Annotated in this window: 113 protein-coding genes and 1 tRNA gene (2 of these 114 cut by a window edge); 58 read left to right on the top strand and 56 right to left on the bottom strand. The window is 63.8% G+C overall.

What is annotated here, in order from left to right; all coding sequences use genetic code 11:
* The 4 genes in view from LB558_RS09185 to LB558_RS09200 are tightly spaced (each overlapping or abutting the next) and all read left to right on the top strand, a layout consistent with a single transcriptional unit that may run on beyond the window.
* Positions 1–554, top strand: partial view of a branched-chain amino acid ABC transporter permease gene (locus tag LB558_RS09185; protein ID WP_224697274.1) — the 3' portion only. Its footprint begins 328 nt before the window's first position; only the last 554 of its 882 coding nucleotides appear in the window; its start codon lies beyond the left edge, outside the window; its stop codon occupies positions 552–554.
* Positions 551–1,513 carry a branched-chain amino acid ABC transporter permease gene (locus LB558_RS09190; protein WP_224697275.1) on the top strand — a complete coding sequence of 321 codons (963 nt, stop codon included), beginning with the start codon at positions 551–553 and terminating at the stop codon, positions 1,511–1,513. The genes LB558_RS09185 and LB558_RS09190 overlap by 4 nt, the downstream gene beginning before the upstream one ends.
* Positions 1,510–2,238 (top strand): ABC transporter ATP-binding protein, encoded by a 729-nt coding sequence (locus LB558_RS09195; RefSeq protein WP_224697276.1) that lies wholly within the window; start codon positions 1,510–1,512, stop codon positions 2,236–2,238. The genes LB558_RS09190 and LB558_RS09195 overlap by 4 nt, the downstream gene beginning before the upstream one ends.
* On the top strand, positions 2,235–2,969 hold the full coding sequence (locus tag LB558_RS09200; protein WP_224697277.1) for an ABC transporter ATP-binding protein: 735 nt from the start codon (positions 2,235–2,237) through the stop codon (positions 2,967–2,969). The genes LB558_RS09195 and LB558_RS09200 overlap by 4 nt, the downstream gene beginning before the upstream one ends.
* Here LB558_RS09200 and LB558_RS09205 read toward each other — a convergent pair whose 3' ends face one another.
* Both LB558_RS09205 and pncA read right to left on the bottom strand, forming a co-directional pair.
* Entirely contained in the window at positions 2,970–4,415 is a 1,446-nt protein-coding gene (locus LB558_RS09205) for a sodium:proton antiporter (RefSeq protein ID WP_224697278.1), read from the bottom strand. It lies immediately after the preceding gene.
* Positions 4,416–4,619: 204 nt separating this feature from the next.
* Positions 4,620–5,234 (bottom strand): bifunctional nicotinamidase/pyrazinamidase, encoded by a 615-nt coding sequence (pncA, locus tag LB558_RS09210; RefSeq protein ID WP_224697279.1) that lies wholly within the window; start codon positions 5,232–5,234, stop codon positions 4,620–4,622.
* Between the two features lie 257 nt (positions 5,235–5,491).
* Between pncA and LB558_RS09215 the strand changes: the two genes are divergently transcribed.
* The 6 genes from LB558_RS09215 to LB558_RS09240 are packed head-to-tail and all read left to right on the top strand — an operon-like array spanning position 5,492 to position 12,637.
* A complete protein-coding gene (locus tag LB558_RS09215; RefSeq protein WP_224697280.1) occupies positions 5,492–6,349 on the top strand; it encodes an FAD binding domain-containing protein in 858 nt (285 codons plus the stop codon).
* Entirely contained in the window at positions 6,346–9,180 is a 2,835-nt protein-coding gene (locus tag LB558_RS09220; protein WP_224697281.1) for a molybdopterin-dependent oxidoreductase, read from the top strand. The genes LB558_RS09215 and LB558_RS09220 overlap by 4 nt, the downstream gene beginning before the upstream one ends.
* Positions 9,177–10,718 (top strand): 6-hydroxynicotinate reductase, encoded by a 1,542-nt coding sequence (locus LB558_RS09225; RefSeq protein ID WP_224697282.1) that lies wholly within the window; start codon positions 9,177–9,179, stop codon positions 10,716–10,718. The genes LB558_RS09220 and LB558_RS09225 overlap by 4 nt, the downstream gene beginning before the upstream one ends.
* On the top strand, positions 10,718–11,602 hold the full coding sequence (locus tag LB558_RS09230; protein WP_224697283.1) for a UPF0280 family protein: 885 nt from the start codon (positions 10,718–10,720) through the stop codon (positions 11,600–11,602). Before LB558_RS09225 ends, LB558_RS09230 begins: the two co-directional genes overlap by 1 nt.
* Positions 11,595–12,179 (top strand): amino acid synthesis family protein, encoded by a 585-nt coding sequence (locus LB558_RS09235; protein ID WP_224697284.1) that lies wholly within the window; start codon positions 11,595–11,597, stop codon positions 12,177–12,179. The genes LB558_RS09230 and LB558_RS09235 overlap by 8 nt, the downstream gene beginning before the upstream one ends.
* Positions 12,176–12,637 (top strand): MarR family winged helix-turn-helix transcriptional regulator, encoded by a 462-nt coding sequence (locus LB558_RS09240; RefSeq protein WP_127261615.1) that lies wholly within the window; start codon positions 12,176–12,178, stop codon positions 12,635–12,637. Before LB558_RS09235 ends, LB558_RS09240 begins: the two co-directional genes overlap by 4 nt.
* Before the next feature lie 40 nt (positions 12,638–12,677).
* On the opposite strand, the gene LB558_RS09245 is transcribed toward LB558_RS09240, so the two are convergent.
* Genes LB558_RS09245 through LB558_RS09255 form a run of 3 tightly spaced genes read right to left on the bottom strand, consistent with a single transcriptional unit; the run spans position 12,678 to position 16,539 of the window.
* Positions 12,678–13,646, bottom strand: a complete 969-nt coding sequence (locus LB558_RS09245; RefSeq protein ID WP_224697285.1) for a substrate-binding domain-containing protein — start codon at positions 13,644–13,646, stop codon at positions 12,678–12,680.
* Positions 13,643–14,959, bottom strand: a complete 1,317-nt coding sequence (locus LB558_RS09250; RefSeq protein ID WP_224697286.1) for an ABC transporter permease — start codon at positions 14,957–14,959, stop codon at positions 13,643–13,645. Before LB558_RS09250 ends, LB558_RS09245 begins: the two co-directional genes overlap by 4 nt.
* Positions 14,956–16,539 carry a sugar ABC transporter ATP-binding protein gene (locus LB558_RS09255; protein ID WP_224697287.1) on the bottom strand — a complete coding sequence of 528 codons (1,584 nt, stop codon included), beginning with the start codon at positions 16,537–16,539 and terminating at the stop codon, positions 14,956–14,958. The genes LB558_RS09250 and LB558_RS09255 overlap by 4 nt, the downstream gene beginning before the upstream one ends.
* A gap of 220 nt (positions 16,540–16,759) precedes the next feature.
* Here LB558_RS09255 and LB558_RS09260 point away from each other — a divergent pair, with 220 nt between their 5' ends.
* Complete coding sequence (locus tag LB558_RS09260) at positions 16,760–17,779, top strand: LacI family DNA-binding transcriptional regulator (protein ID WP_224697288.1); 1,020 nt, start codon at positions 16,760–16,762, stop codon at positions 17,777–17,779.
* A 33-nt stretch (positions 17,780–17,812) separates the two neighbouring features.
* Here the strand turns inward: LB558_RS09260 and LB558_RS09265 are convergent, their stop codons facing one another.
* The 3 genes from LB558_RS09265 to LB558_RS09275 all read right to left on the bottom strand — a co-directional run bounded on the left by LB558_RS09265 (position 17,813) and on the right by LB558_RS09275 (position 21,233).
* Positions 17,813–18,814, bottom strand: coding sequence for an LLM class flavin-dependent oxidoreductase (locus LB558_RS09265; protein ID WP_127296486.1), 1,002 nt, complete (start codon positions 18,812–18,814; stop codon positions 17,813–17,815).
* 69 nt (positions 18,815–18,883) lie between these two features.
* On the bottom strand, positions 18,884–20,053 hold the full coding sequence (locus tag LB558_RS09270) for an AI-2E family transporter (protein WP_224697289.1): 1,170 nt from the start codon (positions 20,051–20,053) through the stop codon (positions 18,884–18,886).
* Positions 20,054–20,171: 118 nt separating this feature from the next.
* Positions 20,172–21,233 (bottom strand): LLM class flavin-dependent oxidoreductase, encoded by a 1,062-nt coding sequence (locus tag LB558_RS09275; protein ID WP_224697290.1) that lies wholly within the window; start codon positions 21,231–21,233, stop codon positions 20,172–20,174.
* A 277-nt stretch (positions 21,234–21,510) separates the two neighbouring features.
* Here LB558_RS09275 and LB558_RS09280 point away from each other — a divergent pair, with 277 nt between their 5' ends.
* A complete protein-coding gene (locus LB558_RS09280; RefSeq protein ID WP_023761392.1) occupies positions 21,511–21,939 on the top strand; it encodes a DUF6481 family protein in 429 nt (142 codons plus the stop codon).
* Positions 21,940–22,077: 138 nt separating this feature from the next.
* Here the strand turns inward: LB558_RS09280 and sugE are convergent, their stop codons facing one another.
* Positions 22,078–22,392 (bottom strand): quaternary ammonium compound efflux SMR transporter SugE, encoded by a 315-nt coding sequence (sugE, locus tag LB558_RS09285; RefSeq protein ID WP_064990686.1) that lies wholly within the window; start codon positions 22,390–22,392, stop codon positions 22,078–22,080.
* Positions 22,393–22,596: 204 nt separating this feature from the next.
* Positions 22,597–22,722: a hypothetical protein gene (locus tag LB558_RS32890; protein ID WP_013528464.1), complete on the bottom strand. Its 126-nt coding sequence runs from the start codon at positions 22,720–22,722 to the stop codon at positions 22,597–22,599.
* A gap of 210 nt (positions 22,723–22,932) precedes the next feature.
* On the opposite strand from LB558_RS32890, the gene LB558_RS09290 reads away from it, so the two are divergent.
* The 3 genes from LB558_RS09290 (at position 22,933) to LB558_RS09300 (ending at position 25,277) form a co-directional block, all read left to right on the top strand.
* Positions 22,933–23,742, top strand: coding sequence for a transglutaminase-like domain-containing protein (locus LB558_RS09290; protein ID WP_224697668.1), 810 nt, complete (start codon positions 22,933–22,935; stop codon positions 23,740–23,742).
* 104 nt (positions 23,743–23,846) lie between these two features.
* The gene (locus LB558_RS09295; RefSeq protein WP_224697291.1) at positions 23,847–24,812 is read left to right on the top strand and encodes a cation diffusion facilitator family transporter; all 966 of its coding nucleotides are present in this window, start codon (positions 23,847–23,849) and stop codon (positions 24,810–24,812) included.
* Between the two features lie 60 nt (positions 24,813–24,872).
* Positions 24,873–25,277 (top strand): GFA family protein, encoded by a 405-nt coding sequence (locus LB558_RS09300; RefSeq protein WP_224697292.1) that lies wholly within the window; start codon positions 24,873–24,875, stop codon positions 25,275–25,277.
* Positions 25,278–25,297: 20 nt separating this feature from the next.
* On the opposite strand, the gene LB558_RS09305 is transcribed toward LB558_RS09300, so the two are convergent.
* Entirely contained in the window at positions 25,298–26,569 is a 1,272-nt protein-coding gene (locus LB558_RS09305; protein ID WP_224697293.1) for a DNA recombination protein RmuC, read from the bottom strand.
* Between the two features lie 103 nt (positions 26,570–26,672).
* Here LB558_RS09305 and def point away from each other — a divergent pair, with 103 nt between their 5' ends.
* From def to truA, 5 genes are all read left to right on the top strand, one after another.
* Entirely contained in the window at positions 26,673–27,203 is a 531-nt protein-coding gene (gene def / locus LB558_RS09310) for a peptide deformylase (RefSeq protein ID WP_224697669.1), read from the top strand.
* 57 nt (positions 27,204–27,260) lie between these two features.
* Positions 27,261–27,551: a plasmid stabilization protein gene (locus tag LB558_RS09315; RefSeq protein WP_224697294.1), complete on the top strand. Its 291-nt coding sequence runs from the start codon at positions 27,261–27,263 to the stop codon at positions 27,549–27,551.
* Between the two features lie 76 nt (positions 27,552–27,627).
* Positions 27,628–28,581 (top strand): methionyl-tRNA formyltransferase, encoded by a 954-nt coding sequence (fmt, locus tag LB558_RS09320; protein ID WP_224697295.1) that lies wholly within the window; start codon positions 27,628–27,630, stop codon positions 28,579–28,581.
* Positions 28,578–29,084: a GNAT family N-acetyltransferase gene (locus LB558_RS09325; protein ID WP_013528472.1), complete on the top strand. Its 507-nt coding sequence runs from the start codon at positions 28,578–28,580 to the stop codon at positions 29,082–29,084. Before fmt ends, LB558_RS09325 begins: the two co-directional genes overlap by 4 nt.
* Positions 29,085–29,206: 122 nt before the next feature.
* Positions 29,207–29,977, top strand: coding sequence for a tRNA pseudouridine(38-40) synthase TruA (gene truA / locus LB558_RS09330; RefSeq protein ID WP_224697296.1), 771 nt, complete (start codon positions 29,207–29,209; stop codon positions 29,975–29,977).
* Here the strand turns inward: truA and LB558_RS09335 are convergent.
* The gene (locus tag LB558_RS09335) at positions 29,944–30,579 is read right to left on the bottom strand and encodes a transporter (RefSeq protein ID WP_224697297.1); all 636 of its coding nucleotides are present in this window, start codon (positions 30,577–30,579) and stop codon (positions 29,944–29,946) included. The two genes, truA and LB558_RS09335, sit on opposite strands and share 34 nt — an antisense overlap.
* Before the next feature lie 5 nt (positions 30,580–30,584).
* On the bottom strand, positions 30,585–31,778 hold the full coding sequence (gene dapE / locus LB558_RS09340) for a succinyl-diaminopimelate desuccinylase (RefSeq protein WP_224697298.1): 1,194 nt from the start codon (positions 31,776–31,778) through the stop codon (positions 30,585–30,587).
* 128 nt (positions 31,779–31,906) lie between these two features.
* Here dapE and LB558_RS09345 point away from each other — a divergent pair, with 128 nt between their 5' ends.
* A complete protein-coding gene (locus tag LB558_RS09345) occupies positions 31,907–32,947 on the top strand; it encodes a 2-dehydropantoate 2-reductase (protein WP_224697299.1) in 1,041 nt (346 codons plus the stop codon).
* Here the strand turns inward: LB558_RS09345 and LB558_RS09350 are convergent.
* The 4 genes from LB558_RS09350 to dapD all read right to left on the bottom strand — a co-directional run bounded on the left by LB558_RS09350 (position 32,850) and on the right by dapD (position 35,296).
* A complete protein-coding gene (locus LB558_RS09350) occupies positions 32,850–33,623 on the bottom strand; it encodes a hypothetical protein (RefSeq protein ID WP_063169724.1) in 774 nt (257 codons plus the stop codon). The genes LB558_RS09345 and LB558_RS09350 overlap by 98 nt on opposite strands.
* A gap of 13 nt (positions 33,624–33,636) precedes the next feature.
* Positions 33,637–34,014 (bottom strand): DUF805 domain-containing protein, encoded by a 378-nt coding sequence (locus tag LB558_RS09355; protein ID WP_024502086.1) that lies wholly within the window; start codon positions 34,012–34,014, stop codon positions 33,637–33,639.
* Positions 34,007–34,369, bottom strand: coding sequence for a DUF805 domain-containing protein (locus LB558_RS09360; protein WP_013528479.1), 363 nt, complete (start codon positions 34,367–34,369; stop codon positions 34,007–34,009). Before LB558_RS09360 ends, LB558_RS09355 begins: the two co-directional genes overlap by 8 nt.
* Positions 34,370–34,441: 72 nt before the next feature.
* Positions 34,442–35,296 carry a 2,3,4,5-tetrahydropyridine-2,6-dicarboxylate N-succinyltransferase gene (gene dapD / locus LB558_RS09365; RefSeq protein ID WP_224697300.1) on the bottom strand — a complete coding sequence of 285 codons (855 nt, stop codon included), beginning with the start codon at positions 35,294–35,296 and terminating at the stop codon, positions 34,442–34,444.
* Between the two features lie 227 nt (positions 35,297–35,523).
* Here dapD and LB558_RS09370 point away from each other — a divergent pair, with 227 nt between their 5' ends.
* Positions 35,524–36,369, top strand: coding sequence for an LOG family protein (locus LB558_RS09370; protein ID WP_224697301.1), 846 nt, complete (start codon positions 35,524–35,526; stop codon positions 36,367–36,369).
* A gap of 67 nt (positions 36,370–36,436) precedes the next feature.
* Here LB558_RS09370 and LB558_RS09375 read toward each other — a convergent pair whose 3' ends face one another.
* The gene (locus LB558_RS09375) at positions 36,437–37,159 is read right to left on the bottom strand and encodes a pyrimidine 5'-nucleotidase (protein WP_224697302.1); all 723 of its coding nucleotides are present in this window, start codon (positions 37,157–37,159) and stop codon (positions 36,437–36,439) included.
* 160 nt (positions 37,160–37,319) lie between these two features.
* On the opposite strand from LB558_RS09375, the gene LB558_RS09380 reads away from it, so the two are divergent.
* The 3 genes from LB558_RS09380 (at position 37,320) to LB558_RS09390 (ending at position 39,888) form a co-directional block, all read left to right on the top strand.
* On the top strand, positions 37,320–38,081 hold the full coding sequence (locus tag LB558_RS09380; RefSeq protein WP_224697303.1) for a GGDEF domain-containing protein: 762 nt from the start codon (positions 37,320–37,322) through the stop codon (positions 38,079–38,081).
* A 194-nt stretch (positions 38,082–38,275) separates the two neighbouring features.
* Positions 38,276–38,452, top strand: a complete 177-nt coding sequence (locus LB558_RS09385; RefSeq protein WP_224697304.1) for a hypothetical protein — start codon at positions 38,276–38,278, stop codon at positions 38,450–38,452.
* Positions 38,449–39,888, top strand: a complete 1,440-nt coding sequence (locus tag LB558_RS09390) for a GMC oxidoreductase (RefSeq protein WP_224697305.1) — start codon at positions 38,449–38,451, stop codon at positions 39,886–39,888. The genes LB558_RS09385 and LB558_RS09390 overlap by 4 nt, the downstream gene beginning before the upstream one ends.
* Before the next feature lie 22 nt (positions 39,889–39,910).
* Here LB558_RS09390 and phhA read toward each other — a convergent pair whose 3' ends face one another.
* On the bottom strand, positions 39,911–40,747 hold the full coding sequence (phhA, locus tag LB558_RS09395; protein ID WP_127260534.1) for a phenylalanine 4-monooxygenase: 837 nt from the start codon (positions 40,745–40,747) through the stop codon (positions 39,911–39,913).
* 137 nt (positions 40,748–40,884) lie between these two features.
* Here phhA and LB558_RS09400 point away from each other — a divergent pair, with 137 nt between their 5' ends.
* Both LB558_RS09400 and bchE read left to right on the top strand, forming a co-directional pair.
* Complete coding sequence (locus LB558_RS09400; RefSeq protein ID WP_224697306.1) at positions 40,885–41,361, top strand: Lrp/AsnC family transcriptional regulator; 477 nt, start codon at positions 40,885–40,887, stop codon at positions 41,359–41,361.
* 116 nt (positions 41,362–41,477) lie between these two features.
* Positions 41,478–43,046: a magnesium-protoporphyrin IX monomethyl ester anaerobic oxidative cyclase gene (bchE, locus tag LB558_RS09405; RefSeq protein ID WP_224697307.1), complete on the top strand. Its 1,569-nt coding sequence runs from the start codon at positions 41,478–41,480 to the stop codon at positions 43,044–43,046.
* 8 nt (positions 43,047–43,054) lie between these two features.
* Here the strand turns inward: bchE and argB are convergent, their stop codons facing one another.
* Both argB and LB558_RS09415 read right to left on the bottom strand, forming a co-directional pair.
* On the bottom strand, positions 43,055–43,948 hold the full coding sequence (gene argB, locus LB558_RS09410; protein WP_013528489.1) for an acetylglutamate kinase: 894 nt from the start codon (positions 43,946–43,948) through the stop codon (positions 43,055–43,057).
* A gap of 103 nt (positions 43,949–44,051) precedes the next feature.
* Complete coding sequence (locus LB558_RS09415) at positions 44,052–45,551, bottom strand: amidase (RefSeq protein WP_224697308.1); 1,500 nt, start codon at positions 45,549–45,551, stop codon at positions 44,052–44,054.
* A gap of 148 nt (positions 45,552–45,699) precedes the next feature.
* Here LB558_RS09415 and LB558_RS09420 point away from each other — a divergent pair, with 148 nt between their 5' ends.
* From LB558_RS09420 to msrB, 4 genes are all read left to right on the top strand, one after another.
* Positions 45,700–46,239 (top strand): sigma-70 family RNA polymerase sigma factor, encoded by a 540-nt coding sequence (locus LB558_RS09420; RefSeq protein ID WP_224697670.1) that lies wholly within the window; start codon positions 45,700–45,702, stop codon positions 46,237–46,239.
* A complete protein-coding gene (locus tag LB558_RS09425; RefSeq protein WP_224697671.1) occupies positions 46,236–46,964 on the top strand; it encodes an anti-sigma factor domain-containing protein in 729 nt (242 codons plus the stop codon). The genes LB558_RS09420 and LB558_RS09425 overlap by 4 nt, the downstream gene beginning before the upstream one ends.
* Before the next feature lie 222 nt (positions 46,965–47,186).
* Complete coding sequence (locus tag LB558_RS09430) at positions 47,187–47,744, top strand: fasciclin domain-containing protein (protein WP_224697309.1); 558 nt, start codon at positions 47,187–47,189, stop codon at positions 47,742–47,744.
* A 230-nt stretch (positions 47,745–47,974) separates the two neighbouring features.
* A complete protein-coding gene (gene msrB / locus LB558_RS09435) occupies positions 47,975–48,478 on the top strand; it encodes a peptide-methionine (R)-S-oxide reductase MsrB (RefSeq protein ID WP_224697310.1) in 504 nt (167 codons plus the stop codon).
* A gap of 121 nt (positions 48,479–48,599) precedes the next feature.
* On the opposite strand, the gene LB558_RS09440 is transcribed toward msrB, so the two are convergent.
* Both LB558_RS09440 and LB558_RS09445 read right to left on the bottom strand, forming a co-directional pair.
* On the bottom strand, positions 48,600–50,192 hold the full coding sequence (locus LB558_RS09440) for a DHA2 family efflux MFS transporter permease subunit (RefSeq protein ID WP_224697311.1): 1,593 nt from the start codon (positions 50,190–50,192) through the stop codon (positions 48,600–48,602).
* A gap of 22 nt (positions 50,193–50,214) precedes the next feature.
* Positions 50,215–51,411 carry an HlyD family secretion protein gene (locus LB558_RS09445; RefSeq protein WP_224697312.1) on the bottom strand — a complete coding sequence of 399 codons (1,197 nt, stop codon included), beginning with the start codon at positions 51,409–51,411 and terminating at the stop codon, positions 50,215–50,217.
* A gap of 132 nt (positions 51,412–51,543) precedes the next feature.
* Here LB558_RS09445 and LB558_RS09450 point away from each other — a divergent pair, with 132 nt between their 5' ends.
* A complete protein-coding gene (locus tag LB558_RS09450; RefSeq protein WP_127260542.1) occupies positions 51,544–52,278 on the top strand; it encodes a TetR/AcrR family transcriptional regulator in 735 nt (244 codons plus the stop codon).
* Between the two features lie 45 nt (positions 52,279–52,323).
* Here the strand turns inward: LB558_RS09450 and yihA are convergent, their stop codons facing one another.
* From yihA to LB558_RS09465, 3 genes are all read right to left on the bottom strand, one after another.
* The gene (yihA, locus tag LB558_RS09455) at positions 52,324–52,983 is read right to left on the bottom strand and encodes a ribosome biogenesis GTP-binding protein YihA/YsxC (protein ID WP_024502094.1); all 660 of its coding nucleotides are present in this window, start codon (positions 52,981–52,983) and stop codon (positions 52,324–52,326) included.
* On the bottom strand, positions 52,980–53,618 hold the full coding sequence (locus tag LB558_RS09460; RefSeq protein ID WP_224697313.1) for a CatB-related O-acetyltransferase: 639 nt from the start codon (positions 53,616–53,618) through the stop codon (positions 52,980–52,982). The genes yihA and LB558_RS09460 overlap by 4 nt, the downstream gene beginning before the upstream one ends.
* A 123-nt stretch (positions 53,619–53,741) precedes the next feature.
* Positions 53,742–54,056, bottom strand: a complete 315-nt coding sequence (locus LB558_RS09465) for a hypothetical protein (RefSeq protein ID WP_224697314.1) — start codon at positions 54,054–54,056, stop codon at positions 53,742–53,744.
* A 178-nt stretch (positions 54,057–54,234) separates the two neighbouring features.
* Between LB558_RS09465 and LB558_RS09470 the strand changes: the two genes are divergently transcribed.
* Genes LB558_RS09470 through LB558_RS09480 form a run of 3 tightly spaced genes read left to right on the top strand, consistent with a single transcriptional unit; the run spans position 54,235 to position 57,522 of the window.
* Positions 54,235–54,699 carry a MarR family winged helix-turn-helix transcriptional regulator gene (locus tag LB558_RS09470; RefSeq protein ID WP_224697315.1) on the top strand — a complete coding sequence of 155 codons (465 nt, stop codon included), beginning with the start codon at positions 54,235–54,237 and terminating at the stop codon, positions 54,697–54,699.
* Positions 54,692–55,984, top strand: a complete 1,293-nt coding sequence (locus LB558_RS09475; protein ID WP_224697316.1) for an HlyD family secretion protein — start codon at positions 54,692–54,694, stop codon at positions 55,982–55,984. The genes LB558_RS09470 and LB558_RS09475 overlap by 8 nt, the downstream gene beginning before the upstream one ends.
* On the top strand, positions 55,981–57,522 hold the full coding sequence (locus LB558_RS09480) for a DHA2 family efflux MFS transporter permease subunit (protein WP_224697317.1): 1,542 nt from the start codon (positions 55,981–55,983) through the stop codon (positions 57,520–57,522). Before LB558_RS09475 ends, LB558_RS09480 begins: the two co-directional genes overlap by 4 nt.
* A gap of 174 nt (positions 57,523–57,696) precedes the next feature.
* On the opposite strand, the gene LB558_RS09485 is transcribed toward LB558_RS09480, so the two are convergent.
* From LB558_RS09485 to rpmH, 4 genes are all read right to left on the bottom strand, one after another.
* Positions 57,697–58,257 (bottom strand): fasciclin domain-containing protein, encoded by a 561-nt coding sequence (locus LB558_RS09485; RefSeq protein WP_224697318.1) that lies wholly within the window; start codon positions 58,255–58,257, stop codon positions 57,697–57,699.
* 178 nt (positions 58,258–58,435) lie between these two features.
* Complete coding sequence (gene yidC / locus LB558_RS09490; protein ID WP_127294616.1) at positions 58,436–60,247, bottom strand: membrane protein insertase YidC; 1,812 nt, start codon at positions 60,245–60,247, stop codon at positions 58,436–58,438.
* 14 nt (positions 60,248–60,261) lie between these two features.
* Positions 60,262–60,615 (bottom strand): ribonuclease P protein component, encoded by a 354-nt coding sequence (rnpA, locus tag LB558_RS09495; RefSeq protein WP_027040126.1) that lies wholly within the window; start codon positions 60,613–60,615, stop codon positions 60,262–60,264.
* Between the two features lie 16 nt (positions 60,616–60,631).
* Positions 60,632–60,766, bottom strand: coding sequence for a 50S ribosomal protein L34 (gene rpmH / locus LB558_RS09500; protein WP_008833937.1), 135 nt, complete (start codon positions 60,764–60,766; stop codon positions 60,632–60,634).
* Between the two features lie 278 nt (positions 60,767–61,044).
* Between rpmH and LB558_RS09505 the strand changes: the two genes are divergently transcribed.
* Both LB558_RS09505 and LB558_RS09510 read left to right on the top strand, forming a co-directional pair.
* Positions 61,045–62,547 (top strand): sensor histidine kinase, encoded by a 1,503-nt coding sequence (locus tag LB558_RS09505; RefSeq protein WP_224697319.1) that lies wholly within the window; start codon positions 61,045–61,047, stop codon positions 62,545–62,547.
* 255 nt (positions 62,548–62,802) lie between these two features.
* Positions 62,803–62,879, top strand: a tRNA-Arg gene (locus LB558_RS09510).
* A gap of 338 nt (positions 62,880–63,217) precedes the next feature.
* On the opposite strand, the gene LB558_RS09515 is transcribed toward LB558_RS09510, so the two are convergent.
* Both LB558_RS09515 and LB558_RS09520 read right to left on the bottom strand, forming a co-directional pair.
* On the bottom strand, positions 63,218–64,006 hold the full coding sequence (locus LB558_RS09515) for an SDR family oxidoreductase (protein WP_224697320.1): 789 nt from the start codon (positions 64,004–64,006) through the stop codon (positions 63,218–63,220).
* Positions 64,003–64,332, bottom strand: a complete 330-nt coding sequence (locus LB558_RS09520; protein ID WP_224697321.1) for a nuclear transport factor 2 family protein — start codon at positions 64,330–64,332, stop codon at positions 64,003–64,005. Before LB558_RS09520 ends, LB558_RS09515 begins: the two co-directional genes overlap by 4 nt.
* A gap of 68 nt (positions 64,333–64,400) precedes the next feature.
* Here LB558_RS09520 and LB558_RS09525 point away from each other — a divergent pair, with 68 nt between their 5' ends.
* On the top strand, positions 64,401–65,396 hold the full coding sequence (locus tag LB558_RS09525; RefSeq protein ID WP_224697322.1) for a LysR family transcriptional regulator: 996 nt from the start codon (positions 64,401–64,403) through the stop codon (positions 65,394–65,396).
* A 296-nt stretch (positions 65,397–65,692) separates the two neighbouring features.
* On the top strand, positions 65,693–66,451 hold the full coding sequence (locus tag LB558_RS09530) for an SDR family NAD(P)-dependent oxidoreductase (RefSeq protein WP_224697323.1): 759 nt from the start codon (positions 65,693–65,695) through the stop codon (positions 66,449–66,451).
* 63 nt (positions 66,452–66,514) lie between these two features.
* Here LB558_RS09530 and LB558_RS09535 read toward each other — a convergent pair whose 3' ends face one another.
* Positions 66,515–67,216 carry a GntR family transcriptional regulator gene (locus LB558_RS09535; RefSeq protein ID WP_224697324.1) on the bottom strand — a complete coding sequence of 234 codons (702 nt, stop codon included), beginning with the start codon at positions 67,214–67,216 and terminating at the stop codon, positions 66,515–66,517.
* Between the two features lie 303 nt (positions 67,217–67,519).
* On the opposite strand from LB558_RS09535, the gene ggt reads away from it, so the two are divergent.
* The 6 genes from ggt to LB558_RS09565 all read left to right on the top strand — a co-directional run bounded on the left by ggt (position 67,520) and on the right by LB558_RS09565 (position 73,665).
* On the top strand, positions 67,520–69,112 hold the full coding sequence (ggt, locus tag LB558_RS09540; RefSeq protein WP_224697325.1) for a gamma-glutamyltransferase: 1,593 nt from the start codon (positions 67,520–67,522) through the stop codon (positions 69,110–69,112).
* A 90-nt stretch (positions 69,113–69,202) separates the two neighbouring features.
* Positions 69,203–70,729 (top strand): acyl--CoA ligase, encoded by a 1,527-nt coding sequence (locus LB558_RS09545; RefSeq protein ID WP_224697326.1) that lies wholly within the window; start codon positions 69,203–69,205, stop codon positions 70,727–70,729.
* A 2-nt stretch (positions 70,730–70,731) separates the two neighbouring features.
* The gene (locus LB558_RS09550) at positions 70,732–71,712 is read left to right on the top strand and encodes a 2-dehydropantoate 2-reductase (protein ID WP_224697327.1); all 981 of its coding nucleotides are present in this window, start codon (positions 70,732–70,734) and stop codon (positions 71,710–71,712) included.
* A gap of 14 nt (positions 71,713–71,726) precedes the next feature.
* Positions 71,727–72,131, top strand: coding sequence for a VOC family protein (locus LB558_RS09555; protein ID WP_224697328.1), 405 nt, complete (start codon positions 71,727–71,729; stop codon positions 72,129–72,131).
* Positions 72,132–72,312: 181 nt separating this feature from the next.
* A complete protein-coding gene (locus LB558_RS09560) occupies positions 72,313–72,546 on the top strand; it encodes a hypothetical protein (RefSeq protein WP_224697329.1) in 234 nt (77 codons plus the stop codon).
* Positions 72,547–72,678: 132 nt separating this feature from the next.
* Positions 72,679–73,665 carry a methyltransferase gene (locus tag LB558_RS09565; RefSeq protein WP_224697330.1) on the top strand — a complete coding sequence of 329 codons (987 nt, stop codon included), beginning with the start codon at positions 72,679–72,681 and terminating at the stop codon, positions 73,663–73,665.
* A 1-nt stretch (position 73,666) separates the two neighbouring features.
* Here the strand turns inward: LB558_RS09565 and LB558_RS09570 are convergent, their stop codons facing one another.
* The 16 genes from LB558_RS09570 to LB558_RS09645 all read right to left on the bottom strand — a co-directional run bounded on the left by LB558_RS09570 (position 73,667) and on the right by LB558_RS09645 (position 90,076).
* On the bottom strand, positions 73,667–74,695 hold the full coding sequence (locus tag LB558_RS09570; RefSeq protein WP_224697331.1) for an aminopeptidase: 1,029 nt from the start codon (positions 74,693–74,695) through the stop codon (positions 73,667–73,669).
* A gap of 125 nt (positions 74,696–74,820) precedes the next feature.
* Complete coding sequence (locus LB558_RS09575) at positions 74,821–75,468, bottom strand: class I SAM-dependent methyltransferase (protein WP_224697332.1); 648 nt, start codon at positions 75,466–75,468, stop codon at positions 74,821–74,823.
* 98 nt (positions 75,469–75,566) lie between these two features.
* Complete coding sequence (locus tag LB558_RS09580) at positions 75,567–76,538, bottom strand: branched-chain amino acid ABC transporter permease (RefSeq protein WP_224697333.1); 972 nt, start codon at positions 76,536–76,538, stop codon at positions 75,567–75,569.
* A 22-nt stretch (positions 76,539–76,560) separates the two neighbouring features.
* Positions 76,561–77,448: a branched-chain amino acid ABC transporter permease gene (locus LB558_RS09585; protein ID WP_224697334.1), complete on the bottom strand. Its 888-nt coding sequence runs from the start codon at positions 77,446–77,448 to the stop codon at positions 76,561–76,563.
* Between the two features lie 7 nt (positions 77,449–77,455).
* Positions 77,456–78,166, bottom strand: a complete 711-nt coding sequence (locus LB558_RS09590; RefSeq protein ID WP_224697335.1) for an ABC transporter ATP-binding protein — start codon at positions 78,164–78,166, stop codon at positions 77,456–77,458.
* The gene (locus LB558_RS09595; protein ID WP_224697336.1) at positions 78,159–78,938 is read right to left on the bottom strand and encodes an ABC transporter ATP-binding protein; all 780 of its coding nucleotides are present in this window, start codon (positions 78,936–78,938) and stop codon (positions 78,159–78,161) included. Before LB558_RS09595 ends, LB558_RS09590 begins: the two co-directional genes overlap by 8 nt.
* 12 nt (positions 78,939–78,950) lie before the next feature.
* A complete protein-coding gene (locus tag LB558_RS09600; protein ID WP_224697337.1) occupies positions 78,951–80,159 on the bottom strand; it encodes an ABC transporter substrate-binding protein in 1,209 nt (402 codons plus the stop codon).
* A 208-nt stretch (positions 80,160–80,367) separates the two neighbouring features.
* The gene (locus LB558_RS09605) at positions 80,368–82,134 is read right to left on the bottom strand and encodes an ABC transporter ATP-binding protein (RefSeq protein ID WP_224697338.1); all 1,767 of its coding nucleotides are present in this window, start codon (positions 82,132–82,134) and stop codon (positions 80,368–80,370) included.
* Positions 82,135–82,219: 85 nt separating this feature from the next.
* Entirely contained in the window at positions 82,220–83,164 is a 945-nt protein-coding gene (locus LB558_RS09610) for an acetamidase/formamidase family protein (protein WP_224697339.1), read from the bottom strand.
* On the bottom strand, positions 83,154–84,797 hold the full coding sequence (locus LB558_RS09615) for an ABC transporter substrate-binding protein (RefSeq protein WP_224697340.1): 1,644 nt from the start codon (positions 84,795–84,797) through the stop codon (positions 83,154–83,156). The genes LB558_RS09610 and LB558_RS09615 overlap by 11 nt, the downstream gene beginning before the upstream one ends.
* A gap of 34 nt (positions 84,798–84,831) precedes the next feature.
* Positions 84,832–85,752, bottom strand: coding sequence for an ABC transporter permease (locus tag LB558_RS09620; protein ID WP_224697341.1), 921 nt, complete (start codon positions 85,750–85,752; stop codon positions 84,832–84,834).
* Complete coding sequence (locus LB558_RS09625; RefSeq protein ID WP_224697672.1) at positions 85,749–86,615, bottom strand: ABC transporter permease; 867 nt, start codon at positions 86,613–86,615, stop codon at positions 85,749–85,751. Before LB558_RS09625 ends, LB558_RS09620 begins: the two co-directional genes overlap by 4 nt.
* 19 nt (positions 86,616–86,634) lie before the next feature.
* Complete coding sequence (locus tag LB558_RS09630) at positions 86,635–87,237, bottom strand: ANTAR domain-containing response regulator (RefSeq protein ID WP_224697342.1); 603 nt, start codon at positions 87,235–87,237, stop codon at positions 86,635–86,637.
* The gene (locus LB558_RS09635; RefSeq protein WP_224697343.1) at positions 87,234–88,328 is read right to left on the bottom strand and encodes a transporter substrate-binding protein; all 1,095 of its coding nucleotides are present in this window, start codon (positions 88,326–88,328) and stop codon (positions 87,234–87,236) included. Before LB558_RS09635 ends, LB558_RS09630 begins: the two co-directional genes overlap by 4 nt.
* 175 nt (positions 88,329–88,503) lie before the next feature.
* Positions 88,504–88,992 (bottom strand): hypothetical protein, encoded by a 489-nt coding sequence (locus LB558_RS09640; RefSeq protein WP_224697344.1) that lies wholly within the window; start codon positions 88,990–88,992, stop codon positions 88,504–88,506.
* Between the two features lie 214 nt (positions 88,993–89,206).
* Positions 89,207–90,076 (bottom strand): helix-turn-helix domain-containing protein, encoded by an 870-nt coding sequence (locus LB558_RS09645; protein WP_224697345.1) that lies wholly within the window; start codon positions 90,074–90,076, stop codon positions 89,207–89,209.
* Between the two features lie 93 nt (positions 90,077–90,169).
* On the opposite strand from LB558_RS09645, the gene LB558_RS09650 reads away from it, so the two are divergent.
* Both LB558_RS09650 and LB558_RS09655 read left to right on the top strand, forming a co-directional pair.
* Positions 90,170–91,714: a 4-hydroxyphenylacetate 3-hydroxylase N-terminal domain-containing protein gene (locus LB558_RS09650; RefSeq protein WP_224697346.1), complete on the top strand. Its 1,545-nt coding sequence runs from the start codon at positions 90,170–90,172 to the stop codon at positions 91,712–91,714.
* Between the two features lie 6 nt (positions 91,715–91,720).
* Entirely contained in the window at positions 91,721–92,230 is a 510-nt protein-coding gene (locus LB558_RS09655; protein WP_224697347.1) for a flavin reductase, read from the top strand.
* Positions 92,231–92,248: 18 nt separating this feature from the next.
* On the opposite strand, the gene hpaR is transcribed toward LB558_RS09655, so the two are convergent.
* Entirely contained in the window at positions 92,249–92,644 is a 396-nt protein-coding gene (hpaR, locus tag LB558_RS09660; RefSeq protein ID WP_224697673.1) for a homoprotocatechuate degradation operon regulator HpaR, read from the bottom strand.
* A 214-nt stretch (positions 92,645–92,858) separates the two neighbouring features.
* On the opposite strand from hpaR, the gene LB558_RS09665 reads away from it, so the two are divergent.
* From LB558_RS09665 to hpaH, 5 genes are all read left to right on the top strand, one after another.
* Positions 92,859–93,245, top strand: a complete 387-nt coding sequence (locus LB558_RS09665; protein ID WP_224697348.1) for a 5-carboxymethyl-2-hydroxymuconate Delta-isomerase — start codon at positions 92,859–92,861, stop codon at positions 93,243–93,245.
* Positions 93,246–93,256: 11 nt separating this feature from the next.
* Complete coding sequence (gene hpaE / locus LB558_RS09670; RefSeq protein ID WP_224697349.1) at positions 93,257–94,774, top strand: 5-carboxymethyl-2-hydroxymuconate semialdehyde dehydrogenase; 1,518 nt, start codon at positions 93,257–93,259, stop codon at positions 94,772–94,774.
* Positions 94,775–94,788: 14 nt separating this feature from the next.
* Positions 94,789–95,769 (top strand): 3,4-dihydroxyphenylacetate 2,3-dioxygenase, encoded by a 981-nt coding sequence (gene hpaD, locus LB558_RS09675; protein ID WP_224697350.1) that lies wholly within the window; start codon positions 94,789–94,791, stop codon positions 95,767–95,769.
* A gap of 76 nt (positions 95,770–95,845) precedes the next feature.
* A complete protein-coding gene (locus LB558_RS09680; protein WP_224697351.1) occupies positions 95,846–96,718 on the top strand; it encodes a fumarylacetoacetate hydrolase family protein in 873 nt (290 codons plus the stop codon).
* Positions 96,715–97,521: a 2-oxo-hept-4-ene-1,7-dioate hydratase gene (gene hpaH, locus LB558_RS09685; protein WP_224697352.1), complete on the top strand. Its 807-nt coding sequence runs from the start codon at positions 96,715–96,717 to the stop codon at positions 97,519–97,521. The genes LB558_RS09680 and hpaH overlap by 4 nt, the downstream gene beginning before the upstream one ends.
* 30 nt (positions 97,522–97,551) lie before the next feature.
* Here the strand turns inward: hpaH and LB558_RS09690 are convergent, their stop codons facing one another.
* The 6 genes from LB558_RS09690 to LB558_RS09715 are packed head-to-tail and all read right to left on the bottom strand — an operon-like array spanning position 97,552 to position 104,013.
* On the bottom strand, positions 97,552–98,574 hold the full coding sequence (locus tag LB558_RS09690) for a phosphotransferase enzyme family protein (RefSeq protein ID WP_224697353.1): 1,023 nt from the start codon (positions 98,572–98,574) through the stop codon (positions 97,552–97,554).
* Positions 98,571–99,893 carry an aminotransferase class III-fold pyridoxal phosphate-dependent enzyme gene (locus LB558_RS09695; protein ID WP_412033455.1) on the bottom strand — a complete coding sequence of 441 codons (1,323 nt, stop codon included), beginning with the start codon at positions 99,891–99,893 and terminating at the stop codon, positions 98,571–98,573. The genes LB558_RS09690 and LB558_RS09695 overlap by 4 nt, the downstream gene beginning before the upstream one ends.
* Before the next feature lie 33 nt (positions 99,894–99,926).
* Positions 99,927–101,276, bottom strand: coding sequence for an aminotransferase class III-fold pyridoxal phosphate-dependent enzyme (locus LB558_RS09700; protein WP_224697355.1), 1,350 nt, complete (start codon positions 101,274–101,276; stop codon positions 99,927–99,929).
* Positions 101,277–101,297: 21 nt separating this feature from the next.
* Positions 101,298–101,966, bottom strand: coding sequence for an HAD family hydrolase (locus tag LB558_RS09705; RefSeq protein WP_224697356.1), 669 nt, complete (start codon positions 101,964–101,966; stop codon positions 101,298–101,300).
* Entirely contained in the window at positions 101,963–103,243 is a 1,281-nt protein-coding gene (locus LB558_RS09710) for a Tm-1-like ATP-binding domain-containing protein (RefSeq protein ID WP_224697357.1), read from the bottom strand. The genes LB558_RS09705 and LB558_RS09710 overlap by 4 nt, the downstream gene beginning before the upstream one ends.
* The gene (locus LB558_RS09715) at positions 103,243–104,013 is read right to left on the bottom strand and encodes an IclR family transcriptional regulator (protein WP_224697358.1); all 771 of its coding nucleotides are present in this window, start codon (positions 104,011–104,013) and stop codon (positions 103,243–103,245) included. Before LB558_RS09715 ends, LB558_RS09710 begins: the two co-directional genes overlap by 1 nt.
* A gap of 174 nt (positions 104,014–104,187) precedes the next feature.
* Here LB558_RS09715 and LB558_RS09720 point away from each other — a divergent pair, with 174 nt between their 5' ends.
* The 6 genes from LB558_RS09720 to LB558_RS09745 form a co-directional block, all read left to right on the top strand.
* On the top strand, positions 104,188–105,636 hold the full coding sequence (locus tag LB558_RS09720) for an APC family permease (protein WP_224697359.1): 1,449 nt from the start codon (positions 104,188–104,190) through the stop codon (positions 105,634–105,636).
* A 58-nt stretch (positions 105,637–105,694) separates the two neighbouring features.
* Positions 105,695–106,888: a cytochrome P450 gene (locus tag LB558_RS09725; RefSeq protein WP_224697360.1), complete on the top strand. Its 1,194-nt coding sequence runs from the start codon at positions 105,695–105,697 to the stop codon at positions 106,886–106,888.
* Positions 106,885–108,372, top strand: a complete 1,488-nt coding sequence (locus LB558_RS09730; protein ID WP_224697361.1) for an aldehyde dehydrogenase — start codon at positions 106,885–106,887, stop codon at positions 108,370–108,372. Before LB558_RS09725 ends, LB558_RS09730 begins: the two co-directional genes overlap by 4 nt.
* Before the next feature lie 253 nt (positions 108,373–108,625).
* Complete coding sequence (locus LB558_RS09735) at positions 108,626–109,480, top strand: MetQ/NlpA family lipoprotein (protein ID WP_224697362.1); 855 nt, start codon at positions 108,626–108,628, stop codon at positions 109,478–109,480.
* Between the two features lie 91 nt (positions 109,481–109,571).
* Complete coding sequence (locus tag LB558_RS09740; protein WP_224697363.1) at positions 109,572–110,669, top strand: methionine ABC transporter ATP-binding protein; 1,098 nt, start codon at positions 109,572–109,574, stop codon at positions 110,667–110,669.
* Positions 110,650–110,769 carry the 5' end (the start) of a methionine ABC transporter permease gene (locus LB558_RS09745; protein ID WP_109667779.1) on the top strand. The gene runs 537 nt beyond the window's last position, so the window shows 120 of its 657 coding nt (coding positions 1–120); its start codon is at positions 110,650–110,652; its stop codon lies beyond the right edge, outside the window. Before LB558_RS09740 ends, LB558_RS09745 begins: the two co-directional genes overlap by 20 nt.

Here is a 110,769-nt window from a genome sequence, read left to right on the forward strand (position 1 = left end):
ACATCATCCAGCAGCTGGCTTTGACCTTTTACGGTCCGGAGGCGCGACCGGTGGAGCCGCCTTTCAGCTACCGCATCCTTTTGCCGTGGTTCGGCTACTCCGGCTACAAACTGTCTGTCATCGCCGCCTCCGCCCTGCTGCTGCTTGGGACATGGCTGGTGCTGACGCGCACCAGGATTGGCCTCATCATGCGCGCCACGCAGTATGACAGCGAGACAGCTCAGGCCTTCGGCATCCCCGTCGGCCGCGTCTATGGCGGCGTCTTCGCGCTCGGCGCCATGCTGGCGGCCATTGCCGCGGTGCTGATCGTGCCGATCAGCCAGGCGCATTACCTGATGGGGCAGGATCCGCTGCTGCTCTCCTTCATTGTCGTCATCATCGGCGGCCTCGGCTCGCTACGCGGCACGGTCGTCGCCGCCGTGCTGATCGGTCTTTCCGACGGCATCATCTCGATGTTCTTCTCGCCGACGCTGGCCAAGATCATCGCCACGCTCCTGGTCGCCATGGTGCTGGTGTTCCGCCCGCAAGGCTTGTTCGGGACGACGTCGCGATGAGCGAAGCTTCGCCGGTAAAAGCCTATGCCCTGCATCTCGGCGTCGTCGCCCTGCTGTTCGTGCTGAGCTTCCTGCTGCCGGACTACTATCACGGCCTGCTTGCCCGCATCATGGTGCTGGCGGTCTTTGCCATGGGCTACAACATGCTGTTCGGCTATGTCGGCCTGCTCAGCCTCGGCCATGCGATGTTCTTTGCCGCCGGGCTCTATGGCGCCGGCCTTGCCGTCATCCAGCTCGGCTGGAGCGTACCAGCGGCATTCGCCGCGGGCCTCGGCTGTGGTGTTGTTGTTTCACTCGTAATCGGCCTGCTGGCGTTGCGCACCACGGGCGTCGCCTTCATGATCGTCACCATGATGTTCGCTCAAGTGTTCTACCTCCTCATCCTCTACTTCGCGACTTGGACCGGCGGCGACCAGGGCATGGTCGTGCCGCAGCCGGAGCGGGTGCTCAGCTTTGGCGCGACATCGCTCGAACTCACCAATCCGACGGTGCGTTACATGACAGCGCTGGCGCTGTATTCCATCGTGCTGCTCGTCACATTGGCCATCGTCCGCTCCCGCTATGGCCGCGTGCTGGTCGCCATCCGCGAGAATGAGGAGCGCACGAAGATGCTCGGCTACGATACGTTTTCGAACAAGCTCGCCGCCGTCGTCATCTCCGGCATCATCTGCGCGGCCTCGGGTGCCGCCTATGCGCTGCTGTTCGGCTATGTCGGATCGAGCTTCGCGTCGGTGCAGTATTCGATCCTGCCGCTGCTGTGGGTGCTGCTGGGGGGTGCCGCGACGACGCTCGGGCCGCTGATCGGCACGCTGTTCATGTACTATGTCATTGATATCACCAGCGGCTACACCTCCGCCTATCTGCTGATCGTCGGCATTGCGCTGATCCTGCTGGTGCTGTTTTTCCCGAAAGGCATTCTGGGCAGCATCCGCCAGCGCTGGCTCGGGTGGCTGCCATGATGCCGCTTTTGACGACCAAGGGCCTGTCGCGCAATTTCGGTGGTCTGCGCGCCGTCGACAATGTCGATTTCGCGCTGATGCCGGGCGAGATCCGCGCCGTCATTGGCCCCAACGGGGCGGGGAAGACCACCTTTGTCAGCCTGGTCAGCGGCCGCATCCAGCCATCTTCGGGCGCGATCGTCTTCGACGGCGCCGACATCACCAGTCTGCCTGCCTATGTCAGGGTCCGGAGGGGCATCGCCTACACCTTCCAGCTCACCAGCGTCTATGCCAACCTGTCCGTTTACGCCAACGTCGCGCTGCCCGCGCAGCTGACGCTGCGGCATGGCAGCCATTCCAGGAGCGCGATACAGGCCGCTGTCATGGCCGCACTCGAACCCACCGGACTGGCCGATCGCGCCCACATGCCGGCCGGGCAATTGTCTTACGGCCATCAGCGCCTGCTGGAAGTGGCGATGGGCCTGGCGCTGAAGCCGCGCCTTTTGATCCTCGACGAGCCGACGCAAGGCCTGGCCGACAGCGAGATCGACAATTTCATCACCCTGGTGCGCGAGATCGCCAAGAACGCCACCGTGCTTTTGATCGAGCACAACATGCCTGTGGTCATGCAGCTGGCCGACCGCATCACCGTCTTCAATGCCGGCAAGATCCTGGCCGAAGGCGCGCCGGAGGCAATCCGCGAGAACGCGGCGGTGCAGGAAGCCTATCTGGGGACCGCCCCATGACCGAAACAAACAAGGCCGAAGAGAAGTCTCAAGCACTCACTATTTCGGGGCTCGACTGCTTCTATGGCGAGGTCCAGGTGCTCTATGGCCTCGACCTGGTGCTGAACAAGGGCGAGGTGCTGTGCCTGTTTGGCCGCAATGGTGCCGGCAAGACGACGACGCTGAAGGCGATCATGGGGCTGGTTCCGACCCGCGCCGGCTCGATCAGGCTCGACGGCCAGGAATTGACCGGCCTGCCCGCGCATGAAGTGCCCAAGGCGGGCGTCGCCTATGTGCCGCAGGGCAGACGGCTATTCGCCGAGATGACGGTGGCGGAAAACATCGAGATCGGGCTGATGGCGCGCGGCAAGGGCAAGGCCGCGCGGGAAAATGTCCTCGACCTCTTTCCGCTGCTGCGCCAGCGGCTGCGGCAACGTTCCGGCACGCTGTCGGGTGGCGAACAGCAGATGCTGGCAATGGCGCGCGCGCTGTGCCTGGAACCGCACGTGCTGCTGCTGGATGAACCGACCGAAGGGCTGATGCCGTCGATGATCGCCAAGATCCGCGAGACCGTGTCGAAGCTGCGCGATATGGGCGTTTCGACCATCCTCGTCGAGCAGCGTGTCGATGCAGTGCTTTCGGTCGCCGACCGCGTTGCCTTCATCGAAAATGGCCGCAACCGCGAGACGGTCGATGTCGAGGAACTGCGCGCCGACCCTTCGGCGGTCAGGCGCTATGTCGGCGTGGGCTGATCACCCAAAGAACAGAAAGCCCGCGATCAGGAAGATCGGGATCAGCACCAGGCCCGACCATGCCATATAGCCGAAAAAGCCCGGCATCTTCACGCCGCGATGTCGGGCGATGGCGTAGACCATGAAGTTCGGCGCATTGCCGATGTAGGTGTTGGCGCCCATGAACACGGCGCCGGCCGAAATCGCGGCAAGCGTCGAGGCGAACTCCGTCATCAGGTGCCGTGGGTCGCCTCCGGCAAGCTCGAAGAACACCAGATAGGTCGGCGCATTGTCGAGGAAGGACGACAGCGCCCCTGTCAGCCAGAAATAGGCGAGGTCGTTGGGCGTGCCTTGCGCGGAGGTGACGAGCGCGACCAGCGGCGCGAGCGCGCCCTCATCGCCGGCCCTCAGGATGGCGATGACCGGCACGATGCAGATGAAGATGCCGGCAAACAATTTCGCCACCTCCGCGATCGGTCCCCAGTTGAAGCCGTTCGCCTCCCGGTGGCTCTTGCGCGAGACGGCGAGCGAAAGGAAGGCGAGCGCCAGGATCATGGCGTCGCGCACCAGGTTCTGCAGTTCCAGGCGGACCCCGAACACGGAGAAGCTGACGCCCGGCTTCCAAGTTGCCGACAGCAGGATGGCGCCGATCACGCCCGCCAGCAGTGGAAGGTTGGCCAGGCCGCGCAGACGCACCTTGGTATCCGGCGTCGGATCCTTGATCTTCGGCGCACCGTTTTCGCGCTGATGCAGGACGATGTCGATGCCCAGGAAGACGGCCAGCACGGCACCGCCGACGAACAGCGTCTCGCGCCAGAGATTGGCGGTTGTCCAGAAGAAGTCGACACCGCGCAGGAAGCCGACGAACAGCGGCGGATCCCCAAGCGGCGTCAGCGAGCCGCCGATGTTGGACACCAGGAAGATGAAGAAGATCACGACATGGGCGTTGAACGGCCTGTTATCGTTGGCGCGGATGATCGGCCGGATCAGGATCATCGAGGCACCGGTCGTGCCTATCACCGATGCCAGCAGCGCGCCGACCAGCAGCAGGCCGGCATTCACCAGCGGCGTGCCGTGAATGTTGCCGGCAATGAGAATGCCGCCCGAAATGGTGAACAGCGCAAACAGCAGGATGATGAACGACATGTATTCGGTGAGCAACGCATGCAGCACCGCTTCGGTCGCTGTGGGTACACCGAAGGCAGCCGCCAGCGGCAGGACCACCAGAGCGCCCCAAAGGGCCGTGATCTTGCCGTAGTGATGCTCCCAGACATGAGGAAACAGCAGCGGACCGGTGGCGATCGACAACAGCAGCCCGGCAAAGGGCAGTGCCCACCACAGCAGCATCGAAGCGCCGGGCAGGCCGTGTTCCTCCGCCGCGAAAGCCTGTGCCGGGAACAGCACGGCGGCAATTATCGCACCGCATGCAGCCAACAGGGGGATCGGATATGAAAAAGGCCCCCTCATCCGGCCGCTACGCGGCCACCTTCTCCCCGTTGGGGAGAAGAGACGAGCTTCGGCGCCGGCAGCCTCCTCTCCCTCGGGGAGAGGTCGGATTGACCCGAGTTGCTCTTCGAAATTCGGTTGGCAATCCGGGTGAGGGGGACCTTCGCCGAAGGCAACAATCCTGCCTTTAAACATCGGATCTTTACCTGTTGCCCCACGATCCGTTCAATCCGACAAAGGGTCTTCGAGAGTCACGCCGGCGTCGCGCATGCGCTGCAGCATGGCATTGAGCGAACCGTTGAGATCGATGCCGCGGCAGGCATCGAGCCGCACTGTGGTTTTGAAGCCCTGGCTGACGGCGTCCAGCGCCGAAAAGCCGACGCAGAAATCGGTCGCCAGCCCGACCAGGGTCAGCGCGTCGATGCCGCGCTCCCGGAGGTAACCGGCAAGGCCGGTCTGCGTCGTGCGATCGTTTTCGAAGAAGGCCGAGTAGCTGTCGATATCAGGCCGAAATCCCTTGCGGATGACGAGCTCGGCCTTGGTCCAGGCGAGGCCGGAATGGAAATCCGAGCCCAGGCTGCCCTGGATGCAGTGGTCCGGCCACAGCGTCTGCTGGCCGTACGGCATCTCGATCATGGTGAAGGGCTGCGCGCCCGGATGGCTGGAAGCGAAGCTGGAGTGACCGGCGGGATGCCAGTCCTGCGTCAGCACGACATGGTCGGTTCGCCGGATCAGGTCGTTGACCAGCGGCACGATCTCGTCGCCGCCGGCAACCGCCAGCGCGCCGCCGGGACAAAAGTCGTTCTGCAGGTCGATGACGACAAGCGCTTCGTCGGCCATGGGCTTCCTCTTCCGTATGCAGGCTCCAGTGGAAAATGCCGCTGACGCGACCGGACGCAGAAACTTGACCAGATGGCCGGCGGCGTCAACCTCTCGCGACATAACAAATGCGTGCCGGTCGGGCCGCTGCAAACTCGGGCTTTGACAAATCCTGCCGTCTTGATATCATTTGCATACGAATGATTTTTCCCGGCGTCGATGCCGGCAGGGCCTTTCGAAACACCCGTTTCTGGAAGACCTCTTTTGGAAGGCAAAGCGTGATCCGTTACGCGAAACCCACCTCGGTCGACGAAGCGCTCGCTTTGCTTGGCGAGGACGCCTGGCGCATCCTCGCCGGCGGCACCGATTTTTATCCGGCACAGGGCAGCAAACCCGTCCGGGACAATGTTCTCGATATCAACGGCCTGGCGGCGCTGCGCGGCGTTGCCGAGACGAGCGACCATTTCGTCATCGGCGCGCGCACGACCTGGACCGACATCGTCCGCCACCCCTTGCCGCCGGCCTTCGATGCCTTGAAACAGGCGGCGCGCGAGGTCGGCTCGGCGCAGATCCAGAATGTCGCCTCGGTCGCCGGCAATCTCTGCAACGCCTCGCCTGCCGCCGACGGGGCGCCGGCCCTGCTGGTCCTCGATGCAGAGGTCGAGTTGCGCTCGGTGGCGGCCACGCGGCACCTGCCGCTGCAGGACTTCATTCTCGGCAACCGCCGCACGGCTCTGCTGCCCCATGAGATGGTGACGGCCATCCGCGTGCCGAAGCCCAGCGGCACGTCGGCTTTCGTCAAGCTCGGCGCCCGGCGCTATCTCGTCATTTCCATCGCCATGGTGGCGGCGCGTCTGGTCGTCGAGGATGGCATCGTCAGTGACGCCGCTGTCGCCGCCGGCTCCTGTTCGGTGGTGGCCAGGCGGCTGGCCGGCGTCGAAGCCGCGTTGTGCGGGCTGCCGGTGGACGGCGGACTTGCCGACGCGGTCCTGGCCGCGCCAATGGCTGAACTGTCGCCCATCGCCGATGTGCGCGGCAGCGCCGAATACCGGCTCGACGCGGTGCGCGAGATTGTTGCCCGCGCCGTGCTTGCGGCTGTGGGGCGGACGACTGGCGACGAGGTGGCCGCGGCATGAGCCAAGTTCAACCTGAAGCGAGCGAACCCCTGCCGGATCTGGGCGCCATCCGGCCTGGCCTTGGCGCTGAGCGCGCCGATATCGCCTTCGACGTCAATGGCACCGCCGTCTCGGTCAATGTGCCGCCGCTGCGCCGGCTGTCCCTGGTGCTGCGCGATGAATTGCTGCTGACCGGCACCAAGGTAGGCTGCGACGCCGGCGACTGCGGCGCCTGTACGGTGCTGGTCGACGGCGATCCCGTCTGCGCCTGCCTGATGCCGGCTGCGTCCGTCGCCGGCGCATCGGTGACGACAGTCGAAGGGCTTGCCAACGGTCGGCTGTCGGCGTTGCAGGCCTCTTTCCTCGCCCACGGCGCCGCGCAGTGCGGGATCTGCACGCCCGCCCTGTTGGTTGCGGCGACGGCGTTGCTGGAGAAGAAGGCGAGCCCCACCGAGGTCGAGGTACAGGACGCGCTCGGCGGAATTCTGTGCCGCTGCACGGGCTACCGGAAGATCATTGCCGCAGTGATGGATGCCTCGCTGCAAGCAGCAAGCCTGGATTTCCGCTTGCCTCGATCCGGCCATGCGATTGGCTTCTCGCCGATCAGGCTCGACGGCGTGCCGAAGGTTACCGGGGCTGAGAAATTCGGCGGCGATTCCTTCCCCGCTGATGCGCTGGCCGTGCTGGTGGTCCGCTCGCCGCATCATCACGCCAGCTTCGCTTTCGGTGACCTCGACGGCTGGGCGAAGGCGCATCCCGGCATCGCCGATGTCTTCACAGCAGCCGACATTCCGGGAAAAAACTGTTTCGGCGTCATCGGCCCGTTTGCCGACCAGCCGGCTCTGGCTGAGGGGTTTGCTCGCCTTCGCGGTGAGGCGGTGGCGCTGGTCGCTGGCGAGCGTGAGGCGATGCTCGATATCGACCTCTCGGATTTTCCGATCCGCTGGACCGAATTGCCGCATGTTCTCCAATCCTGCGAAGCGCGCGCTGGCGGTGCCAAGCTCATTCATGAGAACCGGCCGGCAAACCTGCTGACTTCCGGCTTCGTCGAACGCGGCGATCCGGAAGCTGCCCTTGCCGGTTCAGCTTTCACCGTGTCCGGCGCCATCGACACCTCTTATGTCGAGCACGCCTATATCGAGCCGGAGGCCGGCCACGCCTATGTGGACGGCGACACGCTGGTGGTCGTCGCCTGCACGCAAGCGCCTTACATGGACCGCGACGAGACAGCAAAAGTGCTTGGCCTTGCCGTCGACAAGGTGCGTATCGTGCCGACGGCGACCGGCGGCGGTTTCGGCTCCAAACTCGACGTTTCGCTGCAGCCGCTGATCGGACTTGTGGCGATGAAGACGGGGCGGCCGGCGGCACTTGCCTACACCCGCACCGAATCGATGATGTCGACCACCAAGCGCCATCCGGCCGAAATGAAAGCGACCATCGGCGCCGATGCCGATGGCCTTGTCACCGGCATGATCTTCGAAGGTGACTTCAACACCGGCGCCTATGCAAGCTGGGGCCCTACCGTGGCCAACCGCGTGCCGGTGCACGCCTCCGGACCCTACGCGACGCCGAATTACCGCGCCGAAGGCCGCGCCATCCACACCCATGGGCCGATCTCCGGTGCCTTCCGCGGCTTCGGCGTACCGCAGGCGACTATCATGCAGGAGACGCTCTATGACGAGCTGGCCGGCAAGCTCGGCATCGACCGGCTCGATTTTCGCTTGAAGAACTGCCTTCGGAACGGCTCCGAAACGGTAACCGGGCAGCTTCTGGAGTCCGGCGTCGGCATTGCCGAATGCCTCGAATCGCTGCGGCCGCATTGGGTGCGCGCGACAGCTGACGCGGAGGCATTCAACAGTGCCAACAGGGATAGAAAGCGCGGCGTCGGCGTCGCGTCCTGCTGGTATGGCTGCGGCAACACCTCGCTGCCCAACCCGTCGACAATCCGGGTCGGCATCGCGGCTGATGGCACGGTCATCCTGCACCAGGGCGCCGTCGATATCGGCCAGGGTTCAAACACCGTCATCGCCCAGATCTGTGCCGACGCGCTCGGCTTGCCGCTTGAGAGATTCCGGCTGAAAAGCGCCGATACGGAGATCAGCCCCGATGCCGGCAAGACCTCGGCCTCGCGCCAGACTTTTGTGACCGGCAAGGCCGCCGAAAAGGCCGGCCGCGCCTTGCGCGAAAAGATCCTGCGTTTCGCCAATGTTTCCGAAAACGCAGCCCTGCAACTCGAAGGCGAGGCGATCGTCATCCGCGAGGGCGAAGCCACGCGCCGCATCGACCTCGCCACATTGGACGTGGATGCCGAAGGCCTCGTCTTCCGCGCCGAGGAGACCTATGACCCGCCGACGCTGCCCCTCGACGCCAAGGGCCAGGGCAAACCCTACGCCGTTTACGGCTATGGCGCGCAGATCGCCGAACTGGAGGTCGACCTCAAGCTCGGCACGGTGAAGCTGATCAAGATCACCGCCGCGCACGATGTCGGCAAGGCGATCAACCCGCTGCTGGTCGAAGGCCAGATCGAAGGCGGTATCGCGCAAGGCATCGGTATGGCGCTGATGGAGGAGTACATCCCCGGCCGCACCGAGAATTTGCACGACTATTTGATCCCGACCATTGGCGACGTGCCGCCGATCGAGACCATTCTGATAGAAGTTCCGGATCCGGAAGGACCCTTCGGCGCCAAGGGACTTGGCGAGCATGTGCTGATCCCCACGGCGCCGGCGATCCTCAACGCCATCCGCCATGCCACCGGTGTTCTGGTCACCAAAGTCCCGGCGACGCCGACGCGTATCCGCGCTGGCATCCGCGAAAAAGATGGCATCCGCGAAAAGGAGGCACGCCGATGAGCGAGCTTGCCGAACGCTTCGAGACCCATGATCCCGGCGAGAAGCTGGTGGCGGAGAAGATCCGCTGCGATGCCTGTCCGGTGATGTGTTACATATCAGATGGGCGCACCGGCGCCTGCGACCGCTACGGCAATGTCGGCGGCAGGATCGTGCGGATGGACCCGCTGACCATCCTCGACCATGCGGCCGAGGCCGGCGCGGCAATCGTGCCATTCGTTGCCGAGGGCGAGGCGTGGGACGGCGAACTGGTCAACACCGGCCGCCGCTTCGTCACCGCAATAGGCGCCGGCACGACTTACCCCGACTACAAGCCGGCCCCGTTCATTGTCAGCCAGGAGGTCGAAGGCGTCGATCTCGTCACCGTCGTCACCGAGGGCATTTTCTCCTATTGCGGCGTTAAGGTGAAGATCGACACCGACCGGCATATAGGACCCGAGACGGCTATTGTGCGATCGCAAGGCGAGCCGATCGGCCATGTCACGACAGGCGAGTATGGCTCGCAGATGCTGTCGCTGGGCGGCGTGCATCACTTGACCGGCGGCTCCAAGGCCGAAGGCCGGGCGACCTGCGACGCGCTGCTCAATCTGTGCAACCGCAAGCCGGTGGAACTGGCCATCGACGGTGGCGCCACCATCATCGTTGAAGCCGGCAAACCGCCAGTCATCGACGGCAAGCAGGAACACCGCATGCGTGTCGGCTGCGGCTCGGCCACCATCGGCATGTTCGCCACGCAATGGCGCGGCCTAGTCGACGAAGTGGTGGTGGTCGACGACCACATCACCGGCGTCGTCTCGGAGCACCAGGCCGGCAAGGTGCTGGGCTGGCAGGATACCGGGATAAAGATCATCGGCCGTCGTTCGACGCCGGGCCGCTATTTCAAGGTCTCCGAGCCCGGCCTCGGCTGGGGCGGCACCAGCATTTCCGACCCGCTGTCGATCCTCGGCGAGTGGAATGCCAAGAAGGGCGCGCGTCCGGGCCTGTCATTGCTGATGGTTTCGACCACCGGCGAGCAGTTCGCCTATTACGAGCTCGATGACGAGCTGAAAGCGGTGCAAAAACCTTTCCCCGAACGGCTGCAAAAGTCTGTCGGCCTGATCGAGGACAATTGCGAGCCGGCTTTGTGCACTGTGCTGTTCATTGGCGGCGCCGGCGGTTCGCTGCGCGCCGGCGTCACCGAAAACCCTGTCAATCTCACCCGCTCGGTTCAGGGCCTGACCACCTATGTCACGGTCGGCGGCGCCCCGGTCTATGTCTGGCCGGGCGGCGGCATCACGCTGATGGTCGATGTCACCAGAGTGCCTGAAGGTGCCTTCGGCTATGTGCCGACGCCAGCGCTGGTGGCGCCTATCGAATTCACGCTGCGCCGCGACGACTATGTCAGGCTCGGCGGGTACGAGGCCGAAATCCGCAGCGTCGAGGATATTGTCGCAAAAGGCGGTGAGTACCTGAATCCGCGCCGCGGCACAGGCGCCGAAGCCAACAATCCATGGCCGCCACTGGCGCAGCTACGTCGTGCCGGTTCGAACGGGGCCGGGTGATGCAAGGCCCGCAAGCCCATTGGCTGCAGGACGGCAAGCGACTGCATCTCAACCACGGGCCGATCGATCTGATCGTCGAGGCCTTTGGCGACGCGGATGAGTGTCGTGCCGCTTACGCGCAAGCTGTCACGCGCTTCCAGACGATCCTGATGGAGTTGGTCGAGGAACTCCCCGAATTGCGGCTCCCGGCGTTTTTCCTGGCGCCGCGCACCTTCGCCGGCCCCACGGCGCGCCGCATGGAAGCAGCCGTCATGCCCCTGGCAGAATGCTTCATAACACCTATGGCCGCCGTCGCAGGATCGGTAGCCGACGAAATGCTTGCCGCATTGCTTGCCGGTCGCAAGCTCGAGCGCGCCTATGTCAACAATGGCGGCGACTGCGCGCTCCATATCGGCAAGGGCCAGTCGATGGGTCTGGCGGTCGCCGGCACCGGCAACGGCATGGCCGACCGGATCACGATCCGCGCGGAAAATGACGTTCGCGGCGTTGCCACCAGCGGCTGGCGTGGCCGCTCCTTCTCGCTTGGCATTGCCGACGCCGTCACCGTGCTGGCGCGGACTGGCGCCGAAGCCGATGCGGCGGCGACGCTCATTGCCAACGCGGTGGACCTGCCCGGCAATCCGGCCATCAAGCGCATTGCCGCACACGAACTGTCGCCCGACAGCGATCTAGGCGTGCGCCTGGTAACACAAGGCGTCGGCACGCTTGCACTTGGCGAGGTGGCGCGGGCGCTGGACAATGGCCTTGCCGTCGCCGAAGATTTTCGCCGGCGCGGCCTGATCGCCGGATCGGCGCTGTTTCTTGGCGGTGAGATCCGCATCAGCGGCTCGGTTGCGCTTGCCGCGCCCAACAAAAGTTCGAGGGAGGAAGTTGCCCATGCCTGAGTTTCCGATCCGCAAGATCGCGGTGCTGACCGAAGAGATCTTTCACGAGGGCGGCCCAGTGGCCAAAGTGCCGCGCCGCCGCGTCGCCGCCATGGCGCTGGTCAAGAACCCATTCGCCGGGCGCTATGTCGAAGACTTGCAGAGCGCCATGGACGATCTGAAGCCGCTCGGCCTGCTGCTCGCCGACCGGCTGATCGCGGCGCTCGGCGGCGACGTCAAGCAGATCGACGGCTACGGCAAGGGCGCCATTGTCGGCACGGCGGGTGAGCTGGAACATGGCGCGCTTTGGCATGTGCCCGGCGGCTACGCGATGCGCGAGCGGCTCGGCGACGCCAAGGCGATCGTGCCGTCGGCGAAGAAGGTCGGCGCTTTCGGTTCGAAGCTCGACGTGCCGCTCGGCCACATCAATGCCGCCTATGTGCGCAGCCATTTCGACGCCATGGAGGTCGGCATCTCCGATGGTCCGCGCCCCGACGAAATCCTGTTCTGCCTCGCCATGACCTGTGGCCCGCGCATCCACAATCGCATGGGTGGTCTCGCGGCCGAGGACATCAAAGCCTGGGATGGCTTGCGGTGAGCGGCGAGGATAATCTGCTCAAGCTGGTCGAGGTCGAGGCGCCGGACGACCAGGATTACCTCCTGCAGGAACAGGTCGGCTTCATCCTGCGCAAGGCGCATCAGCGCCATGTCGCGATCTTTGCCGCGCATATCGGCGACCTGACGCCGCCACAATTTGCTGCACTTGCCAAGCTGCGTGACGTCGGCGAGACCTCGCAGAACCAACTCGGCACGCTGATCGCCATGGATGCGGCGACGGTGAAGGGTGTCATCGACCGGCTGAAGGCGCGCGGCCTGGTCGAGCTCTCCAAGCATGAGGTCGACAAAAGGCGGCTGCTGGTCAATCTGACCGCGGAGGGCCGCGATGCGATCGAGCGCCTGATCCCGCTGGCCCGCGAGATAACCCAGGAAACGCTGGCGCCGCTCTCGGCCAAGGAGATCGCCACCTTCATGAAGCTGCTGGTGAAGCTGGCTTAGACCGCCGGGCGCCAAAAAGGCACCCGGCAGGAAGCTTGGCTCAGAGACCGTTGTCCTTCAGCACCTTGGCTGCATTTTCCTTGGTGATCTTCTCTGTCGGCAGAGTGATGGTCTTTTCGACCTTCTCGCCGTTGAGGAACTTGATCGCCTGCCGCAGGCCTTCGGCGCCCGGGGTCACATAGGTGAAGGTCGCCGTCAGCTCGCCCTTGTTGACCATCTGCACGCCTTCGTTGGGCAGACCGTCGATGCCGATGAACTTGATGTCCTTCTCGCGGCCGACATCCTTGGCGGCGAGATAGGCGCCATAGGCCATCGGGTCGTTGTGGCCGTACACGAGATCGATCTTCTCGTTGCTCTTCAGCGCGTTGGCCATCAGATTATAGGCTTGGTCCTGCTTCCAGTCGCCCGACTGCTGGTCGAGCAGATATTTGATGCCCGGTTCCTTGTCGGTGAACTCGTGGAAGCCGTCATGGCGGTCATGCGCCGGCTGTGTGCCCATGCCGCCCCAGATCTCGACGACGTTGCCTGAAGCCTTGCCCTTGCCGCCAAGCAGTTCGACGGCATATTCGCCGGCCGCGCGGCCGATCAGCGCGTTGTCGCCGCCGACGAACTGCGTGTAGTCCTTGGTGTCGACATTGCGGTCGAGCACGAAGACCGGGATCTTGGCGTCGATCGCCTGCTGCACGACGCCGGTCAGGCCGGCCGATTCCTTCGGTGACACCAACAGCGCATCGACCTCCTGACGGATCAGGTTCTCGACATCGGCGACCTGCTTTTCGGTCTTGTCCTCGCCGTCGGTGATGATCAGCTCGACCTCGGGATGCTTGGCGGCTTCGGCCAGGATGTCCTTGTTGAACTGCGCGCGCCAGGGCTCGATGGTCGTCACCTGCGAGAAGCCGATCTTCCACTTCTTGTCCTGCGCGAAGGCATTGCCGGTGGTCAGAAGCGCGGTGGTGGTCAGCAGTGCCGCGGTTATTGCGGCCAGCTTCAGCATGTCACGTCGTTTCATTTTTTGTTTCCTCCGAGATTGAGAGACGGTGTCTCTTGCGACGGCCGCTTTGCCGCGGCCGTTTCCTTGTGCGCCGATAGCCCGCCGGGCAGGCGCAGATAGGCCAGGAGATCACCGGCATTGCGCTCCTGCACGAGCACGGTGCCGATGATGATCATCCCCTTCAGCACCAGCTGAAGGTTCGAATTGATGTTGTGGAGCTGCAATATGTTGGAGAGCAGGCCGAAGATCAGCACGCCGCAGAACGTGCCGATGAGGCTGCCGCGCCCGCCCATCAGGCTGGTGCCGCCGATGACCACGGCGGCGATGGCGTCGAGCTCCAGCCCGGCGCCGGCATCCGGCTTGCCTTGCCGATACTGTGCGACATAAAGCACGGCGGCGATGCCGGCGAGCAGCCCGGAGACGGCATAGGTGGCGATCTTGACGCGGCCGGCGGCGATGCCGGAGAGGCGCGCCGCCTCTTCGTTGCCGCCGATGGCATAGACATAGCGGCCGAACGGCGTGAAGCGCAGCACCGCGCCATAGATCACGATGGCGCCGAGGAAGAACAGGCCCGGCATCGGGATGATGCCGAACACCAGCGAGCGCAGGATCTCGAAATCGGCGGTCGCGTTGGAGCCGGTATAGACAGGCAGCACCGCATTGTTCTGGCCGGCGGTCAGCCGTGCGATGCCGAGCGCCGTCACCATCATCGCCAGGGTGACGATGAAGGGCTGCAGCCGCCCGGCAACGATGATGAAGCCGTTGAGCGCGCCGAACAGCAAGCCGACGCATGGCGCCACCAGCAGCACGCCGAGCACGCCGAATTTCGGCTCGATCTGCGGCAGCAGAAACCACAGCGACAGGCAGCACAGGACCACGCCGACGACGGCCGGCGTGACCACGCCGCGAATCCCGTCCAGCTTGATCTCACGGAGGAGGTCGGCGCCAGCTCGGGACTTTGCCAGGTTCTGGAAAATGAAACGGGTGACAACGAAACCGAGGCAAAGCGCCACCAGGGCGACGGTCGGCACGCCCAGCACGACGCCCGGCGTCACGCCTGGGACCGTCAGCAGCATGGCGCAGACCACCGAGCAGATGGCCATCAGCGAGCCGACCGAAAGGTCGATGCCGCCGGTGATGATGACAGCCGTCATGCCGGTGGCGATCAGGCCGGTGGTCGAGACCTGGCGCAGCACGTCGAGCAGATTGCCGTAGGAGAGGAAGATGTTGTTGCCCTTCGAACTCATCGGCGAGCCCAGCACGCCGATCAGGAAGATGGCGATCAGGCCCCAATAGAGCTTGGTCCGGGATAGGAGTTTCAGGGCAGTCATGCGGCTGGTCTCGATATGGTCCGGCGCGGGGCGGCGAGACGCATGATGGCCTCCTCGCTGGCCGCATCGCGGGAAAGAATGCCTGTCTGGCGGCCATCGGCCATCACCAGGATGCGGTCGGAGAGGTGCAAAAGCTCCGGCAGTTCGGAGCTGATGACGGCAATGGCGAGCCCGTCACGCGCCAGCCTGAAGACGAGGTCGTAGATCTCGCGCTTGGCGCCGACATCGATGCCGCGCGTCGGCTCGTCCAGCAGCAGCACCCTTGGCCTGGTCGCCAGCCACTTGCCGATGACGACCTTCTGCTGGTTGCCGCCCGACAGCGTGCCGGCAGTTTGATCGATGTCCCGGCAGCGGATGCCGAGAGCCTTGACCGCCTGCCGCGCCAGCCCCTGCTCGCCGGCCAGCGAGCGGATGCCGAAGCGGGCCAGCGACCCGACCAGCGGCAGCGCGACATTGTCCGTGATCGATGCCTGCAGATGCAGGCCTTGCGTCTTGCGGTCCTCGGTCACCAGCGCAATGCCCAGCCGCCTTGCATCGCGCGGCGAACGGATATCCACGGGCTGGCCGTCGACACGGATTTCGCCGCCGGTGCGGCCATCGCTCGAGCCGAAGATCGCTTCCAGGATCTCGGTGCGGCCCGAACCCAGCAGCCCGCCAATGCCGAGGATTTCTCCGGCGGCAAGATCGAAACCGACGCCGTCGATCACCGTGCGCCAGCCATGGGCATCGGGCTTCGACAGCGACAGGTTTTCGACCGAAAGCACGATCTCGCCACTGCTGTTGCGCTCTTCCTGGGAGGAAGCGAGCAGGTTTCGGCCGACCATCGCCGAAATGATCGCATCTTCCTCGAGCCTGGCCATCGGCTCGGTCAGCACATGGCGGCCGTCGCGAAACACGGTAACGCGGCTGGCCAGATGCATGACCTCGTCGATGCGGTGCGAGATGTAGACGATGGCGACACCGCTGTCGGCAAGCTGGCGGATGATTCGGAACAGCCGCTGGCATTCGGCCGGCGACAGCGCCGAGGTCGGTTCGTCCATGATCAGGATGCGCGCCGACATCGACAATGCCTTGGCGATCTCGACCAGCTGCTGCTCGCCGACACGCAGGGCGCCGACGCGGGCTTGCGGATCGAGTTCGATGCCGAGCCGCTGCAACAAAGCACCCGCCGCGCGGCTGCTCGCCTTGCGGTCGACGATCAGCCCGGCGATCAGCTTCTCGCGGCCGAGGAAGATGTTGTCGGCGACGCTGAGTTCGGGCACCAGGTTGAGCTCCTGGTGGATGATGGCTATGCCGGCATCCTCGGCTTCGCGCACCCCAGCGAAGCTGACGGGGCGGCCATCGACGCTGATCGTGCCTTCATAGCCGGTGTAGACGCCGGAAAGGATCTTCATCAGCGTCGACTTCCCGGCGCCGTTCTCGCCCATCAAGGCATGAATCTCGCCGCGCCGCAGTTCGAAGCCGACATCGACCAGGGCGGCGATGCCGCCGAAGCTCTTGGAGATGCGCTCGGCGCTCAGAACTGTGTCCGACCGATCGGCAGCATCGTGCTGCGGGGAAAGGGAACTGCTCTCTTGCATGACAATGGCGGCCTCCCTTCCGTCGTCGTCAACTTCCCGCAAACGCTAATCTAAACGTTTCGATCATGTCAAGCCGATATAGGGTGCAGTAAGTTTGATGCATTTCGATTCTTGCTTAAAAGGACAGGATTCCGTACGTATTGGCCGGCAAGGGTGGCGAAACGTTTCGAAAATGACAGCATCAAGGCAAAAAAAACACCGGAAATCCACCGCCCCCACCATGCTTCATGTGGCTGAAGCGGCGCGTGTTTCTGTCGCCACCGTTTCGGCGCTGATCAATGGCACGGCGACGGTCAGCCCGGAGCTTAGCCAGCGCATCGAACAGGCGATCCGCGATATCGGCTACAAGCGCAACGCGATCGCCCGCAGCCTGAAGATGGGCACGACCCGCACGATCGGACTGACCGTGCCGCACATCACCAACCCATTCTTTACCGATGTCGTCTCGGTCATCCAGCAGGCCTTCGACCGGGCCGGCTATGCCGTCATGCTGTGCTGCACGGACGAGGATTTGAACACCCAGGACGATCAGATCAAGTTGCTGCTCGACCGCATGGTCGACGGGCTGATCGTGGCGCGCGTCGGCGACGGCGCGATTCTCAAGCGGATCGTCGACGACGCCAACGTGCCGGTCGTGCTGCTCGATCGTATCTGCAAAGGCGTCGACACCGATGCCGTGGTGCTGGACAACCAGCGCGCGGTGTTCGACGCCATCACCTATCTGATCAATCTCGGCCACCGGCGCATCGGCTACATCACCGGCACGTCGGATATTTCGCCGATGCATGACCGCATGGCGGGATATCGCGAGGCGCTTCACGCCGCCGGCCTGCCGATCGCCGAGGAGCTGATCCGCTTCGGCAATTTCCATGAAATCGACGGCTACAACGCGACCATGCAGATGCTTTCCTCGCATGATCGGCCAAGCGCGATCTTCTCGGCCAACAACCCGATGGTGATCGGCACCATGAAGGCGATCCGCGACATCGGCCTGTCCTGCCCGGAAGACATTTCGGTCGCCTGCTTCGACGACTTTCCATGGTCCGACGTATTCCAGCCGCAGCTGACCACGGTCGCCCAACCGGTGCAGGCGATCGGCGAACAGGCGGCTAATCTGCTTCTCGACCGTCTCGCCGGCAACAGGGAAGCGCCGCCGCGCAAGCTTTTGCTCAAGGGCCGATTGATGATCCGCAATTCATGCCGCCCGCTCGGGGCGATGGCGCAGAGCGTAAGCGCGTAGTCTTTCGCCAGCGTATACTCGTACGAGGACTTGTCAGGCCGCTTGCGACAGGGATTTGTGCGCCTCGGCCAGGATCTCGAACGACCGCACCCGCGCCGCATGATCAAAAATTTGCGCGGTGACCATCAGTTCGTCGGCGCCGGTGCGGCGCACGAAGGCATCGATGCCTTGCCGGACCGTTTCCGGGGAGCCGACGACGGCGCAGGACAATGCCTGGCCGAGCATTGTCTTTGCCATCGGATCGAGATCGCGGTCATAGTTCTCGACAGGTGGCGGCAGCCGGCCGGCCCGGCCGGTGCGCAGATTGACGAAAGCCTGTTGCAGCGAGGTGAACAACAAACGGGCCTCCGCATCGGTGGGCGCGGCAAAGACATTGAGGCCAAGCATGACATGCGGCTTGTCGAGCTGCTCGGATGGCTGGAAGCGCGAGCGGTAGACATCCAGCGCGTGATCCAGCTCCGCCGGCGCGAAATGCGAGGCGAAGGCGTAGGGCAGGCCGAGCATGGCGGCGAGCTGCGCGCCGTAGAGGCTGGAGCCAAGAATCCAGACCGGCACGTCCTGGCCTTCGCCGGGTACGGCGCGGATGCGTTGGCCTTCCTCGGCCGGCTGGAAATAGCCCATCAACTCGACGACATCCTGCGGGAAATTGTCGACCCCGGCCTCGAGATTGCGGCGCAAGGCGCGGGCGGTGCCCATATCCGTGCCGGGCGCCCGACCGATGCCGAGATCGATGCGGCCCGGATGCAAGGCGGCCAGCGTGCCGAACTGCTCGGCAATCACCAGCGGCGAATGGTTGGGCAGCATGATGCCGCCGGCGCCGACTCGAATGGTCTTGGTGCCGCCAGCGACATGGGCGATAACGACTGCCGTGGCGGCGCTGGCAATACCCGGCATGTTGTGATGCTCGGCCAGCCAGAAACGCTTGTAGCCCAGGCGCTCGGCATGGCGGGCAAGATCGAGCGAGTTGGCCAGCGACTGCGAGGCATCGCTGCCTTCGACGATCGGCGACAGGTCGAGAACGGAAAGGTCGGTCATGAACGGGGTGTCCTGTGTCAGGACCGCATGTAGGAAGCGCCCGGCGATGCCGCAAATTCAAAAATTTGATCAGCCTTTGGAAGCTTCGATGTCGACAGTGTCGTCCTCCTCGAGGGCGGCCGTGTGCTGCGCGGCGAGAAAATTGCCGACATGGCTGAGCCCGTCGAAATGATCGCAGAACACTTTGATGACGACCAGCAGCGGCACCGCCATCAGAGCGCCGACGAAGCCCCACAACCATGACCAGAAGGCGATGGCGATGAAAATCGCCACGGCGTTGATCTCGAGGCGCCTGCCGACCACCATCGGTGTGACGAACTGGCCCTCGACGATGTCGCACAAGATCACGAAGGCCGGCGCCAAAAGCGCGTAGAAGATGGTATCGAAGCTGATCAGCGCCATGATCGTGACCAGCACGATGGTGATCAGCGCTCCGACATAGGGCAGGAAGTTGAGCAGGGCGGCAGCGACGCCCCAGACCAGCGGATTTGGCATGCCGAGCGCCCACAGACCAAGAGCGATGACCGTGCCGAGGCCGGCATTGATGATGGTGACGGTGAGCAGATAGTGGGAGATTTCGCGCTCGACGTCATAGACGACGCGCAGCGCCCGCTTCTTTTCGCTGAGGCTGGCGAAGGACTGGATGATCTTTTCATAGAACATCGTGCCGGAGGCGAGCAGGAACAGCGACAGCACGAAGATGATGGTGAGACCTGTTCCCGCCGACAGGATGTTGCTGGCGGCCGCCGACAGGATGCCGGACTGCGCCACCGCCACCTTCTGAATACCCGACTCCTGCGAGGTCTCGGTCAGCTGTTCGATCTGATGCGAAATCTGCATGATCTTCTCGAACGGCTGGCGCAATTGCGCCAGCCGTTCGGTGAGCTTCTGGCCGATCGACGAGGTGTTGTTGATCAGATCGATGATCGGGCTGCTGAGCAGATAGCCGGCCGTGGCGAACACACAGATGGACAACACCACCAGGAGTGTTGCCGAGATCACTTCGGGGATGCCGTGCTTGCGCAGGAGCCGAACGATCGGCGTCAGCGTCAGCGCAAGCAGGAATGCCAGAATGACCGGCATGAAGAAGGCGCGGGCGAAGTAGAGCGCATAGATAGCCATGAAAAGGAAGATGCCGATCAACAACGAACGCATCAGACGCGTGTCGGCGCGAGCCGCGGCACGCGATTCCGGTTCGTCGGAAATCTCCTGACCCCAGGCAGTGGGTTCGGTTTTCATAGTCACCCCTCAAGCCGGCGCCCCTTCGCACGGCAACTGCCTCCAAGGAACGCGGAGTTACGGGCGAGGGTTCCATGAGCCGGCTTCGGGATTGAGGCCGCTCGCACCGGACCGCGGGTCAGGCGACCGGCGCTGCCGGTGCCGGCTCAGCCCTGGCTGTTTCCTTGCGCACGATCGGCGCCACCCTGGTGCCGTAGAGTTCGATCGCCTTCATGATCTTGGCATGCGGCATGGCGCCGATCGCCATCTGCAGCAGGAAGCGGTCGTTTTTGAAGATCTTGTGCTGGGCGACGATCTTCTCGGCCACCTGCTCGGGACCGCCGACGAACAACGCGCCGTTGGGGCCGCGCGACTGGTCGAAATGCTCCCGCGATGTCGGACCCCAGCCGCGCTCGCGGCCAATGCGGTTCATCACCTCCGCCTGCGGGCCGTAAAAATCGTCGGCCGCCTGCTCGGTCGTCTCGGCAATGAAGCCGTGCACGTTGATGCTGGTGGCGAGGCCCGCCGGATCACTACCGGCGCGCTTGGCGGCTTCGCGATAGAGATCGAACAGCAGCGCGAAACGCGCCGGCTCGCCGCCGATGATGGCAAGCGCCAGCGGCAGGCCGAGCGCGCCCGCGCGGGCGGCGGATTGCGGCGTGCCGCCTATGGCGATCCAGACCGGCAGCCTGTCCTGGAAGGGCCTGGGATAAACGCCGCGATCGTTGATCGGCGCCCGCAGATTGCCTGACCAGGTGACCTTCACACTATCGCGGATGGCAAGCAGCAAGTCGAGCTTTTCGGCGAACAGCTCGTCATAGTCCTCGAGGTTGTAGCCGAACAGCGGGAAGGATTCGATGAACGAGCCGCGCCCGGCCATGATCTCGGCGCGGCCGCCCGACAGAAGATCGAGCGTGGCGAATTGCTGGAAAACGCGCACCGGGTCATCGGAAGACAGAACGGTGACCGCGCTGGTCAGCTTGATGCGCTTCGAACGCTCGGCCGCCGCGGCCAAGGCCACGACCGGTGCGGAGGCAGCATAGTCGGGCCGGTGATGCTCGCCGAGGCCAAAGACGTCGAGGCCGACCTGATCGGCCAGTTCGACCTCCTCGATCAGGTTGCGCAGCCGCTCATGCGGGCCAATGGCGCCGGGACCCGGTTGCGGGCTGACGTCGGCGAAGGTGTAGAGACCGAGTTCCATCTAATGTCATCCTGACGTTGGAATTTGCCGCTAGACGTAGCCATCCGCCAACCTCGCCGCCAGAGGGGCGACGGTGAACAGTGCATGTCGGTTTCGGTTCTATCTCTTCGTCGCAATTCCGGACGGAAAACCGCTTCACACTTTTCCTGGAATTGCTCTAAAGGCGTCTCCCGGCTGCAACAGCCAACAATTTCATGGCTGCCATGCCGTTTTGGCGCTTGAACTCTCGGTTTTCGCGCGTATGTAAGCGTCGGGAATTGACTTCAGGGAAGTGGACTTGGCTATCTACAGGGAAAAAGACGTTTTCGAGCGGCGCAACGCCGCAAACGAGGCAAAGAAGGCGCTCCTCGAGCGCTTCAAGGCAAAGCCGGCGGCGGATGATCCCGCAGTGCTGGCGCGGCAGGCTGAACGCAAGGCGATCCTTGCGGCCCGCGAAATCCGCGAGGCCGAAAAGGCCCGGCTGAAGCAGGAGAAGCTGGCACGCGAGGCGGTCGAGAAGGCCGAGCGCGAGGCAGCAGCCGAGGCAGCACGTATCGCCGCCGAGGAAGCTGCACAGGCTGAGGCCAAGATTCGGGAATCCGAAGAGAACGAGCGCATCGCCCGTTTTCTGGCCGACGAAGCCGAGCGCAAGGCCAAGCGGGACGCGCGTTATGCGGCACGCAAGCAGCGCACCGGCAGGACGCCGCCGGGCTTCTCCGCCCGCTAGCCTCAAGGCTGCGAAGCAATCTGCTTCGAGAATCAGGGTCGCCTCACAGCGGCCCTGATTGTGTTTGTCCCATGCATGTCGCCCGAAAGTGGTCCCGGTTTTGGGGGGACGACATGCATAAAACAAGAAGCATTATGATCAGGCGGCGAACTTCAGCCCCATGATGCCGCAGACGATGAGCGCGATGCAGGCCAGCCTGATCGCGGTGGCTGGTTCGCCGAGCAGCCAGATGCCGAGCAGTGCCGTACCGACGGTGCCGATGCCGGTCCACACCGCATAGGCGGTGCCGACGGGCAGCGCCTTCAGCGCCAGGCCGAGCAGCGTGAGGCTGACGATCATCGAGGCGACGGTCAGCACGGTCGGCACCAGCTTCGAGAAGCCATCGGTGTATTTGAGGCCTATTGCCCAGCCGATCTCGAACAGGCCGGCAAAAAAGAGAAGAATCCACGACATCGACAACGCTCCATCAGAGCATCGGACCGAAAAGCGATTTCGGCATCCGATGATCAGTCAAACAATGGCGGGTCGTCCCGTCCGGATTTGGGGAAGCGCGAGGTCGTCCCCGCCACGGCAATATAGGAATTTCGGGCGCTCGATCAACAGCGACCGGCAACAGTGTCGCCGGCCGTAATCCTATTGCGAAGTGAATCGCCGGACCTACTTGTCCTTGAGCTTCATCGCCTTGACCGGTGGCGCCTTCAGCGCGGGAGCCGGAGCGGGCTTCTTGGCGTCCTTCTTCGGCTTGCGGGCTTCCTTGCCTGCCTTCATCGCACCTTTAGCCATGATTCGTTCCTCCTGATGTGGGAAGCCAAGTGAAACAAGAGAACCGCCCGACTGCAAGGGGTTAGCGACGGCTGCCGCCGTCAGTGGATCGCTTTCAACCGGTTTCTAATTTGCTCGTAAACCATGGCGGTCCGTGCCATGGTCATTTTCGCACTGCAGCATCGACCCGAGCTTCGCCGGGTGATCGTCAGGCAGGCCGTCAGGACGACAATGCGAATCCACATCGGCTGCGAGATGAGCTTCGACTTTCCTCAGGAAACGCCGCTCATCGCCATGCTGAATGTCCACTATTCGCGAGCCTCCGATCTCGAGCGGCCGGACTTCCTGATCTCCAACCCGCCGGTGCCGATCCAAAGCTATCGCGACAGTTTCGGCAATTGGTGCAACCGGTTCGTCGCGCCGCCCGGGCGTTTCACCTTCGGGACGGATGCAGTGATCCGCGATCCCGGCACCTTCGAGATGGGCGACCTGATGGCCTGGCAGCACGAGGTGCGCGACCTGCCGGCGGAGACGCTGTTGTTCTTGCTGCCCAGCCGGTTTTGCGAAAGCGACCTTCTGGCTGATGAGGCGTGGCGGCTGTTCGGCAACACGCCGCTAGGCATTCCCCGCGTGCAGGCGGTCTGCGATTTCGTCCACAATCATATCGTCTTCAACTACGGCAATGCGCGGCCGACGCGCACCGCGGCGGAAGCCTATCGCGAACAGAGCGGCGTGTGCCGCGACTACGCGCATCTCGCCGTCACCTTCTGCCGGGCGCTCAACATCCCGACGCGCTACTGCACCGGCTACATCAGCGACATCGGCATGCCGAAGCCTTGGGCCAGCATGGATTTCTGCGCCTGGATGGAAGTCTATCTCGGCGGCCGCTGGCATGTCTTCGACCCGCGCAACAATGCGCCGCGCATCGGCCGCATCCTGATCGCCTCCGGCCGCGACGCCGCCGACGTGCCGCTGACCCACATATTCGGCCCGGGAACGCTTGCCGGCTTCAAGGTGTGGACCAGCGAGATCGTCGACTAGCCGCCGTCTTCTGCACTTAACGACGGTTCGCGCGTTGTGATGCCTGTGGAGCTTCTGCCGTCTGGCCGTTAGACTGGGTGCGCATCGAACGGGGACAACTCACCATGGCCGGGCATGGCGGCTCAAAAACGGTCATCTACGCAGCACTGGCCGGCAATCTGGCCATCGCGGTGACCAAGTTCGCCGCCGCCTTCTTCACCGGCAGTTCGGCGATGCTGTCGGAAGGCGTGCACTCGCTGGTCGATACCGGCAATGGCGGCCTGCTGCTCTACGGCATGCATCGCGCCGCCCGCCCGGCTGACCGGACACATCCGCTCGGTCACGGCCGAGAGCTCTATTTCTGGAGTTTCATCGTCGCGCTTCTGGTTTTCGCGCTGGGCGCCGGCGTGTCGTTCTACGAAGGTGTTATCCACATCATGGCGCCGGAGCCTGTCGCCAACGGCAAGGTCAACTACATCGTTCTTGGTCTGTCCTTTCTGTTCGAGGGCAGCTCCTGGCTGGTCGCGCTGAGGGAGTTCCGCAAGCAGAAGGGCAAGCAGGGCTGGTTGCGGGCCGTGCAGTCGAGCAAGGACCCGAGTGTCTACACCGTGCTGTTCGAGGACAGCGCAGCACTTCTCGGCCTGATCGTCGCGTTCGCCGGCATCCTGGCGGCGGAACTGCTGGAGATGCCGGAGCTCGACGGCGCCGCCTCGATCGGCATCGCGCTGATCCTCGGCGCGACGGCGATCTTCCTGGCCCGCGAAAGCAAGGGCCTGCTGATCGGCGAGCCGGCATCGCCCGAGGTGCAGATGAAGGTGCTGGCGATCGCCCAGCAGGATCCGGCGGTGCAGCGGGCGAACGGCGTCCTGACCGTCCATATGGGGCCGACAGAGATCGTCGCTGGCCTGAGCATCGAGTTCGAGGATCATCTGACGGCGCCCGAAGTCGAAGCTTGCGTCGAGCGCCTGGAAGCGCAACTGAGGAAGGAGATGCCGGAGATCACGCGGCTGTTCGTCAAGCCGCAGACGTCAGGCACCTGGGAGCAGCGGCGCAGGCTGATCGATTCCGCATCTGATCCTACCCTGGACTAGCGCCGCGCCATTGCCTCACGGCCTCGCCCCGCTAGATTGACGGGACTTGGAGGAACGAAGATGAGAATAGACGGCGGCTGTCATTGTGGCGCCATCACCTACGAGGCGGAGGTCGATCCGGAAAAGACGACGATCTGCCACTGCACGGATTGCCAGCAACTGACCGGCACGGCTTTTCGCCTGACGGTTCCGGCGCCCGAAAGCAACTACCGCATCACCAAGGGCACGCCGAAAATCTATATCAAGATCGTGGCGAGCGGCGCCAAGCGCACCCAGGCCTTTTGCGCCGACTGCGGTTCGCATCTTTACGCCACGTCTGTCGGAGATGGTCCGAAGGTCTATGGAATTCGCGTCGGGACCGCGCGGCAGCGCCAGAATCTGATCCCGACGCAGCAGAAATGGCACCGCTCGGCGCTGCACTGGTTGCCCGAATTTCAGGGCATGACCACGTTGGAGGAGCAGTAGCGCCGGTCCGGCACCGCGGCTTAGTCGTCGCCTTCGACGACCCTCAGCCTGAGCTGCCCGGTTTTCGAATCGGCAACGCGCGCGCCAGTGTCGACCTTCGCGGCGGGAGTCCGTGACGCGGCGTCCAGGGCGGCATCGCCGTCGGGCTGCGCGCCGAATTCCAGCGCCTCGATCTTCTGGCCGCGCTTGGTGACCTTCGACGTCGAAACCAGGATGTCGTCGATGTCCTTGGCCGACTGGCCGAAATGCACCTGCAGCTTGCGCACCCGCTCGTCGACACGCGCAACATCCTCCATCAGCCGGATGACCTCGCCCTGGATCAGGTGCGCCTGTTCGCGCATGCGGGCATCCTTGAGGATCGCCTGGATGACCTGGATCGACAGCATCAGCAATGACGGCGAGACGATGACGATGCGGGCACGGTGCGCCTTGTGCACGATCGCCTCGAAATTCTCGTGGATCTCGGCGAACACCGATTCCGAGGGCACGAACATGAAGGCGGTGTCCTGCGTCTCGCCCTGGATCAGGTATTTTTCCGAGATATCGCGGACATGGATCTCGATGTCGCGGCGAAAGGCCTGCGAGGCGGCCTTCTGCAGGTCGGCGCCGTCGGCGGCGCGGATGGCATTCCAGGCTTCGAGCGGAAACTTGGCGTCGATGGCCAGCGACGGTGCGCCGTTCGGCATCTTCACCAGGCAGTCGGGACGGCTGCCGTTCGACAGCGTCGCCTGGAATTCATAGGCGCCATGCGGCAGGCCGTCGGCAACGATCGCCTCCATGCGCGACTGGCCGAAAGCACCGCGCGTCTGCTTGTTGGAGAGGATCGCCTGCAACTGCACGACCTGGCCGGCGAGCGACTGGATGTTGCCCTGCGCGACATCGATGATGGCCAGCCGCTCCTGCAATTTGGCCAGGCTCTCATGCGTGGATTTGGTCTGCTCGGTCATGGTCTGGCCGAGCCGGCCGGTCATGGCGTCGAGGCGCTGGCCGATCGATTGCGTCAGCTCCGCCTGCCGTGCGCCGAACACTTCCGCGATAGCGCCCATGCGGCCCTGCATCTCGGCCTGGCTTTGCAGAATGCCGGCCATCCGCGCCTCGGCGTCGCGGGCATGATCGGCGGCTTCCGCGGCCGCCACGGCGCGCGCCTTCGCCGACCGCCACAACGCAACGACCAGCGCCACGAACAGGGTCAGAAACAGCAAAGCGCCGAAGGCCAGCGCATGGCCGAGCGTGATGGTTGTGGCGCCAAGCCGGGCGACAGGCTCCGAAAGGATGGTGCTCAAATCATTCATGTGGACAGCATAGACGATTCGTCGCGATAGCACAGATCAAAACGTGAACGAGCTTCATGCCAACCGGTTGACGCTTTTCGCTGGAGGTCTTACGTGGAACGCCATGCCGATCAAGCCGCTCATCATCCTTCCCGACCTCATCCTGCGCCAGGTTTCCAAGCCGGTGGAGCGTGTCGACGCGCCATTGCGCAAATTAGCCGACGACATGCTGGCGACCATGTATGACGCACCGGGCATTGGATTGGCGGCAATCCAGATCGGCGAGCCGCTGCGCTTGCTGGTGATCGATCTCGCCAAGGAAGACGAGACGCCGGCGCCGCATGTCTTCATCAATCCGGAAATCCTCGAGAGCGCCGATGCGCGCTCCGTCTACGAGGAGGGCTGCCTGTCGATCCCGGACTATTACGCCGAGGTCGAACGCCCGGCCTCCGTGCGGGTCAAATATCTCGACCGCGACGGCAAATTGCAGGAGATGGAGGCCGAGGGCCTGATGGCGACCTGCCTGCAGCATGAGATCGACCACCTCAACGGCGTCCTGTTCATCGACCACATCTCGAAGCTGAAGCGCGACATGGTGGTGAAGAAATTCAAGAAGCTCGCCAGGGACAAGGCGCCGAGTAAGCTGGCGGGATAGAGCACGAGTCCCCTCCAGGTCTTAATGTCGGCAGGATGCCACCAAACGGAGATGCCGATGGTCGACATGCTGATCAGGGACATTCCAGAGCCTTTGAAGCGCGAGATCGAACTGGCGGCGCGCGAGGTCGGCCAGAGCGTGTCGAACAAGGCCATCGGCCTTCTGCGCAAAGGCATAGTTGCGGAGAGGCAGGCCCGGGAGGAGCCGAGCCTCTCGGCGTGGGATGCAATTCGCTCGGCTTTCATATCTGAAAGCGCAATTGGCGATGAATACGCGGAAGTCATGGACAAGATCGAAGCGGAAAGAAAGCGCGACGGTCGCCCCGCGACTTCGACGGCCTTGACCTGAAGGTGATAACTCCGTTTGAAGCGGATGCTTGAGCCGGCACACGGCGCGAGCAAGAAGACAGGATACCGGAAGAAAAATGCCGCTTCGCGTCATCTTCATGGGCACGCCGGAGTTTTCAGTGCCGACTTTGCGCGCCATCGCCGAGGCTGGCCATGACATCGCCGCCGTCTATAGCCAGCCGCCGCGCGCCGCAGGGCGACGCGGGCTGGAACTGACACCGTCGCCAGTGCAGCGCGAGGCAGAGCGACTGGGCATCGAGGTGCGGACGCCGGTTTCACTCAAAAGCGAGGCCGAACAGGCCGCTTTTTGCGCCTTGCAGGCCGACGTCGCCATGGTCGTCGCCTATGGCTTGCTGCTGCCGAAGGCGGTTCTGGAGGCGACCCGGCTCGGCTGCATCAACGGCCATGCGTCGCTGCTGCCGCGCTGGCGCGGTGCCGCGCCGATCCAGCGCGCCATCATGGCCGGTGACCTGGAAAGTGGCATGATGGTGATGCGCATGGAAGAGGGGCTGGACACCGGTCCGGTCGGGCTGGTTGAAAAATGCGCCATCGAACCCGATATGACAGCCGGCGATCTGCATGATCGGTTGATGAGTGTCGGTGCTGCCTTGATGGTGGAAGCGCTGGCGCGGTTGGAAGGGAACACCCTGACATTCACCACACAAGCTGTGGATGGGGTGACCTACGCCAAGAAAATCGATAAATCCGAGACTCGCGTGGACTGGACTCGCTCAGCAAGCGAGGTCCACAATCATATTCGCGGCCTGTCGCCCTTTCCCGGCGCCTGGTCGGAGATAGGAATTGGCGGCCGCCAGGAGCGGCTGAAACTGCTTCGCTCGACGCTGTCGCAAGGCCTGTTGCCTTCGGAAGATTTGGGCGAGTCGGGAGGAATTCTCGATGATCGGCTGACGGTCGCCTGCGGGGCAGGCGCGATCAGGCTGGTCGAAGTTCAACGGGCGGGCGGAAAGCCCGCTGCCGCGTCGGAATTCCTGCGCGGGGCCAAGATCGAAAAAGGACTGAAATTCTCATGAGCATGATGTCGATACGCGCGGCAACGCCGCGGGATCGCGAGGCCATCCGCCTCGTCGAGGAACACGCTTTCGGCCAGCAGGCGGAGGCCGGCCTGGTCGACGCGCTGGTGACCGGCGGCGACGCGGTTGCCGAACTGGTTGCGGAAGAGGACGGCCAGGTGGTCGGCCACATCCTGTTTTCGCGGCTGTTCGTCCAGAATGGCGGCAAGACCTTCGCCGCCGTGGCGCTCGCGCCGCTGGCGGTGGAGCCCTCGTTCCATGGCAGCGGCATCGGCGGTGCGCTGATCCGCGAGGCGCATATCCGCCTCAAGGATGGCGGCGAGACGCTGGCGGTGGTGCTGGGCGATCCCACCTATTACGGGCGTTTCGGCTATAGCCACACGCGTGCCGAGAACTTCGAAAGCGAGTACCAGGGCGAAGCGCTGCAGGCGCTGGCCTGGGGTGACGCACCAGAAGCAGGCAGGCTGGTCTACGCCTCTGCCTTCACCGCTCTCGCCGCGTAGCGCAGTCCACCGTTTCACCGAAACGGCGAACTGCTCTACGTCTTTTGTTTTAACGCAATTCCGGACGGAAAGCCGCATCGCACTTTTCCTGGAATTGCTCGAGGCGAGAGTTCTAGCCGCAAATGCCGCGTTTTCGCCTCGACATCGAATATGACGGCAGCCTGTTTGCCGGCTGGCAGCACCAGGCGGATCAGCCTTCGGTGCAACAGGCGATCGAGCGTGCGATCGAAAAATTCTGCGGCGAAGCGATCAGGCTGCGCGCCGCCGGCCGCACCGATGCCGGCGTGCATGCGACAGCGCAGGTGGCGCATGTCGATCTCGTCAAGGCGTGGCAGGGCGACAAGGTGCGCGATGCCGTCAACGCCCATTTGCAGGCGGCGGGGGCGCGCATCGCCATCTTGGAGGCGACGGTCGTCTCCGACAGCTTCGACGCCCGCTTCTCGGCCATCGGCCGCCACTATCTCTACCGCATCCTGAACCGCCGTGCGCCGGCCGCGCTCGACAAGGGCAAGGTGTGGTGGGTGCCGAAGCGGCTCGACGCCGGCGCCATGCACGAAGCGGCGAAAGTTCTGCTCGGCCGGCATGACTTCACCACCTTCCGCTCGACCCAGTGCCAGGCCAACAGCCCGATCAGGACGCTTGAACGGCTCGATGTGAGCCGACAAGGCGACATGATCGAGGTCAGGGCTTCGGCGCGCTCGTTCCTGCACAACCAGGTGCGTTCGATGGTTGGCTCGCTCAAGCGGGTCGGCGACGGAGGCTGGAGCGCGGCCGACCTGAAAACAGCGCTCGAGTCGCACGACCGCGCAGCCTGCGGCCAAGTGGCGCCGCCCGACGGGCTGTTTCTCACCGGTGTCGATTATCCAGTCGAGACGAACCCCGAAAGGCTCTGAACTCCGACATCGTCCGGCACCGTGATGCCGAGCAGCGTCTGCAGGCCGAACAGCACCAGCAGCGACGCGATGAACATGCCGACGAAAACGGCGGTGCCGACCGCTGCGCCCTTGCCTATGGTGGCATTTGTCATGCGCCAGGTCAGCACCATAGAAAGGGCAAAGAGGGACAGTGACACAAGGCTCGAAACCTGGCTTGCGGACGACAGGAAAAGCCGGATCAGCGCCGAGGGCAGCATCAGCCAGGCGGTGATGGCCGAGGCCCAGTTGCTGGCAACGACGTAGTGGACAAAGCGGCCGCCTATGCCGGCGCGCGGCGCGATCAAAGCGAGCGCAACCAGCGGCAGCACCCAGGCGCCGATGTCGACCGTCGCCAGGCGCACCAGCATGCTGAAGCGCCCCGCGAAGGCGTCGGGATCGCCGATTTCGTTGGCGATGCCGACCCAGCCGACGATCAGCGCCGGTGCTGCAACGACAATGGCGAAGAAGGAATTCCAGAAGCCGTCGGCCGACAGGTCGAGCAGGCGCAGGCCGTCGGCCTTGCCGAGCATCAATCGCCAGGCGCCCGTCAGCGAAGCTTGGGTTTCGTCCGCCGAAAGCATGCTGTTCAGCCCTGTCCGAACCAGTCGTCTATGAAGCGCTGGTAGATTTGCGTCAGCGTCTCGAGGTCGGCAATGGCGACGCGCTCGTCGACCATGTGCATGGTCTTGCCGACCAGCCCGAACTCGACCACCGGGCAATAGTCCTTGATGAAACGTGCGTCGGACGTGCCACCGGAGGTCGACAGGGTCGGCTCCTTGCCGACCGCCGACTTGATCGAGCCGCGCAGCGTTTCGATCAGCCTGTCGTCACGGGTCAGGAAGACATGGCTCGGCCGGTCGCGCCAGACGAGCTCGTAGTCGACCGGCATGTTCTTGCCCTGCCGGTACTTCTTGCGCCTGGCTGCCTGGTCGAGCCGGTTGTGGATTTCGGCCTGCAAGGTCTCGTCCGTCCAGGTGTCGTTGAAGCGGATGTTGAAGGTCGCGGTCGCTTTGGCCGGGATGACATTGGTGGCCGGGTTGCCGACATCGATGGAGGTGATCTCCAGATTGGTCGGCTGGAAATCCCTGGTTCCCTTGTCGAAAACCGGATGCAGCAAGGCATCGACCAAGCTCATCAGCCCGCGCACCGGATTGTCGGCCAACTGCGGATAGGCGACATGGCCCTGGCGGCCACTGACGGTGACGGCGCCGGACATCGAGCCGCGGCGGCCGATCTTGATCATGTCGCCGAGCGCGTCCGGGTTGGTCGGCTCACCGACGACAGATGCATCCCATTTCTCGCCCCTGGAAGCCGCCCATTCGAGCAGCTTGACCGTGCCGTTGATCGCGGGGCCTTCCTCGTCGCCGGTGATCAGCAGCGAGACCGAGCCTTTCGGACCGCCATTGGCCTCGACATGGCGCGCCACGGCGGCGATGAAACAGGCAATGCCGCCCTTCATGTCGACGGCGCCGCGGCCATACATCTCGCCATTGGCGATCTCGGCGGCGAAGGGCGGATGCGTCCAGGCGGCTTCGTCGCCGACCGGCACCACGTCGGTGTGGCCGGCAAACATCAGATGCGGGCCGTTGCCGGAACGCCTTGCATAGAGGTTCTCGATGTCGGGCGTGCCGTCTTCGGAAAATACCGGCCGATCGATCAGGAAGCCGAGCGGCTTCAGCATCGTCTCCAGCGCGGTCAGCGCACCGCCCTCAGCGGGCGTCACCGAAGCGCAACGGATAAGGGTGGCTAGGTTTTCGGCAGGATCGGTCGGCAGCGTCATGGCAAAAGCGATAGTCGAAAGCGCAGGGCCTGTCACGGCCAGACATAAGGGCCAGCCTCATGGCTGGCGATACCGCCGGTATTATGGTTTTCATGTCGTATAGTTGCGGCCCCGGCGCGGGCGACAGGATGGCAGACAAGGACAAGCGGATCGTCATTGCCGGCGCCGGTAGCATCGGCTGCTATGCCGGCGGCTGCCTGGCGCTGGCCGGCCGAGAGGTCATTCTGCTGGCCCGGCCGCGCATCGAGGCGGCGTTGCTGCAGGACGGATTGCGGGTCACCGACCTCCAGGGCCGCGACCGCTCGATCAAGCCGGAGGCGCTTTCCGTCACTGCCGATCCGGCCGCCGCACTGCCGCTGGCGGACGTGATTCTGGTCACGGTCAAGAGCGGCGCGACGCAGGATATGGCGGATCTTATCAAAGCCCATGCCCGGCCCGATGCCGTGGTGATCAGCCTGCAGAACGGTGTCGACAATGCCGACAGGCTGCGCGCTGGACTTGCCGGACGTACGGTGCTGGCCGGCATGGTGCCGTTCAATGTGGTGCAGTCCCCGGATGGCGAGCTGCCGCCGCGCGTGCACCGCGCCAGCGCCGGCACGGTAGTGGTCGAAGATGGCGTCGCCGGCCTGGTCGACCTGCTTGGCGTCCAAGGGTTTGCGATCGAAACCCATCGCGACATGAAGGCTGTGCTGTGGGGCAAGCTGCTGATGAATTTGAACAACGCGCTGGTGGCGCTTTCCGACCTGCCGCTGGCGACCGAACTGGCCGATCGGCGCTGGCGGCTGATCCTGGCCAGCCAGATCGACGAGGCGCTGAGAGCGATGAAAGCGACCGGCATCGAGCCGGCGCGGATCGCCGGCCTGCGGCCGGCGCTGCTGCCGAAAGCGCTCGGGCTGCCGGACTGGCTGTTCAGACTGCTGGCACAGCGCATGCTGGCGATCGACCCGCAGGCGCGCTCATCAATGTGGGACGATCTTCAGCGCGGCCGGCCGACGGAGATCGACGACTTGCAGGGCGCCATCCTGCGGCTGGCGGAAAAAGCCGGCACGCCGGTGCCCACGGTTCAGCGGATCACCGCCTTGGTGCGCGCGGCGGAAGCGGAGCGGCTTGGCTCGCCGGGCCTGGCGCCGGAGCAGATTGTTGCACCGGTCGGCCGTCGATCAACGTGATCTTCTGCCAGATTTTCCGCGACAGGTTGGACGCCAGGTTCTCGATGTCGTTGACGCCGTCGATGACCACGTCGTCATTGACCGACTGTGCGAACAATGCGGCGATCTTGCCGGTGATCGATAGCATTTCGGAGCAATAGTCGAGGTAACGGGCCAGGTCGGCGGCATTGGTGATGCGGGCGGGCGAATGCGACGTCGGCTTGAAATCGGCCGACAGCGCCGCCGGATCCTTGGTCAGCTGGTGCATGTCGATGACGTGGATCAGCGAGCGCAGGCCATGCAGTTGGCGAAAGACCTGCTTGCGCTTGATGCGCTCCTCGGAGCGGATCAAGGCGAGAAATCCGACAATGGCGAGGATGAACATGTTGAGCGAAGCTTCGATGCCTTGCACCGACTGGACGGCATCACCGGGTTTGGAAATGCGGTCGAATGGCAGGACGGTGCCGACGAAGATGAACATCAATGCGCCGGCAACGACAGCGGCGACGATGAGGCCGCGCAGCCACCAGATCGGCGCTTCCAGGGCCTTGGCGCCCTGTGCCAGATCGCGCGACAGCGAGACCAGTTCGGCGGCTACGCCGCGCAGGCCGGCATCGGGGAAGCGCTCCGCAACGCGCGTCTCCAGCCGTTCCGCAGTCTCGATGATCAGCTTCGGATCAAGCGTACGGTAGCGCATGTCCGATCGAACCTCAGGGTTGTGCCGGCTCGTTGGTGCGCCGGCCATAGCGGTTGGGTCCAGGCTGCCCCGGAAACAGGCACAAGACAAGGAAGGCGACGATCGAGACCACCGGCACGAACAGGATCAGCGCGGCAATGCCCGGCTTGTCCAAATCGTGCAGCCGCTTTACCGCCAGGGCGATGTTCGACCACAGCGAGGCGATGAAGGCGACGAAGAAGATGAACGACCACATGTTGCTCTCGGCCGAACCTTCCGGCACCAGCGTGAAGCGGTAGAGCGGAAAGGCCTGGATGATGGCGACGAGCAACCCGCCAAGAAAATAGGCCGCGCGACTGACGCGGCCCGAGGTTTTGAAGAAAAGCCAGGTGAGATCTGATCTGTCAGGCAAGCGGGTCCGGTCCATATTGATTGGCGCCCCTGGCGCCTTCGAGAATGCCGCATTCCACCAGAAACCAGATCGGGCCGATCAATGGCACCAGCATGATCAGGCTCCACCAGCCCGACTTGCCGCGATCATGCCAGCGCTTGGCGTAGACTGCGAGTGCGAAATAGATCGAGGCCAGAGCGATGAGAATGCCGATGATGCCGATCTGGGCGCCACTGGCGGTGGTGATGCGTGTACCTAGGATCGCATCGAGAATGAAGGCAACGATGCCAATGACGATGAAAACGCCAATCGCGGCCCAGAACTTGCCACGGTTGATGCGGCCATCAAAGCTTGTGAGCAGATACTTCCAGTCCATGTCACCCCTCCATATTGAACCAGCGCGACCGATTGTCGCGCCGGCGGAAGGTGCGCTCGCTTTGCGCAAAGATCAATCGCGCAGCAATTCGTTGATCGAGGTCTTGGACCTGGTCCTGGCATCGACGCGCTTGACGATGACGGCGCAGTAGAGATTGGGGCCAGGCTCGTTGTTGGGAAACGGCTTGCCAGGCAGTGAACCGGCGACGACCACCGAATTCGGCGGCACTTCGCCGTAGAAAATCTCGCCGGTGGCACGGTCGACGATCTTGGTAGACTGGCCGATGAAGACACCCATGCCGAGCACCGAGCCTTCGCGCACGATGCAGCCCTCGACCACTTCCGAGCGCGCGCCGATGAAGCAATTGTCCTCGATGATGGTCGGGCCGGCCTGCATCGGCTCCAGCACGCCGCCGATGCCGACGCCGCCGGACAGATGCACGTTCTTGCCAATCTGGGCGCAGGAGCCGACCGAGGCCCAGGTGTCGACCATGGTGCCGGTATCGACATAGGCGCCGACATTGACGAAGGACGGCATCAGCACGGCGCCAGGCGCAACATAGGCCGAACGGCGCACGATCGACGACGGCACTGCGCGGAAGCCTGCCTTCTCGAAGTCGACAGCACTCCAGCCGTCGAACTTCGACGGCACCTTGTCCCACCACACCGCTTCGCCGGGACCACCCTTGATGATCTCCATCGGGTTGAGCCGGAAGGACAACAGCACGGCCTTCTTCAGCCACTGGTTGACATGCCACTTGCCGTCGGCCTGCCGCTCGGCGACACGGGCGGCGCCGCGGTCGAGCAGGTCAAGCGCCGACTGGATGGCATCGCGCGTTTCGCCGCGCGTCGCAGTCGAAATCGCGTCGCGTTCCTCGAAGGCCTTCTCGATGGTCTTTTCGAGGCTCGCCAGATCGGGCTTCGACATGAATTCGCTCCATTACCAAGCTGTTAAGGGGCTGCGCCTTAACCTGTTTTGAAAGTCGCGCGGACCCCTTGGCAGGCTTTGCCTGCCTGGGTCTTTGCATGTAGCAGGTTCTTGTCGCAAAACCGCCGGACACTTTTGCGGAACCTGCTTATGTTAAGGCTCAAGGGGGGTCAATCGCGCCTGCGTCATGGGACGACGCAGTCAAGGGAATTTGGACGGGTAATCTGATGACTCCTATGGAAAAGGCGGGGTGGACGCCGCTGCCGCATTCGGACGAGGATCTGGAGCGGTCGAAGAGCGTACCGGACACGCCGCAGACGCGTGCCGAAACCTACCGGCTCGCCTGGAACGATCCCGACTTCATGACGCGGCGCGAATTGCGCGCGGTCAGGCTGCAGCTCGAACTCCTGAAACCGGAAATGATCCTGGCCGAACGCGGCATTCGCTCGACGGTGATCCTGTTCGGCGGCGCGCGCCTGCCGGAACCCGGCGGCGAGGCCTGGGCGGCCAAGAACGAGACGCAGAAGAAGAACCTCGAGGAGAACAGCAAATACTACGAGGAAGCCCGCAAATTCGCCCGCCTCTGCTCGCAGCAGTCGGCTACCTCCTATTACCGCGAATATGTCGTGGTGACCGGCGGCGGGCCCGGCGTGATGGAAGCGGGAAACCGCGGCGCCGACGATGTCGGCGCGCCGTCGATCGGCCTCAACATCGTCCTGCCGCACGAGCAGGCGCCGAACATCTATGTGACGCCGGAGCTCTGCTTCAACTTCCATTATTTCGCGATCCGCAAGATGCATTTCGTCATGCGCGCCAAGGCGGTCGCGGTGTTTCCGGGCGGCTTCGGCACGATGGACGAATTCTTCGAGACGCTGACCCTGATCCAGACAGGGCGCATGGAGCGCGTGCCGGTGATCCTGTTCGGCAAATCCTTCTGGAAGCGGGCGATCGATCTCAATTTCCTCGCCGAGCAAGGCACGATCAGCCCCGGTGACCAGGACATCATCGACTTCGTCGACACCGCCGACGAAGCCTGGGAGATCATCAGCCGGTTCTACAAGTTAGGGGAGTAGGGTTGGGAATCGAGGAACTGAAGAACTGACGAATTGAGGAATGATCGATCCCCAATTCGTCAGTTCTTCAATTCTTCAATTCCCCTCCCCCCTCCTCCACAATCGCCGTCAGAAACCCCGCCAGATCGTCGGTGACGAAATCGACATCATCCTCATTGGCCGGGTCGCGCTCCCATATCTCGGAAAAGGTCGGCTCGAAATTGCGCGGCACGATAAGCACCGTGGTCATGCCGAGCGACTTCGGCACCGAAAGGTTACGGGCAAGGTCTTCGAACATCACCGCATTCTGGCCGGTGACGGCGTGGAGTTCGGCGAACTTCTCGTAGGTCTGGCGCGCCGGCTTGGGATTGAGCCCGGCGGCGACGATGTCGAAGATGTCGTCGAAATGGTCGAGGATGCCGAGCTGGCGCGCGGTGCGCTCGGCGTGCCTGCGGTCGCCATTGGTGAAGATGAATTTGCGGCCCGGCAGCTGCCGGATGGCGGTGCCGAGAACGGGATCAGGCACCAGCCATGAATAGTCGATATCGTGGACCTTCTCGAGGAAATCGTCGGGGTCGATGCCGTGGCGTGTCATCAGGCCGTTCAGTGTCGTGCCATATTCGCGGTAGAGTTCCTTCTGCAGCTTGCGCGCGTCGTCGCGCGGCAGCGCCAGCAGTTCGCCGACATAGGCGGTCATCTTGACGTCGATCTGCGAGAACAGGTTCGAATGATGCGGATAAAGCGTGTTGTCGAGGTCGAACACCCAATCGGTGACATGGGCGAAGCGGGCGGGGTCAGGGAGCGTGGTCATGCGATCCTTATGGCATGAAACGGGCCGCCTGAAAGAGACTTTATCCACAACTTCTGCTCGCTGAGGTTGCGTAAATCGCGTCACGATTAAAACTTTATGCATCCGGGAAAGGTGGCCTTCAGGGCTTGCTGGCAGAGAGGCAGTCTTGTGGGAGCAAGCGATGAACAGCATAATACTGAGATCCGCCGCCGTTGCTTTCGCCTCTGTCGCGGCCTCTCTCCTGCTGACCCTGATCATCGTTCCGGCGATGGGATTTCCGGTCAACCGCACCATCTGGCTGACCTCCACGCTCTGTCCGCTGGTGCTGGCATGGGCCGCCAGCGCAAGCACTTTCTGGCAAAGCGACAGGCTGAAAAACGCGCATCGCGACCTCGCCCGCGCCCATGCCCAGCTCGCTGCCGCGCATCGCCGCCTGGCGGAAAAGGCGAGCCGCGACGACATGACCGGCATGCTCAACCGGGAAAGCTTCTTTGCCGCGCTCGACGGTTCGCGCCGCAAGTCCGATCGCGGCGCGCTGCTGATCATCGACGCCGACCACTTCAAGAAGATCAACGATAATTTTGGCCACCCGACCGGCGATGACGCACTGCTTCTGATCGCCAGCGCGATCCAGCGCGGCGTGCGCAGCGGCGATGTGCTCGGCCGCATCGGCGGCGAGGAGTTCGGTGCCTTTCTGATCGGCGCCACCGAGCAGGAGGCCAAGCGCGTCGCCGAGCGCATTCGCCGCGAAGTCGAACTGATCCGCTTCCGGCCCGTCGACGAGCGGACCATTCCGCTCACGGTCAGCATCGGCGGCACCATCTGCGGCGAGGAAGCCAGTGTGTCGGAGCTGATGCGCGCCGCCGACCGGCGCCTCTACCAGGCCAAGCATCAGGGCCGAAACCTGACGATCCTCGATACGGATATCTCCGCGGCGGCGTGATCCGACCTGCCGCAACCGACCTGTTAAGAAAACTCTAACCCTGTTTGCACTCGATTGTACCGCTCAGCCGGGTTTTCACCGCTTTGCGGCCAGACTTGGCACGATACTGGCTTCCACGCTGATGCATGTGTCGTTCCGGGAATTGCCGTTCTGGGAACGCCAAGCAGTGCCGAAGCCCAGCCGAGAGACCAGCCATGAGTTTCATCATCAAGAAAATGTCACGCCGCGCGCTCGTGCAGGCGCTGATCGCATTGCCTGCCCTGTCTTTGTTCCGCAAGCTGCCTGATACCGATGCCGCCGGTCCAAAGCCCGACCCGAACGAGATCGTCGAGGTCAATGGCTGGATCCTGAAGCGGAGCGACCTGGCATGATCTTCGACAGCTACGAGGCGTATCGCGCCGCGAACTTCACCCCGAAGGTCTGCATCCTCGGCTCCGGTCCGGCCGGCACGACCATTGCCCGCAAGCTTGGCGCAGCCGGCATTCCGGTGGTGGTGATGGAGGCGGGTCCGCGCGAATTCAGCGATGAGTCGCAGGACTTTTACCGGGGCAGCACGGTCGGGGATTTCTATTTCGATCTCGACATTACCCGGCTGCGGTTCATGGGGGGCAGTTCCAACCACTGGGCAGGCTGGTGCCGCGTGCTCGACAAGCAGGATTTCGAGCCGAAGGCCTGGGTACCCGATACGGGCTGGCCGATCCGCCGCACCGACATCGAACCCTATCTGCCGGAAGTGCGCGACATTCTCGACCTTCCGGCCCTCCGGCCCGATATGCCGATCTCGGACGATATTCGCTGGGTGCAGCTGATCAAGAGCCCGGCCGTGCGCTTCGCGGAGAGATTCGGCGACGAACTCGACAAAGCCACGAACATTGCGGTGGTGCTCAACACTTGTGCCACCGAGATTACCGGAGACGGCAAACGCGTGACGGGCGCCAGATTGTGGTCGAACGGACAAGATGCGGGCTCCTTCAGCGCCGACTATTTCATCGTCTGCACCGGCGGGCTGGAGAATTCGCGGCTGCTTCTATGGTCGAACCAGCGCTCGAACGGCGGCGTCGTGCCGAATGCGGCGGCGCTTGGCCGCTACTGGATGGAACATCCGACCTTCGAGGGCGGCAACGTCATCCTGGCCGACTACAACGCGTTCGAGGTCGACGCCGTCAACGAGGCCTTCTTCTCGCCGACACTTGCCGCCATGGAGCGGCTGCAGATCATGAATTTCGGCATCAGATTGATCGAGACGCCGTATCCCGGCGTCAAGAGCCTTATCGCCGACCTCGCCTGCACGGCGCCCGACATGGCCGAGTGGATGTCCTCCAAGCTCAGCCAGAGACTGCGCTGCGCGGCCCAGCTCTACGTCGCCTGGGAACAGGCGCCGCTGGCCTCCAACCAGATCGAGCTGTCGAAGACCGATGTCGACCACGCCGGCGTGCCGCGCATCGAGCTGCACTGGAAGAAATCGGAAATGGAGCGCCGCACCCTGCTCGAAGGGCTCAGACTGTTCGGCAAGACGCTGATCGAGAAGGATCTCGGCCGCGTGCGCATTGCCGACTGGATCAGCAATGGCCAGGACTATCCGACCGATGACGAGACGGCGGGCCATCACCATATGGGCGGCACGCGCATGGGCACCGACATCAGCAAGAGCGTGGTCGACGCCAACTGCAAGGTGCACGGCATGGACAATCTCTATGTCGGCGGCTCCTCGGTGTTCTGCACGTCGGGCCAATGCAACCCGACGACGACAATCACCGCGCTGGCCTGCCGGCTGGGCGAGCATCTGAGCAAAGTGGTCATCGCCTGACGGCTGCAGGGCAACGTGCTGCCTAGAGCGTCGCCGGGTCAAGCGCCGGCTGGTCCTTGCGGCGGGCGACGATCGCCTCGAAATCGGCGGTCCGGAAGGCATCGCGCAAGGCGTCGAAGGACGGCAGCACGAAATAGGCGCGCTGGAATTTGTCGATCTCGTAGCCGGTGCGCATCACCGTTTCCAGGTCGAAGGGCACGTGGTGGGCGTCCTTGCCTTCGACCGCGAACTGCAGCTCGGTAAACGACGACATCAGGCCGGCGCCAAAGGCCTTTAGCGGCTGGCCGGCCTCCTGCATCAGGCCGTATTCGGCCGTGTACCAGTAAAGCCGGGAAATCATCTCGTCGCCGCCCAGCGCGATGATGTTGCCGGCCTTCTCGCCATACATCTGCATGAAATCGGCGAACACCGGTTGCGACAGCGCCGGCACGTGGCCGAAGAAGTCATGGAACATGTCGGGCTCGACAATGTAGTCGAGTTCCTGCCTGGTCCGCAGCCAGTTGGTGACCGGGAAGCGGCGATCGGCGAGATGATCGAAAAACGGGGCCGCGGGAATGAGCCCCGGCACCGCGACGATCTGCCAACCGGTCAGTTTGCGCAGCTTGGCGCTGACCTCGTCGAAATCGGGAATACGGTCGAGCAGGCCGAGTTTTTCGACGCCGTCGAGATAGGAATGATGGGCGAGCTTGCGCGTCAGCTTGGTCTGGCGGTCGCACAGCGTGCGCCACACCGCCTGCTCTTCTTCGCTGTAATCGTAACCCTGCGACACGGTGAAATCGGCACGGCAGACCGAGTAGTCGCCGCGCAATCCTTGCGCCGCGCAGTCGCGGGCATATTCGGCAACACTCATCGTCGTCATGGTTTTTCTCCTCGCAAATCATGAATGGCTGACATGCTGAAGACTAAGCGGATTTGCGGAGGCAAATCGGTTTCATGATGGCTCGAATTCGGAAATCGAGATAGTATTCACTCAGAAATTCCCAGGAAGGAGTGAAAATGCCTCAGTTTGACGATTTCGAGATCAAGATGCTCGATGTCCTGCAGCGCGACGGGCGCAAGCCGGTGTCCGAGTTGGCGCAAGAGATCGGCCTGTCGACAACGCCGTGCGCGCGGCGCTTCGAGGCGCTGCAGGAGACCGGCATCATCAAGGGTTTTGCCGCGGTGATCAGCCGTCGCGCGGTCGGCCTGATGGTCGAGGTGTTCATCCAGGTGCGCCTCGTCAGCCACAGCGACGGCTCGCCGGAAAGCTTCATCGCCGCCGTGCAGCGCATGGACGAGGTGTCCTCGTGCTGGACGATGACCGGCGACCATGATTTCCTGCTGCATGTCATGGTGCCGTCGGTCGACGAGCTCAACGCCTTCGTCATGCACCGGCTGATGCGGCTCGACGGCGTGCGCGACGTCCACACGCAGTTGGTGCTGCAGAACATCAAGGGGCCAGGCCATGTGCCGCTCGGGCATCTCAGGCGATGACAATGCCTCCCTTCGCACTCCTTGGGGAAAAGCTGCACGCAAACTGCTGAAACGGGCCAAGCGCGCGTCGATATCGTCGGCCAGCTTGCGCGGACCAACTGCCCAAGAGGTCCGCCATGAAAATCGTCCTGATCAATCCGCCGCACACCGCAATCGGCAGCCGCGTGCCCGACGATCACCTGCCGCCGCTCGGCCTGCTGGCGATCGGCGGGCCGCTGATCGATGCCGGGCACGAAGTACGGCTCGTCGACGCCGAGTTCGGGCCGATGCCGCTCGATGACGTCGTGCGCAACGCACTTGAGGACCACCCCGACTTCGTCCTGATCGGCCATTCCGGCTCGACCTCGGCGCACCCGACCGCCTTGCTGATCTCACGCATGATCAAGCAGCGGGAGCCGGCGACCATCATCATCTATGGCGGCGTTTTCCCGACCTATCATTGGCGCGACATCCTGACTGCCACGGATGCCTTCGACTTCATCGTGCGCGGCGAGGGCGAGGCGACCGCTGTTGCGCTGGTCGAGGCGCTGGAAATGCGCCAGCCGCCGGCGAGCGTGGCCGGCATCGCCTGTCGCGACGATCTCAGCCGCCCCTTCGCCACGCAGCCGGCGATGACCATTGCCGACCTCGACGCCTACCGCGTCGGTTGGGAGCTGATTGAGCACTCGCGATACGGTTACTGGGGCGGCAAGCGGGCCGTGGTCATGCAGTTTTCGCGCGGCTGTCCGCATCTGTGCAACTATTGCGGCCAGCGCGGCTTCTGGACCCGCTGGCGCCATCGCGATCCCGTGAAATTCGCGCAAGAAATCGCCTGGCTGCATCGCGAGCACGGCGTCGAGCTGATCAATCTCGCCGACGAGAATCCGACGGTCTCGAAGAAGGCCTGGCGCGCCTTCCTCGACGCCCTGATCGCCGAGAACGTGCCGGTGCTGATCGTCGGTTCGACCCGCGCCGACGACATCGTGCGCGATGCCGACATCCTGCATCTCTACCGCAAGGCCGGTGTCATCCGCTGGCTGCTCGGCATGGAAAACACCGACGAGCAGACGCTTCAATTGATCCGCAAGGGCGGCAGCACCTCATCCGACCGCGAGGCGATAAGGCTGCTGCGCCTCAACGGCATCCTGTCCATGACAACCTGGGTCGCCGGCTTCGAGGACGAAGGATTTCGCGACCTGTGGCGCGGCTTTCGTCAGCTGATCGCCTACGACCCGGACCAGATCCAGGCGCTTTATGTTACGCCGCATCGCTGGACGCCGTTCTTCCGCATCGCGCGGGATCGTAAGGTGATCCAGCAGGATGCGCGCCTGTGGGACTACAAGCACCAGGTGCTGCAGATGACGCGGCTGAAACCCTGGATGCTGTTCTTCAGCGTCAAGCTGATCGAGCTGGCGGTTCAATCACGGCCGAAGGCGCTGGCCCGTATCCTGTTCCACGAGGATCCCGAGCAGCGCCATTCGATGCGCTGGTACACACAGATAGGCCGCCGCGTCTGGTTCCGCGAGGTCTGGGGCTTTCTGGTCCGCGAAATCAGGGTGAAAGACGGCCCGACGCTGGCCGAATTCTGGGGCGCGCCGCAGGACGCCGAGGAGGAATCAATGTCCGTTCGACGCCCGGCAAGAAAGCCCGCCATTCCCGCCATAGGCAGCATTGAAGATTCCGAGGCGAAAAAGTTAGCCGGCTGACGAGCCCCTCAGGGCACGATCAGCGTGCCGGCGCCGTGTTCGGTGAACAGTTCCAGCAGCACCGCATGCGGCGTCTTGCCGTTGAGGATGACGACACCTTCGACGCCGCGCTCGATCGCTTCGATGCAGGTCTCGACCTTGGGGATCATGCCGCCCGAGACCGTGCCGTCCTTGATCAGCGCCTTGGCCTCGGCCACGGTCAGCTCGTCGATCAGCTTCTTGTTCTTGTCGAGCACGCCCGGCACGTCCGTCAGGAACAGCAGGCGCGTCGCCTGGCAGGCGCCGGCAATGGCGCCGGCGAAGGTGTCGGCATTGATGTTGTAGGTGTGGCCGTCGCGGCCTGGCGCCACCGGCGCCAGCACCGGGATCATTTCGGAGCGTGCCAGAAGATCGAGCAAGGTGCGGTCGACCTCGACCGGCTCGCCGACGAAGCCGAGATCGAGCACCCGCTCGATGTTGGAGTCCGGATCGATCATGGTCTTGCGGGCCTTTTCTGCAAACACCATGTTGCCATCCTTGCCGCACAGGCCGATCGCCCATTCGCCCTCGGCGTTGATCAGCGCGACGATCTCCTTGTTGATCGAACCGGCCAGCACCATTTCGACGATCTCGACCGTCTTCTGGTCGGTGACGCGCAGGCCGCCCTCGAACTTGGATTCGATGCCCATCTTGGCCAGCATGGCGCCGATCTGCGGGCCGCCGCCGTGGACGACGATCGGGTTGACGCCGGATTGCTTGAGGAGCGCGATGTCGCGCGCGAAGGCCTTGCCGAGCTCGATATCGCCCATGGCGTGGCCGCCATATTTCACCACGACCGTCTTGTGCTCGTAGCGCTGCATGTAGGGCAGCGCCCGCGACAACAGGGCTGCCTGCATTTCGGCGGTGGCGGTTATTTCCGTCATCGGCTTGGTTCCCTGGAGATCGGTAAGGACGGCGGCGTCTTAGCGGGAATTGGCGCCGCCCGCAAATGGCTTTGCTGTCATATTCGAGTGCTTCACGACCTCGTCATCGTGTCGGCACCATCAGCGGCGCCCTGCGGCCCAACCAACCCGAGATCTTCTCCATCTGCGCGGCGAGCGACAAAAGCGTCTCCTCGTCGCCCGGACGGCCCGCAGCCTGGATGCCGATCGGCAGGCCGGCGTCAGTGACATGGACCGGCAGGGCGATCGACGGCTGGCCGCTGACATTCTGGATCGCAGGCCAATGGGTGAACCAGAGGCTCTTGTCCATCAACTGGCCGAAGAACGGCTTCAGCTTCAGCAAGGGCGTCAGATGAAGCTTGTCGAGCAGGTTCTCGATGAGTTCGTCGGCGCCTTTCGGATCCATGCCGCCGCAGGCAAGCGGCGGGTGGGCAATGACCGGCATCAGCACGGCGTCATACCGCGCGGTCTCCGAAATCAGGCGGCGCGAGGCGGCATGCAGCCGCTGCAGGTCGGCATAGGTTTCGCCGGCCGACACCAATTCGCCGAAGCGGGCGAGCACGCGCGTCGCCCGCTCGATGTCGCCGGTAACGGAACGGCCGACGCGCAGCGCTTCGGCCCGCATCGTGCCAGCGACGGCGGAAGCAACCGTCCTGCAGAAATCGGCGAAGAAATCGCGGCCGATAAAGGCCAGGTCGATCTCCTCGACCGTATGGCCGCCCTCGCGGGCAAGCGCCACCGCCGTGTCGAGCGCCATGAGCGTCTCGTCCGAGATCGGCAGGCCAAGCGGGGATTTGCGGTACACGGCCAGGCTGAGCTTGCCGGGATCGCGTGCGGCAGCGGCCGCGAACGTGCCCTTCGGCGACGGGGCGGCATAGGGCGACAGGAGGTCGGGTCCATGGGTGAGGTCGAGCAGCAGCGCGCAATCGCGCACCGAACGGGTGAGCGCATGATCGACGACCATGCCGTACCAGCTTTCGCTCACCAGGGGCGTCAGCGGGGTGCGGCCGCGCGACGTCTTCAGACCGACAAGCCCGGTGCAGGCGGCAGGCACGCGGATCGAGCCGCCGCCATCCGAGGCATGCGCCACCGGCACGACGCCGGCGGCGACCAGTGCAGCCGCACCACCCGACGAGCCGCCGCTGGTGTGACCGGTGTTCCACGGATTGCGGGTGATGCCGAAGGCCCTGGATTCGGTCATCAATCGAAGCCCGTGCTCCGGCGATGTCGAGGTGACGATCGGGATAAGCCCGGCAGCGAGATAGCGGTCGGTGAGCACCGAATTGACATCGGCCAGCCATGCCGGAATGCGGCTGCCGCCATGCGTCGGCACGCCCTTGATGGCGATGCCGAGATCCTTGATGGCGAAGGGAACACCGGCCAGCGGCAGCGAGCGGTCGATGGTCTTCGCACGCGCCCGCGCGGCATCGTAGAGCGGCTCGGCCGTGGCATTGATGTCGGGACGGGTGGCCTCGGCGCGGGCAATCGCCGCGTCGGTCAGTTCGACGGCCGAAACCTCACCCTTGCGGACCAGATTGGCGAGGCCGGTCGCGTCTTGCGCCCACAGTGTATGTTCAACCGACATGCGTGCCCCCATCACCGCCAGCAAGCTAGCCAGTGGCGACTTCATTGGCAATCGAGGGATAGACCCAGGTTGGCGACACGCAAGCTTGGGCGTGCACAAGGTTATTTCCGCCGTTGCAAATACATTGCAATCGCCTAACTTGCCGCACATGACGCCGCAGGACATCACCAAGCTGATCGTCCGGACTTCGATGAAGGATCGGGCCGCGTTCGATCTGCTTTACCGGCAGACCAGCGCGAAACTTTTTGGCGTCTGCCTTCGTGTATTGAACGACCGGGGAGATGCGGAAGAAGCGCTACAGGAAGTCTTCGTCAAGATATGGACGAAGGCGGATCGTTTTTCGGTATCCGATCTAAGCCCGATCTCCTGGCTGGTGGCGATAGCGCGCAACCATGCGATCGATCGCATCAGAGCGCGGCGCAAACCCGCCGTCGATATCGATGCCGCGCTCGACGTGGCCGATCCGGCGCCGGGGCCTGAAGCGATGGCGGTGGCGGGCGACGAAACCGAACGTATCCACCATTGTCTCGATGAGCTGGAAAAGGACCGGGCGGCGGCCGTCCGGGGCGCCTATCTCAAGGGCGAGAGCTATGCCGAACTGGCGGAGCGCCATGGCGTGCCGCTGAACACGATGCGTACATGGCTGCGCCGCAGCCTGTTGAAACTCAGAGAATGTCTGGAAAGATGACGCTGGCAGAAGACACAGGACCGGAACGTGGAGGCGACGACCTGCTCGCCGCCGAATACGTTCTCGGCGTGCTCGATGCCGACGAACGCAAGATCGTCTCCCGCCGCATCGATGCGGATACGGTTTTCGCCCGTCTTGTCGAGGGCTGGGAGGTCAATTTTTCACCGCTGGCTGCCGCCTATCCGGAGATCGAGCCGCCGGCTTCGATCAAGCCTGCGATCGATCGCCGCCTGTTCGCGTCCGCCGCTTCCGTGGCCACGCCCGCCGAGTCGCGCGGCGGCCTGTGGTCCAGCCTCGCCTTCTGGCGCGGCCTTGCCGCTGCCGCGGTTGCGGCACTGGCGATTTACATCGCCGTGCCAGTCCTCAACCCGCCGGTCGAGCAGCCGCAGGCGCGCCTCGTCGCTTCGCTGGCCGCCGAAGGCAGCGACGTCAGATATCTTGCGGTCTACGACGCCGCGCATCACGAAGTCGGCCTGTCGCATGTCTCCGGTGAGCGCGCTTCCGGCAAGGACTTCGAGCTGTGGATGATCGAGGGCAAGAACCCGCCGGTCTCGATGGGCGTCATTCCGGTCGGGTCGACGGCGCACATCGTCGTCTCGCCGGCGGCCCAGCAGAAACTTGCCCAGGGCGCGGTGCTTGCCGTCAGCCTCGAGCCGTCAGGCGGTTCGCCGACCGGACAGCCGACCGGACCGGTGGTTGCAGCCGGCGACCTGAAGAGTATCTGACTTCTCTGCGCCTAAAAAATCACACCAGACTATCATAAGTCTATCTTTCGCCGAACACGCCGATAGACAACATGTTGGCCGGCGACCCAATGTTCGGAAAAATCCCTCTGGCGCGATGGATAAAATCAAAAATCACAATATTTCTGAAACTCGGGCGATTTTGTTCCGTATCTCCTCGCGTCCCCAAAGATGGGAAGAGAAAAACCCGAGGAGTTTGACATCATGCGTAGATACGCCACCCTTTTGCTCGCCGGCACGATCGCCGTTTCCGCTCTTGCCACCGCCGCCTATGCCGAAAACCCGATGGTTGGCGGCGCCGCGATGTTTGCCGACAAGAACATCGTCGAGAACGCCGTGAACTCGAAGGATCACACCACGCTGGTCGCCGCCGTGAAGGCCGCCGGCCTTGTCGAGACGCTGCAGGGCGCCGGTCCGTTCACCGTGTTCGCGCCGACCAACGAGGCCTTCGCAGCCCTTCCGGCCGGCACGGTCGAGACGCTGCTCAAGCCCGAAAACAAGGATAAGCTCACCAAGATCCTGACTTGCCATGTCATCGGCGCCAAGGCGATGGGAGCGGATGTGGCCGCGATGGCCAAGGCCGACGGCGGCACCCACAAGGTCAAGACGGTCGGCGGCTGCGAGCTTTCGCTCAAGGCCGAGGGCGGCAAGGTCACCGTCACCGACGAGAACGGCAATGTCGCCAATGTGACGATCGCCGATGTCGAACAGTCCAACGGCGTCATCCACGTCATCGACAAGGTTCTGCTCCCTAAAATGTAAAAAGGGGGGCCAAGATGTAACAAGGGGCTTGCTGCCGGCGAACTGACGGCAAGGACCCTCCGTCGATTGCATGATCCCGCTCCCGTGATCCGCAATTGACCCGCGCACTCCGCGTCGTCCACGTTCAGATGTGGGACGGCGCGGAGTGTTCGTTCGGGGGCCACCGTCACCGGCTTTTGATTTCCGCGCGGCGGTATAGTTTGGCAAAAGGACATCAGGAGGAACTGGTCATGAACCGTCGCGATTTTCTTTTGAGCGGTGCCGCCGCCATCGGCGTGATCGGGGCCGCGGCAACGATGCTGCGCATGGGCGATCCGCAGGCAGCGCGGGCGGCCGAAAAGTTCGAAGTCACCAAGACCGACGCCGAGTGGAAAGCCATCCTGTCGCCGGCCGCTTTCGACGTGCTGCGCAAGGAAGGCACTGAGTATCCCGGCACCAGCCCGCTGCTCAACGAACATCGCAAGGGCATTTTCGCCTGTGCCGGCTGCGACCTGCCGGTCTATTCGTCCGAGACGAAATTCGATTCCGGCACCGGCTGGCCCAGCTTCTGGCAAGAGATCCCCAAGGCGATCGGCACGACCGTGGACCGGTCGCTCGGCATGACCCGCACAGAGGCACATTGCCGCCGCTGCGGCGGCCATCTCGGCCACGTCTTCGACGACGGCCCGGCGCCGACCGGCCTGCGCCACTGCATCAACGGCGTGGCACTGACCTTCAAACCCGCCACGGCTTGAGACCATAAACTGGAATGCAAAAAACTCCGGGCTTGCGGCCCGGAGTTTTTGCGCGGTCAGAGCTTTTCGGGCGTGGACTGGAGGAGCTTCCCGAAACAGCTGCCGCTTACGGATCTCTTGTTTAATGCCCGCCGCCACCACCACCGGCCGCGGCCGGCTTGCGGATCAGCATGGTGAACAGGCCAAGCGTCGCAAACAGCACCGTCAGCATGAAGAACACGTCCATGAAGGACAGCAACGCCGCCTGCTGCTGCACCATGCCAGACAGCTTGGAGATCGCAGCGCTTGTCGCGTCGAGGCCGGGGGTCTGCTCGAAATTGAGCGTCATGTTCTGCAGCTTGGTCTGCGCGGCTTCGCTGCCCCACTGCACATGCTCGGAGAGCCTTGCGTAGTGGAAGGCATTGCGGTCGATCAGCACGGTGTTGATCAGGGCGAGGCCGACGGCACCGCCAAGGTTGCGGGTGAGGTTGAACAGGCCGGACGCATTCTTCAGCCGCTCGGGCGGCAGCGTGCCGAGCGCGATGTTGTTGATCGGAACCATGCACAGCATCATCGAACATCCACGCAGGATCTGCGGGATGAGCAGCTCGTAGAAATCCCAGTCGGCGGTCAGATGCGTCATCCACCAGGTGCCGGTGGCGAAACCGAAGAAGCCGACCATCATCATCAGGCGCGGGTCCATCTTGTTCGACAGGATGCCTGAGATCGGCGCGGTGAAGAACATGGCCAGGCCGCTGACGAACAGCGCCTCGCCGATCATCATCGAATCGTAGCCGCGGATGCGCCCGAGGAACACCGGATAGAGATAGGTCAGGCCGTAGAGGCCGATCCCGATGACGAAGGAAAACAGCGAGCCGAAGGCAAAGTTGATGTTGGTGAAGGCCTTCAGGTCGACGATCGGCTCCTCGGCGGTGAACACGCGCCAGAAGAACAGTACCGCGCCGATGGTCATGACGATGGCGCAGATGAAGACGCCCTGGTCCTGCAGCCAGTCATTGTTGGGGCCTTCCTCCAGCACATATTCCATGCAGCCCAGGAAAGCCGCCATGCCGGCGAGGCCCCACCAGTCGAACTTGCTGAACAGCTTGAGGTTGGGCTTGTCGAAGTCGATCAGCGTCCAGGCCGCCGTTGTCACCAGGATGCCAGGCACGACATTGACCAGGAACAGCCAATGCCAGGACATGGCATGGCTGATATAGCCGCCGACGGTCGGGCCGATGGTCGGCGCCAGCGTCGCCACCAGGCCGATCATCGGCGAGACGACGGCGCGACGCGAGGGCGGGAAGATGGTGAAGGCAGCGGCAAAGACGCTCGGTATCATGCCGCCGCCGATGAAGCCCTGGACGGCGCGGTAGACGATCATCTGGTCGATGTTGGTGGCGGTCGCCGCCAGCGCACTGGCCGCGGTAAAGCCTGCCGCCGAGATGGTGAACAGCACGCGTGTCGACAGCATCCGGCTGAGGAAGCCCGATAGCGGGATCATTACCACTTCGGCGATCAGATAGGCGGTCTGCACCCACGGGATTTCGTCGGAGCTGGCGCTCAGGCCGGCCTGGATCTCGGACAGCGAGGCGGAGACGATCTGGATGTCGAGGATGGCCATGAACATGCCGAACACCATCGCCAGGAAGGCGATGACGCGCCGCGTCGAGATGGTGTCAGGCACAGCCGGCCTCGCCGGCGGTGCTCCTGCTGTCAGGGTTGCGGTTGCCATGGCATTGCTCCCTGGCGGCCGCTCAATTCGCGGCCACTGAGCCCGACCCGGATGGGGCGGTGCGGCTGTCGACGGCGACGATGACGCTCAGGCCGGCGCGCAGCTTGCCGCTCTTCAGCACATCTGCCGGCACATCGATGCGGACCGGAACGCGCTGCACGACCTTGGTGAAGTTGCCGGTGGCGTTTTCGGGCGGCAGCAGCGAGAACACGGCACCCGAAGCCGGCGCCAGCGACGAGACGGTTCCCTCGAAGTCCTGGCCGTCGGTCGCATCGACCGAGATCTTGACCTTCTCACCGGGAACCAGCCGGGCAAGCTGCGTCTCCTTGAAATTGGCGACGATGTAGAGCTTGTCCATCGGCACGATGACGGCGAGCTTCTGGCCGGGGCTGACGAGGTCGCCCTGTTCGACCGAGCGGTTGCCGACGATACCGTCATAAGGCGCCTTGAGCACGGTGAAGGAAAGATCGCGCAGCGCCTTGTCATGGCTGAGCTGCAGGGACGCCAGCGTGCTCGCCGATTCCGCGCGTTGCGCCTGCAGCACGCCGATATTGGCGTGCGCGGCGGCGATCTGTGCGTCGGCGCCGACAAGGGCGGCATCGGCCTGCTGGACCGCAGTCTGGGCGTCGTCCAGCTGCGCCTGCGTGCCGACATGCGTCTTGAGCAACTGTGAGGCGCGCGCCGCGACCTTGGCTGCATTGTCGGCCGCGGCCTGGTCGGCGACCTTCTGCGCCTGGGCCTGCTGCAGCGAGGCGCGGGCTGCGTCCGTCTGGGCGTCGATACGGTCGAGCGTCTTGCTCAAGGTGGCGATCTGCGCCTCGGCCTGGGCCACGGCAATCTTGTAATCGCCGTCATCGACGACGAGCAGCGGATCGCCGGCCTTGACCGACTGGTTCTCGCTGACCTTGACCTGATCGACATAGCCGGAAATCTTGGGCGAGATGAACGCCATGTCCGCCTGGACATAGGCGTCGTCCGTCGAGATCATGAAGCGGCCAGTTGTCCAGTAATCGTAACCGTACCAGGCGCCGGCGCCCAGCAAGGCAACGCCGATGATCGGCAGCAGGAAGGAACGCACCGAACGCTTCTTCTTGGCCGGAGCCTCCGCCGGCGGGGACGAGACGGGCTGGACAGGCATATCCGGCGCTTCCGTCGCCGGCGCAACCTTGGCGTTGGGGAAGGGACGGACTTCGGCTGTGGTCGGCGCGTTCGAGGACATGACATCTCTCTAAAGTTATAATATAATACTGAACCGTTCGGTTCGATCCGGCCGTTGACATAGCGCGTAAAGAGGACCATATCAAGGGCAATCGAACCGCTTGGTTCGAATTATTTTCGAGGTGTGACTTTCATGGCCGAGACCCCGCCCAATGTCGAAAACGAGTCGTGCGACGACCTGTTGGAAAGCTTGCGCCGTGGCCGCCCGGCCGCGGGGCAGGATCCGGTCAAGCGCAGCCAGATCATCGACGGCGCCCGTCGTGTCTTCATCGACAAGGGCTTCGAAGCGGCCTCTATGAACGACATCACCCGCGAGGCCGGTGTCTCCAAGGGTACGATCTACGTCTACTTCGCCAACAAGGAAGAGCTGTTCGAAGCGCTGATCGAGGAAGAGCGCGGCACCATCTTCAAGAACATGTATGACGTGCTGGACAAATCCGACAACCTGCGCGAGACGCTGGTGAAGTTCGGCAAGGTGCTGGCCCTCAAGATCACGTCGGCCAAGGTGATCCAGGCGCAGCGCACGGTGATCGGCGCATCCGACCGGATACCCGACATGGGCGCGCGGTTTTACGAACGCGGTCCCAAGCGTGGCCACGACAAGGTCGCGGCGTTTCTCAATGCCGCCATCGAGCGCGACCTGCTGCGCATCGACGATGTCGATCTTGCCGCCTATCAGTTCACCGAGCTGTGCCTGGCCGGTCTGTTCCGCCAGTGCATCTTCGCCTACCGTACCAAAGCCCCGACCCAGGACGAGATCGACCGCATCGTCAGGTCAGGCGTCAGCATGTTCCTGAAGGCATACGGCACCGAAAGGCTTGTGGCAGAAGAAGGCCATCAGACGATTGCTGTCGAGGCCAAGCCCTAGGCCATGCTCTGCCCTAGCTAGACCGTGCTCTAAGGTGTGGATGCTTTAGCCGCCATTCGCCGCGAGCACGATCGCGGCCTGCAATTCCTGAAGGCCCTCGGCTTTTTCCGAAGACGTCGCCAGCACGAACGGAAACGCCGCCGGCCGCTTCTTGATCTTTGCCAGCGTCTCCTCGATCAGCCGCGGCACGCCGGCGGTCTTGATTTTGTCGGTCTTGGTCAGCACGATCTGGTAGGACACCGCCGCCTTGTCGAGCAACGACAGCACTTCATCGTCCTTGGCCTTGATGCCATGACGGGCGTCGATCAGCACATAGACACGCTTCAGCGTGACGCGGCCCTTGAGATAGTCGAAGACCAGCTTGGTCCACTCGTCGACTTTCTCCTTCGGCGCGGTGGCGTAACCGTAGCCCGGCATGTCTACCAGCGCCAAGGGCGGCAGGTCGGCGCCCTCACCCGAGAATCCGTCCGGCACGAAATAGTTGAGCTCCTGCGTGCGCCCCGGCGTGTTGGAGGTGCGCGCCAACCCCTTCTGGTTGACCAGCGCGTTGATCAGCGACGACTTGCCGACATTCGAGCGGCCGGCAAAGGCGATTTCCGGCGGTCCTTCCGGCGGCAGGAACTTCATGGCCGGCACGCCACGGATGAAGATCCATCCGCGCGTAAACAGTTCGGTGCCGATTATGCTGCTGTTCAGAGCGTTCAAGCTGCTGCCTCCAGAAGAGAGATATTGGCACCCCGGATAGCATCGAGGTTGCGGCTGACCTTGTCCACCGGCCAGTTCCACCACGCCACCGCCAGCAGCCGCCTGATTGTCCGGTCGTCGAAACGCATCTTTACCACCTTGGCCGCGTTGCCGGCGACAATCGCATAGGACGGCACGTCATGTGTCACCACCGACTTCGCAGCTATGATGGCGCCGTGGCCGACTTCCACCCCGGGCAGGATCACCGCCTCCATGCCGATCCAGACGTCGTTGCCCACGATTGTGTCGCCGCGCACTTCCCTGGACCATGTCGCCGGATCAAAACCCTTTTCCCAGCCATGGCCGAAAATATTGAACGGGTAGGTTGAAAAGCCGGACATGGCGTGGTTGGCGCCGTTCATGACGAAGCGCGCGCCCTCGGCGATGGCGCAGAACCTGCCGATGATCAGCTTGTCGCCTATGAACGGATAATGATGCAGGACGCATTTCTCGGCGAATTTGTCCGGTCCGTCGGGGTCGTCATAGTAGGTGAAGTCGCCGATCTCGATGTTCGGCGCATTCACCAGCCCCTTGAGGAAGCCGACGCGGGTATGCATCGGGATCGGGTGCTTGATGTCTGGGTTGGGTCCGTCCATGTCGAATCCGTCAGAGAAATGGCCGCCAGGCGCATCCGAAACTCGAATGCGCCCGTTCAAAATAGCGTGATCCGCCCTATAGCACCAATCGGCCGACGAGCGAGCTTTCCTTGACGGCCTTGCTCATTTGCTGCCGCGGCAAATCACGATCGGATCGGACAGCGCACTGTCGAAACCGCTGCCCTGATAGACGGTGACATTCGTGGCGCCGGGCGGCAGCATGAAGCTGCCTTCGACGATTTTCTGGTCGCCGGCCGGCATGTGGAGAGCCCAGCTATAGGTGCAAAACTGAGGCGGCGCCTGGGGTTCGACGTGGCTGCAGTTCAATTGCGCGCCACCCAGCATGGCGGCGCCGCCGCAGCTGACGGCGTCCTTTGCGAGCGCAATGCCGGGGCATCCCGCAATGGCCGCCACGGTCGCGATCTTCAGCCAATTCATCCTCGTATCCTCGCCCGGCAACGGCCTGCTACCTGAGCCTTTTTGTGGGTCGCAGCCCATGCGTCATTTTTTCCAGGCGGGCTTAGTCCGTCTTGCGCACCGCGTCCAGCGGGATTATGTGCATGATGATAATAAGCATGCTCACTAAAAGTCGCACCGAATAACCCCAGTACCTCCCATGCCATCGTCACCCAACATCAGCTTCGTGCTGCACGATGTCGCGCGCCTGCTTCGAAAGCGGTTCGAGCAGAGGTCGCGGGCATCGGGGCTGACCCGCGCCCAGTGGCAGGTGCTGGCCTATCTCTGCCTGCATGAAGGCATCCACCAGAGCAAACTGGCCGATCTTATCGAGATCACGCCGATCACGCTCGCCCGGCTGCTCGACAAGATGGAGGCAAGCGGCTTCATCGAGCGCCGGCCCAATCCCGCTGACCGCCGGACATGGCTGCTCCACCTGGAGCCGCATGCCCATCCGCTCATCGAAATCATGCGCAGCAATGGCCAGAAGACGCGTGACGAGGCCTTCGTCGGCCTTCCCGCGGATGCGCAACTGCATCTGCTGCAAACCCTATCCCTCATCAAATCCAATCTGCTCGCGGCTTGCACCCAGCCTGCCGTCGACCGGGAGAAAATACATGGCTGAATCAACCTCACCAAAGAAGCCTGTCGAAGAAGGCGGATCCGCCGCCGACCGGGCGCGCGACCAGGTCATCCGACTGGACAGCGAACGCGAGCAAAGGCGAGCCAGCACCGTCATCGGCAATGACGAGCTCGAAGCACCGGTCGCCCTGGAGCCGGCGGCGCTCGAGGCTCCGTCCAAGGAGCCACGCCAGGCCGGGGTTGCGGAAGCGCCTCCGGCGCCGGTCAAGCCCAAGCGCGGCCGGGCACGGCCGATCCTGTTTGCCCTGCTTCCGGTCGCGCTGGTCGTCGGCGGCTATTACTACGTCATCGGCGGTCAGGTCATGACGACCGACAACGCCTACATCCAGGCGCAGTCGCTCGGCGTTTCCACCGATGTCTCCGGCACTGTGTCCGAGATCGACGTGCACGAGAACGAGGCGGTGAAGAAGGACCAGGTGCTTTTCCGGCTGCGGCCGGCCTCTTTCGAAACTGCTCTTGCCGCCGCCCAGGCGCAGCTCGGCACGGTCCGCAACCAGGTGCTGACCCTGCAGGCGAGCTACCAGCAGTCGCAGGCGCTGATCGAGCAGGCGCAGGCCGACATTCCCTATTATGAGGCCGCTTTCCAGCGCCAGCAGGATCTGCTCAAGACCTCCACCTCTTCCAAGGCGACCTTCGATAGCGCCCAGCACGACCTCGTCGCCGCCCGCCAGAAAGTGTCCGTTGCCCAAGCGCAGGCACAGGCGACGCTTGCCCAGCTCGGCGGCGAGGCCAGCCAACCTGTGGAGAAGAACCCGTTCTACCTTCAGGCGCAGTCGGCGGTCGACGACGCACAGCGCAACCTTACCGATTCCATCGTCAAGGCGCCGTTCGACGGCATCGTCACCAATGTCGACGCGCTTCAGGTCGGCAAGTACCTGCCGGCTTCGCAGCCGGCGTTCAGCCTGATTTCGGCGACCGATCTGTGGATCGCGGCGGAGCCGAAGGAAACCGAACTGACCTATGTGCGGCCAGGACAGACGGCGACGATCAGCGTCGACAGCTACCCCGGTGCCGTCTGGCACGGTACGGTCGCCTCGATCAGCCCGGCGTCGTCGTCGAGCTTCTCGTTGCTTCCGGCGCAGAACACCACCGGCAACTGGGTCAAGGTCGTGCAGCGCATTCCGATGCGCGTGACGATCGATGATCTCCAGGGCAAGCCGCCGTTGCGCGGCGGAATGAGCGTCGTGGTCGGCATCGATACCGGCCACGCGCGCGGCCTGCCCGACTTCGTGACGGACCTCCTCGGCCGGTTCGGGCAGAAGTCATGACCGGCGCGTCCGCGACAGGTGGCGTGGTTGCCAATCGTGGCGCCATCACCGCCTGCGTGATCCTGGCCGTCATCATGCAGGCGTTGGACACGACCATCGCCAATGTGGCGCTGCCCTACATCCAGGGCAGCGTTTCGGCGAGCGCCGACCAGATCAACTGGGTGCTGACGTCCTATATCGTGGCGGCGGCCGTCATGACGCCGCCTTCGGGCTACCTTGCCAATCGTTTCGGCCGCAAGCGCATCCTTTTGATATCCATCACCGGCTTCGTCGTCGCGTCGGTACTGTGCGGGTTCGCGCAGTCGCTGCCGCAGATCGTCGGCTTTCGCCTGCTGCAAGGCCTGTTCGGCGCAGCCCTGGTGCCGCTGGCGCAGAGCATCCTGCTCGATATCTACAGCGTCGAAGAGCGCGGCTCGGCGATGGCGCTGTTCGGCGTTTCGGTGATGGTCGGACCGGTGCTCGGACCGGTCATCGGCGGCTGGCTGACCGAGAATGTCAGCTGGCGCTGGGTGTTCTACATCAACGTCCCGATCGGCGCCCTGGCCTTCGCCGGCGTGTCGATGTTCGTCCAGGAAACCAAGACGGACCTCAAGGCGAGGCTGGACTGGCTGGGCTTCGGCATGCTCAGCGTCACCATCGCATCGCTGCAGATGTTCCTCGATCGCGGCGAGCAGCTCAACTGGTTCTCGTCGTCCGAGATCATCGTCGAAGCGCTGATCTGCGCGTCGGCCTTCTACATCTTCCTCGTCCACACCTTCACCGCCCGCAACACCTTCGTGAACCCGAGGCTCTTCCTCGACCGGAACTTTGCCGTCGGCATGATCTTCATCTTCATCATCGGCATCACCTACCTGGCCTCGCTGGCCCTGATGACGCCCTATCTGCAGACGCTGATGGGCTATCCGGTGGTGACGGCCGGCATCGTCATGGGGCCGCGCGGTCTCGGCACCATGGCTTGCATGTTCCTGGTCGGCAGGCTGATCGGCAAGGTGGACACGCGCTGGCTGCTTCTAACCGGCCTGCTGGTCACCGCCTGGGCGATGTACGACATGACCGGCTGGACGCCTGATGTGTCGCAATGGACGATCATCAGCACCGGCTTCATCCAGGGCGCGGGCCTGGGCTTCCTGTTCGTGCCGCTGACCACCATCACCTTCGCCACGCTGGCGCCGGAGCGGCGCGCGGAAGGTACAGGCCTTTACAATCTGTCGCGAAACATCGGCTCCAGCGTCGGCATATCCGTCGTCACCGCGCTGTTAACGCAGAACGTGCAGATCAACCACGCCAACATCGCCACCTATGTGACGCCTTACAACCAGGCGTTCGGCAATCCGGCGATCTTCCAGGCGATGAACCCATACAGCGCCGCCGGCCGGGCCGCGCTCGACGGCGTGGTGACGCTGCAGGCGACAATCATCAGCTACATGAACGACTTCAAGTTGATGATGATCCTGTCGCTGGCCGCCATCCCGCTGGTGCTCTTGCTGCGCAAGCCGTCGACACCGGCCAAGATCGACCACAGCGCCGTCATGGAGTGACGGCACGCGAGGCTTGTCCGCATAGACAACGGTTAAGAGAAACCGGGGTCCTGTGAGGGACTACAGGATCCCGGCCCGAGACGGCTTCCCAAGAAACATGGCACCTCGTCACGAGGTGGGGACGGCAGACCCGAGCCCCAACGGATCTGCCTTGATCCCCTTCGCCGGAAGCCGTTACTTCGGCAACAGCACCTTGTTGACGACGTGGATGACGCCGTTCGACTGATTGACGTCGGCGATCGTCACCCTCGCCTCGCCGCCTGACTCGTCCATGATGTAGAGCTTGCCCTTCTTGATCTCGGCGGTCAGCGTGTCGCCGGAGACGGTCTTCATCTCGTACTTGCCGCCCATCGCCTTGGCCTTCTTCATCATCTCGGCGCCTGAGATCTTGCCGGCCACGACATGCGCGGTGAGCACCTTGGTGAGCTTGTCCTTGTTCTCCGGCTTCAGCAGCGTGTCGACGGTGCCCTTGGGCAATTTCGCAAACGCTGCGTTGGTAGGGGCAAAGACGGTGAACGGGCCGGCGCCCTGCAGCGTGTCGACCAGGCCGGCGGCCTTGACCGCGGCGACCAGCGTCGTGTGGTCCTTCGAATTGACGGCGTTCTCGACGATGTTCTTGGTGGTGTACATCGGCGCGCCGCCGACATTCGGGTTTTTGGCATAGGCAGGCGGGGCAATCGCCACGCCGGCGACGAGCGCGGAAAGGGCGATGGTCCTGAATGACGGCAAGCGCATGTGGTCTTCCTCCGGGTGAGGGCTGATCGGAATTGATAGCCTTTGGAAACGCACAGGCAGTCACGCCGCCGGCGGGGCGCAAGTTTCGCCGATCACGGGAACGTGATGCCGGAGCTGCTTGAACGAAAAAGCCCCGCGCGAGGCGGGGCTTCGAAAGCTGGAGAAAGCACTGCGCCTTCTATTCGGCCGGTGACGGTTTCTTTCGAAACAGCGCGACCAGATTGTCCCACAGCTCGATCTTGGCGCCCTGGCGCTTCATGATGATGCCCTGCTGGAGGATCGACAGCGTGTTGTTCCAGGCCCAGTAGATGACCAGGCCGGCCGGGAAACCCGCCATCATGAAGGTGAAGATGACAGGCATCCAGGTGAAGATCGCCGCCTGTGTCGGATCCGGTGGCGTCGGGTTCATGCGCATCTGCAGGAACATGGTGACGCCCATGATCAGCGGCCAGACGCCGATCATCAGCATGTGCGGCAGGGTGACCGGGATCAGGCCGAAGAGGTTGAACAGCGACGTCGGGTCGGGTGCGGCCAGATCCTGGATCCAGCCGAAGAACGGCGCGTGCCGCATCTCGATGGTAATGTAGAGCACCTTGTAGAGCGAGAAGAAGACCGGGATCTGCAGCGCCACCGGCCAGCAGCCGGCAAGCGGGTTGATCTTCTCGGTCTTGTACAGCTCCATCATCGCCTGCTGCTGCTTCATCTTGTCGTCCGCGTATTTCTCGCGGATCTCGAGCATCTTCGGCTGCACCTTCTTCATGTTCGCCATCGACGCGTAGGACTTGTTGGCGAGCGGGTAGAAGATGGCCTTGACGATGACGGTGGTGGCGAGGATGGCCAGGCCGAAATTACCGAAGAATTTGTAGAGCGTGTCGATCAGCCAGAACATCGGCTTGGTGATGAAGTGGAACCAGCCCCAGTCGATCAGGAGATCAAACCGCTTGATATGACGGTCCTCCGCATAGGCGTTGATCTTGCCGACCTCCTTGGCGCCGGCGAAGATTTCGCTCTCCACCGTCGCCGACTGGCCGGCATCGACGGTGATCGGGTCGGTGAGGAAATCGGACTGGTAGCGATGGCGGCCGTCCTCGAAATAGGCGTAGCGCGGCTGGAACGGCTGCTTCTCGGTCGGGACCAGCGTCACCGCCCAGTATTTGTCGGTAATGCCGAGCCATCCGTCGGTCGACTTGCCCGGCGTGAACTGCTTGTCCTTCTCGATAGACGCGTATTTGTGCTCCTGAAGGCCTTCGGTGCCGGTGAAGCCGATCAGGCCCTCATGCAGCACATAGGTGCTGGCAACGAGCGGCTTGTCGAAGCGGGTGACGCGGCCATAATTGGACAGCGAGACGGCGGCCGTGCCCGCATTCTGCACCGTGTCGGACACCGTGAACATGTAGTTGGTGTCGACGGAAAAGGTGCGCTTGAAGGTCAGGCCCTTGTCGTTCGAATAGGTCAACGTAACCGGGGTCGTCGGCGTCAGCGTCGCATTGCCGTCGACGGCCCACACAGTCTCGGGACCAGGCACCGCGCCGGTCTTGTCGTTGCCGACGAAGCCGATCTCGGCATAGTAGCCATTGGGCAGTGCCGCCGGGTTGAGCAGGCTGATCTCGGGTGAGTTCTTGTCGACCGTCTCGGTGTAGTGCTTGAGCTTGAGGTCGTCGAGACGGGCGCCGGTCAGGTTGATCGAACCCTCGAGGCTCGGCGTGTCGATCCTGGCGCGGGTCGTCGTGGCGAGTGCCTGTTCGCGGCCGGCCGGCGTCACGGCGTCTGTTCCCGGTGCATTCGGAATGGCGCCAGGGGCGGCGGGCGTTCCGGTGTCGGTACCGGGATTGGTGCCGGCGGCCTTCTTCTGCTCCTCGACGCGCTGCTGTTCGACGCGGGCGGCCTCGCGTTGCGCTTCGCTGCGCGGCAACACGTAGAAATATTGCCATACCGCCAGGATCAGCACCGACAGCGCGATGGTGATGAAGAAGTTCCGGTTGTTTTCCATCGAAAGCCCTTGGCCTATCGTGTTCCGCGCAGTCGGCGGGAGAGTTCGGCCTTCAACTGGCCGAACGGAGTGGTAAGCACGTCTTCGCGCCCGACGATGACATAGTCATTGCCAGGCGCCATGTCACTTGCAGCATGCGTGCGGACGGCTTCTCGCAGCCGCCGCCGGACGCGGTTGCGGACAACCGCATTGCCGACCTTCTTGGTGACGGTGTAGCCGACGCGCGGCGACAGGCCGTCGCCGCGGTCGAGAACCTCAACGAGAAAAAGCCGCCCGCGCCGTTTTTCACCACGACGGACAGCCAGGAATTCCGCGCGCTTCAGAAGCCGCTTGGGATTTGGTCCCACTGGCTTGCCGGTTGCGGGCAACGATCTCGTCTTCCGTTCAGGCGCTGAGCCGCTTGCGACCGCGGTTGCGGCGAGCTGCGACGACGCCGCGACCACCCTTGGTGGCCATGCGGGCACGGAAGCCGTGCCGACGTTTGCGGACGAGTTTAGACGGTTGGTAGGTACGCTTCATTTGTTTTAATACCGCGGGGTGCGGCCCTTCTTGATTCTGTCACTGTGTAACAGGAGCTTTGCCGGGCCGGCTTTGGCGCGATCGAAACCGCGCCGGGACGAATGGCCCGAGCGTGTGCGGGCTTATAGAAAGAAGGCTTTTGGAAGTCAATCCGGAGTCGTCGGGCGCAATCCGGCTCCGTTCAGGCCGGTTTATGTTTGCGACCAAGGATGAAATTGGCAAAAAAGCCGTAATCGCCTAATCTGCGTTGATCAAGTGATCGTGAAGACATTAGCCGCATGAGCGAAACCATACAGGCACAGGAAGGGATCGGCACGGCGGGGTCCACCGAGGCGCCAGCCACCGTGCGCACGGTTCCGCTGTCGCGCGGCCTGTCGACCAAGCTGCTGCTGCTGACCATCGTCTTCGTGCTGTTGGCCGAAGTGCTGATCTTCCTGCCCTGGATCGCGAGCTACCGGCTGAACTGGCTGAAGGAGCGGCTGAGCACGGCGGCGGCGGTGTCGATCGTGCTGGTGCAAGGCGAATCCACCTCGCTGTCGCGCACGGCCCAGAACGACGTGCTGATGGCGATCGGCGCCAAGGCGATCGCGGTGCGCGACGGCGGCGTCTCGCGGCTTTTGGTGGTGGCCGAAATGCCGCCGAAGGTCGACGAGCACATCGATATCGCTTCGATCGGCATGATCAAGGGCATGACCGGTGCGCTCGACACGCTGTTTTTCGGCGGCGACCGGATGCTGCGCGTCTTCGGCCCGGTCGGCGACTCCGACAAGGAGTTCGAACTGATCATGCCGGACAACAGCCTGCGCAATGCGATGCTGCGCTATTCGCGCAACGTTGCCTTCGTCTCGCTGCTGATCTCGCTGTTCACCGCCATGCTGGTCTATGCCGCCATCGACCTGATCATGATCGGGCCGATCCGGACGATGACGCGCTCGATGCTGTCCTTCTCCGAGGCGCCCGACGATCCCGGACGGATCATCCGTCCGGCTGCCCGCGCCGACGAGATCGGCGTTGCCGAGCGCGAGCTGTCGCAGATGCAGGAGCGGTTGCAAAAAATGCTCTCCGAGCAGAAGCACCTTGCCGACCTCGGCCTGGCCGTCTCCAAGATCAACCATGACATGCGCAACATCCTGGCTTCAGCGCAGCTGATGTCGGACCGCCTGCGCCAGGTCAAGGATCCGACGGTGCAGGCCTTCGCGCCGAAACTGCTGCGCGCCCTCGACCGCGCCGTGTCCTATTCCGAAGGCGTGCTTCACTACGGCCGCACCCAGGAGCCGCCGCCGGCGCGCCGCCGGCTCCGGCTGCGGCAACTGGTCGAGGACGTGCACGGCCTGCTGGACATCGAGCAGGGCATCGAGTTCGTGAATTCCGTCGAGCCGGCCTTCGAGGTGGACGCCGATTCCGATCAGCTGTTCCGGGTGCTGACCAATCTGTGCCGGAATTCCGTGCAGGCGATGGCGGCCGACAGCGAAAGCGCCCTGGTGCGCCGCCTGGCAGTGTCGGCCGTGCGCCTGGGCAGCGTCAGCCGCATTGCCGTCAGCGACACCGGCCCCGGCCTGCCGCCGAAAGCGCGGGAAAACCTGTTCGCGGCGTTTCGTGGCTCGGCGCGCAGCGGCGGCACCGGCCTTGGCCTGGCGATCGCGCACGAACTGATCCGCGCGCATGGCGGCACGGTGGAGCTGGTCGAGAGCATTGGCGGGCGCACCACATTCGCCGTCACCATCCCCGACCAGCCGGTCCGGCTCGACCAGGCCCGCAACGGCCTGCGCCGCCCGGCCTGACCCTTTAAGCACTGTCTGCCCGACGCTCGTGCCTCTCTGGGCAGGTGCTTCTTGCTGCCGAGGAGGGAACCGGCCTCGGCTTCGGACCGTTTCCAAGCGCCGGAATCCGGGCCATCATCGCCAGCCGAGGCACTTGTGACAAAACTTTTGCCGGATCGGCTTGCTTTTCCGAAATTCAGTCGCTAGGGAACACGTCTCGTCGCGGCCGGTCGTTCACGATCGGATCGCGGGGTCATGGAAAGCATGGCCTGTTGCGCGCCCGTAGCTCAGCTGGATAGAGCACCAGACTACGAATCTGGGGGTCAGGAGTTCGAATCTCTTCGGGCGCGCCACTCTTCAAGCAAGTGCTTGAAATCGCTTTAAGCGTTGATTTTACAGCATTCTGACCTGCACGTTTGCCACTGACGGAGCGTAAAATGGCGCGCATTAAATACGTCCAGCGGCGGGCAAATCGGTTCGAATTCGGTATCAGCTACCAGAAGACATCGCTGGTATAACCTAAGTTAGCGCGGCTTGGCCCGCGTAACGCGCAAGCTTTGGCGCGGCGGCCGGTGATCATGCGACCGCAGTCGCTCCTGAGGCCGGGGAGCAGAGGTTGAGGGCATCAGGGCATGTTCATACGTTTGTCCACGCTGGGCCAACTCGGCCAAGCGTGGACGAGTCCCTTTGATCAGACGGTCGGGACGGTGCCGCCGTCGACGACGAGCTCCGAACCATGGATCGAAGAGGCGCGATCCGAGGCCAGAAAGGCGATGGCTTCGGCGACCTCGAACGGATCGGCTCCGCGCCCGATGGCAATGCCGCCAAGGCCGGCCAGGACGAGTTGGTGCGCGTCCTCGATAGTGCCACCGTTGGCGGCTTGGATGCGCTTGAGAAATACATCGGTCCCCTCGGTCATGATCCAGCCGGGAGAGACGACGTTGACCCTCACGCCTTTGGGACCCAGTTCCTTGGAGATGGACTTGCTGTAAGTCCGCAGTGCGGCCTTGGCGCTGGCGTAGGCGGTTGTTGCGTCGGGAAGCGGCAGGACCGACTGGATGGAGGTGACGTGCACCACCACGCCGCTGCCTCGCTCGATCATCTGCGGAATCAGGAGCCGGTCGAGGCGGACGGTGGCCAGGAGGTTCAGGTCCAGCTCGGAAAGCCAGTACTCGTCAGTCAGGGCGACAAAGCCACCGCCCGGGGTGGTCGAGCCGCCGAGCACATGGGCGAGAATGTCAACGCCGCCCAGACGCTTGAGCGCCGCACTGGCGAGGGCTTCTCCGCCCTCAGCCGTGGTCAGGTCCGCCTGTACGAATTCGACGCCATCAATGGGCTCCAGGGTTCCGCGGGCGGATGTGATTACCCGGGCGCCGCCTGCCAGGAAGCGTTCGACGGTGGCGCGGCCCAGACCCTTGGTGCCGCCGCTGATAAGCACGCGCTTTCCCGCGAACTCGGTCGGATCAGCGTTGATGGTCATGCCGTGATCTCCAGCGCTTTGATGGCATTGCTTTCGAGCGTGAAGCGGTAAGTGAAGCGGATCGGGCTGCCCTTGAAGTCGCCATGGGCAGGGCCTTCGACGACGACCTGACCGTTCTCGTGGCGAACGGTATCCGGCGTGAAGATCGCCTTGACCGGGATCACCGCTTCTTCGAACAAGGCCCGCATTCCGGCGTAGCCCTCGTGACGGCCTCCATCAGCAAAAAGGACCGCGTCGCGCGTGAAGGGGCTCAACATTCCGTCCACATCGAGACGGGCGTTGGCGGCCACATACGCGGCGATGGGCGGTGGAAGTTCGAGCGTCATTGTTTTTTCCTTCTTACTGCGGGTGCAGCCTTGAACGCTGCAAGTGTGTTTGCCCTGCCAAGATAGCGATGGACAACTGGCGCGATAATCAGGACAATTCGGGATGTCGCATCACGAAGATCGGGATAATTGTGCAAAGTAGCCTGATGGACTTAAAGGCAGTTCTCATGGTTGCGCGCCGGGGCAAGTTTCGCACGGCTGCGCTTGAGCTAGGGATTTCAACGACCGCGCTCAGCAATGCGGTGGGAAAGCTGGAGCGCACGCTCGGGGTACGGCTCTTCAACCGGACGACGCGAAGCGTCTCCTTAACGGAGGCAGGTCAGCGATTCGTTGCGCAAGTCGCACCTGCCGTGCAGGACATTCATGAGGCGATGGAGGTTGCGCGCTCTCAACAGGCCACCCCTTCGGGCACGTTGCGCATCAACGCCTTTCCGACAGCGGCACGGGAAATCTTCTCGTGGCTCGTCCTACCGTTCCTGTCCGTGCACCCTCAGGTCCACATCGACATCGTCACAGAGGGTCGCCTGGTGGACATTGTAGCGGGCGGCTTCGACCTTGGCATCCGTAGCTCAGACCTTGTGCCGGCCGACATGATCGCACTGCCGTTAGGTGTCGCGCGGCGCAACGTTGTGGTAGGCGCACCGAGCTATTTGAAAGCGCACGGGACGCCCCTGATCCCCCAGGACCTCGTCGAGCATTCCTGTCTCCGCGTCCGGCTTCCCGATGGCGCGATCTACCGTTGGCCGTTCGAGAAGGATGGACAATCGGTCCATATCGACGTTGAGGGCCCCGTCACCCTCGACGAAGCGAGCCTCGCACGTACCGCCGCCCTCGCTTCCGTCGGCCTCACTCTGGCGATGGAATTCGACGTCCGCGACGACATCGAGGCAGGCCGCCTCGTGCGCGTGCTTGAAGATTGGACACCCACGCTCTCTCCCTTGAGCCTCTACTATCCCAGTCGCCGCAACCCAACCGCTGCCTTCAAGGCGTTCGTCGATTTCGCGCGGCGGCAAAGTGGAGCCAGCAACACCCTGAAGCCATCCATAGGTTGGGAAGGGCCATGAGCCCGCGCATGCTTTCCGTGCTGGCTGCATAAAGCAGACCGGCAGCTTCCGACCCCGAATCAGTCATTGCCAAGAAGTCCGTGCCAGCTCGGTCGCAACTGGTATTTGTCACGAGTTCATGCTCCAGGCATGCTACGTTACGATGAAAATAGACAAACAGAACCAATGAGTAAGTGGATCGTGCGCTGCATCTCTTCGGGCGCGCCAAAACCATCCATGGACTATGGTTCGTTGATTGAGACCGCTGCTGCTCGACGGCGCAGACAAGGCGGAAACCAGCGGAGCCTGATTTGACCATGTCTTCTACCAGCATCCGGCGCGCACTTATCACCGGCGCAGGAGCGGCCGATGGCATCGGCTTTGCCATTGCCCGGCAGCTCGGCCATGCCGGCCATACGGTTTTTCTCACCGGTGCCAGTGCGCGTGTGCTCGATCGCGCCGTTGAGCTCCGTGCAGAAGGCATCGATGCCCAAGCCGTGGTCGCCGATCTCACTATCGCAGACGATGTCGCGCGGCTGCGGGCCGATGTCGGCGCGGTCGATATACTGGTCAACAATGCCGGCATGGGCTCGCTGGCGTCGCCATCGGCCGACAAGGCGTTTCTCGCCATGACCGAGGCCGACTGGGACCAGGGGATCGACGTCAGCCTGAAGACCGCATTCCTCGTCACGAAGGCCTTTCTGCCGGCGATGGTCGAAGCGGGCTACGGGCGCATCGTCAATGTGGCGTCGGTCACCGGGCCGCTCGTTTCCTTCGAAGGCACATCAGCCTATTCCGCCGCCAAGGCCGGAATGGTCGGCCTGACGCGTACGCTGGCGCTCGAAGGGGCGAAAAACGGCATCACAGCCAATGCCGTGGCGCCCGGCTGGATCGAAACGGGTTCGTCGAGCGAGATGGAGCGGCAAGCCGCCCTGCACACGCCGCCGGGGCGGGCCGGGCGGCCGGATGAGGTGGCCGCCGCGGTGGTGTTCCTGGCCTCGGAAGGCGCCAGCTATGTCAATGGCGCCCTGCTGGTGGTCGACGGCGGCAACAGCCTTCAGGAGCGCAAGGGCTGAAGGCTCAAAGGCGCTTGTCGTCAGGGTCATTCGGCGGCACGCCTCGCCCAAGCTCCTCGCCCCTCAAGACGCCTTGGTCAGAAAGTTCCGATAATCCGACTTCGCCTGCAGCAGGCGCAAGACATTGTCGCGCGAGCCCCGCACATGGGCGCGCGCCAGCGTGCCGGCTCTGGCGGCATCGCCGGCGCAGATGGCATCGACGATCTCGGCATGCTCATCGCGGGCGATCTTCCATTCGTCCAGCCACAGGAGTTCGGTCCAGACATAGTGCTGGCACTTGTCGAGGATGCCGCCCAGCATGTTGTGCAGCATGACATTGCCGCTGATTTCGGCGATGACGCGGTGCAGGTCGATGCCGACTTCCAGTTCCTGGAATTTTTCCCGGTTGGTGCGTTCCGGAATGGCGGCCAGCCGCTCGCATTCGGCCAGCATGGCGCGCAGCCGCGCCTTGTCCTGTTCCGTCGCGGCCGCTGCCGCAAGTTCCGTCGCATGGCCGTCGAGCAGTTCGCGGATCTCGAAGGCCTCGCGGAACATGGTGATGTCGAACTCGGTGACGACATAGCCCTGGCGCGGCCGGCCGGTGACCAGGCCGTCGCGCTCAAGGCGGTTAAAGGCCTCGCGCACCGGGGTGCGGCTGACAGTCAGCTTCGCGGCGATGTCGTTTTCGGTGACACGCGAGCCCGGCGGAATCTGGCCGGTCACGATCATCGCCTTGAGCGCGGAATAGACCGAGTCGCGCAACGTATTTTTGGTTTCCTTGGCCAAGCTTCCCTTCTCACTTCTCCGGCCGTTCAGCCGGAACACACACAGATGTAGCCGCAGTCCGCATCATTTGCCACGCCCCGGCGACGCCGTCCCTCACCACCTGGTCCGGCACGAAGCGCGTAGATTTCGAGCGCGCCGGCGGTGTTGACAACATCGATCTCTAGGAATTGTATACAAAATAGCATGCCAAATCAAAAACAATGGGAACACGGTTGGAGGGCCGAAAAATGAACAGAATCTCGGCCGGCGGCATTGATTTCACCACACCAATTCGCAGAAACGACCATGGGACATCCAGACAGAATGCGTGATTTCCAGTTTCCCGGCCGCTCGCCGGTTCGTGCCACCGAGGCGGTCGCCGCGACCTCGCATCCGCTTGCAACCCTTGCGGCCATCGACATGCTGCGCTCCGGCGGCAACGCCATGGATGCCGCGGTCTGCGCCGCCGCCGTGCAGGGCGTGGTCGAGCCGCAGTCGACCGGCATCGGCGGCGACTGCTTCGTGCTCTATTCTGCCGGAGGACAAGGCAATGTGCTGGCCTTCAACGGCTCCGGCCGCGCGCCTGCCGGGGCGACGGTCGACTGGTACCGCGAAAAAGGCTTCGATCGCATCCCGTTGCAGGGCCCGCATGCTGTCACCGTGCCGGGCGCCGTCGACGCCTGGAGCCGCCTGCTGGAGGACCATGGCCGCAAGGGCCTTGCCGAGGCGCTGGCGCCGGCCATCCATTATGCCGAAAACGGCTATGTCGTGCACGACCGCGTCGCCTTCGACTGGGCCGAACCGGAGACCGACCTGTCGGCCGACGAGCATGCCGCGCGCATCTTCCTGCCCGGCGGCAAGGCGCCGAAGGCTGGCGACGTCCACCGGCAACCGGAACTGGCGGCGACCTTGCGCATCATCGCCAAACACGGCCGGTCCGGTTTCTACGAAGGCGCGGTCGCCAACGATATGGTGAGCCGGCTCAACGAATTGGGCGGACTTCATTCGACCGAGGATTTCGCCGCCACCAAAGGCGACTATGTGGCGCCGGTCAGCACCTCCTATGGCGGCCACGATATCCACCAGATGCCGCCGAACAATCAGGGGCTGACGGCTCTTTTGATGCTGAACGTGCTGTCGGGGTTCAAGCTAGGCGGGCTCGATCCCAATGGGGCCGAGCGCCTGCATCTGGAGATCGAGGCCGGGCGCCTGGCCTATCGTGACCGCGACCGTTACGTCGGCGACCAGGACCAGGACCAGGTCCCGGTGCCGGTCAAGCAGCTCCTGTCCGGCGCCTATGCCGACCGGCTGCGCGCCGAGATCGACCGCGACCGCGCCATGACGCATCTGCCGCGCGTGGAGCTGCCCGGCAGCGACACGGTCTACATCTCCATCGTCGACCGCGACCGCAACGCCGTCTCCTTCATTAACTCGACCTACTATTCGTTCGGCAGCGGCGTCGTCGGCCCGAAGACCGGTATCGTGCTACAGAACCGCGGCTCGAGCTTCCGCCTTGAGCCTGCGCACCCGAACGCAATCGCGCCCGGCAAGCGGCCGATGCACACGATCATGCCGGGCATGGCGACGAAGAACGGCCGCGTCGTGATGCCGTTCGGCGTCATGGGCGGCGGCTACCAGCCGTTCGGGCATGTCCATCTGCTGACCAACATGCTCGATTTCGGCATGGACCCGCAGCAGGCACTGGATGCACCGCGGGTGTTTTACAAGGACGACACTGTTGAGGCCGAGCGTGGCGTTCCCGCGGAGGCGATCGAGGGCCTGCGCCGACGCGGCCACCGCATCACCGAGCCGCATCATCCGCTTGGTGGCGGACAGGTGGTGCTGATCGACTGGGAGAAAGGGACGCTGACCGGCGCCTCCGATCCGCGCAAGGATGGTTTGGCGCTTGGATATTGAGGCGATCCATTGTCCAATGGCGTATCCATATCGAGGCAAGCCCGTCAGCAGGGCTCCCGCCAATAGTCGTTCGAAATCCAGCCGGTGACCATGACCCAAACTGAAACCCACGCAGATCTCTCCCGCCGTCTTGCCGCCGGTGTCGACGATGCGCCCGCCATTCTGGCACCCGACAGGGCGACGCTCAGCCATGGCGGACTGCGCAGCCTGATCGCTACCACGGCCGAACAGCTGCATGCGCGGGGTATCGGCCGGGGCGACAGGGTGGCGATCGTGCTGCCGAACGGGCCCGAGATGGCCACCGCCTTCGTCGCGGTCGCGGCCGCCGCCTCGACGGCGCCGCTCAACCCCGCCTACCGGGCCGACGAGCTCGATTTCTACCTAACCGACATCGGTGCCAAGGCGATCCTTGTCGCGGAGGGCGAGACCGGACCGGCGGTGACGGTGGCCGAGCGGCTCGGCATCGGCGTACTGCGGCTTGTCGTGCAGCCGGACACACCGGCCGGCAGCTTCACGATCGAGGGTGCGGCGATCGGACCGCAGGCAGCGCCCGACATGGCGCAAGACAGCGACATCGCACTGTTGCTGCACACCTCCGGCACAACATCGCGTCCAAAGCTGGTGCCGCTCAGCCATGCCAACATCGCGGCCTCATCAGCCCATATCGGCGCGACGCTTCAGCTAACGGCCGATGACCGTTGTCTCAACATCATGCCGCTGTTCCACATTCACGGTCTGATCGCGGCCGTGCTGTCGTCACTGGCTGCCGGCGGCAGCATCTATTGCACGCCGGGCTTCAACGGGCTGCGCTTCTTCCAGTGGCTGAGCGAGGCGCAGCCGAGCTGGTACACGGCGGTGCCGACCATGCATCAGGCGATCCTGCCCAGGGCGGCGCGCAACACCGAGGCGCTGGCGGCGGCGCGTCTGCGCTTCATCCGCTCGTCCTCGGCATCGCTGCCGGCGCAAGTGATGGCCGAACTGGAGGCGACCTTCGGCTGCCCGGTGATCGAATCCTACGGGATGACCGAGGCCGCCCACCAGATGGCATCGAACCGGCTGCCGCCGGGCCAGCGCAAGCCCGGCAGCGTCGGTGCCTCCGCCGGCCCGGACGTGGCTGTCATGGCGCCTGACGGGCGGCTGCTCGAACCCGGCGAGACCGGCGAGATTGTCATCCGCGGACCCAACGTCACGGCGGGTTACGAGAAGAACCCGGATGCCAATGCCACCGCCTTCGCGCATGGCTGGTTCCACACCGGCGATCAGGGCGTGCTGGACGAGGACGGCTATCTCAGGGTCACCGGACGGCTCAAGGAGATCATCAATCGCGGTGGCGAAAAGATTTCGCCGCTCGAGGTCGACGATGTGCTGATGGATCATCCGGCGGTGGCGCAGGTCGTCACTTTCGCCATGCCGCATGACAAGCTTGGCGAGGAGGTGGCGGCGGCGGTTGTGCTGCGCGAAGGCAACAGTGCCACCGAGGGCGACATCCGCACCTATGCCGCGACGCGGCTTGCCGACTTCAAGGTGCCGCGCAAGATCCTGATCCTGGACGAGATCCCCAAGGGCGCGACCGGCAAATTGCAGCGCATCGGCCTTGCCGCCAAACTCGGACTTTGACGATGAAGATCACCATCTTCGGCGCCGGCGCGATCGGCGGCTATCTCGCGGCCAAGCTGGCGATCACTGGGCGGTCCGATCTTTCGATCGTGGCGCGCGGCGCGCATCTGGAAGCGATCAAGGCAGATGGCCTGCGCCTGATCGAGGATGGCCAAGAGACGTCCGTCCCCGTCCGGGCCGCCACCAAGGCTGACGAGCTTGGCGTCCAGGACTATGTCGTGCTGGCGCTGAAGGCCCATTCCCTCACCCCGGCCCTTGACCAGATCGCGCCGCTGCTCGGCGAACACACCGCCGTCGTCACCATGCAGAACGGCGTGCCGTGGTGGTATTTCCACGGCGTCGGCGGGCCGCTCGAAGGCACAAGGCTGAGCGCGGTCGATCCCGGCGGCGCGATCTGGCAGCGGATCGGACCGGAGCGCGTCATCGGCTCGGTCGTCTATCCCGCCGTCGAGGTCGATGCGCCAGGCCTCATCCGCCATGTCGAGGGCAAGCGCTTCTCGCTCGGCGAGCCCTCCGGCGAGCGCAGCGAACGGGTCACGCTTCTGGCCGAGGAGATGGTCAAGGCCGGCTTGCAGGTGCCGGTGCGCGACGATATCCGCAGCGAAATCTGGGTGAAGTTGTGGGGCAATCTCTCCTTCAACCCGATCTCGGCGCTGACCGGCAGCACGCTGGCCGCGATCGTTGCCGACGAGGGCACCCGCACGCTTGCCCGCAGCATGATGCTGGAGGCGCAGGCGATCGGCGAAAGCCTCGGCGTGCGTTTTCCCATAGCGGTCGACCGGCGCATCAAGGGCGCCGGCGATGTCGGCGAACACAAGACCTCGATGCTGCAGGACCTGGAGCGCGGCCGGCCGATGGAGATCGACGCGCTGGTGAGCGCGGTGCAGGAACTTGGCCGCCTGACGGACAAGCCGACGCCGACCATCGATGCCGTGCTGGCGCTGGTGCGGCGGCTGGCGGTGGAGCGCGGGTGTTATGGGTGACTGGAGTTAGCAGCATGCTGAACGCCATTCACCACGTCGCGCTGATCTGCACCGACTACGATCGGTCGCGACGGTTCTACGTCGACCTCCTCGGCCTCGATCTGATCCGGGAAGTCTATCGGGAGGAGCGGCAGTCATGGAAGGCGGATTTGCGGATCGGATCGGCCCAACTGGAATTGTTCTCCTTCCCTGCACCGGCGATGCGGCCGTCCCATCCAGAGGCGACAGGCCTGAGGCATCTGGCGTTTGCGGTGCCTAATCTTGATACCGTAATTATGCGCCTGGAAGCCTCAGGCGTTGCCGTTGAGCCAATCCGGATCGACCCATATACAGACCAACGGTTTACCTTTTTCAGAGACCCGGATGGATTGCCGCTGGAACTCTACGAAGCCCCTAGCGCAATTCTAGGAAAACTGTGAAGCGGTTTTCCGTCTAGAATTGCGTCAAAACAAAGAGTTAGAGCAGTTCGCCGTTTCTGTGAAACGGTGAACTGCTCTAAGGAACGGTTCGCTTTCACGACGGGCGCTGTGTACTGACGGTCTCGGTATCGGCGGACCGCGAATCTGTGCTAAGCGCCCAACCAACCAAAGGACGAGACCAATGAGCGAACTGACCGTGGCCGAGGCGACCGAGAGCATTTATGCCTCGCTCCGGGCGGACAATGCCGACATCGACGCACATATCGCGACGCTTAAGGCGGCGCTGACACGAGAGGGGATGAAACAGGCGGTGTTCGATCCGACCAAACTGGCGCAGAACAACCGCTCGGGCCGCAAGTTGATGCAGGCTTATTTTCGGCAGCGCGGCGTGAGCGTGAGGTTTTCGGACCAGTAAAACCGCGCGGGCGATCTCAGCGGCACCGTTGGGAGGTCTCGGTCAGTCCGTCGCCATCTGGACGTCGGGACTGCGCCGCATGTCGGTCGCTCGAAATAATGACTTGTCCCGGATCGCGGAGGGGGATGTGACATGGTGGATTTCGACCGGATCGACAAGCTGATCGCAGCGGTGCCCCCCGCCTTGGCGCTTCGCGCCGGATTGGACCTTGGCATCTTCACCCGGCTCGGTGAAAGTGCTGTGACTGCTGACAGCCTCGGGGCGGCGCTCCAAGTCGAACCCGATCGTCTGTCGCGGCTCCTCTACGCGCTCGCCAGCATCGGTCTCCTCGAAGTCGACGATGGTCAATTTCGCAACGGAGCCGAAGCGTCGGAGTTCCTCGACGCGTCCAAGCCGACCTATCGCGGCGGTGATCATGCGCTGCTGCGCGAGCTCTGGGGAGCCGACCTTTTGACCGCGGAGTCGCTGCGACAGAACCGGCCGGCCGCGCTGCACGACTTTTCCAATGCGGGACCTGAGTCCGCGGCGGCCTTCAGCCGCATGCTCGCGCCGGGCGGGGTGATTTTCGGCCGAAATCTGGCCCGGGAGATGGACCTCTCGGCGGTCGGCTCGGTGATCGACATCGGCGGAGGCGCCGGGACCATACTGGTTGGGCTTCGCGAGCGGTGGCCGCACATTGCGGCGACACTGATGGAACTCCCAACGGTCGCAGCGGTCGCGCCAGCTATCCTATCGGAATACGGTGCCGACGACGTGGTTGTCGAAGAGGGGGACATAACCGTCGCGCCATCGGTCGGTCGGCACGATCTGGCGATCCTGAAGGCCGTCGTCCAGGTGCTTCCGCGGGACCAGGCGCGCAATTCGATCCTGAACGCGGCGCGTTGCCTCACACAAGGCGGCGAGATTGCAATTGCTGGGTGGGGTGTCGTCGATGACGACCGTCTCGGCCCGCCTGAGGGTGTCTTTTTGAATCTCACCTTCTTGAACCTCTATCGCCATGGCGAATCGTACACGGAAGGTCAGTATCGTGCGTGGATGACCGAGGCTGGATTCAGGGATATCTCCAGGTCGCGCCTGACGGACGGCTGCACGTTGTTCCGTGGACGCCTCCCGGGCTGACTCAATAACAGCGATCTGCCGCCGCAAGTGCTTCGGCACGGTGAGCTTCGTCCAGTGCGCCAATCCGCCGGACCGACGCATAGAACCTGACATAGTCGCCCGAACACAAGTCGAACAGGCGGAGAAACGCGGTCACCCGATCGCTATAGACGGAAGTCGCGGCGAGCTTTGCATTGTTGATTGGGGACGCGAACCAGGCATCGTATCCCCGGTATCGGCCCCAGCGCCTGTCGCGCCTGTGTCGGTAGCGCATCCGCAGCCGTTCAATCGCGGCCGTCTTTGCGGCCAGCTTTTGCTCCGAGGTGCCGGCGTTGGAATAGACTTGCGCCAACTCGTCCTGGGTCCGCGACACCAGCGCGAGAAATTCAGCCTTGCGTCTCCGGGCGGCTTCGTAACGGCGCAATGCGGCGGTATCGCCAGCCGCGCGCAGCCATTTTCTCACGCCGGTCGTTTCAACGGCGACAGCGAACGACTCGTTGAATGCGGAATCGTCGTGCACGTAGACGCGCTGGTGGGCCAGTTCATGGAAAATCAGCCCTGCAAGATAGGTTTTATCCTCGCTGAACATCGTGCTTAGCAGCGGGTCACTTGACCAGCCAAGCGTGGAATATGCAGTGATGCCCGTCACATAGACGTCCATGCCCTGTCCTTGAAGTTCGACAGCGGTTTCAGCCGCGGACTTCCTGGAGAAATATCCCCGGTAGGGAACGCAGCCGAAAACAGGAAAACACCATGTTCGCGGCGTCAGCGAAAATGCCGGCGCGGCGAAGACGGCCCATGTCACCGAATCCCGACCAATGTCGACATAGCTGCGGTAGCTGTTGTTGTCGGGCAGCGCCAGTTCATCCGTTGCGAACTGTCGTATGGCGCTCGCCGATGCCATTCGGGCGCGCAATGCCTTCGGCGTCGAAGGATCCTCGATCAGCTTTCCGACATCCTGGCGCGCCGTCATGATCCGCAGATGACCCTTCACGGACTGCGCGTAGTAGGAAACACTGGTGCAGCCGGTCACGCCGGACAGCACGGTCATAACCGCAACCAATCGAAAGAATGCGCGCATCACGATTTGCCCACAGCAGTGCTCCACCGTACCGATCGGACTGTTGTCGCGATTGCCCCCCAGGTCCCAAGCAGTCGCATCGATTTGATCGAGGTCTATAGCTTTCTAAAGAATCCGGACAGAATATTCGGACCTGCTTCACCGGGCCGCAGTCTGATCCCATCCTCGAAGCAGTTCAGCGTCACGCATTCGAAGCCGCTGTGTGCGAGGAGTGCCACCAGCGAGTCACGGTCGAAGTGGTGGAGGTGCTCGTCGGGAAGACGCATACGCCACGTCCGGAACCACGCGTCGCCGTCGGCGCCGAGTTCGCGCCAGCGGCAATAAGGGACGGCGACGGCAAGGTAGCGGGCCTTAAGCCGGGCGAGGAACCCCAAATCCGGGATGTGCTCAAGCACGTCGAACATGGCGACGAGATCCCACGAGCTGGCGAGCGCCTCGTCCCAATCGACGAAGCGGACGCCCTTGGGCAGCGGAAACCTGGTTATGTCGCAGCCGGCGCAGTCGGCGACCCCGGCTATTTTCGCGGCTTCGATGAATGTCCCGGTGCCATATCCGATCTCCAGCACGGACCGAGGAACCTCGCCGGTTATTCCCAGCATCCAGCCGAGTCGCTGATATCCGAGCTTGATAGTCCGGTCACTCAAGTCCTCGTAATAGGAAATGTATTGCTTGTCGTATTTGATCGGTTTGGAGTCGACCTGGTGGATCACGCCAAACCCGTCCACCGCGTAGTTGTCCAACATTGGCGTGCGGCCTCCGGATTCCGAACTCCTTACATGGCACAGCTAAACGCAACCGGGCAATCGAGCGGTTCAGGTATTCGGGCGCTAGCTTGAACTGATCAGTCCCTGCCCGCCCGCTTGAAAACCCGCGCATAAAATTCGCCGACGATGCCGCGCCGGAAGACGAGCACGCACACCATGAAGATGAGGCCGGTGGCGATGGTCACCGGAAAGCCGGAGGTGGCAAGCGTGTTTTCCAGCCCGATGACCAGGCTGGCGCCGATGATCGGCCCGACCATCGTACCGATGCCGCCGAGAAGCGTCATCAGGATCACCTCGCCCGACATCTGCCAGGTGACGTCGGTGAGCGTGGCGAACTGGAAGACGATCGCCTTGAGCGAGCCGGCCAGCCCGGCCAACGCCGCCGACATGACGAAAGCGCCCAGCTTGTAGTTGGCGACGGAATAGCCCAGCGAAATGGCGCGGTTCTCGTTTTCGCGGATCGAGCGCAGGATCATGCCGAACGGCGAATTGACGATGCGCCAGATGGCGAAGACGCCGATCAGGAACACCGCCAACACGAAATAATATATGTTCAGCGACACGTTCAGGTCGAGGACGCCAAGCAGCATGCCGCGCGGCACGCCCTGAATGCCGTCCTCGCCTTGCGTGAAGGGCGCCTGTACGCAGAAGAAGAAAAACATCTGCGACAGCGCCAGAGTGATCATGGCGAAATAGATGCCTTGCCGGCGAATGGCGAAAAAGCCCATGACTAGGCCGAGCAGGGCCGCACCCGCCATGCCGAGCAGGATGCCGGCCTCCGGCGGCCAGCCCCAGACCTTGACGGCATGCGCGGTGAAATAGGCGGCGCCGCCGAAGAAGGTGGCGTGGCCGAACGACAGCAGCCCGGTATAGCCAAGCAGGAGATTGAACGCGCAGGCAAACAGCGCGAAGCACAGCATCTTCATCAGGAAGATCGGATAGACCAGGAAAGGCGCCACCAGCAGCGCCAGGATGCCGAGCCCGACCAGTGTCCATTCAAGCCGTGCCGAGGTTTTGGCCGATGCCTCGCGAAGCGTCAGTTCCGACATGTCAGATGTCCCTTCCGACATGTCAGGCGTCCCTTCCGAACAGGCCGGCGGGCCGAACCAGAAGCACGATGGCCATGATGACGAAGACCACGAGGTTGGAGGCCTCGGGGTAGAAGACCTTGGTCAGGCCTTCGGCAAGGCCAAGCATATAGCCGGTGACGATCGCGCCGAGGATCGATCCCATGCCGCCGACCACGACGACCGCGAAGACGACGATGATGAGATCCGATCCCATAAGCGGGCTCACCTGGTAGATCGGTGCCGCCAGAATTCCGGCAAGCCCGGCCAGCGCGGAGCCCAGACCATAGGTCAGGGTCAGCAGCAACGGCACGTTGACGCCGAAAGCCTGGACGAGACGGGGATTCTCCGTTGCCGCGCGCAAATAGGACCCCAGCCTGGTCTTCTCGATCAGTGCCCAGGTGCCGAAGCAGACGATCAGCGAGGCGACCACGACCCAGCCGCGATAGTTGGGCAGGAACATGAAGCCGAGATTGGTGCCTCCGGCAAGCAGCGGCGGCACGGCGTAGGGGTTTCCCGAGACGCCGTAATAGTAGCGGAAGATGCCTTCGAGCACGAGCGCGAGGCCGAAGGTGAAGAGCAGGCCGTAGAGCGGATCGAGATCGTACAGCCTCGACAGCGCCAAGCGCTCGATCACGATGCCGAAGACACCGACGATCAGCGGCGCAAGGATCAGTGCCGGCCAGTAACCGATGCCGAGATGGGTGAGAAGCAGATAGCCGACGAAGGCGCCGAGCATATACTGGGCGCCATGAGCGAAATTGATGACGCGCAGCAAGCCGAATATGACGGCCAGCCCGAGGCTCAGCATGGCGTAGAACGAGCCGTTGATCAGGCCGACCAGCAACTGGCCGAGGAATGCCTGCACGGGGATGCCGAAGATCATCGTCATGGCGCCATTATACACCCAGGACTTCGTGGAGCTGCGTCATGCGGTCCGGCAGTTCACCGACCGGAAACCCTGCCACCACCTTGCCGTGCTCCATCAGATAGAAACGATCGGCGACACGGCTGGCGAAGCGGAAGTTCTGCTCGACCAGCAGGATCGTCATGCCGCGCGTTTTCAACGTCGCCAGCAACGCGCCGATGCGCTGTACGATGACGGGAGCGAGACCCTCCGTCGGCTCATCGAGAAGCAGCATTTTCACGCCGGTTCGCAGCATGCGTGCGATCGCCAGCATCTGCTGTTCGCCGCCCGATAGCCTCGTGCCGGGGCTGTTGCGGCGCTCCTTCAGATTGGGGAAGAGATCGAATATCTCCTCGACGCTCATGCCGCCCTCGGCGACGACCGGCGGCAGCACCAGATTCTCGTCGACGGTCAGCGTCGCGAAGATGCCGCGTTCCTCCGGCACGAAGCCGATGCCTTGATGGGCGGTGCGGTGCAGCGGCAGCCGCATCAGGTCCTTGCCGTCGAAGGCGATTCGGCCGGTCCGCTTGCGGATCAGCCCCATGATGGCGCGCAGCGTCGTCGTCTTGCCGACGCCGTTGCGGCCGAGCAGCGTGACCGTCTCGCCGGAAAACACTTCCAGATCGACACCGTGCAGCGCATGGCCCTCGCCATACCAGGCGTTGAGGCCGCTGACGGCAAGGAGAGGTGCGGCACTAGTCATCGGCGGTGCCCATATAGGCGATCTTGACGCGCTCGTCGCGGCTGACCGTGGCGTAGTCGCCGGCGGCCAGCACCTCGCCGCGCTGCATGACCGTTATCCAGTCGCAAAGGTCGGCCACCACGGTCAGATTGTGCTCGACCATCAGCACGGCGCGATCCCTGGCCACCGAACGGATCAGGTCGGAAACGGTGGCCACATCCTCATGCCCCATGCCGGCCATCGGCTCGTCCAGCAGCAGCACTTTCGGATCGAGCGCCAGGGTCGTGGCGATCTCGAGCACGCGTTTCCTGCCATAGGAAAGGTCGCCGGCGAGCCTGTTCCTGGCGTCGTCGAGACCGACCGAGCGCAGCAATTCCTCGGCGCGCGGCGTCAGCCGGTCGAGCGCCGCCAGCGAGCGCCAGAACTGAACGCTGAGCCCGCCCGGCCGCTGCAGCGCGACGCGGACATTGTCGAGCACGCTGAGGTGCGGAAAAATCGCCGATATCTGGAACGAGCGCACCAGGCCCATCCGCGCGACCCTGGCCGGCGACGTGCGGGTGATGTCGTGGCCAAGCAGCTCGATCCTGCCGCCGGTTGGCGCCAGGAACTTGGTGAGCAGGTTGAAGACCGTCGTCTTGCCGGCGCCGTTGGGTCCGATCAGGGCATGGATGTTGCCATGGCGGACATCCAGATCCACGTTTTTCACGGCGATGAAGCCGGCAAAGTCACGCCGCAACCCGCGGGCGGAAAGCACCACAGGCGGCTCGTTCGCGCTCAGGTCAGTCGGCGCCATCGGCCGCGCCGATCACTGGCCGGCCGTCGGACAGCCGCTTTCCTTTTCGCTGAGGAAGGCCTCTTTGCCTGGAATGGTGGCGAGGTATTTGTAGTAGTCCCAATCCTTGGTGCTCTCGGCTGGCGACTTGACCTGATAGAGATACATGTCGTGGACCATGTTGCCGTCCGCCTGCACCTTGCCGTTGGTTATCACCGCGTCGTCCACAGGCATCGAATGCAGTTGCTTGGCGACGGCTTCGGTCTCGTCCGTGCCGGCCTTGTCGATCGCCTTCAAATACTGCGTCACCGCCGAATAGGTCGCGGCCTGGATCATGTTCGGCATGCGGTTGGTGCGCTTGAAAAAGCGCTGCCCGAATTCGCGGCTCTTGTCATCGCGATCCCAGTAATAGCCTTCGGTCAGCACGACGCCCTGCGCCGCTTGAAGGCCAAGCCCATGCACCTCGGCCAGCGTGAACAGGAGTGCGGCAAGACGCTGACCGCCCTGCACGATGCCGAATTCGGCCGCCTGCTTGATCGAGTTGGAGGTATCGAGGCCGGCATTGGCCAGGCCGATGACCTTGGCGCCCGACGATTGCGCCTGCAGCAGGAAGGACGAATAATCGGTCGACCCGAGGGGATAACGCACCTCGCCCAGCACCTTGCCGCCATGGCTCTCGACGAACTTGGTGGTCTGCTCTTTCAGCGAATAGCCGAATGCATAGTCGACGGTGACGAAGAACCAGCTGTCTCCGCCCTGCTGCACGAGAGAGCCGCCGGTGCCCACCGCTTGCGAATGTGTGTCATAGGCCCAGTGGAAGCCATAGGGCGAGCATTGTTTGCCGGTCAGCTCCGTGGTCGCCGCGCCGGTGACGATGTCGATCTTCTTCTTTTCCTTGGAAATCCCCTGGACGGCGAGCGCCACCGAAGAGGTGGTCAGTTCCATGATGGCATCGACCTGCTCGGTGTCATACCACTGCCGGGCGATGTTGGAGGCGATATCCGGCTTGTTCTGGTGGTCGGCATTGATGATTTCTATCGGTGCTCCCTGCACCTTGCCGCCGAAATCCTCGACCGCCATCTTGGCCGCCTCGACCGACCACTTGCCGCCGAAATCGGCATAGACGCCCGACTGGTCGTTGAGGATGCCGATCTTGACCTTGCCGTCGGAAATTTCGGCGGCCGAGGCAGGAAATGCGGATGCGACGAGAAGTGCGGCAGAAACGAAATGGCTTACCTTCATGGTTGACTTCCTCCCATTACGATGAATCCGGCCGCCCCCTACGATCGATCATCTGCAATGGTATTGAACATGAGGAAGAAGGGGACATAGGGCAAGAGGCCGTCCCGGATTTCGTGATCGAAGCGATGCGCTTTGGGGACAGAACGCCGGCCTTGGGCCCGAGATAGAAACACAAACACGTGAACCGCGACCTGCGGCAGTACTTGCCTCAGCCCTCGGCGGCGACGAGGTGGCCGTTGCCGACATCCCTCAGCGCCAGTTTCAACGGCGCCTCGCCGATCCTGCGGGTGGCGCTCGGGATTTCCTGGTCGAGGCGGGCGAAGCGGCTTCTGCGCTTGCCCGGATCGGGCACCGGCACGGCTTCGATCAACCGTCTGGTGTAGGGATGACGCGGGTTGGAAAAGACCTGGTCGCGCGTGCCCATTTCGACGATCTGGCCGAGATACATGACGGCGACGCGGTCGGAGATGTTCTCGACCACCGCCATGTCGTGTGAGATGAAGAGATAGGCGACGCCGAATTCGCGCTGCAGCTCCTTCAACAAATCGAGCACGCGCGCCTGCACCGAGACGTCGAGCGCCGAGACGCTTTCGTCGGCGATGATCAGCTTCGGCCGCAGCGCAAGGGCGCGTGCGATACAGACGCGCTGACGCTGGCCGCCGGAGAATTCATGCGGATAGAGTTCCATCTGATCGGCCGACAGGCCGACGCGCTCGAACAGCGCCGCCACGCGGGCGTGGCGCTCTTCCTTCGAGGCGATGCCATGGATCAGCAGCGGCTCGGCGACGAGGTCGCCGACGCGCATGCGAGGGTCCAATGAGGCGTAGGGGTCCTGAAAGATCATCTGCACGTCGCGGCGCACCGCCTTGCGTTCGTCGCGGCCGAGTCCCGACAGATTGCGCCCGCCAATGGCGATGTCGCCGCTGTAAGGCACCAGTCCTGCCAGCGCCTTGGCGGTGGTCGACTTGCCACAGCCGGATTCGCCGACCAGCGCCAGCGTCTCGTTGGGCGCTATCGAAAAGCTGACGCCTTCGACGGCGTGAACGCGACGGGTGACCCGTCCGAAGAAACCGCCATGCAGGTCGAAGCGGACATGCAGATCCTTGACCTCGGCGACATTGGCCGCCGGCGCCGCCGCCTCGGCATCCCTGGATTGCTGACGGCCGACGCCGCTGCCGATGCGCGGTACCGCGGCCAGCAGCTCGCGCGTGTAGTCGGCTTGCGGCCTGGCAAAAATGTCAGCGGTTTTTCCCTCTTCGACCATGCGGCCATGCCGCATGATGATGACCCGGTCGGCCATTTCGGCGACCACGCCCATATCGTGGGTGATCAGGATGACGCTGGTGCCATGCTGACGCTGCAGGTCGCGCAGCAGCTCCAGCACTTCGCCTTGCACGGTGACATCGAGCGCCGTTGTCGGCTCGTCGGCGATCAGCACATCCGGCTCGAGCGCCAGCGCCATGGCGATCATCACCCGCTGGCGCATGCCGCCGGAGAGCTCGTGCGGAAACTGCTTTAGCCGGCTTTCGGCTTCCGAAATGCGCACCGCCTTCAACGCCTCGATGGCGCGCTGACGGGTCTCGCTTTGTGACAGGCTGGTATGCGCCTCGATGGATTCGGTCAGCTGCCGGCCGATCGACAGCACCGGGTTAAGCGATGTCATCGGCTCCTGGAAGATCATGGCGATGCGGTCGCCGCGGATGCGACGCATCCGGTGCTCGTCCAGAGCCGTCAGATCTGTATCGCCGAGATGGACCTTGCCGGATGAAATCCGGGCGGCAGGCTGCGGCAGAAGCTGCATGATCGCCAGCGCGGTCATCGATTTGCCGGAGCCGGATTCGCCGGCGATGCAGAGCGTCTCACCGCGCGCCAGCGTCAGCGACAGGTCGGAGACGACCTCGCGCTCGCCATCCTCGCCGCGCACGCTGACGGAGAGGTTGGCGATATCGAGGATCGGTTTGGGGGTTGAGGTCATTGCAAAGGCAGAGCTCTGAGAGGTTTATTCCGGCACGCCCCCCTCTGTCCTGCCGGACAGAGGGGGGCGTCTTGGCGCCAAGCTCTCATTCAAACACGCAGCGCGGAAAGTAGAACGACACCACCCAGTTCGGCATGTCGACGATCTCGCTGATGCGGAGATCGCCGCACACCGAGGCCAGCATGTAGGCTTCGACCGGATCAATCTTGTAACGGCCGGCGAGCAGGTCGACCATCTGCGCGACCGCCTCCCTGGCGCCCGCCATCAGGTCCGGACCGATGCCGGTCGTCACCTCATAGCCCTTGGCGTCGAGATGGCGCGTCACCGGGCCCGGCGTGGTGAAGCGCGGTGTCTTCAACCTGGCATCCTTGACCAGGTCGAGCTTGAGCACGACGTCCATCGGGCTTTCGATCGCCGTGCCGCACACCTCGCCGTCACCCTGTGCGGCATGCGTATCGCCGACCGAGAACAGCGCGCCCGCCACTTCCACCGGCAGATAGAGCGTGGTGCCGGCGGCGAGATCGCGGATATCGAGATTGCCGCCGACGCGCCTTGGCGGCACCACCGAGTGGTGGCCCTTTTCCGCCAGCGCGTTGCCGATGGTGCCGGCGAAGGGTTTCAACGGCACACGCGCATTTTTGCCGAACAGCGCCGGCTCGAGCGAGACGGCGTCGTATTTCCAGATGTTCAGCGCCGGCTCCTTGAAGTCGTCGGCGAGCAGCCCAAAGCCCGGAATGTTGGCCGTCCAGCCGAAGCCGGACGGTTTGAACATCTCGATCGTCACCTTCAGCGCGTCACCCGGCTCGGCGCCCTCGACGAAGATCGGCCCGGTCACCGGATTGACGGTGGCGAAGTCGAGCTTGGCGACGTCGGCGACCGTGCTGTCGGCCTGCAACTGGCCACCGGAGGAATCGAGGCACTGGAACTCGATGGTCGAGCCGGGCGCCACCCGCTCGGCCGGGGCAAACGAATTGTCCCAGCCGAAATGATGTTGGCGCCCGTGGATGGTATAGTCGCAGTTATTGCACATCTTTTACGTACACATTGTCATAGTTGATCGGGATATGAACCGGGTCGACATAGAGGTTGTCGGCGCCGCCCATGCGCGCCGATTTCATGGTGAAGCGCTGCTCGTTGAAGACCGGAGCCCATGGCGCGTCTTCCATCACCTTGTCGTAGATGGCGCTCCACATCTTGTCGCGTTCGCCTGATTTGGCAGGGTCGACCACCGAGTCGGCCTCGGCCGCCTTGGCGTCGAGATCCTTGTTGCAATACCACGACCAGTTCCAGCCGCCCGGCACCGCACCGGCGCAGCCGAGGATCGGGCCGTAGAAGTTCGACGGATCCGGGAAGTCGGCGATCCAGGCCATGCCGCCGGACCAGATCATCGGTGCGCCGGCCTTGTCGCCGCCTGCGGCAATCACATTGGCCTGCGCCAGCGACTGGATGCTGGCCTTGATGCCGATGGCCGCCAGATCCTGCTGAATGGCCTGGGCGATGCGCGGGTTGGGATCGGTGTTCATGGCAAACAATTGCGTGTCGAAGCCATCGGGATGGCCAGCTTCGGCAAGCAGCGCCTTGGCCTTGGCGACGTCGTAGGGGTAGCCCTTGTATTCCTTGTCGTAGCCCGGCATCGACGGCGGCAGCGGCTGGTTGGCCGGCACGGCGCGGCCATTGATGATCTGGATGATGCGCGCCTTGTTGAGCGCCATGTTGACCGCCTGGCGCACCTTCACATTGTCGAACGGCGCCATGGTGGTGTTCATGGTGACATAGCCGGTGTGCAGTTGGCCGCCTTCGACGACGCGCGCCTTCTGCTCGGGATCGGCCATCACCTCCTGGAATTTTGCCGGCGGAATGCCGTCGCCGGGCACATCGATCTCGCCCTTCTGCAGGCGCAGCAGCGCAACGATCGGCTCCTGGCCGATCTCGAAGGTGATCTTGTCCAGATGCGGCAGGCCCTTGTGCCAATAGTCCGCATTGCGCTCGAAGACGATGCGCTGGCCGAGCGTCCACTCGGCAAGCTTGAAGGCGCCGGTGCCGACCGGATGCTTGCCGAAATCGGCGCCGTATTTCTCGACCTCTTCCTTCGGCACGACATGGGCGAAGTTGATGGCCATGACATGCAGGAAGGTGGCGTCGGGGCGGGTCAACTCGAACTTGACCGTGTAGGGGTCGACGACGGTGACGCCGGAGAGGCTCTCGGCCTTGCCGGCGGCGACATCGTCATAGCCTTTGATCGAGCCGAAAAAGCCGGCGCCGGGGCTCTGCGTCTTCGGATTGGTGACGCGGTCGAGCGAATATTTCACGTCGTCGGCGGTCATTTCGCGGCCATTGTGGAATTTCACGCCATGGCGCAGCTTGAAGGTGAAGGTCTTGCCGTCGGGCGAAATCTCGTAGCTCTCGGCGAGGTCGGGTTTCAAATTGGTGGTGCCCGGCTCGTAGTCCATCAGCCCGTCGAACAGGCTCTTGATCATCGACCAGTTCTGCCAGTCATAGCCGATCGCCGGATCGAGCGTGGCGACGTCGTCCTTGTAGGTGATGGTGATGGCGCCGCCCTGCTTGGCGTTCGGATCGACGGCGTCCTCGGCGCGAACACTTGTCGTGCCGAGCATCAGCGCCAGCGCCGATGCCGCTACCGTGGATGCGAGAAACTTTTTCATTTTTATGTTCCCTTTCTCTGTTTGGTTTTTCATTTCATCTGAGCTTGATGCGGGGGTCGATGAAGGGTGCGATGATGTCGGCCAACAGATTGCCGAGTACGATGGCGAAGGCCGACACCAGCGTGACACCCATGATGATCGGAATGTCGACGCGCTGGATGGCCTGCCAGGCGAGCTGGCCGATGCCGGGCCAGCCGAACACGCTTTCGACGACGACGATGCCGCCCATGAAGATGCCGATGTCGATGCCGATCATGGCGATGACCGGCAGGATGGCGTTGGGCAAAGCGTGGCGGAAGAGGATCGTGCCGCGTGCCAGGCCCTTGGCACGGGCGGTGCGGACATAGTCCTGGCGCAGCACGTCGATCATCGATGAGCGCATCATGCGGGCGTACCAGCCGGCGCCGAGGATGCCCATGGTCAGCGACGGCAGCACCAGATGCCGCCAGGTGCCGTAGCCGCCGATCGGGAACCAGCTGAGCCGCACGGCAAAGACGTAGAGCAGCAAAAGACCGACAACGAATTGCGGCGCCGAGACGCCGACGAAGGAGGCGACCATCAGCGTCTGGTCAGTGGCGGTGCCGCGCCTGACGGCGGCGATCAGGCCCATGCTGAGGCCGAGCAACAGCTCGCACAGGATGGCGCCGACCATCAGCAACAGGCTGGCCGGCAGCCGCGAGACGATCAGCTCGGTGACCTCGGAACGCTGGATGTAGGAGCGGCCGAGATCGCCGCTGACGAGCTTTGTGAGATAGCGCCAGTACTGGACGATGAAGGGTTGGTCGAGGCCGAGCTGCTGGCGGATATTCTCGACCGTCTGCGGCGTGGCACTGCGACCGGCGATCTGGCGCACCGGATCGGCCGGCAGGAGATAGAGCAGCGCAAACGTGATCAGCGAGACGCCGAGCAGGATCAGCAGCGACTGGATCAGCCGACGGCCGAGATAGGCGATCATGCCCGGCCCCTTTGCGTCGGATCGAGGATGTCGCGCAGCGCGTCGCCGATCAGGTTGAAGGCCAGCGCCAGCGCCAGGATCGCCGCACCGGGGAAGAACACCAGCCAGGGTGCCGCCTGGAAATAGGTCTGGTTCTCGAAGATGATGTTGCCCCACGACGCCGTCGGCGGCTGCACACCGATGCCGAGGAAGCTGAGCGTTGCTTCGAGCAGCACGGTGGTCGAAATACCGAGCGTACCCCAGACGATGATGGTCGGCAGCAGATGCGGCAGGATGTGACGAAACAGGATGCGCGGTGCACTCGCCCCGATGGTGCGTTCGGCGTCGATGAACTCACGCTCGGCGAGCGATGAGGTCTCGGTGTAGATGACGCGCGCGGTCTGCACCCAGTTGACCAGGGCGATGACCATGGCGACGATCCACAGGCTGGGCTCGAACACGGCCGCCAGGCAAATGGCGAGCAGCAGCGCTGGAAACGCCATCATCAGGTCGGTGAATCGCATCAGCGCGCTGCCGATCCAACCGCGGAAATAGCCTGCGGTGACGCCGACCAAAGTGCCGATGAACAGCGCCACGCCATTGGCGACGATGCCGATGATCAGCGAGGTGCGGGCGCCGTAGAGGATACGGGTCAACAGGTCGCGGCCGAGCAGGTCGGTGCCAAGCCAGAATTTTGCATCCGGCGGCAAGGGCGAGCCCTCGATGGTCAGGCCGTCGAACATCTGCTCGTTGGGATCATAGCCGGTCAGCCACGGCGCCAGCACGGCGCCGGCAATGACAATGGCGACGATGACCAGCCCAAGCAGCGCCAGACGGCGCCTGACCAGCCGGCGCCAGACGCCGGCGCGCGGCTTGACCGGCATGCGCCCGGCAGCCGGGAGGTCAGGCGCGATGGGACTGGTCATCGCCGCCTTCTTCTTCCGTCATTGCCACGATCCGGCGCGCGGCATCCTCGACGCTGATCTGCCAGCTCATCGCCAGCGAGCGAAGCTGCGCATAGGCGCGGCCGTCATCGGTGCCTTTCGCGAGTGCCGTTACCGCGCGCACGATGGTCTGGCGCTCGGCGACGCGCTGGCGAAGCGAGGCAATCTCGCTGGCCAGATGCTTGCGCGCCTCGAAACTTTGCCTTGCGATCAGCAGTGCGCTGTAGACGCCGGCATTGCCGACCGGCTTCAGCAACTGGGCGTCGGCCTTGTGCGACAGCGCCCATTCGATGCGGCCCGGCGCCTCGGAACCGATCAGCGCCACCAGCGGCATCGGCGCTTCGCCGGGCTTCCACGGGAATTGCTCGTCAAAGCCGAGATCGGCGTCGAAGAAGACGAAATCGGCGGCCAGCGCCTCGGGCGGCAGTTCCGGCCAGCAGTCCAGCGCAATCAGGCCGATGGCCGACAATTGCCTGGTGATCGCCTGCACCGTCGGATGCGGGCGATGCAGGATAAACGCCCTGGCGCCGCCGAGGTTGGGAATGCGTGGGGCTCTCGTCACGACACCACCCTCAGGCGCGGGCGGCCGAATGTTTTCGCAGGATCGTAGCGCGACAAATACGGATCCGGCGCTACCTCGTCTTCGCGGCTGACGACCTCGAAGAAGCCGTCCGCGATGCGCCCGATGATCACCGGCAATGTCGCGTGCTGCGAGTGCGCGTCGATGGCGATCGGCCCCAGCCGGGTGGAGAAACGCCGTTCGGCGAAGGCTTTGGAAAACTCCGCCGGACCGGCATCGGCATCGCGTGAGAGCACGTCGGCCATCACTTGCACGGAGGCATAGGCGGAGGCCTCGAAGGACGAGGCGAAGGCGGCCGGCCGCGGCGCGAAATACGGCCCGACCGACAGATGTCCCTTGCCGGATTCACCGATCGCCGGCAGTTCGCCTTCGGTGAGGTTGCAGGAGATGACGGGGCAAGTCTCGGGACTGAAGGCGGCATCTTCGTGACCTAGGTCGCGATGGGCCGCCAGGAAGGCGTAGGACGAGGTGCCGATCAGATTGTTGAGGATGAAGTTCGGCCGCGTGGCGCGGATCTCCGCGATCAGCCGCGACACATCGGTCTCGCCGATGCGCAGATAGCGTTCGCCCAGCACCTTGCCGCCGGCATCCGCGATCAGGTCGCGCGCGACGCGGTTCATCTCCCAGCCCCAGATATAGTTCGAGCCGAGCAGGAAGCCGTTGGCGCCGAAGCGCGGCACGACATGCGCCATCAGCGGCACCAGATGCTGGTTGGGGCAGGCGTGCATGTAGACGACGTGCTCGTTGGCCTCGAAGCCCTCATAGGGGCAGGCGTACCAGAGCATGCCCCCGGCTTTCTCCAGAACCGGAATGGTTTCCTTGCGGCTCCACGAGGTGACGCAGCCGACGACATGGCGCGCGCTGCTGGTCCTGAAAATATCCTCGCACAGTGTTGCGTAGCGGTCCGCATTGCTTTGCGGATCGCGCTCGACCGGCACCAGTTCGATGCCTGAGCTGCGATCGGCGTTGATGTCGGCGATGGCGCGCATGGCGCCGATGCGGCACGCATCGGAGACGAGCTGATAGCTCCCCGAGCGGGAATACAGGATGCCGATCTCGATGCGCCGTTTCAAACAGATCCCCAAAATGACAATGCCTCGCAGCCAGCACCGGAAGGGCGAGGCATACGAGGCATTCTTGCCGCCCGGCGATCAGAGCCGGTATTTTGCGCTAGCGTATTCGGTCCGGCGGGTCAGTCAAGCCCTCAACGACATTTGCATGACCGCCATCGCCGTTTCGCTGCGGCGGCTATCTGGCCGCCGGCCTCCGACCGTGTTGGCGGGCATAGGTCACACAGGCGTCCACCGTGCTGACACAAAGCGCGTCGCGCCTGTTCGGCAGATTGTTGTCGCCGGCATAGGCAACTTCGGCGACGTGGCCGTCGACCATGCGAATCTGCGTGTCGCAATAGCCGCCGGGAGCGACATTGACGGAGCCGCCGACCGCCGGGATCGCGCCGACCGCCAAAGTCGGAACCACAATGCTGAGATTGCCGCGCTGGACGATGCGCTTGTAGGTCCAGATCTGGCCCGATCGGCCAGCGTCGGCGGTGGCGGTCGGAAACCCGGCGCACATTCGAACATCGGCTTCGCTGAGGCCGACCATCTCCTTGCGGGCAGCCGCCGCAGTGGGGTCAGGCTTGGCGATACGCGACGTATCGTCGGGAACGACGCAGGAAGACTGGATGCCGACGAAGAGAACAGGAAGGGCAAGCTTTCGAATGCAGGAAAATGTCATACCGATTATAGGATTTGCCCGATTGCCAATTTGCGTGGCGCCCCGCCGCTCCTTTTACCTAGTCAAACAGGCCAGGCCATCGGATCAACCCGTGCGGCTTCACGAAAAAGTGGCCATGGCCGCATCATGGCCGGCTGGGAAGCGGGCTCGCGCCGGGGGGCGGCCATCGGAAACCGGATGCGAGCCGCAACGGCCGCATCCTCCAGCGGGTGGATCAATGGCCCTGCAACTGTTTCCGCCGCCAGGCGGCGGGCGCTTCGCCGACCCGCGCGCGAAAGAACCGTGAAAAATACGCCGGGTCGTCAAAGCCGATTTCATAGGCGATGTCCTCGACCGTGCGCACGGTGAACAGCAGCAGCCGCTTGGCCTCCAGCAGCCGCCGTTCGCTGACGACCCGCTTGACGCCGGCGCCCAGCACCGTGCGGCTGGCCTTGTCGAGGAGATGCGGCGTGGTGGCCAGCGCCTCGACGTAGCGGTCGACCGGCCAGTTATCGCGGAAATGCGCATCGGCGACCCGACGCAGGCCGAGCGCCAGTGTGGCATCGGAAGACCCGGTGGCATCCTTTGTCTCGGGACTGAGGCGCGCGATGTGGGAGAGCGCGACGGCGATCAGCGCCGGCAGGACCCTGTCATTGCCGGCCTGCGCCTCGGCGTATTCGGCGGCGATCATCTCCAGCACCGCCGCCAATCTGGCCCACGCCGCGTGCCGCGGCAGGCCGTCGGCAAAGACCGGCCGGTCCAGCGGCAGCAGGCTGTGAGCCGCGATTGCCGCCAGGGCATCATCGGCGACCGAGACGACGATGGCGTCGGTGCCGGGGCCGATCGAGAAGCCGTGCACGATAGTGCTCGGCACGAAGCTGACGGCCGGCGCTGAAAAGTCCCAAGACCGGTCTTCAATGCGGTAGGTGCCGGAGCCGCCGGTCCAGTAAGTGATCTGGCCCATCTGCGGGTGCTTGTGCGCCGCGACCTGACCAAGATGGATGTTGCTGCGCGCAAGCACGGTCTCGACATGCAGGAAACCGACATCGAGCGGCCGAACCGGCTCGCCATAGACGAAGAAATCAGGGATGGAATTCTGGCTCATGTCGCCGGAAAAAGTCCAATCGGTTTTGCCGTTCCGTCCATAACCGATCTCTGGTCCAGGCGCTACGGTTGTTACCGAAAGTGGAGGAATATCATGCGATCGGAAGACTACCGCACTGATAAGGCACGCCCGTTCACCGGGGCCGAGTATCTGGAGAGCCTGCGCGACGGCCGCGAGGTCTACATCAATGGCGAACGGATCGCCGATGTCACCACGCATCCGGCGATGCGCAATTCGGCTCGCTCGCTGGCGCGGCTTTACGATGCGCTGCATGATCCGAAGCGACGCGATACGCTGACCTCGGTCACCGACACCGGTTCGGGCGGCTACACCCACAAATATTTCCGCGTCGCCAAATCCTCGGGCGAACTCGCCGCGCAGCAGACGGCGATCGCGGAGTGGTCGCGCATGTCCTATGGCTGGATGGGGCGCACCCCCGACTACAAGGCGGCGCTGATGAACACGCTCGGCGCCAACGCCGACTGGTACGGGCCGTTCAAGGACAATGCGCAGTCCTGGCACAAACGTGCGCAGGAAGCAGCACTGTTCATGAACCACGCCATCGTCAACCCGCCGATCGACCGCCACAAGCCGGCCGAACAGGTGAAGGACGTCTTCGTCCACATCACCAGGGAGACTGATGCCGGCATCTATGTCTCCGGCGCCAAGGTGGTGGCGACGTCATCGGCGCTGACCCATTACAATTTCCTGGCGCAGGGCTCAGCGACGGTCACCGAGGATCCGTCGCTGTCGGTGATGTTCATCGTGCCGATGAATGCGCCGGGGATAAAGATGTTCTGCCGCGTCTCCTACGAGCAGACGGCCAACACGGTGGCGGCACCCTTCGACTACCCCTTGTCGTCGCGCTTCGACGAGAACGACGCGATCCTGGTGCTCGACAATGTCTTCATCCCCTGGGAGGACGTGCTGGTGCTGCGCGACGCGCAAAAAATCCTGTCCTTCCATCCGGCGTCCGGCTTCATGCATGGCTACTGTTTCCAGGGCTGCACGCGTTTCGCCGTCAAGCTCGACTTTCTTGCCGGCCTGCTGGCCAAGGCGCTGCGCGCCACCGGCGGCGATGCCTTCCGCGGCAACCAGGCGGCACTTGGCGAGGTCATCGCGCTCAGGCACATGTTCTGGAGTTTTTCCGACGCCATGGCCTACAACCCGATCCCGTGGGCGAATGGCGCGGTACTGCCCAATCTGGAAGCCGCACTCGCCTACCGGACCTTCATGTCGGAAGCCTATCCGCGCGTCATCGACACCGTGCGCCGGGTGATCGCCTCCGGGCTGATCTACCTGCCGTCGTCGGTGCGCGACTTCAACAACCCCGCGATCGACAAATACCTGGCGCAGTACGTGCGCGGCTCCAATGACATGGGCCACATCGAACGCATCAAGATCATGAAGCTGCTGTGGGATGCGACCGGCACCGAGTTCGGCGGCCGCCACGCGCTCTATGAGCTCAACTATGCCGGCGCGCCGGAAGAGGTACGGCTGCAGGTGCTGAAGGGCGCCGAACGCGGCGGGCGGCTGAAGGCGATGGAGGAACTGGTCGACACCTGCATGGCCGACTACGACGAAAATGGCTGGACCGGAGATACCTGGCTCAACCCGCTTGCCTCAATGGCCGAGTGAAACCAGATGGCCACGCAGATTTCGAAAACCGATTTCCGCGACGCCATGGCGAGGGTCTGTGCGCCCGTCAACATCGTCACCACCGACGGGCCGGCTGGACGCGGCGGCTTCACCGCCACCGCCATGTGCAGCGTCTCCGACGAGCCGCCGACGCTGCTCGTGTGCATGAATGGGCGCTCGACGCAGGCCGCCATGTTCCTGTCCAACCGGCGCTTCTGCGTCAACGTGCTGACGCATGACCACATGCATCTGGCGGGGAAGTTCGCCGGCGCAACCAGGGACATGGATGCCCGCTACTCCTCGGCGCGCTGGCAAACGCTGACCTCCGGCACACCGGCGCTGTCGGATGCGATCGTCAATTTCGACTGCGAGATCGAGACTGTGCATGTCGTCGGCACGCACAATGTCATGATCGGCCGCGTCATCGATGTCAGGCACGGCAGCGGTGGCTCGGCGCTGCTCTATGTCGACCGCAATTACACGCAGCCGACGCGGCTTGGCAGCTTTGGCGGGTGACCGCGCCAGGCCAAAGGGTCATCTCTCTCCCTCGATCAAGCTCTCCAGAAGGTCAAGCAACTGCTCGAGCTTCTCGTGGCCAAAACGCTGTTCGATGTCGTCATAGATGACGCGACGCTCGGGCGACAGGGCGTCGATCAGGGCGGAACCGGCAGGCGCGATGGTCAGCACGACGCGGCGGCCGTCGCCTTCGGCCTTGTTGCGGGTGATGAATTTGCGGCCCTCGAGCGCCTTGATGATGCGCGTCAGGCTGGGCGGCAAAACCGAGGCGCGATCGGCAAGTTCCGTCGCCTCGACCGGGCCGGCTTCGCTGAGCACACGCAGCACGCGCCATTGCTGTTCGGTCACGTCATGCGCGGCGAGCATCGGGCGAAACCGCGCCATCACCACTTCGCGGGCATGAAGCAGCGCCATCGGCAGGGAACGACGGGTGTTTTCAGGCAGCAAGAAAAAGAGCCTCCCACGCTTGCGATCGAAACAGGCTCCCTCGGCCGAATCCGCCTGCCAGGGCCCGTTCCTGCCATCCCGTATCGTTGCGCCAAGGCCGATGCAAGACTTGACTTCGTAGGCGCTGCATGTAATTAACGCGTTAACTACAACAAAGCAATAACCCAGGGAACGAGACGCCGTGCCTCACTTCTCCATCGAGTATTCGGCCAATCTCGGTGCCAAGGTCGATGTGGGCGAATTGTGCGCGCTGGTGTTGCGCACAGTGCTGGACACCGGGCTGTTCGAGACCGGCGCCGTGCGGGTGCGGGCCTTTCGCGCCGAGGCCTACGCGATGGCCGACAGCCTGCCGGAAAACGCTTTCCTCGACATGTCGTTTCGCATCGGGGCCGGCCGCAGCCCGGACGAGAAGAGGCGGACTGGCGAGGCTGTCTTCGCGGCGGTGAGTGAATACCTTGCCACCCTGTTCGAGACCCCGCATTTCGCCCTGTCGCTCGAAATCCGGGAAATCGACCCGGTGCTCAGCTGGAAAAAAAACGCAATCCATCCGCGGCTGCGCGGCAAGTGACGGAACCCGACATGTCCGACCTGCAAGGCAATCTGAACAAGGCCGAGGCCTATCTGGCCCGCTTCATGCGCGATGACGTGTTGAACCAGATCGGCGGCGAGGCGGTGCCGGCGCTCGACGGCGCGACGTTCGAAACGCTGTCGCCGGTCGACCTTAAGCCACTAGCCAAGGTCGCGCGCAGCGGAGCCGCCGACATCGACCGCGCCGCCAAGGCGGCCAAGGCGGCGTTCCCGGCCTGGGCCGCGTTGCCTGGCGAAGCGCGCAAGAAGCTGCTGCACAAGATCGCCGACGCGATCGAAGCGCGCGCCGAGGAGATCGCCTTCGTCGAATGCATGGATACCGGCCAGGCGCTGAAATTCATGGCCAAGGCGGCGCTGCGCGGTGCCGAGAATTTCCGCTTCTTCGCCGACCGTGCGCCCGAAGCGCGCGACGGCGAGACGCTGCGGACATCTGGCCAGGTCAACATTACGACCCGCGTTCCAATCGGTCCGGTCGGCATCATCACGCCGTGGAACACGCCGTTCATGCTGTCGACCTGGAAGATCGCGCCGGCACTGGCGGCCGGTTGCACCGTGGTTCATAAGCCGGCTGAATTCTCGCCGCTGACAGCCCGCCTGCTGGTCGAGATTGCCGAGGAGGCCGGCCTGCCGAAAGGCGTCTGGAACCTGGTCAACGGCCTCGGTGAAGACGCCGGCAAGGCGCTGACCGAGCATCCCGACATCAAGGCGATCGGCTTTGTCGGCGAAAGCCGCACCGGCTCGATGATCATGAAACAGGGCGCCGACACGCTGAAGCGCGTGCATTTCGAACTTGGCGGCAAGAACCCGGTGATCGTCTTTGCCGACGCCGATCTCGAGCGCGCCGCCGACGCTGCCGTGTTCATGATCTATTCGCTGAATGGCGAACGCTGCACCTCGTCGTCGCGCCTGCTGGTCGAAGCCTCGGTCTATGAGAGCTTCACCGCCAAAGTCGCGGAGAGGGCGAAGCGCATCGTCGTCGGCCACCCGCTCGATCCGAAAACGGTGGTCGGGCCGCTGATCCATCCGGTGCATGAAAGGAAGGTGCTGTCCTATATCGACATCGGCAGGTCGGAGGGGGCGACGCTGGCCGTCGGCGGCGGCAAGGTCGACGGTCCGGGCGGCGGCTGTTATGTCGGCCCGACCCTGTTCACCAACGTCACCAACGGCATGCGGATCGCGCAGGAGGAAATTTTCGGGCCGGTGCTGAGCGCCATTCCGTTTCGCGACGAAGCCGAAGCGCTGGCGCTGTCCAACGACACGCAATATGGCCTGACCGGCTATCTCTGGACCTCGGACGTCACCCGAGCTTTTCGTTTCACCGATGCGCTCGATGCCGGCATGATCTGGGTCAATTCCGAGAATGTGCGCCATTTGCCGACCCCGTTCGGCGGCGTCAAGAATTCCGGCATCGGCCGCGACGGCGGCGACCATTCCTTCGATTTCTACATGGAGACGAAGAACGTAGCCTTCGCGACGACGGCGCACGCGATCCAGAAACTCGGCGGCTGACCGGAGGAAATCAGATGCCCTTGCCCAAGCCCAATCTCTACCCCGCCTTCAACATCGTGCGCCTCAGCCATGTCGAACTGGCCGTCACCGACCTCGCCAAGTCCCGCGCCTTCTATGTCGATACGCTCGGCTTGCAGGTCACCGACGAGACATCCGACACCATCTATCTCAGGGCGCTGGAGGAGCGCGGGCACCATTGCATCGTGCTGAAGAAGGCGGCAGCAGCCGAGGCGCGGGACCTCGGCTTCAAGGTCTTTTCTGACGACGACCTCGACAAGGCGGAACATTTCTTCACGGGCAACGGCCTGCCGGTGGAGTGGGTCGAGCGGCCTTACCAGTCGCGCACCTTCCGCACGCGCGATCCGCATGGCATTCCGCTGGAATTCTACGCCCAGATGGAGCGGCTGCCGCCGATCCACCAGAAGTATGCGCTCTACAAGGGCGTCAAGCCGCTGCGCATCGACCACTTCAATTGCTTCTCGCCCAATGTCGACGAGTCCGTCGCCTTCTACAACGAGCTCGGCTTCCGGGTGACCGAATACACCGAGGATGCCGGCAGCGGAAGACTGTGGGCGGCGTGGACACACCGCAAGGGCGGCGTGCACGACATCGCCTTCACCAACGGCATCGGACCGCGCCTGCATCACGTCGCCTTCTGGGTGCCGACGCCGCTCAACATCATCGACCTGCTCGATCTGATGGCGACGACGGGCTATCTCGCAAACATCGAACGCGGCCCCGGCCGGCACGGCATCTCCAACGCCTTCTTCCTGTATGTCCGTGATCCGGACAACCACCGCATCGAGATCTACTGTTCGGATTACCAGACAGTCGATCCGGACCTGGAGCCGATCAAGTGGGACCTCAAGGATCCGCAGCGGCAGACGCTTTGGGGCGCGCCGGCGCCGAAAAGCTGGTTCGAGGAAGGCAGCGCATTTGCCGGCGCAGAGGCACGCCAGCCGGCTTTGACGGCATCACCGATCATTGCGCCGTGATGGGTTTTGAGCTGATGATAGCGTTCCGTCGCCGCAGAGCGCCAACCTCGCCCGTACTCAGTGCCGGAGCCGCAGCATGAACCACGCACGGCTCGCCACCTTCAGCGTCGGCGGCAAGGCGCGCTATGGCGCGATCACGAGCAAGGGCGTCGTCGACCTGTCGGCGCGCTACAGCCAATGGCCGACGCTGCGTGAAGTGATCGAGGCCGGCGCCTTGCGGCGGCTGGCGGAAGAGGCCGAGGCCTTCCCGATCGATTTCCCGCTCGACGCCATCGCCTACGAAATCCCGATCCCGTCGCCGGAAAAGATCATCTGCGTCGGCGTCAACTATCCGGACCGCAACGAGGAGTACAAGGACGGCCAGGCGGCACCAGCGAATCCGTCGCTGTTCATCCGCTTTCCGCGTTCATTCGTCGGCCATGGCGCGCCGCTGGTGCGGCCGCCGGAATCACCCCAGCTCGACTATGAGGGCGAAATCGTCATCGTCATCGGCAAGGGCGGGCGGCGCATCCCGGAAGCCGATGCGCTCGGCCACATCGCGGCGCTGTCGCTGTGCAATGAAGGCACCATCCGAGACTGGGTGCGCCATGCCAAGTTCAACGTCACGCAAGGCAAAAATTTCGACCGCAGCGGCTCGATCGGCCCTTGGCTGGTGCCGTTCAGCGACGAGGCGCAGATCGCCGACATCGCGCTGACCACCCGCGTCAATGGCGAAGTGCGCCAGCAGGACCGCACCAGCCGGATGATCTTCTCGTTCCGCAAAATCATCTCCTATGTCTCGACCTTCACCACGCTGGTGCCCGGCGATATCATCGTCACCGGCACACCGACGGGTGCCGGCGCCCGTTTCGAGCCGCCGATCTGGCTGAAGCCCGGCGATGTGATCGAGGTGGAGGCCGATGGCATCGGCGTGCTGCGGAACGGCGTCATCGACGAGGCTGCGCAATGACCCCGGAGCAAGTGGAAGACGCCGCGGCAAGACTGTTCGAGGCCGAGCGTTCGCGCCGCCAGATCCGTCTGCTCAGCCTCGATTACCCGCAAGCGACCATGGAGGACGCCTATCGCGTCCAGGCGGCGCTGGTGACGCGCAAGATCGATGCCGGGCTGAAGCCGAAAGGCTGGAAGATCGGGCTGACCTCCAAGGCGATGCAGTATGCGCTCGCCATCGACACGCCGGATTCCGGCGTGCTGTTCGACGACATGTTCTTCAACGACGGCGCGACGGTTCCCGCCGGCCGCTTCATCCAGCCGCGCGTCGAGGCCGAGATCGCCTTCGTCATGAAAGCGCCGCTGAAGGGTCCCGGCGTGACGATCTTCGACGTGCTCAACGCCACCGACTACATCACCCCGGCGCTCGAAATCCTCGATACGCGCATCGAGCGCGTCAATGCTCAGACGAAGAAGGTGCGCACCTTCTTCGACACCATTTCAGACAATGCCGCCAATGCCGGCATTGTCATCGGCGGCCGGCCGCAGCGGCCTGATGAGGCCGACATGCGCTGGATCGGCGCCATCGTCTCGCGCAACGCAGAGGTCGAGGAAACTGGGCTCGGCGCCGGCGTGCTCAACCATCCGGCCTTGGGCATCGCCTGGCTGGCGGACAGGCTCGCCCGCTACGGCATGTCGATCGCGGCGGGTGAAGTCGTTCTCTCGGGGTCATTCGTGCGCCCGGTCGAGGCGCGGCCCGGCGACACGATCGTTGCCGATTTCGGCAGTTCGGGAACCGTCAGCATCCATTTCGCGAAGGGCTGACGGTTTCGTGGTCAGCCCGCACGGCAGTGCCTATTCGCCACGCAGATAGGCGATCACCACATCGGCGGCTATGGCCGACATACGCAGGCCGACCTCCCTGGTGATGTCGCCTTCGACGCGGCTCTGCACCCAGCCGAGGAAGGCGAAGGCCCGCAAGGCCGAAAACAGCGGCAGCGCGGCGATGTCCTGGGCCGTCAGTTCCCGTTCCTGCCGATAGCCATCAAGCAAGGCGGTCTCGATCAGCGGATAGATCGCCTCCTCGCGGTTCTGGTAAAGCGCGACGGCAAGGTCGTACATGTGCCAGCCATGGCCGCAATCGTCGAAGTCGATGATGCAGACCGCGCCGTCATGGACGAGCACATTCTCGCGCACCAGATCAGCGTGGATGATGCCGAAATTGCGGGCACTGCGTTCATGCGCCGAAAGCGCCTGCACGGCCTTTTCCCGCGCCTGGAAAACCAGTTCGCGGCGGGCGCCGTCGAGGAAGGGCGAGGTCTCGAAACGGCCCCAGTTCGGGTTCGCGCCAAAGAAGCCGTCGAAATCCCAGGCATGGCGGGCAAAGCCGGCGGGCGGCTCCCAGGTGGACGTGACATTGTGCATGTGCGCGATGGTTCGCCCAATTGCCGTGAAGACCTGCCTTGCCTCCTCGGGCGTAAAATCCAGCGGCACGCCTCGCGCGCCGACGGCGCGGCCTTCCAGCCAGCTCAGGCAATCGACTTGCCGGGGTTGCTCTGAGGCGTTCGCGCTGACAGGCACGAACAGATCGCCGGCCGGCGTGGCGACCGCAGATGGCGTGGCGATGCCGGCCGATTGCAGAAAGCCCATCCATTGCAGTTCCGAGCGCAGCGCGGCGTCCGTGTGATAGCCAAGCCGGTGAATGCGCATGGCGGCCGGCTGGCCATTGGGCAGACGGATGCGGAAGACCGCGTTCTCGCGGAATTTCAGTAGCTCCGGCTCACCCTCATCAATGCCCCAATGGGCGAGCGCGCGCTTGGCAAGCGCCGTGACATCGCCTGCCGTCTCGGGCTCGGATTGCGTGGAGGCAGCGTTCACGCCGACACTCCGCCGACTTCACCCAGCACCTCGTCGAGTACACCGATCAGGAAGTCGGCATTGTCGCGGGAGAACGGCATCGGCGGGCGGATCTTCAACACATTGCCGTGGATGCCGGTCTTGCCCATCAGCACGCCGCGATGGCGCATGCGGTTGGCGACATGCTCGGCGATGTCGGGCGCGGGTTGGCGGGTCTCGCGGTCGTGAACCAGCTCGGCGCCGAAGAACAGTCCGGCGCCCCTGACCTCGCCGATGCATTCATGCCGATCGGCCAGCGGGCGCAGCAGCCCAAGCGCATAGGCACCGACATCGCGTGCGTTGGCGACGAGATTTTCCTGCTCGATGACATCGAGAACGGCATTTGCCACCGCGCAGGAAACTGGATTGCCGCCGAAGGTGTTGAAGTAGCGGAAAGCGTTGCGGAAGGTTGCCAATATCTCCCTTGATGTGACCACGGCGGCGACCGGATGACCGTTGCCCATCGGCTTGCCCATGGTGACGATGTCGGGAACGAAGCCGGCACGTTGATGACCCCAGAAATGGCTGCCCGTGCGGCCGAAACCGGGCTGCACCTCATCGGCGATGACCAACCCTCCGGCTTCACGCACCGCCGTCGCGGCGTCATCGAAGAAGCCGTCAAGGAGCGCCGGAAAGCCTTCATTGGCGAGCAGCGGACAGAGGATGATGCCGGACAGGCCTATGCCGCCCTTTGCCAGCGAGGCGATGGCTTCGCGCACCGCGCCGCCAAAAGCCTTGCCATTGGCCATCGCATCGGGATGGCGATAGCTGTCAGGCGCCGGCACCAGCCTGACATTGCGGGCACGGCCGCCGACCGGCGGCATGCGGGTGCTGAGCTGCGAAACCGCCGTGGTGTTGCCGTGATAGGTGGCGTCGGTGGCGATGATGCCCATGCGGCCGGTAGCCGCCTGCGCCATGCGCAAGGCGATGTCGTTAGCTTCGCTGCCGGTGCAGGTCAGGATGGCGGTCGACAGGCTGGCATCGAAGGTCGCGGTCAGCCGCTCGACATAGTCGAGGATGGCGGTGTGCAGATAGCGCGTGTGGGTGTTGAGCAGGCTTGCCTGCCGGCACAAGGCCTCGACCACATGCGGGTGGCAGTGACCGACATGGGCGACATTGTTGTAGGCATCGAGATATTTGCGGCCATCGGCATCATAGAGCCAGACGCCTTCGCCGCGCACCAGGTGCACGGGCTCGTCATAGAACAATTGCGATTTCGCACCGAGCAGGCGGGAACGCCGGCTAACCAGCGCCTCTTCAGCCTGCGTTCCTTGCATCATTTTTTCCGGCGATTGAACCATTGCGTATCTAGTCTCCGTTGCACCGCCGACCCGTCAGACCTTCGATAAGCCGATGTGGAGCGCTTCGCCTATCCTGGTGACGTCGGCGGCGCTGATGATGAGCGGCGGCGACAGGATGATGGTGTTGCCGGACACGCGCAGCATGACGCCGGCTTCGTAGGCCGCCTCCGAAACCACCGCCATGGTCTTCTTGTCGACCGGCTTCTTGGTGGCGCGATCAGAGACCAGCTCCAGCGCCGCCATCAGGCCCTTGTACCTGACATCGCCGACGATCGCGTGCCTGGCCTTCAGTCCTTCCAGCACGGCTGCGAGTTCGATACCACGCGCGGCCGCGTTCTCGTTCAGGCGCAGCCGTTTGGTCTCGGCAAGCGCCGCAAGACCTGCCGCGCAGCCGACCGGATGGCCGGAATAGGTATAGCCATGGCCGATGGCGCCGAAGCTGGTCTTGTCGGCCTCGAAGATCTCGGCCACCTTGGCGCCGATCAAGGTCGCGCCGAGCGGGAAATAGCCTGAGGTGATCGCCTTGGCGATGGTCATGAAATCCGGCTTCACGCCGGACAGCCGTGAGCCCGACCAGGCGCCGGTGCGGCCAAAGCCGGTAACAACTTCGTCGGCGATGAGCAGGATTTCATGGCGGTCGCAGATCTCGCGCACCAGCGGCATGAAGCTCTCATGCGGAACGATGACGCCGCCTGCACCGAGCACCGGCTCCATGATGAAGGCGGCGATTGTGTCGCCGCCCTGGAAGGCGATCTCGTCTTCCAGGGCCTTGGCGCAGAGTTTTGCCAGCCGCGCCGGGTCGGTCTCGTCGAACGGGTTGCGGAAGGTCCAGGGTGCCGGGATGTGGAAGACACCGGGCAGCAGCGGCTCGTAGTTGCGGCGGAAATTGGCGTTGCCGTTGACCGAGGCGCCGCCGAAATGCGTGCCGTGATAGCCTTTCTTCAAGGCGAGGAATTTTGTGCGGTCGGCCTGGCCGCGGATCTTCCAGTACTGCCGCGCCAGCCGAAGTGCTGTTTCGACCGAATCCGAACCGCCCGAGGTGAAGAACGCCCGCACCATGCCTTCTGGCTCGAACCATTCGCAGAGTTCGTAGGCGAGTTCGATCGACGGCCCGGTCGAGGTGCCGCGAAAACCGGAGTAGTAGGGCAGCGCCGAAAGCTGGTCGGAGATCGCCTGCTTGATCGGGTCACAGCTATAGCCGAGATTGACGTTCCACAGGCCGCCGACGGCATCGAGCACGGTGTTGCCGGCGATGTCGGTGACCATCACGCCCTCGCCGTTCATGATCACCTTTGGCGGATTGGCCCGCATCTCGGCCGGATGCGCCATCGGGTGCCAGATCGGCTTGGCGTTGGTTTCGGTGAGAAAATTGATGTCGCGCATAAAGGACTCCGCAAAAAAATCTCAAGCAACTGGGACGAGGTCAAAATGGCCGAGGGCCTCGGCATAGGAATGAGCCGGGCGAGCGACGTCGAAATGAACCGTGCGCATGCCGGCAGCACAGCCGCCATCGACATTGCGCCGCTGGTCGTCGACGAAGACGCAAGCGCCGGCTGGCAGGCGAAGCGCCTCGGTGACGAAGGCATAGGCGCGCGGATCGGGCTTGAGGATGCCGGTGTAAGTGGCGTCGACGATCACGTCGAACAGGCCGAGCAACGGCAGCCGCTGGCGGAAGTCGGCGCCATAGAACAGGTCGAGTTCATTGGACAGGATGGCCAGCCGAAAACCGGCCGCATGCACAGTGCGGATGGCGCTGTCTGCTTCGGGGCGCACCACCTTTTCCGGCTCGGCGCCACGCGCGCGCCGGACGAAGGTTTCCATTGCCTGCCAGTCCTCGCCGACCAGACGGCCGACCTCGCTGGTGCGGGTGCGCCAGTAGTCACGTTCGCTGATCTCGTCGGCCTGCATAGCGCGCCACAGCGGATCGCCGTCCGGGTCGAACGGCCCGCGCCATTGCAGCATCCCCGGCGTGAGGCCGAGCGCCTGTTCGGTCAAGGCGTGGGTCTCGAACAGTGTGCGGGTGACGACGCCGCCGAAATCAAGGACAAGCGCCTGGGCGGGAACAGCACTCACGCTGCCACTCCCTTGGCCGGCTTGCCGCGCGGGACGATGCCTTCCTCGACCCAGCGGTCGAATATCTCGAGCGCCTTGCCGACGAAGTCGTCGCTGTTGATGTGAGCGTCGATCTCGTGGAACTCGACCCCAGCGGGAATAGCCCTGCGCATTTCATCGGCGAAGGCCGCGAGAGCCTCGGGTTCATAGAGCGGCTCGCCCTGCACGTCCCATTCCTGGATGCCTCCGGTTGGCAGTATGAAGGCGGAGCGGCCTTTCGCGGCGCCGAGCTTGGCGGCGATGGTCCTGGCGACCTGGCGGCGATCGTCGGCATCGACGGTGACCGAAGCGATCAGCCTGTTGTGGGCATGGAACGGCCGCGTCGAGAATTTAGCCGGCAAATCCTGCCAGGTCGGCAAATCGACCATGTCGACCGCCCCGGGTGCGGCGATCTGCGGAGTGCCGCGAGCGCCGGCATTCTCCAGCCTGTCGGTGCCCGAACTGACGACGGAGCCCGCGAGATGATTGGTGATTTCCTGCAGGCTGAAGTCGAACACCGCGCAAAAATGGTCCTGACCGGCAATCGATTCGAAGGCGCGGCCGCCCATTCCAGTGGTGTGGAAGACGGCAACGTCATAGCCGCGCTGTTCCAGCGCCGGCTTCAGCGTCTTCATGTAGCGCAGGCAGCTGCCGCCGAGCGAAGTCATGCCGATGGTCGGCCCAATTGCCGGAGCCGACATGCGGGTCTCCAGCACGATCCTGGCCGCGCCGACGACCGCACCACAGGCCTGTGACAGGACCAGCCGGCATATGCTGTTGAGGCCGTACAGCCCGCCCGCCCAGAGGATCATCATCAGGTCGGGCGCGACGCGCTCGGGCGGGATGAGGTGCGAATAGGCGATGGTCGAGACGACGAATTTCGGCACGCCGAGCGGCAGGCAAAGCGCCACGTCGAGCGCCAGATCGGTCCCCATCGAACCGCCGATGGCGATGAAGGCGTCGATCTCGCCGTTTTGATGAAGCTTGCGCACCAGCTGCACGGCGCCGCCGGCCATCAGCGTCATGGCGGTGTTCTCGTCACCGCTCGAGACGATCCCGGCGATCGTCACATCCACCGCTCGCGCCACGGCATGCTTGTCGTGGTCCGGGCTGTAGGGCGGGTCACCCAGCACGCTGACATCCATCATCACGGCGCTGCCGCCTGACTGCTCGATGCACTGTTTCATGTACAACAGCTCTTCGGCCTTTGTGTCGCCCGTGCCGATGACCAGGATGCGGGGCGCAGTCTCCGAGGGCATCAGGCCTGCCTCCTCAAGATTTGCAGGTTTTCGCCGTTGAGGCGCATGGAAACCTCCCGTGCCGCCGTCCTCACGGCAAGTCCCCGTTCGGCGATCGCGGCTGCCGTCGTTCTGGCCTTTGGCGCCGCCACCGCAATGGTGCCGAGCGCAAAGCCATCCGCCCCGCGGATTGCCGCCGCGACGCTGATCACACCTTCCTCATAGCCCTGGTCGCAGATCGAATAGCCACGCTCGCGCGCCTCACCCATGGATCTTGAGATGGCGGCCGCCTCGATCAGCGTATGGGCCGTGAAGGCGTCGAGCGAACCCGTCAGGCACGCCTTGACGGTCTCGTCGCGGGCGAAGGCCAGATAGGCGATGCCCGACGCGGTCGAATGCAGGGGCAGCAACTGGCCGATGTCGATGTTGACCCGGTTTGCCCATGCCGGATGCTCGACATGGACGGTGACCAGCCTGTCAACGCCGAATTCCGACAAATGCACGGTCTCGACCGTCAATGCCGCCAGGTCCCGCACCAGCGGAACAGCCGTCTGCAGGAAGGGAAAGCGCGCCTCGCGGATGCGCGCCAGCCGCGACAGACCGGCGCCGAGGCGGTAGTGCCGCGTGCCCGCATCCTGCTCGACGAAACCATGGACGGCCAGCGCAACCAGCAGCCGCCTTGTCGTCGCCTTGTCGAAGCCCGAGCGGCGCGCCAGATCGGACAGGCCGAGCTCGGGCTCGTCGACGCTGAACAGCTCCAGAAGCGAGATCGCTTTTCCGACCGTACTCAAATTTGCCTCCTGGTTCGGGCCAATCATTTAACGTGTGAATTAACTTGACAGGCATCGGCATTGTTTGCAAGTCTATATTCAAAATAACGGTTCAAATAATGAACCAGCCACCAGAGTGCATGGGACAGGCCATTCGGCCGGCGAGCCTGAGGGGTTTGCAAACAGGAGGGATCAATGACAGCAGTCTCGGAACAGGCGCCGGCCAACAGGCTGCGCAAAAACAGTCTTGGCGTCGGCGCCATCACCTTCATGGTGATTTCGGCGGCCGCACCGCTTACCGCGGTCGCCGGCGGGACGCCGCTCGGCATGCTGATGGGCAATGGCGCGGGCTTTGCCGGCACCTATCTGATCGTGACGGTGCTGCTGCTTCTGTTCGCGGTCGGCTATGTCGCCATGTCACGCCATGTCGGCAATGCCGGCGCCTTCTATGCCTATGCCGCGCGCGGCCTCGGCAGCATGGCCGGCGGTGCCACGGCGCTGATCGCCATCCTATCCTACAATGCCATGCAGATCGGAGTCATGGGTCTGCTGGGTGCCGCGACATCAGGCCTGTTCGCCGGCTGGGGCATCAATCTGCCCTGGTGGGTATGGAGCTTCATCGCCATCGCGCTGGTGGCCGTGCTCGGTTACCGACAGGTCGACCTCTCCGCCAAGATCCTGACGGTGCTGGTGCTGTGCGAATATCTGGTGGTGCTGGTCCTCGACATCGCCATCCTCAAGACCGGCGGCGATGGCGGCCTGTCGGCGGCGCCGTTCAGCTGGAGCCAGATCGTCAGCGGCTCGCCGGCCATCGCCATCCTGTTCTGCTTTGCCGCCTTCATCGGCTTCGAGGCGACGACGATCTATGCCGAGGAAGCCCGTGATCCAAAGGTCACCATTCCGCGCGCTACCTATTTCTCGGTCATGCTGATCGGCGTCTTCTACATGCTCACCGCATGGCTGATGGCGGTTGGCGCCGGTGTCGACAAATTGCTGCCGACGCTGCAGGGATTGCAGGATCCGACGACCTTCCTGTTCGGCCTGTCCGACCGCTATGCCGGAACGATGCTGTCGCAGGCGATGAGCATCCTGTTCGTGTCGAGCCTGTTTGCCGGCGTGCTGGCGTTCCACAATGCGGTGGCCCGCTACATCTATGTCTCGGGCCGCGAGAAGCTGTTGCCGCAGACGATCGGCGTGACGCATTCGGTGCACCAGAGCCCGCATGTCGCTTCCGTCATCCAGAGCGTGCTCGCCGCTGTCGTCGTCGGGCTGTTTGCCGTGCTCGGCCTCGACCCGGTGCTGGCGTTATTTTCCTGGCTGACCAATGTCGCGACGCTCGGCGTCATCGTCATGATGGCGGTGGCCTCGCTGGCCGTGGTGATGTTCTTCCGCGCCAATCCATCGACGCAGGAGAACGCGATGAAGACTACCATCCTGCCCGGGCTGACCTTCATCGCCTTCGTCATCATCATCTACCTGATCGTCATCAATTTCGGCAGCCTGTCCGGGGCCGGCGGTTTCCTTGGCGTGTTCCTGCCCGGGCTGGTGCTGATCGCCGCGATCGTCGGCCTGCTGCTGGCAAGCGCGCTGAAGAGCCGCGATCCGGTCGCGTTCAAAAACCTCGGCCAGCCGCTGAAAGATTGACAAAAGCAAAGGGGCGGCGTGCCACGCCGCCCCTTACACCACAAAGGGAGTGGCGGATTTGAGCTTTGCCGAAAATATCACCGTCGAGGCATTGGAAGCCGATCCCTACCCGATCTATGCAGAACTCAGGCGCAGTGCGCCTGTCGCTTTCGTGCCGGCGGTCAATCTGTGGTTCGTCACCCGCTGGAAGGATGTCGAGAGCGTTGCCAAGTCGCCCGAGATCTTCTCCGCCGTGGTCGGCTCGTCACCGGTCGAGCGGTCCTTCGGCAAGCCCACCATCCTGACCACCGATGGCGAGACGCACAAGCAACTGCGCCAGGGCGTCGACCCGAAATACCGGCCGCGCACCGTCGCCGCCTATGCCGGCGACCTCGTGCGGTCGATTGCCGAACCTTTTCTCGAGCGGATCGCCCACCAGGGCTCCGCCGAGCTGATGGCCGATTATTTCGAGCCGGTGTCGACGCTCAGCCTGGCGCGCTCGCTCGGCCTTGCCGACATCGACATGCCGACGCTGCGCCGCTGGTTCTACGGCCTTGCCCAGGGCGCCATCAATTTCGAGAACGACCCGAAGCGGCAGGAGATCGCCGACGCAATCAGTGCCGAGGTCGGCGACGCCATCCTGCCGACGCTGGAAAGACTTGTGCGCCAGCCAGATGACTCGGCGCTGTCGCATATGCTGCATGACGGCATGCCGGAAGGCACGACGCGCCCGATCGATTTTTTGATGCCGAGCATCAAGGTGATCCTGCTCGGTGGCATGCAGGAGCCCGGACATGGCGCCGGCTCGATCCTCGCCGGCCTGCTTGCCCATCCCGAGCAGTTGCGGCAGGTGCTCGCCGATCCCGACACCTTTGTGCCCAGAGCTGTCGACGAAGGCTTGCGCTGGGTGGCGCCGATCGGCACGCAGACGCGGCAGACGACGCGGGCGGTCGAGCTTGGCGGCGTGACGATCCCTGCCGGTGCTGCCGTCGCCGCCCTCGTCTCTTCGGCAAGCCGCGACGAGAGCCGCTTTGCCGATCCCGACCGCTTCGACATCAACCGCGATGAAGGCAACCATGCCGCCTTCGGCTTCGGCCATCATTTCTGTTCGGGCCGGTTTTTCGCGCGCGAGCAGATGTGCCTCGCGGTATGGCTGCTGCTCCAACGCTTCCCCGATCTCCGCCTGGTGCCGGGCAAGGAGCCGGTGTTTCGCGGCTGGGAATTCCGCGCGCCAACCACATTGCATGTTTCCCTGGGAGTCCGTCACCCATGATCAGTCAGAATGCCATCGACACGCTGCGCAAGGCAGAGATCGGCGCGCGGGGCCTGTTCATCGATGGCGTGCAGATCGAGGCAACAAGCGGCGCAAGCCTGCCGGTGACGTCGCCGATCGACGGCCGGCCTTTCGCCAGCATCGCCGACGGCAACGCCGCCGATATCGACCGCGCCGTCAAGTCGGCGCGCAAGGCGTTCGAGAAGGGCTCGTGGTCGCGCTCAGCGCCGGCGTTTCGCAAGAAGGTGCTGACGAAATTCGCCGAACTGGTCGAAAAGCATGCCGACGAGCTGGCCGTGCTCGGCGTGCGCGACAATGGCACCGAGATCGGCATGGCCTACAAGGCCGAACCGCTGTCGACCGCCGGCACCATCCGCTACTATGCCGAGGCGATCGACAAGGTCTATGGCGAGATTGCGCCGACGGCCGACAATGTGCTGGGGCTGATCCACAAGGAGCCGCTCGGCGTCGTCGGCGTTATCGTGCCGTGGAATTTTCCGCTGATGATCGGCGCCTGGAAAATCGCGCCAGCACTTGCCGCCGGCAATTGCGTGGTGGTCAAGCCGCCGGAAATCGCTTCGCTGACGCTGCTGCGGCTGGCCGAACTGGCAAGCGAGGCCGGTTTACCTCCCGGTGTGCTTAACGTCGTCACCGGGCGTGGCGCGGTCACCGGCGAGGCGCTCGGCCTGCATATGGATGTCGACGCCATCGCCTTCACCGGTTCCGGGCCGGTCGGCCGGCGGCTGCTCGAATATTCCGCCCGCTCCAACCTGAAGCGCATCTTTCTCGAACTCGGTGGCAAGTCGCCCAACATCGTCTTTGCCGACGCCCCGGACCTGAAACAGGCGGCGGTCGTCTCGGCCAACGGCATTTTTCGCAATTCCGGCCAGGTCTGCGTCGCCGGCTCGCGCCTGCTCGTCCAGGCGTCGGTCTATGACCGCTTCATGGACGCGCTTCTCGCTGCGACCACGCGGCTCAAAGTCGGCGATCCACTCGATCTCGCCAGCGACATCGGCGCCGTTTCGAGCGCCGAGCAACTGGACAAGAACCTCGGTTTCGTCGCCAGGGCCACCGAAGAAGGCGCCCGGCTGGTCACCGGCGGCGAGCGGATGCTGACCGAGACCGGCGGCAGCTACATGGCGCCGACGATCTTCGAGAACGTCACGCAAGACATACAGCTTGCGCGTGAGGAGGTGTTCGGGCCGGTGCTCGGCGTCATGCGCTTCGAGACCGAGGAGCAGGCGATTCGGCTTGCCAATTCGACCGTCTACGGGCTTGCCTCGGCGGTCTGGACAGCCAACCTCTCCACGGCGCATCGCATGGTGCGCGCCATCAATGCCGGCGTCGTCCACGTCAACACCTATGGCGGCGCCGACATCACCGTGCCGCTCGGCGGCGTCAAGCAATCCGGCTTCGGCCGTGACAAGTCGCTGCACGCGCTGGAGAAATATCTGGAACTCAAGACGGCCTGGATCGCCCTTTGAGGCTGGCGGCTGCGCCGGTTTTTTCCGAGAATCTGACCTTGCTTCCGAAGCACAGCGGATCGAAGCCTAGCCCGCCGCGATCGATTCAATGGCGTCTCGTTCTCACTCACGCGAGAATTTTGAGAGAATATTCCCGGCTTTGGCGAGAACGGCGAAACGCGTTCTTTGATATAACAGTTAGAATTTCTGAGGATGTGACCAAGGCTAGGCAAGACGCCTCGCTGCCATGACTTCACAACCGCAGAGATCAACCATGACCGACTTCAAGAACACTTTGCCATCTTCCCCCGGGTCAACCGTCAACCGGCGCAGCGGCTTGGCTCTGCTGTTCGCCTCGGCCGTCGCGATCGGCAGCCTGATGGCGCCGAACACGTCGCTCGCCGAGGACAAGAAGGCGATCAAGGTCGGCATCATCAGCGGCGAGGACGAGGATGTCTGGCGGGTCGTCGTCGCCCAGGCGGCCGAAAAGGGCCTCGCAATAGAGACCGTGGTGTTCAACGACTACACCCAGCCCAACGAGGCGCTGGAGCGCGGCGAGATCGACGCCAACGCCTTCCAGCACCAGCCTTATCTCGACAACCAGATCAAGACTCAAGGCTACCACATCGTGCGCGTCGGCTACACCGGCGTCTGGCCGATCGGCCTCTACTCCAAGAAGTATACGAAGGTTGCCGACCTGCCCGAGGGCGCGATCGTCGGCGTGCCGAACGACCCATCCAATGAAGGCCGGGCGCTGCGCGTGCTGCAGAATGAGGGCGTGATCAAGCTCAGGGATGGCACCGGCATTCTCGCCACCACCGCCGACATCGCCGAGAATGCGAAGAAGGTGGTGATCAAGGAGCTTGACGCCGGCATCGTCGGCCGCTCGGTCGAGGATCTCGACGCGGCCGTGGTCAACACCGACTGGGCGCTGAAAAGCGGCCTGTCGCCGGAAAACCGTATCGCGCAGGAGCCCATCGCCGACAATCCGTACCGCAACTTCATCGCGGTGAAGACCGGCAACGAGAACGAGGCCTGGGTGAAGACGCTGGTGGCGTCCTACCAGAATGAGGCGGTGAAGGCCGAGTTCGACAAGGTCTACAAGGGCACCGGCCTCAGCGCCTATTGATCCTATCGTTGACCGGACGCCCGGTTCGAGAGCAACAGCGGTCCGCGCTCAGGCGCGGGCCGCGATTGCGTTTTCGGGAACAGGAATATTCATGAACCAGCACATGACGGCATCCGGGGACACCGCCGATCCGACCCGCGCCCTGCCCGACGCATCTCAGGATGTCGTGCGCCTCGTCGACCTGAAGCGCCGCTTCGGTGTGACGGCGGCGCTCGACGGCGTCTCGCTGACCGTGCGCAAGGGCGAAATCCTCGGCATTATTGGCCGCAGCGGCGCCGGCAAGTCGACGCTGATCCGTTGCCTGAACGGGCTGGAACGGCCTGACTCCGGCGAGGTGCTCATCGAGGGCCGAGAGATCAGCCGGCTCGGCGAACGCGACCTGCAGCCGTTGCGGCGGCGCATCGGCATGATCTTCCAGCACTTCAACCTGCTTTCGGCCAAGACGGTCGAGGACAACGTGGCGCTACCGCTGAAGATCGAGGGCCGGCCAAAAGCCGAGCGGCTGGCACGTGCGGCCGAACTGCTCGATCTCGTCGGCCTGTCGGAGAAAGCAAAAGCCTATCCGGCGTCACTGTCGGGCGGCCAGAAGCAGCGCGTCGGCATCGCACGGGCGCTGGCAGCACGCCCGGCGCTGCTGTTGTCGGACGAAGCCACTTCGGCGCTCGACCCGGAGACGACACGTTCGATTCTTGCCCTGCTCAAGGACATCAACCGGCAGCTTGGGCTGACCATCCTTTTGATCACCCATGAGATGGAGGTGATCCGTTCGATCGCCGACCGCGTGGCGGTAATCGACGCCGGGCGCATCGTCGAGCAAGGGCCGCTCTGGTCGGTGTTTGCCGACCCAAAATCAGACATCACCAAAAGCCTGCTCGGCGCAATCCGGCCGCAACTGCCGGCCGAACTGGCGGCCCGGCTGCTGCCGGCGGCCGGCGCGGAGACGATCCTGCGCGTGGATGTGGCCGGCGAGGCGGCAAGCGGGCCATTGCTGTCCGACCTTGCCACGGCTGTTCCAGGGGCCTTCCGCCTCGTCCATGGCGGCATCGATCATATCCAGCAGCAGCCGGTCGGCACGCTGTTCCTTTCGGTTCCCGGCAGCGATGCAAATCATCTCGCTGACATCATCACATTCCTGAAGGCCCGCAAGGCGCGGGTGGAGGTGCTTGGCCATGTCGCCAATCCTGTTTGAGCTTCTGCTGCGTTCGATCTGGGAGACGGTGCTGATGACGGCCGCCTCCGGCCTCATCTCGCTGGTGTTCGGCCTGCCGCTCGGCCTGGCGTTGATTGCC

Origin of the sequence: Mesorhizobium sp. CO1-1-8, assembly GCF_020164875.1 — a bacterium.
GTDB lineage: Bacteria > Pseudomonadota > Alphaproteobacteria > Rhizobiales > Rhizobiaceae > Mesorhizobium.

Coding starts and splice junctions, on each gene's coding strand:
- LB558_RS09190 (WP_224697275.1), top strand. CDS start 551: ATGAGCGAAGCTTCGCCGGTAAAAGCCTATGCCCTGCATCTCGGCGTC.
- LB558_RS09195 (WP_224697276.1), top strand. CDS start 1,510: ATGATGCCGCTTTTGACGACCAAGGGCCTGTCGCGCAATTTCGGTGGT.
- LB558_RS09200 (WP_224697277.1), top strand. CDS start 2,235: ATGACCGAAACAAACAAGGCCGAAGAGAAGTCTCAAGCACTCACTATT.
- LB558_RS09205 (WP_224697278.1), bottom strand. CDS start 4,415: ATGAGGGGGCCTTTTTCATATCCGATCCCCCTGTTGGCTGCATGCGGT.
- pncA (WP_224697279.1), bottom strand. CDS start 5,234: ATGGCCGACGAAGCGCTTGTCGTCATCGACCTGCAGAACGACTTTTGT.
- LB558_RS09220 (WP_224697281.1), top strand. CDS start 6,346: ATGAGCCAAGTTCAACCTGAAGCGAGCGAACCCCTGCCGGATCTGGGC.
- LB558_RS09225 (WP_224697282.1), top strand. CDS start 9,177: ATGAGCGAGCTTGCCGAACGCTTCGAGACCCATGATCCCGGCGAGAAG.
- LB558_RS09230 (WP_224697283.1), top strand. CDS start 10,718: ATGCAAGGCCCGCAAGCCCATTGGCTGCAGGACGGCAAGCGACTGCAT.
- LB558_RS09235 (WP_224697284.1), top strand. CDS start 11,595: ATGCCTGAGTTTCCGATCCGCAAGATCGCGGTGCTGACCGAAGAGATC.
- LB558_RS09245 (WP_224697285.1), bottom strand. CDS start 13,646: ATGAAACGACGTGACATGCTGAAGCTGGCCGCAATAACCGCGGCACTG.
- LB558_RS09250 (WP_224697286.1), bottom strand. CDS start 14,959: ATGACTGCCCTGAAACTCCTATCCCGGACCAAGCTCTATTGGGGCCTG.
- LB558_RS09255 (WP_224697287.1), bottom strand. CDS start 16,539: ATGCAAGAGAGCAGTTCCCTTTCCCCGCAGCACGATGCTGCCGATCGG.
- LB558_RS09260 (WP_224697288.1), top strand. CDS start 16,760: ATGCTTCATGTGGCTGAAGCGGCGCGTGTTTCTGTCGCCACCGTTTCG.
- LB558_RS09265 (WP_127296486.1), bottom strand. CDS start 18,814: ATGACCGACCTTTCCGTTCTCGACCTGTCGCCGATCGTCGAAGGCAGC.
- LB558_RS09270 (WP_224697289.1), bottom strand. CDS start 20,053: ATGAAAACCGAACCCACTGCCTGGGGTCAGGAGATTTCCGACGAACCG.
- LB558_RS09275 (WP_224697290.1), bottom strand. CDS start 21,233: ATGGAACTCGGTCTCTACACCTTCGCCGACGTCAGCCCGCAACCGGGT.
- sugE (WP_064990686.1), bottom strand. CDS start 22,392: ATGTCGTGGATTCTTCTCTTTTTTGCCGGCCTGTTCGAGATCGGCTGG.
- LB558_RS32890 (WP_013528464.1), bottom strand. CDS start 22,722: ATGGCTAAAGGTGCGATGAAGGCAGGCAAGGAAGCCCGCAAGCCGAAG.
- LB558_RS09290 (WP_224697668.1), top strand. CDS start 22,933: ATGCGAATCCACATCGGCTGCGAGATGAGCTTCGACTTTCCTCAGGAA.
- LB558_RS09295 (WP_224697291.1), top strand. CDS start 23,847: ATGGCCGGGCATGGCGGCTCAAAAACGGTCATCTACGCAGCACTGGCC.
- LB558_RS09300 (WP_224697292.1), top strand. CDS start 24,873: ATGAGAATAGACGGCGGCTGTCATTGTGGCGCCATCACCTACGAGGCG.
- LB558_RS09305 (WP_224697293.1), bottom strand. CDS start 26,569: ATGAATGATTTGAGCACCATCCTTTCGGAGCCTGTCGCCCGGCTTGGC.
- def (WP_224697669.1), top strand. CDS start 26,673: ATGCCGATCAAGCCGCTCATCATCCTTCCCGACCTCATCCTGCGCCAG.
- LB558_RS09315 (WP_224697294.1), top strand. CDS start 27,261: ATGGTCGACATGCTGATCAGGGACATTCCAGAGCCTTTGAAGCGCGAG.
- fmt (WP_224697295.1), top strand. CDS start 27,628: ATGCCGCTTCGCGTCATCTTCATGGGCACGCCGGAGTTTTCAGTGCCG.
- LB558_RS09325 (WP_013528472.1), top strand. CDS start 28,578: ATGAGCATGATGTCGATACGCGCGGCAACGCCGCGGGATCGCGAGGCC.
- truA (WP_224697296.1), top strand. CDS start 29,207: ATGCCGCGTTTTCGCCTCGACATCGAATATGACGGCAGCCTGTTTGCC.
- LB558_RS09335 (WP_224697297.1), bottom strand. CDS start 30,579: ATGCTTTCGGCGGACGAAACCCAAGCTTCGCTGACGGGCGCCTGGCGA.
- dapE (WP_224697298.1), bottom strand. CDS start 31,778: ATGACGCTGCCGACCGATCCTGCCGAAAACCTAGCCACCCTTATCCGT.
- LB558_RS09345 (WP_224697299.1), top strand. CDS start 31,907: ATGGCAGACAAGGACAAGCGGATCGTCATTGCCGGCGCCGGTAGCATC.
- LB558_RS09350 (WP_063169724.1), bottom strand. CDS start 33,623: ATGCGCTACCGTACGCTTGATCCGAAGCTGATCATCGAGACTGCGGAA.
- LB558_RS09360 (WP_013528479.1), bottom strand. CDS start 34,369: ATGGACTGGAAGTATCTGCTCACAAGCTTTGATGGCCGCATCAACCGT.
- dapD (WP_224697300.1), bottom strand. CDS start 35,296: ATGTCGAAGCCCGATCTGGCGAGCCTCGAAAAGACCATCGAGAAGGCC.
- LB558_RS09370 (WP_224697301.1), top strand. CDS start 35,524: ATGACTCCTATGGAAAAGGCGGGGTGGACGCCGCTGCCGCATTCGGAC.
- LB558_RS09375 (WP_224697302.1), bottom strand. CDS start 37,159: ATGACCACGCTCCCTGACCCCGCCCGCTTCGCCCATGTCACCGATTGG.
- LB558_RS09380 (WP_224697303.1), top strand. CDS start 37,320: ATGAACAGCATAATACTGAGATCCGCCGCCGTTGCTTTCGCCTCTGTC.
- LB558_RS09385 (WP_224697304.1), top strand. CDS start 38,276: ATGAGTTTCATCATCAAGAAAATGTCACGCCGCGCGCTCGTGCAGGCG.
- LB558_RS09390 (WP_224697305.1), top strand. CDS start 38,449: ATGATCTTCGACAGCTACGAGGCGTATCGCGCCGCGAACTTCACCCCG.
- phhA (WP_127260534.1), bottom strand. CDS start 40,747: ATGACGACGATGAGTGTTGCCGAATATGCCCGCGACTGCGCGGCGCAA.
- LB558_RS09400 (WP_224697306.1), top strand. CDS start 40,885: ATGCCTCAGTTTGACGATTTCGAGATCAAGATGCTCGATGTCCTGCAG.
- bchE (WP_224697307.1), top strand. CDS start 41,478: ATGAAAATCGTCCTGATCAATCCGCCGCACACCGCAATCGGCAGCCGC.
- argB (WP_013528489.1), bottom strand. CDS start 43,948: ATGACGGAAATAACCGCCACCGCCGAAATGCAGGCAGCCCTGTTGTCG.
- LB558_RS09415 (WP_224697308.1), bottom strand. CDS start 45,551: ATGTCGGTTGAACATACACTGTGGGCGCAAGACGCGACCGGCCTCGCC.
- LB558_RS09420 (WP_224697670.1), top strand. CDS start 45,700: ATGACGCCGCAGGACATCACCAAGCTGATCGTCCGGACTTCGATGAAG.
- LB558_RS09425 (WP_224697671.1), top strand. CDS start 46,236: ATGACGCTGGCAGAAGACACAGGACCGGAACGTGGAGGCGACGACCTG.
- LB558_RS09430 (WP_224697309.1), top strand. CDS start 47,187: ATGCGTAGATACGCCACCCTTTTGCTCGCCGGCACGATCGCCGTTTCC.
- msrB (WP_224697310.1), top strand. CDS start 47,975: ATGAACCGTCGCGATTTTCTTTTGAGCGGTGCCGCCGCCATCGGCGTG.
- LB558_RS09440 (WP_224697311.1), bottom strand. CDS start 50,192: ATGGCAACCGCAACCCTGACAGCAGGAGCACCGCCGGCGAGGCCGGCT.
- LB558_RS09445 (WP_224697312.1), bottom strand. CDS start 51,411: ATGTCCTCGAACGCGCCGACCACAGCCGAAGTCCGTCCCTTCCCCAAC.
- LB558_RS09450 (WP_127260542.1), top strand. CDS start 51,544: ATGGCCGAGACCCCGCCCAATGTCGAAAACGAGTCGTGCGACGACCTG.
- LB558_RS09460 (WP_224697313.1), bottom strand. CDS start 53,618: ATGGACGGACCCAACCCAGACATCAAGCACCCGATCCCGATGCATACC.
- LB558_RS09465 (WP_224697314.1), bottom strand. CDS start 54,056: ATGAATTGGCTGAAGATCGCGACCGTGGCGGCCATTGCGGGATGCCCC.
- LB558_RS09470 (WP_224697315.1), top strand. CDS start 54,235: ATGCCATCGTCACCCAACATCAGCTTCGTGCTGCACGATGTCGCGCGC.
- LB558_RS09475 (WP_224697316.1), top strand. CDS start 54,692: ATGGCTGAATCAACCTCACCAAAGAAGCCTGTCGAAGAAGGCGGATCC.
- LB558_RS09480 (WP_224697317.1), top strand. CDS start 55,981: ATGACCGGCGCGTCCGCGACAGGTGGCGTGGTTGCCAATCGTGGCGCC.
- LB558_RS09485 (WP_224697318.1), bottom strand. CDS start 58,257: ATGCGCTTGCCGTCATTCAGGACCATCGCCCTTTCCGCGCTCGTCGCC.
- yidC (WP_127294616.1), bottom strand. CDS start 60,247: ATGGAAAACAACCGGAACTTCTTCATCACCATCGCGCTGTCGGTGCTG.
- rpmH (WP_008833937.1), bottom strand. CDS start 60,766: ATGAAGCGTACCTACCAACCGTCTAAACTCGTCCGCAAACGTCGGCAC.
- LB558_RS09505 (WP_224697319.1), top strand. CDS start 61,045: ATGAGCGAAACCATACAGGCACAGGAAGGGATCGGCACGGCGGGGTCC.
- LB558_RS09515 (WP_224697320.1), bottom strand. CDS start 64,006: ATGACCATCAACGCTGATCCGACCGAGTTCGCGGGAAAGCGCGTGCTT.
- LB558_RS09520 (WP_224697321.1), bottom strand. CDS start 64,332: ATGACGCTCGAACTTCCACCGCCCATCGCCGCGTATGTGGCCGCCAAC.
- LB558_RS09525 (WP_224697322.1), top strand. CDS start 64,401: ATGGACAACTGGCGCGATAATCAGGACAATTCGGGATGTCGCATCACG.
- LB558_RS09530 (WP_224697323.1), top strand. CDS start 65,693: ATGTCTTCTACCAGCATCCGGCGCGCACTTATCACCGGCGCAGGAGCG.
- ggt (WP_224697325.1), top strand. CDS start 67,520: ATGCGTGATTTCCAGTTTCCCGGCCGCTCGCCGGTTCGTGCCACCGAG.
- LB558_RS09545 (WP_224697326.1), top strand. CDS start 69,203: ATGACCCAAACTGAAACCCACGCAGATCTCTCCCGCCGTCTTGCCGCC.
- LB558_RS09550 (WP_224697327.1), top strand. CDS start 70,732: ATGAAGATCACCATCTTCGGCGCCGGCGCGATCGGCGGCTATCTCGCG.
- LB558_RS09555 (WP_224697328.1), top strand. CDS start 71,727: ATGCTGAACGCCATTCACCACGTCGCGCTGATCTGCACCGACTACGAT.
- LB558_RS09560 (WP_224697329.1), top strand. CDS start 72,313: ATGAGCGAACTGACCGTGGCCGAGGCGACCGAGAGCATTTATGCCTCG.
- LB558_RS09565 (WP_224697330.1), top strand. CDS start 72,679: ATGGTGGATTTCGACCGGATCGACAAGCTGATCGCAGCGGTGCCCCCC.
- LB558_RS09570 (WP_224697331.1), bottom strand. CDS start 74,695: ATGACCGTGCTGTCCGGCGTGACCGGCTGCACCAGTGTTTCCTACTAC.
- LB558_RS09575 (WP_224697332.1), bottom strand. CDS start 75,468: ATGTTGGACAACTACGCGGTGGACGGGTTTGGCGTGATCCACCAGGTC.
- LB558_RS09580 (WP_224697333.1), bottom strand. CDS start 76,538: ATGTCGGAACTGACGCTTCGCGAGGCATCGGCCAAAACCTCGGCACGG.
- LB558_RS09585 (WP_224697334.1), bottom strand. CDS start 77,448: ATGACGATGATCTTCGGCATCCCCGTGCAGGCATTCCTCGGCCAGTTG.
- LB558_RS09590 (WP_224697335.1), bottom strand. CDS start 78,166: ATGACTAGTGCCGCACCTCTCCTTGCCGTCAGCGGCCTCAACGCCTGG.
- LB558_RS09595 (WP_224697336.1), bottom strand. CDS start 78,938: ATGGCGCCGACTGACCTGAGCGCGAACGAGCCGCCTGTGGTGCTTTCC.
- LB558_RS09600 (WP_224697337.1), bottom strand. CDS start 80,159: ATGAAGGTAAGCCATTTCGTTTCTGCCGCACTTCTCGTCGCATCCGCA.
- LB558_RS09605 (WP_224697338.1), bottom strand. CDS start 82,134: ATGACCTCAACCCCCAAACCGATCCTCGATATCGCCAACCTCTCCGTC.
- LB558_RS09610 (WP_224697339.1), bottom strand. CDS start 83,164: ATGTGCAATAACTGCGACTATACCATCCACGGGCGCCAACATCATTTC.
- LB558_RS09615 (WP_224697340.1), bottom strand. CDS start 84,797: ATGAAAAAGTTTCTCGCATCCACGGTAGCGGCATCGGCGCTGGCGCTG.
- LB558_RS09620 (WP_224697341.1), bottom strand. CDS start 85,752: ATGATCGCCTATCTCGGCCGTCGGCTGATCCAGTCGCTGCTGATCCTG.
- LB558_RS09625 (WP_224697672.1), bottom strand. CDS start 86,615: ATGCCGGTCAAGCCGCGCGCCGGCGTCTGGCGCCGGCTGGTCAGGCGC.
- LB558_RS09640 (WP_224697344.1), bottom strand. CDS start 88,992: ATGACATTTTCCTGCATTCGAAAGCTTGCCCTTCCTGTTCTCTTCGTC.
- LB558_RS09645 (WP_224697345.1), bottom strand. CDS start 90,076: ATGAGCCAGAATTCCATCCCTGATTTCTTCGTCTATGGCGAGCCGGTT.
- LB558_RS09650 (WP_224697346.1), top strand. CDS start 90,170: ATGCGATCGGAAGACTACCGCACTGATAAGGCACGCCCGTTCACCGGG.
- LB558_RS09655 (WP_224697347.1), top strand. CDS start 91,721: ATGGCCACGCAGATTTCGAAAACCGATTTCCGCGACGCCATGGCGAGG.
- hpaR (WP_224697673.1), bottom strand. CDS start 92,644: ATGGCGCTGCTTCATGCCCGCGAAGTGGTGATGGCGCGGTTTCGCCCG.
- hpaE (WP_224697349.1), top strand. CDS start 93,257: ATGTCCGACCTGCAAGGCAATCTGAACAAGGCCGAGGCCTATCTGGCC.
- hpaD (WP_224697350.1), top strand. CDS start 94,789: ATGCCCTTGCCCAAGCCCAATCTCTACCCCGCCTTCAACATCGTGCGC.
- LB558_RS09680 (WP_224697351.1), top strand. CDS start 95,846: ATGAACCACGCACGGCTCGCCACCTTCAGCGTCGGCGGCAAGGCGCGC.
- hpaH (WP_224697352.1), top strand. CDS start 96,715: ATGACCCCGGAGCAAGTGGAAGACGCCGCGGCAAGACTGTTCGAGGCC.
- LB558_RS09695 (WP_412033455.1), bottom strand. CDS start 99,893: ATGGTTCAATCGCCGGAAAAAATGATGCAAGGAACGCAGGCTGAAGAG.
- LB558_RS09700 (WP_224697355.1), bottom strand. CDS start 101,276: ATGCGCGACATCAATTTTCTCACCGAAACCAACGCCAAGCCGATCTGG.
- LB558_RS09710 (WP_224697357.1), bottom strand. CDS start 103,243: ATGCCCTCGGAGACTGCGCCCCGCATCCTGGTCATCGGCACGGGCGAC.
- LB558_RS09720 (WP_224697359.1), top strand. CDS start 104,188: ATGACAGCAGTCTCGGAACAGGCGCCGGCCAACAGGCTGCGCAAAAAC.
- LB558_RS09730 (WP_224697361.1), top strand. CDS start 106,885: ATGATCAGTCAGAATGCCATCGACACGCTGCGCAAGGCAGAGATCGGC.
- LB558_RS09735 (WP_224697362.1), top strand. CDS start 108,626: ATGACCGACTTCAAGAACACTTTGCCATCTTCCCCCGGGTCAACCGTC.
- LB558_RS09740 (WP_224697363.1), top strand. CDS start 109,572: ATGAACCAGCACATGACGGCATCCGGGGACACCGCCGATCCGACCCGC.